The organism is Streptomyces nitrosporeus (assembly GCF_008704555.1).
Taxonomy (GTDB): Bacteria; Actinomycetota; Actinomycetes; order Streptomycetales; family Streptomycetaceae; genus Streptomyces; species Streptomyces nitrosporeus.
The window spans coordinates 2,172,002-2,287,344 of the sequence record NZ_CP023702.1; the positions used below are offsets into that span (position 1 = coordinate 2,172,002).

The 115,343-nt window shown below is 72.6% G+C and carries 92 protein-coding genes and 1 riboswitch (2 of these 93 running past the window's edge); of the genes, 35 read left to right on the plus strand and 57 right to left on the minus strand.

From position 1 onward, the window contains the following. From gatA to CP967_RS09380, 7 genes are all read right to left on the minus strand, one after another. On the minus strand, positions 1-233 hold the start of the coding sequence (gatA, locus tag CP967_RS09350; RefSeq protein ID WP_150487523.1) for an Asp-tRNA(Asn)/Glu-tRNA(Gln) amidotransferase subunit GatA. The gene continues 1,270 nt to the left of window position 1, outside the view; only the first 233 of its 1,503 coding nucleotides appear in the window; its start codon is at positions 231-233; its stop codon lies off the left edge, out of view. Positions 234-238: 5 nt separating this feature from the next. Further along, positions 239-535, minus strand: coding sequence for an Asp-tRNA(Asn)/Glu-tRNA(Gln) amidotransferase subunit GatC (gatC, locus tag CP967_RS09355; protein WP_150487524.1), 297 nt, complete (start codon positions 533-535; stop codon positions 239-241). Positions 536-646: 111 nt separating this feature from the next. Then, the gene (locus tag CP967_RS09360; RefSeq protein ID WP_150487525.1) at positions 647-2,839 is read right to left on the minus strand and encodes a putative bifunctional diguanylate cyclase/phosphodiesterase; all 2,193 of its coding nucleotides are present in this window, start codon (positions 2,837-2,839) and stop codon (positions 647-649) included. Between the two features lie 534 nt (positions 2,840-3,373). Further along, positions 3,374-5,569, minus strand: a complete 2,196-nt coding sequence (gene ligA, locus CP967_RS09365) for an NAD-dependent DNA ligase LigA (RefSeq protein ID WP_150487526.1) — start codon at positions 5,567-5,569, stop codon at positions 3,374-3,376. A gap of 40 nt (positions 5,570-5,609) precedes the next feature. Continuing rightward, the gene (locus CP967_RS09370) at positions 5,610-6,635 is read right to left on the minus strand and encodes a methionine synthase (protein ID WP_150487527.1); all 1,026 of its coding nucleotides are present in this window, start codon (positions 6,633-6,635) and stop codon (positions 5,610-5,612) included. A 119-nt stretch (positions 6,636-6,754) separates the two neighbouring features. Continuing rightward, entirely contained in the window at positions 6,755-7,444 is a 690-nt protein-coding gene (locus CP967_RS09375; RefSeq protein WP_150487528.1) for an SDR family oxidoreductase, read from the minus strand. A gap of 216 nt (positions 7,445-7,660) precedes the next feature. After that, positions 7,661-8,200: an LOG family protein gene (locus CP967_RS09380; protein WP_150487529.1), complete on the minus strand. Its 540-nt coding sequence runs from the start codon at positions 8,198-8,200 to the stop codon at positions 7,661-7,663. 80 nt (positions 8,201-8,280) lie between these two features. Here CP967_RS09380 and CP967_RS09385 point away from each other — a divergent pair, with 80 nt between their 5' ends. Both CP967_RS09385 and CP967_RS09390 read left to right on the plus strand, forming a co-directional pair. Further along, positions 8,281-8,631 (plus strand): DUF427 domain-containing protein, encoded by a 351-nt coding sequence (locus CP967_RS09385; RefSeq protein ID WP_150487530.1) that lies wholly within the window; start codon positions 8,281-8,283, stop codon positions 8,629-8,631. Positions 8,632-8,697: 66 nt separating this feature from the next. Further along, positions 8,698-9,507, plus strand: a complete 810-nt coding sequence (locus CP967_RS09390) for an alpha/beta hydrolase (protein ID WP_150487531.1) — start codon at positions 8,698-8,700, stop codon at positions 9,505-9,507. A 70-nt stretch (positions 9,508-9,577) separates the two neighbouring features. On the opposite strand, the gene mnmA is transcribed toward CP967_RS09390, so the two are convergent. Then, entirely contained in the window at positions 9,578-10,708 is a 1,131-nt protein-coding gene (mnmA, locus tag CP967_RS09395) for a tRNA 2-thiouridine(34) synthase MnmA (protein ID WP_150487532.1), read from the minus strand. A 61-nt stretch (positions 10,709-10,769) separates the two neighbouring features. Between mnmA and CP967_RS09400 the strand changes: the two genes are divergently transcribed. Beyond that, positions 10,770-11,456 carry an N-acetylmuramoyl-L-alanine amidase gene (locus CP967_RS09400; protein ID WP_150487533.1) on the plus strand — a complete coding sequence of 229 codons (687 nt, stop codon included), beginning with the start codon at positions 10,770-10,772 and terminating at the stop codon, positions 11,454-11,456. A 46-nt stretch (positions 11,457-11,502) separates the two neighbouring features. On the opposite strand, the gene CP967_RS09405 is transcribed toward CP967_RS09400, so the two are convergent. Further along, entirely contained in the window at positions 11,503-12,672 is a 1,170-nt protein-coding gene (locus CP967_RS09405; protein WP_150487534.1) for a cysteine desulfurase family protein, read from the minus strand. 97 nt (positions 12,673-12,769) lie between these two features. Beyond that, positions 12,770-14,644 (minus strand): serine/threonine-protein kinase, encoded by a 1,875-nt coding sequence (locus CP967_RS09410; protein WP_150487535.1) that lies wholly within the window; start codon positions 14,642-14,644, stop codon positions 12,770-12,772. Positions 14,645-14,949: 305 nt separating this feature from the next. On the opposite strand from CP967_RS09410, the gene CP967_RS09415 reads away from it, so the two are divergent. Further along, complete coding sequence (locus tag CP967_RS09415; protein ID WP_150487536.1) at positions 14,950-15,552, plus strand: hypothetical protein; 603 nt, start codon at positions 14,950-14,952, stop codon at positions 15,550-15,552. Beyond that, entirely contained in the window at positions 15,549-16,142 is a 594-nt protein-coding gene (locus CP967_RS09420) for a hypothetical protein (protein WP_229888195.1), read from the plus strand. Before CP967_RS09415 ends, CP967_RS09420 begins: the two co-directional genes overlap by 4 nt. A gap of 137 nt (positions 16,143-16,279) precedes the next feature. On the opposite strand, the gene CP967_RS09425 is transcribed toward CP967_RS09420, so the two are convergent. The 10 genes from CP967_RS09425 to CP967_RS09470 form a co-directional block, all read right to left on the minus strand. Further along, complete coding sequence (locus tag CP967_RS09425) at positions 16,280-17,149, minus strand: thioesterase family protein (protein ID WP_150487537.1); 870 nt, start codon at positions 17,147-17,149, stop codon at positions 16,280-16,282. Positions 17,150-17,276: 127 nt separating this feature from the next. Beyond that, positions 17,277-17,948, minus strand: coding sequence for a trimeric intracellular cation channel family protein (locus CP967_RS09430; RefSeq protein WP_150487538.1), 672 nt, complete (start codon positions 17,946-17,948; stop codon positions 17,277-17,279). A gap of 18 nt (positions 17,949-17,966) precedes the next feature. Next, complete coding sequence (locus CP967_RS09435) at positions 17,967-19,271, minus strand: ABC transporter ATP-binding protein (protein WP_150487539.1); 1,305 nt, start codon at positions 19,269-19,271, stop codon at positions 17,967-17,969. Then, on the minus strand, positions 19,268-20,374 hold the full coding sequence (locus tag CP967_RS09440; protein WP_150487540.1) for an ABC transporter ATP-binding protein: 1,107 nt from the start codon (positions 20,372-20,374) through the stop codon (positions 19,268-19,270). The genes CP967_RS09435 and CP967_RS09440 overlap by 4 nt, the downstream gene beginning before the upstream one ends. Continuing rightward, on the minus strand, positions 20,371-21,360 hold the full coding sequence (locus CP967_RS09445; protein WP_167535355.1) for an ABC transporter permease: 990 nt from the start codon (positions 21,358-21,360) through the stop codon (positions 20,371-20,373). The genes CP967_RS09440 and CP967_RS09445 overlap by 4 nt, the downstream gene beginning before the upstream one ends. Before the next feature lie 92 nt (positions 21,361-21,452). Continuing rightward, positions 21,453-23,213 (minus strand): ABC transporter substrate-binding protein, encoded by a 1,761-nt coding sequence (locus tag CP967_RS09450; protein ID WP_150487541.1) that lies wholly within the window; start codon positions 23,211-23,213, stop codon positions 21,453-21,455. Positions 23,214-23,257: 44 nt separating this feature from the next. Then, positions 23,258-24,250 (minus strand): ABC transporter permease, encoded by a 993-nt coding sequence (locus tag CP967_RS09455; RefSeq protein WP_150487542.1) that lies wholly within the window; start codon positions 24,248-24,250, stop codon positions 23,258-23,260. A 369-nt stretch (positions 24,251-24,619) separates the two neighbouring features. Further along, positions 24,620-25,375 (minus strand): enhanced serine sensitivity protein SseB C-terminal domain-containing protein, encoded by a 756-nt coding sequence (locus CP967_RS09460; RefSeq protein ID WP_190174980.1) that lies wholly within the window; start codon positions 25,373-25,375, stop codon positions 24,620-24,622. A 213-nt stretch (positions 25,376-25,588) separates the two neighbouring features. After that, positions 25,589-26,353: an enhanced serine sensitivity protein SseB gene (locus CP967_RS09465; RefSeq protein ID WP_150487544.1), complete on the minus strand. Its 765-nt coding sequence runs from the start codon at positions 26,351-26,353 to the stop codon at positions 25,589-25,591. 261 nt (positions 26,354-26,614) lie between these two features. Next, positions 26,615-27,289 (minus strand): AAA family ATPase, encoded by a 675-nt coding sequence (locus CP967_RS09470; RefSeq protein ID WP_150487545.1) that lies wholly within the window; start codon positions 27,287-27,289, stop codon positions 26,615-26,617. 200 nt (positions 27,290-27,489) lie between these two features. Then, positions 27,490-27,587, plus strand: a riboswitch (glycine riboswitch). Between the two features lie 141 nt (positions 27,588-27,728). Here CP967_RS09470 and gcvT point away from each other — a divergent pair. The 4 genes from gcvT (at position 27,729) to CP967_RS09490 (ending at position 32,306) form a co-directional block, all read left to right on the plus strand. Beyond that, positions 27,729-28,877: a glycine cleavage system aminomethyltransferase GcvT gene (gene gcvT / locus CP967_RS09475; RefSeq protein ID WP_150487546.1), complete on the plus strand. Its 1,149-nt coding sequence runs from the start codon at positions 27,729-27,731 to the stop codon at positions 28,875-28,877. Between the two features lie 154 nt (positions 28,878-29,031). After that, positions 29,032-29,409 (plus strand): glycine cleavage system protein GcvH, encoded by a 378-nt coding sequence (gene gcvH, locus CP967_RS09480; protein WP_150487547.1) that lies wholly within the window; start codon positions 29,032-29,034, stop codon positions 29,407-29,409. Positions 29,410-29,429: 20 nt separating this feature from the next. Then, positions 29,430-30,689 carry a serine hydroxymethyltransferase gene (gene glyA, locus CP967_RS09485; RefSeq protein ID WP_150487548.1) on the plus strand — a complete coding sequence of 420 codons (1,260 nt, stop codon included), beginning with the start codon at positions 29,430-29,432 and terminating at the stop codon, positions 30,687-30,689. 231 nt (positions 30,690-30,920) lie between these two features. Beyond that, positions 30,921-32,306, plus strand: a complete 1,386-nt coding sequence (locus tag CP967_RS09490) for an L-serine ammonia-lyase (RefSeq protein ID WP_150487549.1) — start codon at positions 30,921-30,923, stop codon at positions 32,304-32,306. Positions 32,307-32,690: 384 nt separating this feature from the next. On the opposite strand, the gene CP967_RS09495 is transcribed toward CP967_RS09490, so the two are convergent. From CP967_RS09495 to CP967_RS09515, 5 genes are all read right to left on the minus strand, one after another. Beyond that, a complete protein-coding gene (locus CP967_RS09495) occupies positions 32,691-33,461 on the minus strand; it encodes an SDR family NAD(P)-dependent oxidoreductase (protein WP_150487550.1) in 771 nt (256 codons plus the stop codon). Positions 33,462-33,750: 289 nt separating this feature from the next. Beyond that, positions 33,751-35,097 carry a GH1 family beta-glucosidase gene (locus CP967_RS09500; RefSeq protein WP_150491766.1) on the minus strand — a complete coding sequence of 449 codons (1,347 nt, stop codon included), beginning with the start codon at positions 35,095-35,097 and terminating at the stop codon, positions 33,751-33,753. Between the two features lie 78 nt (positions 35,098-35,175). Continuing rightward, the gene (locus CP967_RS09505) at positions 35,176-36,015 is read right to left on the minus strand and encodes a carbohydrate ABC transporter permease (RefSeq protein WP_150491767.1); all 840 of its coding nucleotides are present in this window, start codon (positions 36,013-36,015) and stop codon (positions 35,176-35,178) included. Positions 36,016-36,040: 25 nt separating this feature from the next. Further along, positions 36,041-37,039, minus strand: a complete 999-nt coding sequence (locus CP967_RS09510; protein WP_150491768.1) for a carbohydrate ABC transporter permease — start codon at positions 37,037-37,039, stop codon at positions 36,041-36,043. Positions 37,040-37,053: 14 nt separating this feature from the next. Beyond that, complete coding sequence (locus CP967_RS09515; protein ID WP_150487551.1) at positions 37,054-38,370, minus strand: ABC transporter substrate-binding protein; 1,317 nt, start codon at positions 38,368-38,370, stop codon at positions 37,054-37,056. A gap of 176 nt (positions 38,371-38,546) precedes the next feature. On the opposite strand from CP967_RS09515, the gene CP967_RS09520 reads away from it, so the two are divergent. Further along, positions 38,547-39,860, plus strand: coding sequence for an ROK family protein (locus CP967_RS09520; protein ID WP_150487552.1), 1,314 nt, complete (start codon positions 38,547-38,549; stop codon positions 39,858-39,860). A 93-nt stretch (positions 39,861-39,953) separates the two neighbouring features. On the opposite strand, the gene CP967_RS09525 is transcribed toward CP967_RS09520, so the two are convergent. The 5 genes from CP967_RS09525 to CP967_RS09545 form a co-directional block, all read right to left on the minus strand. Further along, positions 39,954-40,973: a LacI family DNA-binding transcriptional regulator gene (locus CP967_RS09525; RefSeq protein ID WP_150487553.1), complete on the minus strand. Its 1,020-nt coding sequence runs from the start codon at positions 40,971-40,973 to the stop codon at positions 39,954-39,956. 73 nt (positions 40,974-41,046) lie between these two features. After that, positions 41,047-42,126: a DUF1996 domain-containing protein gene (locus CP967_RS09530; RefSeq protein WP_150487554.1), complete on the minus strand. Its 1,080-nt coding sequence runs from the start codon at positions 42,124-42,126 to the stop codon at positions 41,047-41,049. A 142-nt stretch (positions 42,127-42,268) separates the two neighbouring features. Continuing rightward, positions 42,269-44,443, minus strand: a complete 2,175-nt coding sequence (locus CP967_RS09535) for a discoidin domain-containing protein (protein ID WP_229888193.1) — start codon at positions 44,441-44,443, stop codon at positions 42,269-42,271. A 213-nt stretch (positions 44,444-44,656) separates the two neighbouring features. Then, complete coding sequence (locus CP967_RS09540) at positions 44,657-46,843, minus strand: discoidin domain-containing protein (protein WP_150487555.1); 2,187 nt, start codon at positions 46,841-46,843, stop codon at positions 44,657-44,659. A 198-nt stretch (positions 46,844-47,041) separates the two neighbouring features. After that, complete coding sequence (locus CP967_RS09545; protein ID WP_229888192.1) at positions 47,042-48,205, minus strand: proline-rich domain-containing protein; 1,164 nt, start codon at positions 48,203-48,205, stop codon at positions 47,042-47,044. Positions 48,206-48,418: 213 nt separating this feature from the next. Here CP967_RS09545 and CP967_RS09550 point away from each other — a divergent pair, with 213 nt between their 5' ends. From CP967_RS09550 to CP967_RS09580, 7 genes are all read left to right on the plus strand, one after another. Beyond that, complete coding sequence (locus CP967_RS09550; RefSeq protein WP_229888191.1) at positions 48,419-49,330, plus strand: STM4015 family protein; 912 nt, start codon at positions 48,419-48,421, stop codon at positions 49,328-49,330. A 161-nt stretch (positions 49,331-49,491) separates the two neighbouring features. Beyond that, positions 49,492-50,700: a wHTH domain-containing protein gene (locus CP967_RS09555; RefSeq protein WP_150487557.1), complete on the plus strand. Its 1,209-nt coding sequence runs from the start codon at positions 49,492-49,494 to the stop codon at positions 50,698-50,700. A gap of 209 nt (positions 50,701-50,909) precedes the next feature. Next, positions 50,910-51,854 carry an ABC transporter ATP-binding protein gene (locus CP967_RS09560; protein WP_150487558.1) on the plus strand — a complete coding sequence of 315 codons (945 nt, stop codon included), beginning with the start codon at positions 50,910-50,912 and terminating at the stop codon, positions 51,852-51,854. After that, complete coding sequence (locus CP967_RS09565) at positions 51,851-52,819, plus strand: ABC transporter permease (protein ID WP_150487559.1); 969 nt, start codon at positions 51,851-51,853, stop codon at positions 52,817-52,819. Before CP967_RS09560 ends, CP967_RS09565 begins: the two co-directional genes overlap by 4 nt. Before the next feature lie 45 nt (positions 52,820-52,864). Then, positions 52,865-53,329, plus strand: coding sequence for a GntR family transcriptional regulator (locus tag CP967_RS09570; RefSeq protein ID WP_150487560.1), 465 nt, complete (start codon positions 52,865-52,867; stop codon positions 53,327-53,329). A gap of 487 nt (positions 53,330-53,816) precedes the next feature. Beyond that, positions 53,817-54,761 carry a terpene synthase family protein gene (locus tag CP967_RS09575; protein WP_413096707.1) on the plus strand — a complete coding sequence of 315 codons (945 nt, stop codon included), beginning with the start codon at positions 53,817-53,819 and terminating at the stop codon, positions 54,759-54,761. Between the two features lie 202 nt (positions 54,762-54,963). Beyond that, positions 54,964-57,279 (plus strand): peptidoglycan recognition protein family protein, encoded by a 2,316-nt coding sequence (locus CP967_RS09580; RefSeq protein WP_150487562.1) that lies wholly within the window; start codon positions 54,964-54,966, stop codon positions 57,277-57,279. Positions 57,280-57,325: 46 nt separating this feature from the next. Here the strand turns inward: CP967_RS09580 and CP967_RS09585 are convergent, their stop codons facing one another. From CP967_RS09585 to CP967_RS09605, 5 genes are all read right to left on the minus strand, one after another. Next, a complete protein-coding gene (locus CP967_RS09585; RefSeq protein ID WP_150487563.1) occupies positions 57,326-57,541 on the minus strand; it encodes an EF-hand domain-containing protein in 216 nt (71 codons plus the stop codon). A 480-nt stretch (positions 57,542-58,021) separates the two neighbouring features. After that, positions 58,022-58,537: an ATP-binding protein gene (locus CP967_RS09590; protein WP_150487564.1), complete on the minus strand. Its 516-nt coding sequence runs from the start codon at positions 58,535-58,537 to the stop codon at positions 58,022-58,024. Between the two features lie 270 nt (positions 58,538-58,807). Next, a complete protein-coding gene (locus tag CP967_RS09595) occupies positions 58,808-59,575 on the minus strand; it encodes an enoyl-CoA hydratase/isomerase family protein (protein ID WP_150487565.1) in 768 nt (255 codons plus the stop codon). A gap of 86 nt (positions 59,576-59,661) precedes the next feature. After that, positions 59,662-60,918 carry a L,D-transpeptidase gene (locus CP967_RS09600; RefSeq protein WP_150487566.1) on the minus strand — a complete coding sequence of 419 codons (1,257 nt, stop codon included), beginning with the start codon at positions 60,916-60,918 and terminating at the stop codon, positions 59,662-59,664. Between the two features lie 189 nt (positions 60,919-61,107). Then, positions 61,108-62,328, minus strand: coding sequence for a L,D-transpeptidase (locus CP967_RS09605; RefSeq protein ID WP_150487567.1), 1,221 nt, complete (start codon positions 62,326-62,328; stop codon positions 61,108-61,110). Positions 62,329-62,598: 270 nt separating this feature from the next. On the opposite strand from CP967_RS09605, the gene glgX reads away from it, so the two are divergent. Then, positions 62,599-64,770 carry a glycogen debranching protein GlgX gene (glgX, locus tag CP967_RS09610; protein ID WP_150487568.1) on the plus strand — a complete coding sequence of 724 codons (2,172 nt, stop codon included), beginning with the start codon at positions 62,599-62,601 and terminating at the stop codon, positions 64,768-64,770. Here the strand turns inward: glgX and CP967_RS09615 are convergent. From CP967_RS09615 to CP967_RS09630, 4 genes are all read right to left on the minus strand, one after another. Continuing rightward, positions 64,746-65,411 carry a response regulator gene (locus CP967_RS09615; protein ID WP_150487569.1) on the minus strand — a complete coding sequence of 222 codons (666 nt, stop codon included), beginning with the start codon at positions 65,409-65,411 and terminating at the stop codon, positions 64,746-64,748. The genes glgX and CP967_RS09615 overlap by 25 nt on opposite strands. A 70-nt stretch (positions 65,412-65,481) precedes the next feature. Next, complete coding sequence (locus CP967_RS09620; RefSeq protein ID WP_150487570.1) at positions 65,482-66,741, minus strand: sensor histidine kinase; 1,260 nt, start codon at positions 66,739-66,741, stop codon at positions 65,482-65,484. A gap of 57 nt (positions 66,742-66,798) precedes the next feature. After that, positions 66,799-67,578, minus strand: coding sequence for an ABC transporter permease (locus CP967_RS09625; protein WP_150487571.1), 780 nt, complete (start codon positions 67,576-67,578; stop codon positions 66,799-66,801). Next, positions 67,578-68,489: an ABC transporter ATP-binding protein gene (locus CP967_RS09630; protein WP_150487572.1), complete on the minus strand. Its 912-nt coding sequence runs from the start codon at positions 68,487-68,489 to the stop codon at positions 67,578-67,580. Before CP967_RS09630 ends, CP967_RS09625 begins: the two co-directional genes overlap by 1 nt. A gap of 185 nt (positions 68,490-68,674) precedes the next feature. Here CP967_RS09630 and CP967_RS09635 point away from each other — a divergent pair, with 185 nt between their 5' ends. The 3 genes from CP967_RS09635 (at position 68,675) to CP967_RS09645 (ending at position 75,331) form a co-directional block, all read left to right on the plus strand. Continuing rightward, complete coding sequence (locus tag CP967_RS09635) at positions 68,675-70,564, plus strand: ABC transporter ATP-binding protein (RefSeq protein ID WP_229888190.1); 1,890 nt, start codon at positions 68,675-68,677, stop codon at positions 70,562-70,564. Further along, positions 70,561-72,426 carry an ABC transporter ATP-binding protein gene (locus tag CP967_RS09640; RefSeq protein WP_150487573.1) on the plus strand — a complete coding sequence of 622 codons (1,866 nt, stop codon included), beginning with the start codon at positions 70,561-70,563 and terminating at the stop codon, positions 72,424-72,426. The genes CP967_RS09635 and CP967_RS09640 overlap by 4 nt, the downstream gene beginning before the upstream one ends. A gap of 862 nt (positions 72,427-73,288) precedes the next feature. Further along, positions 73,289-75,331 carry a M4 family metallopeptidase gene (locus CP967_RS09645; RefSeq protein ID WP_150487574.1) on the plus strand — a complete coding sequence of 681 codons (2,043 nt, stop codon included), beginning with the start codon at positions 73,289-73,291 and terminating at the stop codon, positions 75,329-75,331. Between the two features lie 117 nt (positions 75,332-75,448). Here the strand turns inward: CP967_RS09645 and CP967_RS09650 are convergent, their stop codons facing one another. Together CP967_RS09650 and glgP are read right to left on the minus strand one after the other, a co-directional pair. After that, positions 75,449-77,236, minus strand: a complete 1,788-nt coding sequence (locus CP967_RS09650) for an ATP-binding SpoIIE family protein phosphatase (RefSeq protein WP_373300318.1) — start codon at positions 77,234-77,236, stop codon at positions 75,449-75,451. A gap of 298 nt (positions 77,237-77,534) precedes the next feature. Beyond that, positions 77,535-80,201, minus strand: a complete 2,667-nt coding sequence (gene glgP, locus CP967_RS09655) for an alpha-glucan family phosphorylase (protein WP_150487576.1) — start codon at positions 80,199-80,201, stop codon at positions 77,535-77,537. Between the two features lie 711 nt (positions 80,202-80,912). On the opposite strand from glgP, the gene CP967_RS09660 reads away from it, so the two are divergent. From CP967_RS09660 to glgB, 4 genes are all read left to right on the plus strand, one after another. After that, complete coding sequence (locus CP967_RS09660) at positions 80,913-83,006, plus strand: alpha-1,4-glucan--maltose-1-phosphate maltosyltransferase (RefSeq protein ID WP_150487577.1); 2,094 nt, start codon at positions 80,913-80,915, stop codon at positions 83,004-83,006. Next, the gene (gene treS / locus CP967_RS09665; protein ID WP_150487578.1) at positions 83,003-84,730 is read left to right on the plus strand and encodes a maltose alpha-D-glucosyltransferase; all 1,728 of its coding nucleotides are present in this window, start codon (positions 83,003-83,005) and stop codon (positions 84,728-84,730) included. The genes CP967_RS09660 and treS overlap by 4 nt, the downstream gene beginning before the upstream one ends. A 294-nt stretch (positions 84,731-85,024) precedes the next feature. After that, positions 85,025-86,458 carry a maltokinase N-terminal cap-like domain-containing protein gene (locus CP967_RS09670; protein ID WP_150487579.1) on the plus strand — a complete coding sequence of 478 codons (1,434 nt, stop codon included), beginning with the start codon at positions 85,025-85,027 and terminating at the stop codon, positions 86,456-86,458. A 63-nt stretch (positions 86,459-86,521) separates the two neighbouring features. After that, positions 86,522-89,140 carry a 1,4-alpha-glucan branching enzyme gene (gene glgB / locus CP967_RS09675; RefSeq protein WP_150487580.1) on the plus strand — a complete coding sequence of 873 codons (2,619 nt, stop codon included), beginning with the start codon at positions 86,522-86,524 and terminating at the stop codon, positions 89,138-89,140. A 61-nt stretch (positions 89,141-89,201) separates the two neighbouring features. Here the strand turns inward: glgB and CP967_RS09680 are convergent, their stop codons facing one another. The 5 genes from CP967_RS09680 to CP967_RS09700 all read right to left on the minus strand — a co-directional run bounded on the left by CP967_RS09680 (position 89,202) and on the right by CP967_RS09700 (position 93,430). Further along, complete coding sequence (locus tag CP967_RS09680) at positions 89,202-90,260, minus strand: RICIN domain-containing protein (RefSeq protein ID WP_167535356.1); 1,059 nt, start codon at positions 90,258-90,260, stop codon at positions 89,202-89,204. Between the two features lie 330 nt (positions 90,261-90,590). Continuing rightward, positions 90,591-91,052 carry a hypothetical protein gene (locus CP967_RS09685; RefSeq protein ID WP_150487582.1) on the minus strand — a complete coding sequence of 154 codons (462 nt, stop codon included), beginning with the start codon at positions 91,050-91,052 and terminating at the stop codon, positions 90,591-90,593. A gap of 134 nt (positions 91,053-91,186) precedes the next feature. Further along, complete coding sequence (gene trxA / locus CP967_RS09690) at positions 91,187-91,531, minus strand: thioredoxin (protein WP_150487583.1); 345 nt, start codon at positions 91,529-91,531, stop codon at positions 91,187-91,189. A 3-nt stretch (positions 91,532-91,534) separates the two neighbouring features. Further along, positions 91,535-91,939 (minus strand): MerR family transcriptional regulator, encoded by a 405-nt coding sequence (locus tag CP967_RS09695; protein WP_150487584.1) that lies wholly within the window; start codon positions 91,937-91,939, stop codon positions 91,535-91,537. A 126-nt stretch (positions 91,940-92,065) separates the two neighbouring features. Beyond that, a complete protein-coding gene (locus CP967_RS09700) occupies positions 92,066-93,430 on the minus strand; it encodes a cation:dicarboxylate symporter family transporter (RefSeq protein ID WP_150487585.1) in 1,365 nt (454 codons plus the stop codon). A 170-nt stretch (positions 93,431-93,600) separates the two neighbouring features. On the opposite strand from CP967_RS09700, the gene CP967_RS09705 reads away from it, so the two are divergent. From CP967_RS09705 to CP967_RS09715, 3 genes are all read left to right on the plus strand, one after another. Then, entirely contained in the window at positions 93,601-95,274 is a 1,674-nt protein-coding gene (locus CP967_RS09705; protein WP_150487586.1) for a sensor histidine kinase, read from the plus strand. Beyond that, complete coding sequence (locus tag CP967_RS09710) at positions 95,271-95,945, plus strand: response regulator (protein WP_150487587.1); 675 nt, start codon at positions 95,271-95,273, stop codon at positions 95,943-95,945. Before CP967_RS09705 ends, CP967_RS09710 begins: the two co-directional genes overlap by 4 nt. 165 nt (positions 95,946-96,110) lie before the next feature. Continuing rightward, positions 96,111-96,731 (plus strand): helix-turn-helix domain-containing protein, encoded by a 621-nt coding sequence (locus CP967_RS09715; RefSeq protein ID WP_229888220.1) that lies wholly within the window; start codon positions 96,111-96,113, stop codon positions 96,729-96,731. Positions 96,732-96,826: 95 nt separating this feature from the next. Here the strand turns inward: CP967_RS09715 and CP967_RS09720 are convergent, their stop codons facing one another. Continuing rightward, positions 96,827-97,852: an ATP-dependent 6-phosphofructokinase gene (locus CP967_RS09720; protein WP_150487589.1), complete on the minus strand. Its 1,026-nt coding sequence runs from the start codon at positions 97,850-97,852 to the stop codon at positions 96,827-96,829. A gap of 254 nt (positions 97,853-98,106) precedes the next feature. Here CP967_RS09720 and pta point away from each other — a divergent pair, with 254 nt between their 5' ends. From pta to pyk, 3 genes are all read left to right on the plus strand, one after another. After that, the gene (gene pta, locus CP967_RS09725) at positions 98,107-100,188 is read left to right on the plus strand and encodes a phosphate acetyltransferase (RefSeq protein WP_150487590.1); all 2,082 of its coding nucleotides are present in this window, start codon (positions 98,107-98,109) and stop codon (positions 100,186-100,188) included. After that, positions 100,185-101,399, plus strand: coding sequence for an acetate kinase (locus CP967_RS09730; protein WP_150487591.1), 1,215 nt, complete (start codon positions 100,185-100,187; stop codon positions 101,397-101,399). Before pta ends, CP967_RS09730 begins: the two co-directional genes overlap by 4 nt. A 74-nt stretch (positions 101,400-101,473) precedes the next feature. Then, positions 101,474-102,901 carry a pyruvate kinase gene (gene pyk, locus CP967_RS09735; RefSeq protein ID WP_150487592.1) on the plus strand — a complete coding sequence of 476 codons (1,428 nt, stop codon included), beginning with the start codon at positions 101,474-101,476 and terminating at the stop codon, positions 102,899-102,901. Between the two features lie 84 nt (positions 102,902-102,985). Here pyk and CP967_RS09740 read toward each other — a convergent pair whose 3' ends face one another. The 4 genes from CP967_RS09740 to CP967_RS09760 all read right to left on the minus strand — a co-directional run bounded on the left by CP967_RS09740 (position 102,986) and on the right by CP967_RS09760 (position 107,181). Then, positions 102,986-104,278: a hypothetical protein gene (locus tag CP967_RS09740; protein ID WP_150491771.1), complete on the minus strand. Its 1,293-nt coding sequence runs from the start codon at positions 104,276-104,278 to the stop codon at positions 102,986-102,988. Beyond that, entirely contained in the window at positions 104,268-104,864 is a 597-nt protein-coding gene (locus CP967_RS09745) for a DUF6114 domain-containing protein (RefSeq protein WP_150487593.1), read from the minus strand. The genes CP967_RS09740 and CP967_RS09745 overlap by 11 nt, the downstream gene beginning before the upstream one ends. Positions 104,865-104,954: 90 nt before the next feature. Then, positions 104,955-105,605, minus strand: a complete 651-nt coding sequence (locus tag CP967_RS09750) for a DUF6230 family protein (protein WP_167535357.1) — start codon at positions 105,603-105,605, stop codon at positions 104,955-104,957. 601 nt (positions 105,606-106,206) lie between these two features. After that, positions 106,207-107,181, minus strand: coding sequence for a tetratricopeptide repeat protein (locus CP967_RS09760; protein ID WP_190174978.1), 975 nt, complete (start codon positions 107,179-107,181; stop codon positions 106,207-106,209). Between the two features lie 373 nt (positions 107,182-107,554). Between CP967_RS09760 and CP967_RS09765 the strand changes: the two genes are divergently transcribed. After that, a complete protein-coding gene (locus CP967_RS09765) occupies positions 107,555-108,193 on the plus strand; it encodes a TetR/AcrR family transcriptional regulator (protein ID WP_150487595.1) in 639 nt (212 codons plus the stop codon). Positions 108,194-108,212: 19 nt separating this feature from the next. On the opposite strand, the gene icmA is transcribed toward CP967_RS09765, so the two are convergent. The 4 genes from icmA to CP967_RS09785 all read right to left on the minus strand — a co-directional run bounded on the left by icmA (position 108,213) and on the right by CP967_RS09785 (position 112,475). Further along, positions 108,213-109,913, minus strand: a complete 1,701-nt coding sequence (icmA, locus tag CP967_RS09770; protein ID WP_150487596.1) for a coenzyme B12-dependent isobutyryl-CoA mutase large subunit — start codon at positions 109,911-109,913, stop codon at positions 108,213-108,215. Between the two features lie 124 nt (positions 109,914-110,037). Next, a complete protein-coding gene (locus tag CP967_RS09775; RefSeq protein WP_150487597.1) occupies positions 110,038-110,373 on the minus strand; it encodes a DUF3817 domain-containing protein in 336 nt (111 codons plus the stop codon). Positions 110,374-110,468: 95 nt separating this feature from the next. Then, the gene (locus tag CP967_RS09780) at positions 110,469-110,981 is read right to left on the minus strand and encodes a MarR family winged helix-turn-helix transcriptional regulator (protein WP_150487598.1); all 513 of its coding nucleotides are present in this window, start codon (positions 110,979-110,981) and stop codon (positions 110,469-110,471) included. 9 nt (positions 110,982-110,990) lie between these two features. Next, positions 110,991-112,475, minus strand: coding sequence for an MFS transporter (locus CP967_RS09785; protein WP_150487599.1), 1,485 nt, complete (start codon positions 112,473-112,475; stop codon positions 110,991-110,993). 73 nt (positions 112,476-112,548) lie between these two features. Here CP967_RS09785 and CP967_RS09790 point away from each other — a divergent pair, with 73 nt between their 5' ends. Next, positions 112,549-113,535 carry an ArsR/SmtB family transcription factor gene (locus CP967_RS09790; protein WP_150487600.1) on the plus strand — a complete coding sequence of 329 codons (987 nt, stop codon included), beginning with the start codon at positions 112,549-112,551 and terminating at the stop codon, positions 113,533-113,535. A gap of 48 nt (positions 113,536-113,583) precedes the next feature. Here the strand turns inward: CP967_RS09790 and CP967_RS09795 are convergent, their stop codons facing one another. Next, positions 113,584-113,877: an MTH1187 family thiamine-binding protein gene (locus CP967_RS09795; RefSeq protein WP_150487601.1), complete on the minus strand. Its 294-nt coding sequence runs from the start codon at positions 113,875-113,877 to the stop codon at positions 113,584-113,586. Continuing rightward, entirely contained in the window at positions 113,874-114,224 is a 351-nt protein-coding gene (locus CP967_RS09800) for a DUF3817 domain-containing protein (RefSeq protein ID WP_150487602.1), read from the minus strand. Before CP967_RS09800 ends, CP967_RS09795 begins: the two co-directional genes overlap by 4 nt. A 220-nt stretch (positions 114,225-114,444) precedes the next feature. Here CP967_RS09800 and CP967_RS09805 point away from each other — a divergent pair, with 220 nt between their 5' ends. Both CP967_RS09805 and CP967_RS09810 read left to right on the plus strand, forming a co-directional pair. Continuing rightward, entirely contained in the window at positions 114,445-115,077 is a 633-nt protein-coding gene (locus CP967_RS09805; RefSeq protein WP_150491773.1) for an AIM24 family protein, read from the plus strand. After that, positions 115,077-115,343: the 5' portion of an AIM24 family protein gene (locus CP967_RS09810; RefSeq protein ID WP_150487603.1), read on the plus strand. Its footprint extends 384 nt past the window's final position; the window shows 267 of its 651 coding nt (coding positions 1-267); it begins with the start codon at positions 115,077-115,079; the stop codon falls past the right edge of the window. The genes CP967_RS09805 and CP967_RS09810 overlap by 1 nt, the downstream gene beginning before the upstream one ends.

Consider the following 115,343-nt stretch of genomic DNA (forward strand, 5'->3'; position numbering starts at 1 on the left):
ACGCCGGCCAGCGGGCCCAGCTTCTCGCCCGCCTCGCGCTTGGCGTCGACGGCGCGGGCCTGGGCGAGCGCGCCCTCCCGGTCGATGTGCAGGAAGGCGTGGACCTTCTCGTCGACGGCGTCGATCCGGGCCAGGTGCGCCTCGGTCACCTCGACGGCGGTCAGCTCGCCGGAGGCGATCTTCCCGGCGATCTCCGACGCGGTGAGCTTGATGATGGTGCTGGTGTCCGTCATGGGTGTTAGTCCTCCCCCAGGATCTGCGGCACCTTGAAACGCTGCTGCTCCTGGGCCGGGGCGCCGGAGAGCGCCTGCGCGGGTGTGAGCGACGGACGGACCTCGTCCGCCCGCATGACGTTGGTCAGCGGCAGCGGGTGGGAGGTCGGCGGTACGTCTTGGTCGGCGACCTCGGAGACGCGGGCGACCGCGCCGATGATGTCGTCGAGCTGACCGGCGAAGTGCTCGAGCTCTTCGGCCTTCAGCTCCAGACGCGCCAGCCGGGCGAGGTGGGCGACCTCCTCGCGCGTGATGCCAGGCATGCAGCGATCCTCAGGGTTCGGTGTGTGGTTTGGACCCAATCCTATGGGGTCGCCCGTCACCCCTGTGGCCACCGGTCGCACCGGAGGGGTTCCGCCCGCCTTCCGTACTCCTCAGGCGGTCGCGGGACCGGACACCGCCCGGCCGGCCGGCCGCGGCTGCGGCTCCGTCCCGGGCTGCTGCGCCGCCGCCGCCCGCAGCTCGGCCGGGCGCCGCCAGCCGTGCTCGCCGCGCGCCCGCAGCCAGGCGGTCATCTCCTGCGGCGGCATCGCGGCGGCGACCAGCCAGCCCTGCACCGCGTCGCAGCGCAGATCACGCAGCCGCTCCCAGGTCTCGTCGTCCTCCACGCCCTCGGCGACGACCAGCAGGCCGAGGGAGTGGGCCAGGTCGATGGTGCAGCGGACGATCTCGGCGTCCTCGTTGTCGACGGCCAGCCGGGCCACGAACGACCGGTCGATCTTCAGCTCGCTGACGGGCAGCCGGCGCAGGTGCACGAGCGAGGAGTACCCGGTGCCGAAGTCGTCCAGGGACATCCTGACGCCGTGCGCGGTCAGCCCGGCCAGGGTGTCGGCGGCCCGCTGCGGGTCCTCCAGCAGCACGTGCTCGGTGATCTCCAGCTGGAGCGCGCCCGGCGGGACCCCGTGCCGGGCCAGCCGGGCGGCGACGCTGCCCGCGAACCCGGGGGTGTGGACGTCGCGCGGGGAGACGTTGACGGCGACGGGGACGAGCAGCCCCTGGGACCGCCACCGGGCGACCTGGGCCAGCGCGGTCTCCAGGACGTATTCGGTGAGGTGCGGCATCAGGCCGGAGGACTCGGCGATCGCGATGAACTCGTCCGGGGGGACCCGGCCGCGTTCGGGGTGCACCCAGCGGACGAGCGCTTCGAGACCGGCGACCTGCCCGTCGAAGCGGACCTTCGGCTGGTAGTGGAGCTCGACCTCCCCGGCGTCCAGGGCGCGGCGCAGGTCGCCCAGCAGGCCCAGCCGGTCGGGGGTGTTGCTGTCCCGTTTGGACTCGTACACCTCGACGCCGGTGCGGTCGCGCTTGGCCTGGTACATGGCGACGTCGGCACGCCGCAGCAGTCCTTCGGCGTCGAGTGCGTGGTCGGGGTGGACGGCGACCCCGGCGCTGGCCTCCAGCACCAGGGTCAGCCCGTCGAGGCCGAGGGGTGAGGAGAGTTCGGCGACCAGGTGGCGGGCGACGCGCTGGGCGCTGGTGGTGGAGCCGACGGCCGGCAGGAGTACGGCGAACTCGTCACCGCCGAGCCGCGCGGCCTCCGCACCGCGCGGCAGGGCGAGACGGAGCCGTTCGGCTATCTGGAGGAGCAGCCGGTCGCCCGCGAGGTGGCCGAGGGTGTCGTTGACGGCGCGGAAGCGGTCGAGGTCGATCAGGACGAGCGCCGCCCGGGTGCCGGTGTCCTCGGCCTCCTCCAGCGCCGTCCAGGTGCGTTCCAGCAGCCACTGCCGGTTGGGCAGGCCGGTCAGCGGGTCCCGCAGCTGCTCCTCGGCGCGGGCGCGGGCGATCCAGAGGGTGGAGTCCAGGGCTATCAGGGGTACGGCGAAGAGCGGCAGCAGGACGGGCATGGCCCAGGCCACGACACAGATCAGCGGCGCGATCCCGACGAGCGCGACGGCGACGAGGCCCTGGCGCAGTACGGCGGTACGGGCGACGGGCGGCAGCCCGCCGGTCTGGGCGGCGCGGACGTACCAGAGGAGGCCGCGGGTGACGATCAGGTAGGCGCCGGCCGCGAGGAGCACCTCCGGTACGGCTTCGACGCCCCACAGGAGCGGCTGCCAGGGTCTTTCCACGGTGGCGCTCTCGCCGAAGGCTGCGAGGACGAGCGCGGCGGTCCCGATGCCGAGTATGTCGGCCGCTCCGTGCAGCAGCCCCTGCCACCAGCGGTGCCGCCGGGCGGTGCCGACGAGGACCACCACCACGAGGCTGACCAGTCCGGCCGGCACCCAGCCGTACAGCAGCAGCACCGCGAGGGTCAGTGCGGCGCCGGAACCGGTGCCGCCCCACCAGCGGTCCCGCCCGAGGGCGACCAGGTGGCCGACGACGATGCCGGTGAGCAGGGCGAGCGCCCAGCCGGCGGTACCGTCCGGGAAGAGGGCCCGCCCGTCGCGGACCGTGTGGTGGAAGCCGGCCGCGAGCTGCGCCGCGGCGACCGCGACGACGACGGCTCCCACGGCGGTGACCGCCCCGGCCCGCACCGGAAGCATTCTCTTCGCGAGGCCCGCGAGGCCCGCGAGGCCCGCGACGCCCTGCGGCCGTGTCACCGGTGCGGCGCTCTCGGTCGGTTCCATTCCGTCCCTCTCACAGCCGGCGGTGCCGATGTCCCGCGGCGGCCCCGCTCCCATGCCACCGCGGCCCGAATCCCACCACGCGGCCGGGCACGGCAGGTACACGCTCAACACTAGGCCGCCAAAGGCTTCCAGGGGCAGCGCTCCGCAGGTCTTGCCCGAATGCGGACAGGGCGGCCGCCCCTGTGCGGCGGGGGCGGTGCGCGGGGGCGCGGCGGTCACCGGACGGGCGGGCGGGCGGATGCCGTACGGGTGATGCGGCGGGCGTCGGACGTGCGGCGCCCGCCTACCGGTCCTTCCCCGCCCGGCGGCGCCCACGCGCGGCCGGGGTCTCGATCGGGCCTCGATCAGGTGTCGTCGGCCCTCGCCGTACACGGGCGGCCGGGCGCCGGCGGCCAGGCGTCCCCGGTCAGGCGCCGGCAGGCGAGCTCCGGCGGGCGGGCTCCGACAGCCGGACATCGGCAGCCGGGCGCCGACGGGCGGACGCCGGCGGCCAGGCGTCCCCGGTCGGCGCCCCCGGGCGGGCGCGGTCCCGGGTCAGGCCTCCGCGGGCACCGCGGCCTCGCGGGCCGCGTCGGGGCCTCGGGTGAGGAGCACCGCGAAGCCCTCCTCGTCGAGGACCGGCACCTTCAGCTGCACCGCCTTGTCGTGTTTGGAACCGGGGTTCTCGCCGACGACCACGAACGACGTCTTCTTGGAGACGGAGCCGGTGACCTTCGCCCCCTGGCTCTGCAGGGCTTCCTTCGCACCGTCCCGGGTGTGGGTGGTCAGGGTGCCGGTGACGACGACGGTGAGCCCTTCGAGCGGCCGGGGGCCCTCCTCCTCACCGGCCCCCTCGTCCTCCGTGCGGACCCCGGCCTCGCGCCATTTGCGCAGGATCTCGCGGTGCCAGGGTTCGGCGAACCACTGCTTGACCGAGGCGGCGATGATCGGGCCGACGCCGTCGGCGGCGGCCAGTTCCTCCTCGGACGCCTGGTCGATCCGTTCGAAGGACCGGAACTGCCGGGCCAGTTCCGCCGCGGCGACCGGTCCCACATGGCGGATGGAGAGTCCGGTGAGGATGCGGGCGAGCGGGGCCTGTTTGGCGGCCTCGATGCCTTCCAGCATGGCCAGGGCGTTCTTCTTGGGCTCGCCCTGCTGGTTGGCGAAGACGGTCGCGGTCTTCTCCTCGCCGGTCTTCGGGTCGCGCTTGGGCAGCCCGCTGTCCGGGTCCAGGACGTAGGCCCGGATCGGCAGCAGCTGGTCCACCGTCAGGGAGAAGAGGTCCCCCTCGTCCGTCAGGGGCGGCTCGGCGGGTTCCAGCGGCTTGGTGAGGGCGGCGGCGACGACATAGCCGAAGTGGTCGATGTCCAGGCACTTGCGGCCCGCGAGGTAGGCCAGCCGCTCCCGCAACTGGGCGGGGCAGGAGCGGGCGTTGGGGCAGCGGAGGTCGATGTCGCCCTCCTTCATGGGGCGCAGAGCGGTCCCGCACTCGGGGCACTCGGCGGGCATGACGAACTCGTGTTCGCTGCCGTCGCGGAGGTCGACGACCGGGCCGAGGATCTCCGGGATGACGTCCCCGGCCTTGCGGAGCACCACCGTGTCGCCGATGAGGACGCCCTTGGCCTTCACGACGTTCTGGTTGTGGAGGGTGGCGAACTCGACCTCGGAGCCCGCCACCTTGACCGGTTCGACCTGGGCGTAGGGGGTGACCCTGCCGGTGCGTCCGACACCGACGCGGATGTTCACCAGCTTGGTGTTGACCTCCTCGGGGGCGTACTTCCAGGCGATCGCCCAGCGCGGGGCGCGGGAGGTCGCGCCGAGGCGGCCCTGGAGCGGGATCTCGTCGAGTTTGACGACGACTCCGTCGATCTCGTGTTCGACGGAGTGGCGGTTCTCACCGAAGTACCGGATGAACTCGCGTACGCCGTCGAGGGAGTCGACCACCTTGTTGTGCCGGGCGGTGGGCAGGCCCCAGTCGCGCAGCAGGTCGTAGGTCTGGGAGAGGCGGTCGATGTCCAGGCCCCGGCGGGCGCCGATGCCGTGCACCACCATGTGCAGGGGCCGGGTGGCGGTGATCTTCGGGTCCTTCTGGCGCAGCGAGCCGGCCGCCGCGTTGCGCGGGTTGGCGAAGGGTTTGTCACCGGCTTCCACCAGGCGCGCGTTGAGCCCTTCGAACGCCTCCATCGGGAAGTAGACCTCGCCCCGGATCTCGACGAGTTCGGGAAGGTGCTCACCCTGGAGGTGGTGCGGGATCTCGGCGATGGTCCGCACGTTGGGGGTGATGTCCTCGCCGGTGCGGCCGTCGCCGCGGGTCGCCGCGCGGGTCAGCCTGCCGTGCTCGTAGGTGAGGTTGACCGCGAGGCCGTCCACCTTGAGCTCGCACAGGAAGTGGTAGCCGGGGCGGCCGACGTCCTTGGCGACGCGGTCGGCCCAGGCGGCGAGCTCCGCGTCGTCGAAGGCGTTGTCCAGCGACAGCATGCGCTCGTGGTGCTCGACGGAGGTGAACTCCGTGGTGTAGGGCCCGGCGACCTTCTGGGTCGGGGAGTCGGGGGTGCGCAGCTCGGGGTACTCGTCCTCGACGCCCTCCAGTTCCCGCATCAGCCGGTCGAACTCGGCGTCGCTGACGACCGGCTGGTCCTTCACGTAGTAGCGGAAGCGGTGTTCCTCGATCTGTTCGGACAGGAGCGCGTGCCGCTCCCGCGCCTGAGCCGGCGCCTTCGTCAGCTGCTGTGCCTGCTGTTCGCCGGCCATCGTCCGTTACCTCCCGTTGCCCCGTGTACCCGCGGTCCCGTCACTCGGGGTTGTCCGCGAGCGACCTCGCCGCCCGGACGCAGTGGGCGAGCGCGGCGCGCGCGTACGCGGGTGACGCGCCCGCCAGCCCGCAGGCCGGGGTGACCACGACGGACTCGGCGAGAGTCCCCGGATTCAGTCCCAGCCTGCTCCACAACGTCCTGACCCCCATGACGCTACCCCCAGGGTCCGACAATGCGGTCGAGGCCGCGTCGAGGGGGGGCACGACGCCGAGGAAGAGCTGGGTGCCGCCTTCCACGGCCTCCCCGATCGCCTCCTCCTCACGCTCGGTGAGGAGCGAGAAGTCGAAGGAGACGGAACCGGCGCCGGCCCGGCGCAGCAGCGCGAACGGGACCTCGGGAGCGCAGGAGTGGACGGTCGTCGGCCCGCCGTCGTTGACCGCGAGCAGGTCGCGCAGGGCGCCTTCGACGACCTGGCGGTCCACGGCCCGGTAGGTGCGGTAGCCGCTCGCCGACCTGACCCGTCCGCGGAGCACGGCGGTGAGGGAGGGTTCGTCGAGCTGGAGGACGATCCGGGCTCCAGGGACCCTGCGCCGTACGTCGGCGAGGTGCCCGCGGAGTCCTTCGGCGAGCGAGCCGGCGAGGTCGCGGCAGGCTCCGGGGTCGGCGAGCATCGCCTCGCCGCCGCGCAGTTCCAGGGCGGCGGCCAGCGTCCAGGGGCCGACGGCCTGGACCTTGAGCAGCCCTTCGTAGCCCTGGGTGTACTCCTCCAGGGCGTCGAGGTCCTCGCCGAGCCAGGAGCGGGCCCGCCGGGTGTCGCGGCCGGGGCGGTCGCTGATCCGCCAGCCGCTGGGCTCGACGTGCCCGTACATCTCCTGGAGCAGTCCGACGGTCCGGCCGGTCATGTCGGCGCCGGGCCCGCGTGCGGGCAGTTCCGGCAGGTGCGGCATGCCCTGCCCGTCGGCGAAGGACCCGACGACGGTCTTGGCGGCCTCCCGGGCGTCGCCCCCGGGCATGGAGCCGACGCCGGTGGCCGCGTACGTGCTGAACTCGCTCTTCTCGCTCACCCGGGAAAGCGTACGGGCCGCTCGCGGGCGGTCCGTCCTCGGCCGGTCCGTCCTCGGCCGGGCGGAGCCGTCCGGGCGGGACCCGTCCGGGCGGAGCCACCGGGCCCCGTGCCGGGTGCTCAGTGTCCGGGGCGGACCGTCAGGTCGTTGATCTCGGCGTCGCGGGGCAGGTCGAGGGCGAGCAGGATCGTCGTCGCGACCGACTCGGGGTCGATCCAGCGGGCGGGGTCGTACTCCTTGCCCTCCTGCTGGTGGACCTTGGCCTGCATGGGGCTCGCCGTACGTCCCGGGTAGACGGAGGTGACCCGGACCCCGTTGCCGTGTTCCTCGTGGCGCAGCGAGTCGGCGAGCGCCTTGAGGCCGTGCTTGCTCGCGGCGTAGGCGCCCCATTCGGCGTGTGCGTTCAGTCCGGCGCCCGAGTTGACGAAGACGACGTGTCCCCGGCTGACCCGGATCTGCGGCAGCAGCAGCCGGGTCAGTTCGGCGGGGGCGACGAGGTTGGTGTTGAGCTGGGAGTGCCAGGTCTTCGGGGTGAGGTCGCCGATCCGGCCGAGTTCGACGGCACCGGCGATGTGCAGCAGCGAGTCCAGCCGCTCGGGCACGGTCTGCTGCCCGAGGGCCCAGGACAGCCGGTCGGGGTTGGCGAGGTCGCCGACGAGCGTACGGGAGCCGGGGTGGAGCGCGGCCAGCTCCCTGGCGCGGCCGGCGTCGCGGGCCAGCAGGACGAGCTCGTCGCCGCGTTCCAGGAGGCGGCGGGCGACGGCCGCGCCGATGCCGGAGCCGGCCCCGGTGATGAGATGAGTAGCCATGCCCTCATGATCGCATCACCGCAGGTGGGCCCCCGGAGGCGGCGGCCGGGGGCCGCGGACGGCGCGGACCGGCGGGGCGGGGCGGTCTCGCGTGCTCCGGCGGCCCGGAGCGGCCTCGCACAGCCCCGCGGCCCGGAGCGGCCGGAGCCGCCTCGCACGGCCCCGCGGCCCGGCGTGACCCGGGGCGGCGCCCCGCGCCCGGCGGTCCTGTCCGGCTCACCGCAGGCCGGCGGACTCCTCCAGGTAGGCGAGCGCGCCGACGCCGTCCGTGGCGAAGAAGACCAGGTCGGTGAGGGGGATCGGCAGGAAGCCCTCGTCCTCCATGCGCTGGAACTGCTGCCGCAGGCCGTCGTAGAAGCCGTCGGTGTTCAGCAGGACGACGGGCTTGGTGTGCTTGCCGTGCTTCTTCAGCTCCAGGATCTCGGTGGCCTCGTCGAGGGTGCCCGTACCGCCGACCATGATCACGATCGCGTCGGCCTTCTCCAGCAGGAGCGCCTTGCGTTCGGCCAGGTCCCCGGCTATGACCATCTCGTCCGCGTTCGTCCGCGCCTTCGCCGCGAGGAAGTCCACCGACACCCCCACGAGCCGTCCGCCCGCCTCCTGGACCCCGTCGGCGACGACCTTCATCAGCCCGCTCTCGGACCCGCCCCAGACCAGGGTGTGCCCGCCCCGGCCCAGCAGCTCGGCGAACTCGCGGGCGGGGACGGTGTAGCGGTCGTCGAGGTCGGCGGCGGAGAGGAAGACGCAGATGTTCATGGGGACAACGGTACGGGCCGCCGCCGACAGCCCCTCGTGGGGCCGGGAAGAACGCGGCCCGTCCGGCTGCTGAAAGGAGAATGACACCCGTACCGGCACACCGAGGTCACCGCATCACCGTCGAGCCCGGCACCGAGCACGTACGCGTGGTCCACGACGGGCGGGTGGTCGCGGAGAGCCGCCGCCCGCTCGTGCTGCGTGAGACGGGCTGCCCGGTCCGCTACTACCTGCCGCCCGAGGACGTGCGCGCGGATCTGCTGACCCCCTCGCCCACGCGTACGCACTGCCCGTTCAAGGGGGACGCCTCCTACTGGTCGCTGCCGGGCGGCGAGGACGCCGTCTGGGCCTACCGGGAGCCGCGGGAGGAGGTGGCCGCGATCCGCGGCCACCTCTGCTTCTACGGCACCGAGGTGGTCCCGGAACCCGCCTGACTACCCGTCAGAAAGATTCCGGTGCCGCACCGATGACTTCCGGGCGGCCCACCGGTCCACCCCCGCATGGACAAGATTCTCTCCCGTGACGGCACGGTCATCGCCTATCGCCGCCGGGGCGAAGGACCGCCGGTGGTCCTGGTCGGCGGCGCACTCGGCACGTCCGCGGACGACGCGGTGCTGGCCGCCCTGCTGGAGCCGCGCTTCACGGTCGTGACGTACGACCGCCGGGGGCGCGGGGCCAGCGGGGACACCGGGCCGTACGCGGTGTGCCGCGAGACCGAGGACCTGGCGGCCGTGGTGGAGCGGGCGGGCGGTCACGGGGCGCGGGTGTCGGTGTTCGGCATGCTCTCGGGCGGGGCGCTGGTGCTGGAGGCCGCGGCGGCGGGGGTGCCGATGGACCGGCTCGCGGTCTTCGAGCCGCCCTACACCCCCGGTCCGGACGGCCGGCTGTACAAGGCCCGCTGCACCGCGCTGCTGCGCGAACTCCTCGCGGCCGGCGACCGGGCGGGCGCGGTGGCCCTCTACCTGTCCCGGAGCGGTGTCCCGGAGCCGACGGTCGCCCGGATGCGCCGGGCGCCCCTGTGGGCGGGGCTGGAGGCGGTGGCGCACACCCTGGCGTACGACGACGCGCTGCTGGGCGACGGTTCGGTGCCGGTGGAACGCCTGGCCTCGGTCACGGCCCGTGCCCTGGTGGTGACGGGCGGCTTCAGTACCGCGCGGGCCCACCGGACCACGCTGGCCCTGGCCGCGGCCCTCCCCCGCGCCCGGCACCGCACGCTGACCGGGCAGACCAGGGAGCTGGCCCCGCAGGCCATCGCCCCGGTCCTGGCGGACTTCTTCGGCCGGGACGTGTTCGCGCGCCTGGCGTCCTGAACCCGGCGTCCCGGCACGGGGGTGCGCGGCCCTCGGACGGGCCCGCGCACCCCGCCGCGGCCGCCGGACCTCAGCCCGCCGCCGCCCGCTCCCGCCGGGCCGTCGTCGCGATGGTGGCGGAGCCGACGACCCGGGTGCCGTCGTAGAGGACGACGGCCTGGCCGGGGGCGACGCCGCGGACGGGCTCGGTGAAGGCGACGTGCAGGGTGCCGTCCACCAGCTCGGCCGTGACCTCGCTCTCGCCGCCGTGGGCGCGGAGCTGGGCGGTGTAGGTGCCGGGGCCGGTGGGGGCGGTGCCGCACCAGCGGGGCCTGATCGCGGTCAGCGCCGTGACGTCGAGGGCTTCCACCGGGCCGACCGTCACCGTGTTGTTCACCGGGGAGATGTCCAGGACGTAGCGCGGCTTGCCGTCGGGGGCGGGGTGGCCGATGCGCAGCCCCTTGCGCTGGCCGATGGTGAAGCCGAAGGCGCCCTCGTGGGTGCCGATCTTCGCGCCCGCCTCGTCGACGATGTCGCCCTCGGCGGGGCCGCCGAGGCGGTCCGCGAGGAAGCCCTGGGTGTCGCCGTCCGCGATGAAGCAGATGTCGTGGCTGTCGGGCTTCTTGGCGACGGCGAGCCCGCGGCGCTCGGCCTCGGCCCGGATCTCGTCCTTGGTGGTGAGGGTGTCGCCGAGCGGGAACATCGCGTGGGCGAGCTGCTTCTCGTCGAGGACGCCGAGGACGTAGCTCTGGTCCTTGGCCATGTCCGAGGCGCGGTGCAGCTCCCGGCTGCCGTCCCCGGCGAGTCGGACGGTGGCGTAGTGGCCGGTGCAGACGGCGTCGAAGCCGAGCGCGAGGGCCTTGTCGAGCAGCGCGGCGAACTTGATCTTCTCGTTGCAGCGCAGGCAGGGGTTGGGGGTGCGCCCGGCCTCGTACTCCGCGACGAAGTCCTCCACCACGTCCTCGCGGAAGCGTTCCGCCAGGTCCCAGACGTAGAACGGGATGCCGATGACGTCGGCCGCGCGGCGGGCGTCACGGGAGTCCTCGATGGTGCAGCAGCCGCGGGCCCCGGTCCGGAAGGACTGCGGGTTCGCGGAGAGGGCGAGGTGCACACCGGTCACGTCGTGCCCGGCCTCGGCGGCTCGGGCCGCGGCGACGGCGGAGTCGACACCGCCCGACATGGCGGCCAGGACACGGAGGGGGCGCTGGGAGGTCTGAGTCATAGCTCCACCAGGGTACGGGGCCCCGGGAACCGATTGCTCTCCGATATGCGTTGTCGCCGGTATGGGGACCCACAGCAACACCGGGCCGTCGGGGGACGGCTCCTCGCGCGGCGTCAGCAGGCGCGCACTGCTCATCGGCGGAGGTGCCGCCGCCGTGGGCGCCGCCGCGCTGGCCGCGGACGAGATCCGGCGCGTCTGGTGGCGGGTGCCCGGCGTGGAGAAGCCGCGCAAGGAGGGTGAGCTGGATTACGCGGGCGCGACCTGGACCGCGGCCTCCGAGGCGAACTGGCGGCGCGCCGACCGCCCCGACGACTACGGCGTGGACCGGGTGATCGTCCATGTCACCCAGGGCAGCTTCGCGAGCGCGGTCAGGGTCTTCCAGGACCCGGCGCACCGCGCGGCGACGCATTACATCGTGGGCCAGGACGGCCGGGTGGCACAGATGATCCGCGAGCTGGACGTGGCCTACCACGCGGGCAACCGCTCGTTCAACGAACGCAGCGTCGGCATCGAGCACGAGGGGTTCGTGGACCGCCCCCAGGACTTCACCGCGAAGATGTACGCCTCCTCCGCGCGCCTGACGGCCTCCATATGCGCGCGGTACGCGATCCCCGTCGACCGGGAGCACATCATCGGGCACGTGGAGGTGCCGGGCACCGACCACACGGACCCGGGCCCGCACTGGGACTGGGACCGCTACATGAAGCTGGTGCGCGCGGCCTCCACGGCGGCCCCGGAGACCGCCTGAGCGGCCCGCCGGACCCGGGGGCGGCGGCCCCCCGCGCGGCCGGGTCTCAGCTGAGCCCGGCCGCCCTGGCGCGTTCGACGGCCGGGCCGATGGCGCGGGCGACGGCCTGGACGTCCTGCTCCGTGGAGGTGTGCCCGAGGGAGAAGCGCAGGGTCCCGCGGGCCAGGTCGGGGTCGGTGCCGGTGGCCAGCAGCACATGGCTGGGCTGGGCGATGCCCGCCGTGCAGGCGGAGCCGGTGGAGCACTCGATGCCCTGGGCGTCGAGCAGCAGCAGGAGCGAGTCGCCCTCGCAGCCGGGGAAGGTGAAGTGGGCGTTGGCGGGCAGCCGGCCGCCGGGGGCCGGGTCACCGCCGGGCACGGCGTCCGGGACAGCCGCGAGCACGGCGTCGGCCAGCGCGTCCCGGAGCGCGCCGACCTCCCGGGCGAAGTCCGCCCGGCGTGCGGCGGCGAGCCGCCCGGCGACGGCGAAGGAGGCCACGGCGGGCACGTCCAGGGTGCCGGAGCGCACGTGCCGCTCCTGCCCACCGCCGTGGAGGACCGGCACGGGGGTCTGGTCACGGCCGAGCAGCAGCGCGCCGATCCCGGGCGGGCCGCCGATCTTGTGGGCGCTGACCGTCATCGCCGCAAGCCCCGAGTCCGCGAAACCGACCTCCAGCTGGCCGAAGGCCTGCACCGCGTCGGCGTGCATGGGTACGCCGAACTCACGGGCCACTTCCGCCAGTTCGCGTACCGGCATGACGGTGCCGATCTCGTTGTTGGCCCACATCACGGTGATCAGGGCGAGGTCGTCCGGGTCGCGGAGGATCGCCTCGCGCAGCGCGTCGGGGTGGACACGCCCGTAGCGGTCGACGGGGAGGTACTCGACCCTCGCCCCTTCGTGCCCGGCGAGCCAGTCGACCGCGTCGAGCACCGCGTGGTGCTCGACGGGGCTGGCCAGGACCCGGGTGCGCCGGGGGTCGGCGTCGCGCCGGGCCCAGTACAGGCCCTTCACGGCGAGGTTGTCGGCCTCGGTGCCGCCCGAGGTCAGGACCACCTCGCTGGGCCGGGCCCCGAGTGCCTCGGCGAGGGCCTCCCGTGACTCCTCGACGGTACGGCGGGCGCGGCGCCCGGCCGCGTGCAGGGAGGACGCGTTCCCGGTGACGGCGAGTTGCGCGGTCATCGCCGCGATCGCCTCGGGGAGCATCGGCGTGGTCGCGGCGTGGTCGAGGTAAGCCATGGTGAGCACGATTCTACGAGCCCGTGGCGCGGGCCGTGCCCGGTACGCCGGTACCCCTCCCCGGGCCGCACCGGGGAGGGGTGCCGTCAGGTCGCGCTCACAGAGCCGTCCAGCGCTGGGACGCCTTTTCCGCGCAGCGGGTCGTCGTGACGGCCCCGTTCCCGGTGTCGAGGCAGCCGCCGGAGCCGGTGCTCACGAGGGTGCCTCCCGGCCCCGCCCGCCAGCGGCGCAGCTCGGACTGGTTGCAGGAGAGCATCAGGACGGTGCTGTTGAGGATTCCCGCGCTGAGGCACGACCGGCCCGTCTCGTGGACGATCTCGAAGGAGCCGTCGGACAGGTACCGGAAGGTCCAGGCGGTCCCGGCCCCGGTACAGGTACCGGTGCTCAGGTAGTAGCTGGACGGGGCGGAGAGGCACGCGCCGCTCGCGCCGTTCCGGTAGCGGTGGGCCCCGGAGGGCGTGCCGGTGCCGCCGGAATCACCGGAGCCGCCGGAATCGCCGGAATCGCCGGAATCGCCGGACGAGCCGGAGCCTCCCGAGGAGCTGGAGGAGCCGGAGCCGCCGGAGGAGCTGCTGCCGCCGGAGGCACCGGAGCCGCCCGGACCGTCCGGTGAACCGCCTCCGGCACCACCCGCCCCCGCTCCCGTCCCCGTCCCGGAGTCCGCTCCCCCGCCGGCTCCCCCGTCCGCCGCCCTGTCCTCGTCGTCCTTCTCCCGCCCCTGCCTCCCGTCCTCCTCCTCGTCCTTCTTCCTCCCGTCCTCCCGCGCCGGTGACTTCTTCGGGGACGCCCTGTCCGACGGACTCGTGCCGGGGGAGGAGGCCGTGGGCACGGCCGGTGCCGTGGCCGTGACGGAGGGGCCCGCGGCCGCCCGGTCCTCCGGCCCGAAGACGTACGGCAGCAGCTGGACGGCGAGGGTGGCCCCGCCCACGGTCAGGACCACGGGTACGACGGCGAAGAGGATCCGGGTCCGCCGGCGGCGCTCCCGGGGCTTCGGGCGGGCCTTCCCGCCGAGGTCGATCGTCGCCACGGACACCGGCTCCGGCAGTTCGATCTCCTGGACGTCCTCGGCGAACGCGGCCTTGGCGGCGAGGTCCTCCCGGATGGACGGGGGCCACAGGGGTGCCGTGAACGGTCCGTGCTCCGTGGCCAGCCGCACCAGTTCGGCCGCCGTGGGCCGGGCCCCGGCGTCCTTGGCGAGGCAGGCCCTGACGACGTCGGCGAACGCGGGATCCAGCTCCCCGAGGGCCCGCAGGTCGGGTTCCTCGTGCACGATGCGGTACAGCACGGCGGGGCCGGACTCGTCGCCGAAGGGCGGGCTTCCGGTGCCCGCGTACGCGAGGACCGAGCCCAGCGCGAACACATCGGCGGCACCGCTCAGGTCCCGCCGTGTGGTGGCCTGTTCGGGGGCCATGTAGGCGGGTGTGCCGATCACCATGCCGCTGCGGGTCAGCCGGCTCTGCTCGGTGGCGCGGGCCACCCCGAAGTCGATGACGGTGGCGCCCTCGACGGTCAGCATGACGTTGGACGGTTTGAGGTCCCGGTGCACCATGCCGAGCCCGTGCACCGGGACGAGGCCGGCGGCGGCCTCCCGCAGCAGCAGCCACAGGGCGTCGGCCGGCAGCGGACCTCCGTGCAGATCGAGGGCCTTGCCGAGGGTGAGGCCGGGGACGTAGGCGGTCGCCAGCCAGGGGGGCCGTGCGTCACGGTCGCTGGCGAGCAGGGGCGCGGTGGCCTCCGCCGGCAGCTGGGAGAGGTTGTCCAGCTCGTGGCCGAAGCGGCGTACGAAGTCCTGGTCCTCCCCGGCGATCGCGGGCAGCACCTGCTTGACCGCGACGTACCGTCCTTCGTGGACGCCGAGGTAGACGCGCCCCATCCCTCCGGAGCCGAGCCGGCCCGCGAGGGGAATGCCTCCGATCTCCCGTGGATCGTCTCCTTCCAGCGGCTTGGCCCCGCTGCCCGTCAGGTCCGACACGTCCGCACCGTCTCCCCCGTGACACTCCGTCTCCGTACCAGGCGAAGTGTGGTCAGTGGAGCCCGCGAGTGAAAGCGCCTTCCGGAAAGTCACTCCAGAAATTCACCGCGGGCACGCGCCGTGCGGGGGCCCGCCGGGGCGGTGGCCGGCGACTCCCCTGCATGAACGGGGATCAGGGGGTACACGCAGCATGTGTCCCGCACGGCGCACATGCCGGACGGGGCCTGTGGGGACCTCACCGGAGAGGAGTTGACGAACGTGGGACCGCACGACGCACCGACCGCCGAACGAGAGGAACGTCCGTCATGACGACGACCGTGGTGATCATCGTCGCCGTTCTCCTGGTGGCGGCGATCGGATACCTCCTGGTCCGCTCCCGCCGGGGCGCGGGCCATGGCCTGCGGCGCCGCTTCGGGCCCGAGTACGACCGTACGGTCGCCCGGCACGGCGGGGACACGAAAGCCGCCGAACACGAGCTGGCCGAGCGGGTGAGGCTGCACGGCTCACTGCACGAACGCCCGCTGAGCCCTGAGGCACGAGAGGCCTACGCGGGACGCTGGGCCATGGTCCAGGAGACCTTCATCGACTCGCCCGGGGAAGCGGTCGCCGAGGCCGACGCGCTGCTGGCACGGCTGGCCCGTGACCGGGGCTTCCCGGACGGCACCGGCTTCGAGGAGCAGGCGGACGCCCTCTCCGTGCACCATGCCGAGCAGGTCGACGGGTACCGCAAGGTGCACCACGCCCTGGGCGACCGGAGCAGTACGGAGCAGCTGCGCTCCGCGCTGGTCGAGGCGCGGGCGCTGTTCGACGTGCTGCTCGGGGACACGGACCCCGTGCCCGCCCACTCCGGGCACGGGAAGCACAGCAGGACGAACTCCTACGGGACCGACGGAAGGACCACGGCATGACGCGGCATGACGGACACGGCGAAGCTGCCTTCGACAGGACGTTCCAGACCGTCCCGGAGGCCCGGTACGCCACCTCCACCCCCTCCGCCGACGCCTATCCGGCGGGCACCCCCTCCGCCGACGCCTACCAGGCGGGCACTCCCTCGGCCGACGCCTACCGGGCGGGCACCCCCTCCGCCGACGCCTACCGGGCGAGCACTCCCCCGGGGAGCACGCCGGAGCCGCAGGCGCACTCCGTGCCCGCGGAGGCGGAGCACCGGCACGGCCACACCGCTCAGGCGGAGCAGGCACCCGGTCACGCGGAGGGCTCGCACGCCCGCCTGTCGCTGCTGCCGCCCGAGGGACGGGACGCTCTGGCGCTGCGGATGCAGCAGGCCGTCACCGACTTCGTCGAGGATCCGCGCCAGGCGGTCGAGGAGGCCGACAGCGCCTTCGACCGGATCGTGACCGAGCTGACGGAGGCGCTCGACGAGCGCAGGCGCGCGCTGCGTTCGTCCTGGCAGGGCCCGGGGAACGAGGCCCGGACGGAGGAGCTGCGGGTGGCTCTGCAGCACTACCGCGACGCCGGGGAGCAGTTGCTGCGGATCTGAACGGATCCGAGCGGATCCGGACATGACACCGCCCGGCAGGCCGGCATCGGCCCGCCGGGCGGTGTCATGCGTGCGGTGCCGTCCGCGCGGTGTCATGCATGCGGTGCCGTGCGTGCGGTGCCGTGCGTGCGGTGTCCTCAGCCTCGCGGTGCGCGGGCCAGCTGGCGGGACTGGGCGACCAGGCGGCCCGCGCTGTCCCACACGTCCGCGTCCTCCTCCAGGAAGCCGCCCGCGAGGTTGCGGGTGGTGATGGAGACCCGGAGCGGCCCCGCAGCCGGGCGGCAGCGGATGTGGGCGGTGAGCTCGATCGTGGGCGTCCAGCCCTTCAGGCCCAGTTCGAACGAGGTGGGCGGCAGCGCGTCCACCGTCAGCAGCAGGGAGAGCGGGTCGGCGTCCCGGCCGTCGGCGAGGGAGAACCAGCCCCTCATCTCCCCCTTGCCCGACGGGGCGCCGACGGCCCAGCCGACCGTCGCCGGGTCGAGCCTGATGTCGAGCCGCTCGGTGATGGCGGAGCTTCCGGGGATCGGCGCGGTGCCGTCGCTCGTGCCCAGGCACCGCTCCAGAGGCGGGAAGGCGGGCGGCTCGGCGGAGGTGCGGACCTCGTCGCTCAGCTGGTCCAGGTCGCCGTAGGTGGCGAGCACCCGGATCCGCTCGACCTCGGTGCCGTCCTCCGCGTACTGGAAGAGGGACGCCTCACCGGTGGACAGGGTGCGGCCGGTGCGGACGACCTGGGTGCGGATCACCGCGGGGCCGGGCACGGAGGCCGTGAGGTAGTGCGCGGAGACGGAGAAGGGGTCGGCGTGCGGGAGCGCCTCGCCGAGCGCCCGGCCGAGCATCGCCAGCAGATAGCCGCCGTTGACGGCGTGGATGATCGTCCAGCCCGCGGAGAGTTCGGCGTCGAAGACCCCCTCCTCGCGGAGCGTGACGGCCGTGTCGCGGTCGAACTCGCTGTCACCGATGGTCGCCTGCGCGTTCTGCCGCGCCTGAGCTGCTGCTGCCTGTGCCATGGGATGCACCGTACACCGACCCTATTACTGAGCGGTAGCTTTTTGCTGTCGTCCCTATGGCGCGCAGGACGAGCGGCGGCCGCCCGGAGCCCGCGCCGCGCACCGGCCGCGGTCCGCCTCCCGCCGCTCACACGCCCGTGGGAACTTCCTCGCCCCTCGCCGAGCGCCGGTTGTAGGCGCGGGGCGCCCGCCAGTGGTAGCGCATGGCCAGCAGGCGCAGCGTGAACGTGGTGATCACCGCGATGCCGCTGGTGTACGCGTTGAGGGTCTCGAACCTGATGCAGAGGACCACCAGCACCGAGCCCACGATGGCGGGTACGGCGTACAGGTCGCGGTCCCAGCGCAGCAGTGAGGGGACCTCGTTGGCCAGGACGTCGCGGAGCACACCGCCCCCGACGGCGGTGGCCAGCCCCAGCGCGGCGGACGAGGTGAGGCCGAGACCGTAGTCGTAGGCCTTGACCGTGCCGGAGACGCAGAAGAGGCCGAGGCCGGCCGCGTCGAAGACGTTCACGGCGACCTGGATGCGTTCCACGTGCGGGTGCAGGAAGAACACCAGGCCCGCCGCGAGCAGCGGGGTGGTGAAGTAGCCGAGGTCCGTGAAGGCGGCCGGCGGGACGGCGCCGATGATCACATCACGGAAGATCCCCCCGCCCAGCGCCGTCACCTCGGCGAGTACCGCGATGCCGAAGACATCGAAGTTCTTGCGTACGGCGAGCAGCGCGCCCGAGATCGCGAAGACGAAGATCCCGACGATGTCGAGCGCATGCTGGACGGAGGGGGTGAAGAGTTCGGTGAGCACCGGGCAATTGTGCCGGTATCACCCCTTCGGTTTGTCCTCCGCCTCCGCGGCCGCGGCCGCTTCGCCGTCGGCGGCGGCCTTACTCCCGGCGCCGTCCCCGGCACCGCCCGCGTCGCCGTCCGTGACGCCGGCCGGTCCGGTGGCCTCTGCGGCCTCTGCGGACCCGGCGGTCTCGGCGGACTCAGGAGTCCCGGCGGCCGGCGCCTTCGCCGTCTCCACCGGCTTCACCGCCTCCACCGGCTTCACCGTGATGCTGTCCGTCACCAGCGGCGCGTCGCCCGGGGCCTGGTCCTCGCCGTTCTCCGGGTGGTGGCACGCCACCTGGTGCCCGGTCTTCAGCTGGAGCAGCGGGGGTTCGGTCGTCTTGCAGACCTGCGTCGCCTTCCAGCACCGGGTGTGGAAGCGGCAGCCGCTCGGCGGCGAGATCGGCGAGGGCACGTCGCCCTTGAGCAGGATGCGCTCGCTCTTCGCCCCGCGCCGGCGCGGGTCCGGCACGGGCACGGCCGACATGAGCGCCTTGGTGTACGGGTGCATGGGCGCCGTGTACAGCGAGTTGCGGTCCGCCAGCTCGACGATCTTGCCGAGGTACATGACCGCGATCCGGTCCGAGACATGGCGGATGACCGAGAGGTCGTGCGCGATGATCATGTAGGTGAGACCGAGCTCGTCCTGGAGGTCGTCCAGCAGGTTGACCACCTGCGCCTGGATCGACACGTCCAGCGCCGAGACCGGTTCGTCCGCGACGACCAGCTTCGGCTTGAGCGCGAGGGCCCGGGCGATACCGATGCGCTGGCGCTGGCCGCCGGAGAACTCGTGCGGATAGCGGTTGTAGTGCTCGGGGTTGAGGCCGACCAGCTCCAGCAGCCGCTGGACCTCCGCCTTCACACCACCCTCGGGCGTGACCCCCTGGAGTTTGAAGGGGGTCGAGACGATCCCGCCGACCGTGTGGCGCGGGTTCAGCGAGCCGTACGGGTCCTGGAAGATCATCTGGATGTCGCGGCGCATCGGCCGCATCTGCCCCGGGGACAGGTGCGTGATGTCGCGGCCCTGGAACTCGACCTTGCCGCCGGTCGGTTCGAGCAGCCGGGTGACCAGCCGGCCCATGGTCGACTTGCCGCAGCCGGACTCGCCGACGACACCCAGGGTCTCCCCGGGGCGGACGTCGAAGGTCAGCCCGTCGACGGCCTGGACCGCACCGACCTTGCGCTTGAGCACGCCCTTGGTGATCGGGAAGTGCTTGGCCAGGCCGGTGACCTTGAGGAGCGGCTCGTCCCCGGACCCGTCCGGCTGCGCCCCGGCGGCCTTCTTCTTCACATCAGTCACAGCTTCGGCGCAATCTCTTCGGTCCAGATCCGTTCCCGCTGCTCGCGCGACATGTGGCACGCGGAGAAGTGGCCGTCGCTGACGAGCCGCAGTTCCGGACGCTCGGTGCGGGTGATGTTGTCCGCGGGGACGTCGGCGTACGGGCAGCGCGGGTGGAAGGCGCAGCCGGACGGGACGTTGATGAGGCTGGGCGGCGAGCCCTTGACCGGGACGAGGCGCTCGGTCTGCTCCCGGTCGATGCGCGGCATCGAGCCGAGCAGTCCCCAGGTGTAGGGGTGCTGGGGCTCGTAGAAGACCTTCTCGGCGCTGCCGCGTTCGATGCAGCGGCCGGCGTACATCACCAGCAGGCTGTCGGCGATCTCCGCGACGACCCCGAGGTCGTGCGTGATCATGACGACCGCGGAGCCGAACTCCTTCTGGAGGTCGCGGATGAGGTCGAGGATCTGCGCCTGGACGGTGACGTCGAGGGCGGTCGTCGGCTCGTCGGCGATCAGCAGCTTCGGGTTGTTGACCAGCGCCATCGCGATCATGGCGCGCTGGCGCATGCCGCCGGAGAACTGGTGCGGGTAGTCGTCGTAACGGCGGTGCGGCTCGGGAATGCCGACCCGGTCGAGCATCTCGACGGCGCGCTTCTTCGCGGTCTTCCTGTCGACCTTGTGGTGGACCCGGTGGGCTTCCACGATCTGCGCGCCGACGCTGTAGTACGGGTGCAGGGCGGACAGGGGGTCCTGGAAGATCATGGCCATCTTCTGGCCGCGCAGCTGCCGTACGCGCTCGGGGCCGGCTCCGATGAGCTCCTCGCCGTCGAGCCAGATCTCACCGTTGATCCGGGCCCGCTCGGAGGTGTGCAGGCCCATGATGCCCAGCGAGGTCACCGACTTGCCGGAGCCGGACTCGCCGACGATACCGAGGGTCTGGCCGGCCTTCAGGTCGAAGCTGACGCCGTCGACGGACTTGACCAGGCCGTCGTCGGTGTCGAAGTGGACGCTGAGGTCGCGTACGGAGAGGAACTCCTTCGCGTCCCCGGACGCGTCCCGGGGGGCGGGGACCGCGCCCGCGGCGGTGTCCGGCGCCGGGGAGCCGTTCTTGTTCACGTCGCTCATGAGAGCCTCACCCGGGGGTCGATCGCGGCGTACACGAGGTCCACCAGCAAGTTGCAGATGACGATGAAGAAGGCGGCGACCAGGGTCACGCCCATCACCTTGGGCAGGTCGGCCTTGATCACCCCTTCGATGGCCATGGCGCCCATGCCCTGGAAGGAGAAGACCCGCTCGGTGATGACCGCGCCGCCGAGCAGCAGCGCGAAGTCCATGCCGAAGATGGTGACGAGCGGGGTGAGGGCGGCACGCAGGCCGTGCCGGACGACCACCTTGCGTTCCTTGAGGCCCTTGGCGCGGGCCGTCCTGATGTAGTCCTCACCCATCGTCTCCAGCATCCCGGCCCGGGTGAGCCGGGCGTAGAGCGCGGAGTAGAGCAGGGCGAGCGTGCACCAGGGGAGCACCAGGGCCGAGGCCCATTCGGCGGGGTTCTCGGTGAACGGGACGTAGTCACCGTTGCCGAAGACCGCCAGCACGACGAGGCCGGTGAAGAACATCGGGAGCGAGACACCGGCGAGGGAGACGCCCATGGCGAGCCGGTCGAAGACCGATCCGCGCTTGAGGGCGGAGACCACACCGGCGGCGACACCGGACAGGACCCAGAGGACCGCCGCGCCGACGGCCAGCGAGAGGGTGACCGGGATGCGGTCGGTGATCTGCGGCCAGATCTCGCTGTGGGTCTTGAAGGAGTAGCCGAAGCACGGGGCGTTGCAGGTGACGGGTTCGGGGCCGAACTGGTAGTCGGCGCCGACGACGATGCCCTTGATGAAGTCCCAGTACTGGATGTAGAGGGGCTGGTCGAGCCCCAGGTTCTTCTTGACCGCGGCGATGACGTCGGGGTCGGGACTCTTGCCGACGTACTGGGCGGCCATCGAGTCGGTGGTCTGCCCGCCGAGACGGGGGACCAGGAAGAAGATCGCGAACGTGACTGCGCTGACCACCAGCAGCAGCAACACCGCGGCGAATACGCGTCGGATGATGTACGCAGCCACAGCCGTGCGGCGCCGGACGGGCGGACGGGGTACGCCCGCCGGCCCGGCGCCTTCACCTGCCTTTCAGGGGATGCTGTCGTTGAACAGGTGTGTTACTTGGTGGAGGTCATCAGCACGTAGTCGTACATGCCGAGGTACGCGTCCGTGACCGTGACGTTCGCCGCGGAGTCCGGGCGGTAGAGCAGGTTCTTGCGGTAGAAGAGCGGCACGACCGAGGCGTTCTCCATGACCTTCTGGTCGACCTCGCCCCACGTGGCGTTGCGCGCCGCGGTGTCGACGGTGCCGATGCCCTTGACGATCAGCTCGTTGATGCCCTTGTCGTCGAGCTCCATCAGGTTGGTGCCGCCGGAGGGCTTGATGGCCGAGCCGTTCACGATCTGGTCGAGGAAGCCGAAGCCGGTCGGCCAGTCGGCGCCCCACGCCATCATCATCATGCCCGCGTTGTTCTTGTGGACCCAGGCCGGGACACCCGCGAAGTCGGTGAAGTACTTGTCCGCCGGGAACTGCTTGATGTCGGCGGTGATGCCGATGGTCTTCAGGCTGTTCTGCAGCTGGGTGGCCGCGGTGATCTCGTCAGGACGGTCCGAACGGGCCGTCAGCGTGGTCTTGAAGCCGTCCGGGTGACCGCACTTGGTCAGGTGCTCCTTGGCCTTGGCGGCGTCACCCTTGTTGCCCTCGGTCGGGTACAGGTCGAACTTCTTGTACCCGGCGACGCTCGGCGGGATGACGGTGGTGGCCGGGTCGCCCTTGACCGAACCGCCGATGGAGTCGACCATGCTGCGCTTGTCGACGATGTACTGGACGGCCTTGCGGCACTCGGCGTTGTCGAACGGCTTCACGTTGACGTTCAGCGCGAGGTACTGCAGGGCACCGGCGTACGGGTTGTCCGTCTTCGCCTTCTCGTCGGCCTTGGCCAGGACCTTCGGCTGGGTCTTGGCCTGGAGGCCCGTGCCGCCGGCGTCGACGGTGATGACGTCGTCGAGCAGGTGGTCGTCGACCGTGGTGGCGTTGACGTTGAACTTGAGGTCGATCTTGTCCGGGAGCGCCTTGCGGATCGGGTCCGAGGCCGCGTCCCACTCCGGGTTGCGGACCAGGGTCGCGCCCTTGCTCTCGTCGTACGCCTCGAACTTGTACGGGCCCGAGGAGACGATGTTCTGGACGTAGGAGGCGCCCTTGTCGGCCTTCGCCGGGACCGGTGCGGTCTGCGAGAAGGTCGCGAGGTAGTCCATGTCCGCGAACGGCTTGTTGAGGTGGAAGACGATCGTGTGGTCGTCCGGCGTCTCGATGGACTTCAGGCCCTCGGGCGACTTGTCCTTGTAGGGGCCCTTGTACTTGTCGCCGCCCTCGAGGTACGCCTTGAAGTACGTCGGGCCGTTGGACAGGGCCTCCGGCGCGAAGTTGGAGCGCTCGATGGCGTACTTGACGTCCTTCGAGGTGACCTCGGTGCCGTCCTCGAACTTCACGCCCTTGCGGAGCGTGTACGTCCAGGTCTTGGCGTCGGCGCTGCCCTTGCCCAGGTCGGTGGCGAGGTCGGGGACCAGCTCCAGGCTCTCCTTGCCGGCGGCCGGCTTGAAGGTCACCAGGGTGCGGCCGTACAGGCGGGAGAAGTTCTGCACCCAGCCGTAGTAGGTGTTGCCCGGGTCCAGGGAGTCGGGACCGCTGGAGTGCTCCAGGGAGAGCGTCCCGCCCTTCTTGTCCGTCTTGTTGACGATGGTCTTCAGAGCCGCGTCGGCCGCGGCGCCGTTACCGCCGCCCGAGCTGTTCTTGTCCGAGTCGCCGCCGCTGCAGGCGGAGGCGCCGAGCGACACCGCCACGGCCACGGCTATCGCTGCGGCTGTCTTTCTGTTTCGCATGCTGAGGAAAGCCCCCTCGTTCGTCCGGTGCGGCAGGGCCGCGATTACTTGCCACGAGGGTCGAGTGCGTCGCGCAGCCCGTCCCCCAGCAGATTGAAGGCCAGCACGGTGACGAAGATCGCCATGCCGGGGATGACCATGAACATCGGGTCCACCTCGTAGAGGTCGACCGCCTGCGTGAGCATGCCGCCCCACGAGGCCTGCGGCGGCGCGATACCGACACCGAGGAAGGACAGGGACGCCTCGAAGAGGATGTTCGTGGGGATCAGGAGCGTCGCGTAGACCAGGATCGGCGCGATCAGGTTCGGCAGCAGCTCCCGGAAGAGGATGAACGGCCCGCGGGCGCCCAGGGAACGGGCCGCCTCGACGAACTCCCTCTCACGCAGCGACAGGGTCTGCGCGCGGACGATGCGTCCGATGTAGGGCCAGCTGAAGAAGCCGATGACGAAGATGAGGACCGCGATGCGCAGCGTGAGCCCCTCCATCCCGAAGGCCTCGCCCTGGAGGGAGGCGGAGATGGAGATCGCGAAAAGCAGGAGCGGGAAGGCCAGGAAGGTGTCCATCATCCGGCTGATGAAGCTGTCCACCCAGCCGCCGTAGAACCCGGCCACGACACCCATGACCACGCCGATGACGACGGAGAGCAGCGTGGAGCCGACGGCCACGACCAGGGAGACCCAGGAGCCTTCCAGGATGCGGGCGAAGATGTCACGGCCGGTCTGGGGCTCCACGCCGAAGGGGTGGTCCCAGCTGATGCCGCCGAAGTCGCCCTTGGGCGCCAGCATGACGGGGTCGACCAGGTCCTGGTTGAAGGCGTTGGGGTCGAGTCCGAGCAGCGCCTGGATGGGCTTGGAGAGCACCGCCGTGAGGATCAGCAGCACGACCACGACGCCGCCCGCCATCGCGCCCTTGTCCCGCTTGAACCGGGTCCAGGCGATGCGGCCCAGGGAGCGGCCCTCGATCTCCTTGCGCCCGGCGCCCTCCAGCACCGCTTCGGGCCGCGCATCTGCCCCGGTGGTCTCGATAGGTGCCGTCATTGCGCTGGAGACCCCTCTCGGCCGGCGGTTGGCCGGCCCGTGACCGCCGCTGTAGCGGCTCGTACAAACACATGGCACAGGTGGTGGTGCCACGGCGAACGGCCCCTGTTTGAAAGGGGCATGACTCGGGCAGGGACCACCTGCTGGGGGGAGTCTTCAGCGTGGGCGTGACCACCCGCCAGACCTGGCGGGGAATGTTTGCTCAAACGTGATGCTGTCTGCGGCATTCCGTTATCCGGACAACCGGTCTCGCCGAGCGGACGACTCGGCCGCTAGTCCCCGATACCGGACATGCGCCCCAACTCATCGCATGCAAGGAGGGATTGCCCTCCCGCACGCCTGCCGGGGAGGGCTCCGCGTGACGTTTCCTCAGTACGCGCGCGGCACCGGCGGGTAGCCGTAGCCGGGTGCGGAGGCGGGCGGCGGGCCCGCGGGGGCCGCGTGGGCCTCGCGGTCGTAGAAGGGCCGGGCGTTCGCACGCAGCCACATCGCGACCGGGTCGTACTCGTCGGACATGGAGACCGTGGAGACGGGCAGCCCGTCGGGGACGGCGCCCACGGACTGCCGCATCATCGCGCGGGCCGCGTCCACGGACGGGCGGCCCGTGTCGTAGAGGTCGAGGCCGATCGCGAGGTACGGGACGCCGAGCGCGGGCTGCACCCAGGCGCGGCGCAGCGAGCGGATCGCGGGGGTGCGGTGAGCGTTCTGCGACAGCAGGGCGTAGAACTGCGGGATCTCGACGGCCGGTTCGGAGACCCGCAGCGGGCCCGCGGGCATCCGTTCGAGGCCGGTGGCGATCCGGCGCAGGTCCAGCCAGGGGATGCCGACCCCGCCGCCGGGGGCGTGCGGGTTGAGCCAGATGCCCCAGCGGTCCGGGAAGAGCACGCGGGCGATGTCCCGGCCGGTGATCAGCTCGTGCGCCCTGCTCCAGCCGCTGGCCGAGAGTTCCTGGGCGGAGGTCACACAGGGGGCGTAGCCGAGGCCTTCGACCTGCATGTTGCCGTACTGGGCGTCCGGCGAGCCCGCCGTGCCGTGCCAGAGCAGCATCCACACCTGGCCGCCGGCCAAGGCCCGCAGCAGCGCCTCGTACGCGTCGAGCCGCCCGGGGGTCACTTGACGCAGCATGTGCTCGACCTGCCCGGCCGCCGCCGTGCCCGACGCACTCACCCTGGGTCCCGCCCCTCTTCGGTCCGTGTGCCGGGCCGTCCCGCCCGCGTCACGGTGCTGTGGTGTCGCTCCGGGCACACGGGGCGACCTCGTCATCAAACCAGCTTATGCGCCCCCTACGACACCTTCCCGGCGTCACGGCGGCGCGTCCTCGGCGCCGGCGGCGCGTCCTCAGTACTCCTCGCGCCGGTAGAACGGCCGCACCTTCCCCAGCATCCAGTCGCCGACGGGGTCCTGGGCCACGTCGAGCAGCACGAGGTTGACCGGCCAGGGCACCTGGACCCGGCCCAGGGCCCGGCCCAGGGCCTCCATCGGGACGCTCTGGCCCGCGCCGTCCCGGGCGGCGGACTCGACGCCCACGAAGAGGACGGGCTCGCCGCCCTCGATACTGGCCAGGGTCCGGCGGGCGGTGGAGACGACCCCGGTGGCGTGGAACTCGGCGGCCACCACCGAGAGGAAGTCGACGGGGTCCTCCTTCCAGTCCGGTTCGTACAGCCGCACCCGGCCGCCGCCGGCGGGCCCGTCCAGCGCGGTGCGCCCGGTGCGGCAGAGGTCGGCGACGGCGGCCGGCGGCAGCGGGAGGCCGACCGCGCCGCCCGGGTTGACCGCGATGCCGAGCTGCGGGGGCAGGCCCCGGGCGAACTCCCGGGCGGGGGCGACGGCGAAGGGCAGGCCGGGGGCCGTGCAGGCCAGGAACTGGGCCTCGGAGCTGAACACGGGGACGTACGCGGCACCGTCGAGCTCGACCGTCGGCAGGTCCAGGTCGGGGCTGTCGGGTCCGCCGCCGTTCGGCAGGGGGACCCAGACCGGGCTGCGGCCGAGCACCTCGACGAGCCGGCCGCCCGCGTCGGGTACGCCCACCGACGCGGCCAGTACCTCTTCGAGCTCGTTGGCCGGCCAGCCCTGCTGCGGATGCGCCTGCACCGGAATGTCCACGTCTTCCCAGTCCCTCTCTCGCCGAGCCGTGCGGCAGAAACCTTAGACGGAGGGGCGGCGGCGCGCCGCCGCCCCTCCGCCCGGCGGGACCGGTCCGGCGTACCGTCCGGATGCCGGACGGCCGGACGGACACCTTCCGGATGTGCGTCCGCGAAGTACATGTATGAGGAATGGATACGGGGCGCGGGCACACGGCCCCGCCCCGGGGCGTCCCGTCCTGGGGCGTCCCGTCCTGGGGCGTCCCGCCCCCGCCCCCCGCGCCTACCCCCCGGTGAAGGTGATCCGCTCGATCCTCCCCGCCGCCTCGCGGTCGAGCAGCACGGCCGAGGCGCAGCCCGGCAGCAGCAGTCCGCCTTCGGCGTCCCGCAGCAGCCGGCCGACGGCGCGCCGGTGCCGGGCGAAGGCGTATCCGGAGACGCCGCGCCCGCGCTCGCGCTGGCCCTCCCTGGCCACCGCGGGGGTGACGTCGAGCAGCACGAGGTGCAGGGCCCGGCCCCGGCGGACGGCGTCCCGTGCCAGCCAGCGGCGCACCCAGGACTGCGTACCGCAGTCGTGCACCACCACGGAGCCCCCCGAGCGCAGCGACCGCCGCAGCCCGAGGTAGTGCGCCGCCCGCACGAGGGGGCGGTAGAGGGCGTACGGGAGTAAGCGGGGCATCCGGGCCGCCCAGCGGTCCCGGGTGTCCTGGGAGTCGACGGCGCGTCCCTGGACCGCGCGCGTGATCAGGGTCGACTTCCCGCTGCCCGGCAGCCCCGAGACCACCACCACGTCACCGGGCGCGAAGACCAGCTCCGAAGGCCCGGGGCCGCCGCCCCGCAGGTCGCGCACCGCCCGGGCGGGCGCCCCGTCCAGGCTCTCGCGGGCGGGCGCGCCCGGCTGCGCGGGCATCGCGTCGTGTGCGGCCCCTGTGGCCGTCGCGTGTGGCCGCAACGTCATCGCCGTCCCCCTGCATTCGTCACCACACCTGGTCTGCCCAAGAAGTGTAAAGAAAAGGTAATGCGGCCGGGGCGCTCCGGACGGGACGCGGGCCGCACGTGTCGCCCGCCCCGGTCCGTCCGCCGCCCGCCCGGACGGCTCCGGCCCCACTCTCCCCCACGGCGTGCGATGATGACCCCGCCAATTGCATACCGGCCGTTTGAATCCGCGCGGGAGAGTCCCGGTCACCGTGTGCGCCGGGCGCCGAAGGAGCAAGTTCCTCCCTTGAATCTCTCAGGCCCCGTACCGCGTGGATGAGGCAGATCTGAAAAGCGGGCCGCCCTGCGGCTCCACCCAAGGTGCAAGCCGACCCCTTTCAGGGGCTTGCGGCGAACCTCTCAGGTTCCGATGACAGATGGGGAGGGACCGCCCTTTGCCGTCATGCCCTGGAGCCGTACCCATGAGCACCGACCCCCGCCCCGCCGCCCTCCCCGAAGGCGCCGCGCACCAGAGCCCTCTCCACGCGCTGCACCGTTCGCTGGGCGCGACCATGACCGACTTCGCCGGCTGGGACATGCCCCTGCGGTACGCCAGCGAGCGCGACGAGCACAACGCCGTACGCACCCGGGCCGGCCTCTTCGACCTCTCCCACATGGGTGAGATCACCGTCACCGGGCCGCAGGCCGCGGCCTTCCTGAACCACGCGCTGGTGGGCAACATCGCCACGGTCGCCGTCGGCCGGGCCCGCTACACGATGATCGTCGCGGAGGACGGCGGCATCCTGGACGACCTGATCGTCTACCGCCTGGGTGAGACCGAGTACATGGTCGTCGCCAACGCGGGCAACGCCCCGCTGGTCCTGGACACCCTCACCGGGCGCTCGGCCGGCTTCGACGCCGAGGTGCGTGACGACCGGGACGCCTACGCGCTGCTCGCCGTCCAGGGCCCCGCCTCCCCCGCCGTGCTGAAGGCCGTCACCGACGCCGATCTGGACAGCCTGAAGTACTACGCCGGCCTGCCGGGCACGGTCGCGGGGGTCCCCGCGCTCATCGCCCGTACCGGCTACACCGGCGAGGACGGCTTCGAGCTGTTCGTCGCCCCCGCGCACGCCGAGCGGCTGTGGCAGGCCCTCACCGAGGCGGGCGCCCCGCACGGCCTGGTCCCGTGCGGCCTCTCCTGCCGGGACACGCTGCGCCTGGAGGCGGGCATGCCGCTGTACGGCCATGAGCTGACCGCCGCCCTGACCCCGTTCGACGCCGGTCTCGGCCGGGTGGTGAAGTTCGAGAAGGAGGGCGACTTCACCGGCCGCGAGGCGCTGCGCGCGGCTGCCGCGCGTGCCGAGTCGGCCCCGCCCCGCAAGCTGGTCGGCCTGGTCGCCGAGGGCCGCCGGGTGCCGCGGGCCGGTTTCCCGGTCGTGGCCGAGGACGGCCGGGTGATCGGCGAGGTCACCTCGGGCGCCCCCTCCCCCACCCTGGGCAGGCCGATCGCCATGGCGTACGTCGACACCGCCTACGCGGCGCCCGGTACGGCCGGGGTCGCCGTGGACATCCGGGGCACGCACGAGCCCTACGAGGTCGTCGCGCTGCCTTTCTACAAGCGCGAGAAGTAACCGGCGGCGGCACCCCGGGCCGGTCCGCGCCCCGGGCGCGGCAGGCACCGGGCCCCGCCACGGCGGCCCGGACGCCCGGACGTGACGCAGTCCTGTCTCACGCCTCAAGACCACCGTTCACCAGCACTCCCCCGCGTACAGGAGAATTCAGACCATGAGCAACCCCCAGCAGCTGCGGTACAGCAAGGAGCACGAGTGGCTGTCGGCCGCCGAGGACGGCGTGGCCACCGTCGGTATCACCGAGTACGCGGCCAACGCGCTCGGTGACGTCGTCTACGCCCAGCTCCCGGCGGTCGGTGACACGGTGACCGCGGGTGAGACCTGCGGTGAGCTGGAGTCGACCAAGTCGGTCAGCGACCTGTACTCCCCGGTGACCGGCGAGGTGACCGCGGCCAACCAGGACGTCGTGGACGACCCGTCGCTGGTGAACTCCGCCCCCTTCGAGGGCGGCTGGCTGTTCAAGGTGCGCGTCACGGAGGAGCCGGACGACCTGCTCTCCGCCGACGGGTACACCGAGTTCTCCGGCAACTAAAGACCCCAAGGGACCACCTGATGTCGCTTCTCAACTCCTCCCTCCACGAGCTGGACCCGGACGTCGCCGCCGCCGTCGACGCCGAGCTCCACCGCCAGCAGTCCACCCTCGAGATGATCGCGTCGGAGAACTTCGCTCCGGCCGCCGTCATGGAGGCCCAGGGCTCCGTCCTCACCAACAAGTACGCCGAGGGCTACCCGGGCCGCCGCTACTACGGCGGCTGCGAGCACGTCGACGTGGTCGAGCAGATCGCGATCGACCGCATCAAGGCGCTCTTCGGCGCCGAGGCCGCGAACGTCCAGCCGCACTCCGGTGCGCAGGCGAACGCCGCCGCGATGTTCGCGCTGCTGAAGCCGGGCGACACGATCATGGGCCTCAACCTCGCCCACGGCGGTCACCTGACCCACGGCATGAAGATCAACTTCTCCGGCAAGCTGTACAACGTGGTCCCGTACCACGTCGACGACACCGGCGTCGTGGACATGGCCGAGGTCGAGCGCCTGGCCAAGGAGTCGAAGCCGCAGCTGATCGTGGCCGGCTGGTCGGCCTACCCGCGTCAGCTGGACTTCGCCGCCTTCCGCCGTATCGCGGACGAGGTCGGCGCGTACCTGATGGTGGACATGGCGCACTTCGCCGGCCTGGTGGCCGCGGGCCTGCACCCCAACCCGGTGCCGCACGCCCACGTCGTCACCACGACCACGCACAAGACCCTGGGCGGTCCGCGCGGTGGTGTCATCCTGTCGACGCAGGAGCTCGCCAAGAAGATCAACTCCGCGGTCTTCCCCGGTCAGCAGGGCGGCCCGCTGGAGCACGTGATCGCGGCCAAGGCGGTCTCGTTCAAGGTCGCGGCGACCGAGGAGTTCAAGGAGCGCCAGCAGCGCACCCTGGACGGCGCCCGCATCCTCGCCGAGCGCCTGGTGCAGCCGGACGTCACCGAGGCGGGTGTCTCCGTGCTGTCCGGCGGCACGGACGTGCACCTGGTCCTGGTCGACCTGCGCGACTCGGAGCTGGACGGCCAGCAGGCCGAGGACCGGCTCCACGAGATCGGCATCACGGTCAACCGCAACGCCGTCCCGAACGACCCGCGCCCGCCGATGGTCACCTCGGGCCTGCGCATCGGTACGCCGGCGCTGGCCACCCGCGGCTTCGGCGCGGAGGAGTTCACCGAGGTCGCGGAGATCATCGCCGCCGCCCTCAAGCCGTCCTACGACGCCGGGGCCCTGAAGGCCCGGGTGACGGCGCTGGCCGAGAAGTTCCCGCTGTACCCCGGCCTGAAGTAGGCCCCGGCCGGAACCAGGCCCTTCGGCCCGGTTCCGGGCGGTTCGCACGACCGGTGGGGGCACCGCGCACACTGAACAGTGGGCACGGTGCCCCCGCCCCTTGCCCCCGCACGGCCGGCCCGGGAGACCCCCGGCGCGGCCCGCGGCACCACCCCGGCCCGGACACCCCCGGTGCCCGGCCCGCACCACCCGGCGGACAACGGCGTCCACCAACCCTTTAGGAGTCCCCCCGTGGCCATCTCGGTCTTCGACCTCTTCTCGGTCGGCATCGGCCCGTCCAGCTCCCACACCGTCGGCCCGATGCGCGCGGCGCGCATGTTCGCCCGCCGCCTCAAGAACGAGGGCCTGCTGGCCCACACCGCTTCCGTACGCGCGGAGCTGTACGGCTCGCTCGGCGCGACGGGCCACGGCCACGGCACCCCGAAGGCGGTCCTGCTCGGCCTGGAGGGCGCCTCGCCCCGCACGGTCGACGTGGAGGGCGCCGACGCCCGCGTCGAGGCGATCCGGGCCTCGGGGCGCCTCGCCCTGCTCGGCATGCACGAGATCGCCTTCGACGCCGACGAGCAACTGGTCCTGCACCGCCGCACGGCACTCCCGTACCACGCCAACGGCATGACCCTGTGGGCGTACGACCGCGAGGGCGCGCCGCTCCTGGAGAAGACCTACTACTCGGTGGGCGGCGGTTTCGTCGTGGACGAGGACGCGGTCGAGGGCGAGAACCCGATCGTCCCGGACGACACGGTGCTGCGGCACCCCTTCCGCACCGGCGACGAGCTGCTGCGGCGGGCGCGCGAGACGGGCCTGTCGATCTCCTCCCTGATGCTGGAGAACGAGAAGGCCTGGCGGACCGAGGAGGAGATCCGCGCGGGCCTCCTGGAGATCTGGCGCGTCATGCAGGCCTGCGTGGCCCGCGGCATGTCCCGCGAGGGCATCCTGCCGGGCGGCCTCAAGGTCCGCCGCCGCGCCGCGAACTCGGCCCGCCAGCTGCGTGCGGAGGGCGACCCCCAGACCCACGCGATGGAGTGGATCACCCTCTACGCGATGGCCGTCAACGAGGAGAACGCGGCGGGCGGCCGGGTGGTGACCGCGCCGACGAACGGCGCGGCCGGCATCATCCCGGCGGTGCTGCACTACTACATGAACTTCGCGGCGGGCGGCTGCACGGAGGCGGAGAAGGACGACGGCGTCGTCCGCTTCCTGCTGGCCGCCGGTGCCATCGGCATGCTCTTCAAGGAGAACGCCTCCATCTCCGGCGCCGAGGTCGGCTGCCAGGGCGAGGTCGGCTCGGCCTGCTCGATGGCGGCGGGCGCGCTGGCCGAGGTCCTGGGCGGCTCCCCGGAGCAGGTGGAGAACGCCGCCGAGATCGGTATGGAGCACAACCTCGGCCTGACCTGCGACCCGGTGGGGGGCCTGGTCCAGATCCCCTGCATCGAGCGCAACGGCATGGCGGCGGTGAAGGCGGTCACGGCCGCCAGGATGGCGCTGCGGGGCGACGGCAGCCACATGGTCTCCCTCGACAAGGTCATCAAGACCATGAAGGAGACGGGCGCGGACATGTCCGTGAAGTACAAGGAGACGGCCCGGGGCGGGCTCGCGGTGAACATCATCGAGTGCTGAGGTCCGGGTGCCGGGCCCGCCGTGGCGGCACCCGCCCGCAGGCACCCGCCCGCAGGCACCCGCCCGCAGGCTCCCGCCCGCTCGGCCGAGCACACCGGTCACCGCGAACCCGGTCGTGCCGGCCACGAAGGCGCTCGCGCCGCGGACGGCCGGGGCCCGGATCCCCCGCGTCCCGGCGGGGGCGGGGAGCCGCCCCCCGTGTCCGGTCCCCGTCCCCCGTGCCCGGCCCCCGTCCCCGTTTCTCCGCAGGGCGGCTCCTGCGCGTCATGCGCCGTCGTCCCGGCGCCCGTGCGGGGCAGCGCACCAGGGCGGCCCGCGGGTTGCCGCGGCCGGCCGGCCCGCGTCGCGGGGTACCGCGCGGGACGGTGCCCGGCGGGCCGCTCCTCAGATCGCGGTGGCCCCGCCGTCCACCGGAACGGCGGAGCCGGTCACGAAGGAGGCGCGGTCACTGCACAGCCACAGCGCGGCCTCGGCCACCTCGGAGGGCGCCGCCATCCGCTTCTGCACGGTGTCGGCGAGGAACCGCTCCTCCAGTTCCGCGTGCCGGCTCAGCACCCCTTCCATCATCTCGGTGCGGGTGGCCCCCACGATCAGCGCGTTGACCCGGATCCCGGCGGTGCCGTAGTCGGCCGCCGCCGCCCTGGTCAGGCCGAGCACGGCGTGCTTGGCCGCCACGTACGCGGCGCCGGCCCCGGTGGCGCGGGTGGCGGCCACGCTGGCGGTGTTGACGATGGATCCCCCCGATGTGCCGCGCAGCATCACGGCTATCTGGTGGCGCATGCAGTTCCACACGCCCCCCACGTTCACGTCCATGGTCTGCCGGAAGACCTGGTCGTCGATCTCGTGCATCGGGACGCCCGCGGTGGCGTAACCGGCGTTGTTGAGGGCGCAGTCCAGCCCGCCGTACGTCTCGACGGCGGCTTCGACCGCCTCCCGCATCCGGCCGGAGTCCGTCACGTCGCCCTCGACGGCCAGCGCCCGGCCTCCGGAGTCCTCGATCCTGCCCGCCAGCGCGCGCAGCCGCTCGCCGCGGCGCGCGACCAGGACGAGCGCCGCCCCCGCGTCGGCGAAGACATGGGCGGCGGCTTCCCCGATACCGCTCGACGCCCCGGTGATCATGGCCACTCGGCCGGACAGCGCTCTCTGTTCGCTCATGGCTCTTCTCCCGGATTCTCGGAGGGTGTTCAGGTTCGAGAGTGTCGCACCGGCGGCCGGCTCCGGGGCGGGCGCACGGCCGCCCCGGACGGTGCCGTGCCCGTCCCGGCGCACCGGGACGCGCCGGCGGGGCCTTGGGGCTGTCCGGTCCCGGTCGAGCGGGACGGCCGCCGCGTCTTCGGAGCGGCGGTGGCCGCACGGTCCGGGTCCGGCGGCTGACGTCCTCTCACACCGAAGGGCGGTCCCGCCCGCGGATCCGCGGCGGGACCGCCCGGGGCGGCGGCGCCGGTCAGGCGGTGCGGGCCCGGCGGTGGGCGCGGATGATGTCCGCGTACCGGTGTCCGCTCGTCTTCACGGTCCGCTTCTGCGTCGCGTAGTCCACGTGGACGAGGCCGAAGCGCTTGTCGTAGCCGTAGGCCCACTCGAAGTTGTCGAGCAGGGACCAGGCGTAGTACCCGGCGAGGGGGACGCCCTTGCGGACGGCGCGGGCGCAGGCGGCCAGGTGGTCCTCCAGGTAGCGGGTGCGGTCGGGGTCGTGGACCTCGCCGCCGGGGCCCGGGGTGTCCGGGAAGGCCGAGCCGTTCTCCGTGACGTAGAGGTTCTGCACCCCGTATTCCTCGGTGAGGCGCAGCAGGAGGGCCTCCAGGCCCGTGGCGTCGACCTGCCAGTCCATGCCGGTGCGGGGCACGTCGGGCAGGCGTACCTCGCGGGCGTGCGGGACGGGGCCGGCCGGGTCGTCGGCGACGGTGACCGGGAAGTAGTAGTTGAGGCCGTGCCAGTCCAGGGGGGTGGCGATGGTCTCCAGGTCCCCGGGCCGCTCGGGCAGTGCGACGCCGTACAGCTCGCGCATGTCGGCGGGGAAGCCGCGGCCGTACACCGGGTCGAGCCACCAGCGGTTGGTGTGGCCGTCCATGCGGGTGGCGGCGGCGGTGTCCTCGGGGCGGGTGGAGGCGGCCTCGACGGTGGAGTGGTTGGTGACCAGGCCGACCTGGGCGCCGGGGACCGCGGCACGGACGGCCTGCGCGGCCAGGCCGTGGCCGAGCAGCAGGTGGTAGGAGGCGCGCACGGCGGCGGTGAGGTCGCTCAGGCCGGGGGCCATGCGGCCTTCCAGGTGGCCGATCCACCCGGAGCAGAGCGGTTCGTTGAGCGTGGCCCAGCGGGTGACGCGGTCGCCGAGGCGTCCGGCCGCCACGGAGGCGTAGGCGGCGAGGTGTTCGGCGGTGTCGCGGACCGTCCAGCCGCCCCGGTCCTGGAGGGCCTGGGGCAGGTCCCAGTGGTAGAGGGTGATGTTGGGCGTGATGCCCGCGTCGAGGAGGCCGTCCACCAGGCGGTCGTAGAAGTCCAGGCCCGGGGCGTTGACGGGTCCGTCGCCGCCGGGGACGATCCTCGGCCAGGCGAGGGACATGCGGTAGGAGCCGACGCCCAGGCGGGACATGAGCGCGATGTCCTCGGGCCACCGGTGGTAGTGGTCGCAGGCCACGTCGCCGTGATCGCCGTTGTCGGTCTTCCCCGGGGTGTGGGAGAAGGTGTCCCAGATCGACGGCGAGCGGCCGTCCTCGGTGGCGGCTCCCTCGATCTGGTACGCCGCCGTGGCGGTGCCCCAGACGAAGTCGCGGGGGAAGGCGGCGAGGTCCATGGGTTCGGACACTGTTTTCCTCACAGGTCTGTTCAGCGGGCGGGGGCGGGGCGGGCCGGGACGCCCTGGTGCGGCCGGCTACTTGACGGCACCGGCGGTGAGCCCGGTGACGAGATAGCGCTGGAGGAGCAGGAACCCCGCGACGACGGGCACGCTGACCACGAGGGAGGCCGCCATGATCTGGTTCCAGTACACGTCGTTCTGGGTGGAGTAGCCCTGGAGGCCGACGGCCAGGGTGCGGGTGGCGTCGTTGGTCATGACGGAGGCGAACAGGACCTCGCCCCAGGCGGTCATGAAGGCGTAGACGGCGACGGCGACGATGCCGGGGACCGCCGCGGGCACGATGACCCGGAACAGCGCGCCGAGCGGGCCGCAGCCGTCCACCTCGGCCGCCTCGTCCAGGTCCCTGGGCACCGAGTCGAAGTAGCCGATCAGCATCCAGATGGAGAACGGCAGCGAGAAGGTCAGATAGGTCAGGATGAGGCCGCCGCGCGAGCCGAACAGGGCGATCCCGGTGGCGTTGCCGATGTTGACGTAGATGAGGAACAGCGGCAGCAGGAAGAGGATGCCGGGGAACATCTGCGTGGAGAGCACGGTCACCGTGAAGACGCGCTTGCCGCGGAAGCTGTAGCGGCTGACGGCGTAGGCGGCGAACACCGCGATCACCACGGAGCACACCGTGGCGGCCCCGGCGACGATCAGCGAGTTCACGAAGTAGTCGGCGAGCGGGACGGTGTCCCAGATGTCGATGTACGGGCGGATCGTCAGGCCCGACGGGATCCACCGGAACTTCCCCGTCACGTCCTCCAGCGGTTTCAGCGAGCTGGTGACCATGACGAACACGGGGAGGAGCACGAAGACCGTGAGCAGGGCCAGGAAGATCCGCCGGGCCCACAGGAAGGAGGCCGGGGGCGCCATCGGGGAGCGGGCCGGCCGCCGGATGTCAGTGGCCATCGGTGGCCTTCTTTCCTCGGGACGTGAACAGGAGGTAGAGGCCCGTCACCACGAGCAGGAACAGCAGCAGCAGGACCGACATGGCGGAGCCGGTGCCGAAGTTCCAGGTCTGGAAGGAGGACTGGTAGATGTGGATGGAGACCAGGTCCGCGGACGCCGGTGCGGCCTTGCCGAACAGGACGAAGGGGGTGTTGAAGTCGTTGAAGGTCCACAGGAACAGCACGAGGACGAGCACCTGGTTGACGGGGCGCAGCGACGGCAGTGTGATGCGGCGGATCTGCTGCCAGGTGCCGGCGCCGTCCAGCGCGGCCGCCTCGTAGATGTCCCGGGGGATGTTCTGGAGGCCGGCCATCATGATGAGGAAGGCGAATGGCCAGCCCTTCCACACGGACACGACGAGCAGGGTCACGAAGGCGTTGTCGCCCAGCAGCCAGAAGGGCGGGCTGTCTGTGAGGCCCAGCTGGTCGTGGAGGACGTGGTTGATGATCCCGTTGTCCCGCTGGAACATGAACGCCCAGGTGATGACGGCGGCGTACACGGGCAGTGCGTACGGGACGAGGAAGAGGGTGCGCAGGAAGCCCCGGCCCCGGAACGTCTCCTGCATGAAGACGGCGGCGGCGGTGCCGAGCAGCCAGCACAGGCCGACCGACGCCACGGTGAACAGGCAGGTGGTGGCGAAGGACGCCAGCAGGGCTTCGCCGGCCGGCGCGTCGAAGTCGACGGAGACCGCGTAGTTGTCGAGACCGGCCCAGGGTGAGGCGGTCCAGTCGCGGAGGTAGAACTGGGTGAGTTCCCGGAAGCTGACGACGATGCCGATGAGCATCGGCACGAGGTGGACCAGCAGTTCGAGGACGAGGGCGGGGAGCAGGAACAGGTAGGGCAGGCCGATACGGCGCAGCCGCCCGGAACGGCGCCTGCGGGGTGCCGTTCCGGGGAGGTTCCCGCCTGCTGTCCGCTTGCCCGTGCCGGGGTCGGCGGTGATGGTCATGGCGGTGTGGGTGCTCACTTCCGGGGCATCTGCTGCTGGGCCTTGTCGAGCTTCGCCCTGACGGAAGCGGTCGTCACCTCGCGGCCGGCGGCGGCGTCCGCGAAGAGTTCCTTGACCGCGGTGCCGACGAGGGTCTCGAACTGCGACTCCTCGGGGACCTGCGGCAGTGCGGCGGCGCTGGTGGTGAGGGCCTCGCGCAGCGGTGCGAGGGCGAAGGTGCCGAACGCGTCGTCGTCCTGGGCGGCCTTGACGGGCGGGATGGAGCCGTAGGTCCGGTTGAGGAGGACCTGCTCCTCGTCGCTGGTCATGAACTTGACGAACTTCTTGGCGCCGTCGATGTTCTTGCTGTTCCTGAAGACGGCCAGGTTGATGCCGGCGACCATGGAGTTGACGCCGGTGCCCGCGCCCGGTGCGCCGGACAGGACGGGCGCGGGCGCGACGCCCCACTCGTCGTCCTTCATCCCCTGGCTCTTGAAGGTGGCGGCGGCTGTCTGCCACAGCACCATGGCCGTCCTGTCCTTGGCGAAGTCGCTGAGGGACTGGTTCTGCGCGTACTCGGCGTTGCCGGGTGCGACGATCTTGTCCTCGGCCATCAGGTCGACGTACTGCTTGACCGCCGCGACGACGCCGTCGGCGGTGAAGTCGGCCTTGCCGTCGGCGGTGAAGAAGTCCGCGCCGTGCTGCTTGGCGAGCACGAAGACCTGGTGGATGTTGTTGGAGAGGTTGGATCCCTCGGCCCCGAGCGCCCACTTGCCGTCCTTGGACAGCTTCTTCCCGGCCGCGACGAGTTCGTCCCAGGTGGTGGGCGGCTGCTCGATGCCCGCCTCGGCGAACATCTTCTTGTTGTAGTAGAGCGCGTAGGCCATGGAGTACAGCGGGACCGCGGCGGGGTCCTGGCCCTCGGCCCCGGTGGAGCCGAGCGCGGACTCGACGAAGCGGTCCCTGCCGCCGATCGCGTCGAAGTTCTTCTCGTCCCACGGCAGCAGGGCGCCGCCGGCCTGGAGGGAGGCGCTCCAGGTGTTGCCGATGTTCAGGACGTCGGGGCCCTGGCCCGAGGTGGTGGCGGTGAGGATGCGGTTGAGCAGGTCGCCCCAGGGCACCACCTCCAGCTTCACCTTGATGCCGGTCCGCTTCTCGAACTTGTCGAGCTCCGGCTGGAGGACCTTCTTGTCCACCTCCAGGCTGGCGCCCTGGTTCGAGGCCCAGTAGGTGAGCGTCTTCGGCTGCGCGTCGGACCCGCCCGCGCCCGGCGTGCCGCCGCCGCAGGCGGCCGCGCCGAGGACGAGTGACAGGGTGACGGCGCCGACGGCCGCGGCTCTGGTCTTGCGCATGGGTCCGCGAGTCCCTTTCGAAGGAGGCCGGAAGCCGGGGAGGAGGGGGCGGCACCTTCACCCGCCCCTGAATGCCTCGGCTTAATTTAGGGTGTGAGTTAAACGTCGGAAGAAGGTCGCGTCAAGAGGGGCCGCGCCGGTATGTTGCGTGGAGGACCTAAGGAAGAGGGTGTTCGGTGAGGGCGACTGGTGGCCGCACGGTGCGTGACCTGCGGCGGGAGAACCGCACCGCGGTATTGCAACGGTTGTATTTCGACGGCCCCCTGAGCCGCTTCTCGCTCGGGCCGGCCACCGGGCTGAGCTCGGGGTCCGTCAGCAACGTGGTGGCGGACCTGGTCGCCGAGGGCCTGGTGGAGGAGGCGGGCAGCGTGGACTCCGCCGGCGGCCGGCCCCGTACGCTCCTGCGCATCCGCCAGGACAGCGCCTGCATGATCGGTGTCGACGTCGGCGAGACCCGGGTCCGGGTCGAGCTCTTCGACCTCGACCTCACCGAACTCGCCCGGGTGGAGAAGCCGCTCGCCGTCGACGGCCCCCGGAGGGTGGACCGTTACGACGTCGCCGTCGTGGTCGGCCATGTACGCGACGGCATCGAGGAGGTCATCCGGGAGGCGGGCGTGGACCCCGGGCGGCTGCTCGGGGTCGGTGTCGGGGTGCCCGGCATCGTGGCCAGGCCCCCGGAGGGCGGCGCGGTGGTGCACGGGCAGACGATCGGCTGGGACGCCGTGCCCCTGGAGGAGCTGCTGCGCGCGTCCGTGCCGCTGCCGCCCTCGGTGCCGTACTTCATCGACAACGGGGCCAAGACGCTCGGCCAGGCGGAGATGTGGTTCGGCGCCGGGCGCGGGGCGAGCAGTGCCGTCGTGGTGCTCTTCGGCTCCGGGGTCGGCGCGTGCGTCGTCAGCGACGACCTGCGCTCGGGCCGGGCCGTCGAGTGGGGCCATCTGACGGTACGGGTCCGGGGGCGCCGCTGCCGCTGCGGGTCCCAGGGCTGCCTGGAGGCGTACGCGGGAGCGGAGGCGCTCCTGGAGCGCTGGCGCGAGGCGGGCGGCAGCCCCGCGGCCGGCGCGGACGAGGAGACCGCCCTGACCTCGATGCTCGCCGCCGCCTACCCGGCCGGCCCCGGGGCGGAGGCCGACGCGACCGCGCTCGCCGTCCTGGAGGAGACGGCCGAGTACCTGGGGGCCGGGTTCGCCGACCTGATCAACCTCTTCCAGCCCGAGCGGATCCTCGTGGGAGGGTGGGCCGGCCTCCAGCTCGGCAACCGGTTCCTCGACAGCGTCCGGACGTACGCCACTTCCTACGCCCTCTCCTACCCGGCCTCCCACGTGCGCATCGGACTGGGCACACTCGGGCCGGACGCCGTCACGGTCGGCGCGGCGATCCTGCCGCTCGCCGACTTCTTCGCCCACGGGGGCCACCGGGAGCCGGCCGGGGCCGGTGAGGCGGCGGCGCCGGCGTGGAAGGCGTCACTGCGGGAGCGGACGGCCCAGTAGGAGCGTCGTGGTGCCTCTCCCCCTCCGCCCCGCCGCCCGGGGAAGGGGCGGGCGCGGGCCCGGCCCGCTCAGGTCAGGTCAGGTCAGGTCAGGTCAGGCCGACTCGCGCACGACGAGTTCGGGCTCGAAGACCAGATGGGCGGGGCCGTGCGGGGGGCCCTTCAGCTGGTCCGCCAGCAGCTCCCCCATCGCGGCGGCCATCTTCTCGACCGGCTGGCGCACCGTGGTCAGCGAAGGGCGGCAGGCCGTCGCGACGGTGGAGTCGTCGAACCCCACCACGGCCGTGTCCTCGGGGACGCGCCGTCCCCGCTCGCGCAGGATCCGGCAGGCCCCCTGGGCCATCAGGTCGTTGGCCGCGAAGACGCCGTCCACCCCGGGGTGCTCCTCCAGGAGGCGCGTCATCGCCGCGGCACCGCCGTCGTGGGTGAAGTCGCCCTCCGCCACCGGTACGGGGCCCCGCCCGGCGCGGCCGAGGGCGTCGCGGAAGCCGGCGAGTCTGTCGCGGCCGGCGGGGAGGTCCCGCGGCGCGCCGATCACCGCCAGGTGCCGGCATCCCCGGGCCAGCAGGTGCTCGGCGGCCAGCCGTCCGCCCCGGCGGTGGTCCATGTCCACGTAGCTCACCGGCAGCGGCTGCGCCGGGCGGGCGAACAGGACGAGCGGGACCCGGGCGGCGAGGAGCATCCGCGGCAGCGGGTCGTCGGCCTGGACGGAGACGACGAGGGCCCCGTCCGCGCTCCCCCGGCGCAGGTAGTCCACCACCTGCGTCCTGGCCGCGTCCGACTCGGCGAACATCAGCACCGGGTGGATGGCACGCCCGCGCAGGCAGGTCACGGCGCCGCTGACGATCCGGCCGAAGAACGGGTCGGCGAACACCCGGGCGGCGAAGGCGTCCCCCGCGCCGGAGACGAGCAGGGCCACGGTCTCGGCGCGCCGTGTCACCAGGGACCTCGCCGCTCCGTTCGGGGTGTACCCGGTGCTGCGGATGGCCCGGCGGACCAGGTCCTGGATGCCGGGGTCCACGTTGCGGATCCCGTTCACGACGCGCGAGACCGTCGCCCGGGAAACACCCGCTTCCCGGGCGACGTCCTCCAGCGTCGGCCCCCGTCTGTCCATCCCGGCACTGTAACGCGCCGGCCCCCCGCCCCCGGCACGCCGCGGTGCCGGGGGCGGGGGGGCGGAAGCCGGGTCAGGGCAGCCGGTACTCCGCGTTCAGGACCGCCCCGCGTCCGGGGTTGTTCTCGTCGTAGCCGCGCGGGTCGCACTGGAGGCCGCCCACGATGCAGTGGTCGACCATGGCCTTCAGCGTGCGCTCCTCCCACGCGTTGAAGAAGTCGTAGTGGAAGGAGTAGCCGCGGCCGCTGGCCAGGCGGACCCGGCTCATGTCGCCGTTGACCGGGAAGGCCATCTTGAACTCGATCATCGGCAGGGCGACCGGGTGGGAGGCCGGGCACATGTTGTCGTTGGTGCCGGGCTTGACCACCGGGTAGGCCATGTGGCTCTGGTGGCCGGGGGTGTCGAGGTACTTTCCGTCCCAGCAACTGGGGGCCTGGAAACGGATGTTGAGCTGCACGTCGGGCCGGTCCGGGCAGCTCGCCGGGATGTCGGTGTTGAAGAAGCTGTCACCGCATTCCCAGCCCTCGACGAAGCCCTTGTGGGCGCGGAACTCCTGGGCGCTCTGCATCGGGCTGCCGACGACGAACCGCAGCCCCCTGGGGAACGGCCGGACGCTGGTGTAGTCGGTGACCCCGGCCTTGTAGTAGATGACCTGCGGCCCCACCGGGAGGACCTTCTCGTCCCCGTCGTACAGGGACGGCATCCAGTACGCGGACGCGTCGGCCGGTGCCTTGCAGGTGGTGTTCCCGCCGTAGAGGCTCGCCGTCGTGCTGGCGGCGTCCGTCGTGGTGTTGCCCATGAACGTGTGGTCGTGGGACTTCCCGGGCTGCCCCGGGTAGACGATCGGGTCGTCCGGTGCGGTGTGGCTGACGGAGCAGTTGGCCTGGAACTCGTGGAAGTAGCGCGGGGGCGGGGTGGCGGTGGACGGGGTCACACCGGTGACCTGCGGGACCGCGGGGATGTAGCCGTCGCCGTCCGGGTCGTCGCCCGACGCCCGGGTGGACACGGCCGTGCTGTGTCCCGTGTGGCCGGTGGCGGCCGGGCCGGCTCCGCCCGTGTCCGCGGCGGAGGCGAGGGTGCCGAACCCGAGGACACCGGCGACGAGGGCTGTACCGAGGAGGAGTGCGGGGAGTCGTTTCGGACTCGGTCTCATGGGGGCTCCTGCCCGTGGGGTGGTCGCGCGCACGCGGGAGCGCCACGCGCCGTGGAAGGGGAGGGGGTCGTTCCGGTCCGTGCGGTGGTGCGGAGGCGGCGGGGCCCCGGGCCCCGCCGCCCGTTCATGGGGTTCCGCGTCGTCAGCCGTAGACGCCGAACTCGTGGAGGGAGTAGCCCCAGCCGGTGCCCCGGGCCGTCAGCTGGAGGCGGACGTGGCGGGCGGTGGCCGTCACGTCGACGGTGTCGACGTCCCCGTCGCCCGTGGTGGTGGTGTGGACGGTCCGCCAGGTGTTCCCGTCGTCGGACACCCGCACCTCGTAGGACCTGGCGTAGGCGGGGTCCCAGACGAGTTGCAGGGTGCGGATGGACCTGGCCTGGCCGAGGTCCACCTGGATCCACTGGGGGTCGCTCCAGTCGCTGGCCCAGCGGGTGCCGGTGTCGCCGTCGGTGGCGCGGGAGGCGGGGCAGGGGCAGTCGCCGTAGGAGGCCTGGGCGGAGGAGGCGGTGGTGGGCCTGTTCAGGGCGAGGTTCGTGCCGGTGACGGGCGGGGCGACGACCTTGACGGACCGGGTCTCGATACCGGCATTGCCGTGGCCGTCCTCGGCCTGGACGTAGACCTTCCAGACGCCGAGCTTCTCGGGTGCGGTGACGGCGAAGGTGCCGTCGCCGGTGGAGCGCCACCGCGCCTCGACGAGGCGCTTGTCGCCGTTGGCGTAGTTCCCGCTGAGGTAGATCCTGGGCGTGATCCGGTCGCCGTCGGGGTCGCGGATGCCGGCGCGGACGGTGAACTCGCGGCCGGCCGGGGCCGCAGAGGCCGGGGTGACCGTCATGCCGGTGATGACGGGCGGGGTGTTGTCGCCCGCGGTGGAGCCGGAGTACGCCTTCTTGAGCGCGTAGTACGACAGCCGCTTCAGCCCGTCGGGCACCAGGTTGAACCAGATGCCGCCGAAGTCGTGCTCGGTGCCGTAGTGGAAGAAGGTGGCGCCGAGCGCGACGCCCCGGTGGCCGGTGACGCAGTCCCACGCCTTGGTGTAGCCCTCGGCCTTCTGGACGTCGGTCGGCTCGTCGGGGACGCCGTTGGGGTCGTCGGGGACCTCCCACTCACCGGCGGGGCCGCCCTCGGTGATGAGGTAGGGCTTGTCGTAGCCGCCGTCGGTCCAGTCCTGGCGCACGCCGCAGATGTCGCCGTAGGAGTTCATCGAGTACAGGTCGAGGTCGGGGGCGTTGCGCTTGTAGTACGGCCAGGCGCCGGTCCAGGCGTCCGTGGAGGTGACGGGGTGGTCGGGGTCGATGGAGTGGATCTTCTTGGCGACGTCGTTGACGAAGGCCGTGTACGCGTTGCGCTGCGCCTCCAGTTCGGTGCCGCTGTAGCAGTTCTGGAGGCCGAGGACGGACTCGTTGCCGACGTTCCACATGAGCGTGGCCGGGTGGGACCTGTAGGCGTCGGCCCACTTGGCGAACTCGGTGAGCATGGTGCTCTTGTACGCGGTGTCCGTCACGTAGTTCACGCAGCCGCCGGAGCCGGGGCCGCCGCCGGGCTGGAGCCAGAAGCCGTTGACGACTTTCAGCCCCTGGGCGGCCGCGGCGTCGAGGAGCGGCCCGGTGGAGCCGTCGGTGCCCCAGGTGCGGATGGTGTTGGCGCCCATGGATTTCACGTCGGGGAGGTACGTGGGGGCGTCGGCGACGGACGGGCCCCAGGTGAGGCCTTTGACCGTGTACGGCTGGCCGCCGACGGTCAGCTGCCAGTCGCCCTGCGAGCCGGTCACCTCGACCGCGCCGCCCGGCGGAGGGTTGTTCCCGCCGTCGGTGCCGTAGACCTGGAACTCCCACAGGGAGTAGCCGTAACCGCCGGCGCGTGCGAGGCCCTGCATGCGGACGTACCGGCCCGAGCCGGAGACGGCGAGGTCGTCCGTGCCGCCGTCGCCGCCCGTCACGGTCTTCAGGGTCCGCCAGTCGGTGCCGTTGTCGGACGCCTGGATCTCGTAGTCCTTGCCGTAGGCGCTCTCCCAGGTCAGGACGGTGCGGCTCAGGTTCTTGACCGCGCCGAGGTCGACCTGGATCCATTCGGCGTCCTGCCACCGGCTCGCCCACCGGGTACCGGTGAGGTCGCCGTCGACGGCTGCGCCCGCGGTGAACGCCTCGCCCTCCTGGGAGGAGGCGGTGGCCTTCCGGCCCTGGGAGAGGAGCGTCTCCGCGGCCTGTGCCCGCGGGGACAGGCTCAGGGCCAGCGAGGACGCCAGGAGGGCGCCGAGTGCCACGAGGGACGTTCCGTGGCGCCCGCGGGGGCGGGCGGGGGCGGAGGGGGGACTGGTCACATGTGCTCCTGGCTGCTTCGTGGCGCCGGTCGCGCGGGGACCGGGCCCTCTCGGGCCGGCTCGCGTACGGCGTCTTCGGTGGAGGGAGGTGCGCGGCGCCGCCGCGCGGGCCCTTCCGGGCCGGGCCGCGGGGGCACGGGCCGCCCGGCCCGGAAGGCGATCGGGGTCCTCACCGCCGCGCGGCGGCCCGTACGGCGGTGAGGACCGGGCGCCTCAGGGGAAGGAGACGACGGTGGACGGCACGGTCGAGGTGCCGGCGGGGGCGGTGGACGCCCCGGTGTCGTTGATGACGTGGTTGTAGTGGCCCATACCGCCGAGGGACACCACCAGGAGGCTGTGGAACCTCACCCCCGGCTTGACGGGTGCCTTGAAGCCGTGGTCCTGGACGATGGCCGGGTTCACGTTGTAGTTGCAGTAGCTGCCGAGCCCCCACGCCTCGTGGGTGTCCACCGAGTCGTCGACGCGGTAGGCGGCGTACCCCTTCGTCGCGCCGTTCTGGATGGCCGCCTGGTCGGGGGCGTCGTACGCCTTCTCGTTCTGGTAGAAGACCGTGCGGCCGCGCTCGCCGTACCACTCGACGTCGTACTTGTTGAAGTGCTCGACGAACAGGCCGGTGGCGAGCACGTCGTCGCCGTTGACGCGGACCCCGTAGTCGGCGCGGTTGGTCTCCCAGCCCCAGCCCTCGCCGTGGTCGGCGCGCCACACCCAGGTGTGGTCGATGAGGGTGTCGTCGCTGTTCACGACCATGCTGGTGGTGGCCTTGCCCGCGCCGGCGCCGCCGATGCGGATGTACACGTCCTGCACGGTGGTGGGGTTGGCGGCGTGGTCCGCGCCGGCGTCCTGCGGGCCGATCTCCAGCAGTGTCCTGGAGTTGACCGGTCCGGCGTCGATCAGGAATCCGGCGAGCCGGACGCCGTCGACGTCCGCGACCCTCATCGCGGTGACGCCGTTGTCCGGGATGACCGTGGCGAGGCCGAGGCCGAGCACGATGGTGTTCGCGCGGTTCACCTCGATGGTCCGGTCGACGTGGTAGACGCCCGGGGTGAACAGCAGGTTCAGGCCCTGGGCCAGCGCCTGGTTGATGGTGGCGGCGGTGGCGCCGGGCTTGACCACGTAGAACCGGTCGAGCGGGACGGACTCGCCCTGCGGGGTGCCGCCGGCCCAGCTGGTGCCGCGGGCGTTCACGCGCTTGGCGGGCGCGAACACCTTGTAGGTGTCCCCGTCCAGGTAGAGGTAGGGCTTCTCGCGGGAGACGGGGGTGGTGTCGAGCGTGGTGTAGCGGGGCTCGGGGAAGCTGGTGGCCGGTGCGCCCTGGACACCCGAGAAGGTCTGGTTCCAGACGCTGTTGGACCAGCCGCCGATGGAGCTGTCCCGGGTGTACCACTGCTGCTGCGAGTAGTTGCCGACCTGGCCGTCGATCCTGGAGTCGGCGATGTAGCCGCCGCTGGCCCAGCCGTAGCCGTTCGGCGCCAGGTTGAGGCCGCCCTTGACGTGCATGCGGCGGAAGGAGGACGCCTGGGAGACGGCCCACCGGTTGGTGCCGTTGACCGGGTTGACGGTCAGGCCCTCGGCGCCGCGCCAGAAGTTCTGGGTGGCGTTGCCGTTGAACCAGCCCGCGTCGACGGTCACGTCGCCGTTGATGGTGGTGTCGCCGGGGCGCAGCCCGAGACCGGCGATCTGGGTGTAGAAGCCGATCTGGGCGTTGAGGTTGTCGTACGTACCCGGCTTGAACAGGAAGGCATGCCGGCCCGAGCCGAACTGGGCCGACTCCTGCTCCCGGAAGACCCGGTCCAGCTTGCCCTGGATGTCCGGGGTCGAGGGGTCGATGACGTGGACGTTGGGGCCCAGGTCGCCGCCGCCCGGCAGGACCGGTCCGCCGTCGGTGCCGTACACCTGGAACTCCCAGAGGGAGTAGCCGTACCCGGTGGCCCGCGTCACGCCCTGCATCCGCACGTACCTGGCCGTGCCGGAGACCGGGAGGGTCTCGGTCCCGCCCGCGCCGTCCGCGGTCGAGTAGGCCGTCGACCAGTTCACGCCGTCCGTCGACAGCTGGATCCGGTAGGCCTTGGCGTAGGCCGCTTCCCAGCGCAGCACCACCTGGCCGATCCCGACGGGGGCGCCGAGGTCCACCTGGAGCCACTGCGCGTCGGAGGCGGCGCTCGACCAGCGGGTGCCGAGGTCCCCGTCGACCGCGCCGGCCGCCGGGGTCCCGTAGTGCTCCTGGCTGGACGCGGTGACCGGCTTGCCCTGGGACAGGAGCGCGGGAGCGGCCTGCGCCGCGGTGCCCGGGACGACCGCCAGGAGGGAGGCGGCCAGCGCGGTGACGACGGCACCCGTGACGCCTCGGCGCAGGCGTCCGGGGGCGGGTGGCGCGAGAGAGGGCGAATTAGACAGGGGCATGCCAAATAGAGGCACGGAAATCTCCTCGGGGGGAACGGGCACACGGGAGAGCGCTCTCCCGAACCATGCCCGCCCCCTCCGGTGCGGTCAATAACTCTGACACGCCTTTTCTTCCGGCTTGACTTAAGTGGCAGCCTGTCGCGCCCGGACGCGCACCGCCCTCCCGGCACCCGCGGGAGAGCGTGCCGGGCCGGCCGTTCAGGCGCGCAGCCGCACCCCGAAGCGGGTGCGCAGGCGCCTGAGTTCCCACCAGGCCACGGCCGAGACCGAGGCGGGGCCGCAGACGACGGCGGCGATCTGCACGAGGGGCGGGCCCGGCGGCATTCCGGACAGGAGGTTGACGGCGGTCAGCTCCCACACCAGCAGACCGGTCAGCAGCGCGGGGAGCGCGGCGTGCATCTCGGAGGTGCCGAAGACGGTGCGCACGACGCTGACGGAGGCGAATCCGACGAAGAGCACCATCCACAGGGCGGGGACGAACGTCGCGAGGGTGAAGAGCGCGGGCGGGTCCGCGTCCTGGAGCTGCACCCCGATGAACACCGCGCCCATGAAGAGCAGCGGGACAGCCGTGGTCGCGCCGACGAACCACAGCGCCGAGCGCGCGGCGGGGCCGATCCCGGCCCTCATCCGGGGCCGCGCGGCCGGGGACGAGATCCGGAACAGGACCAGGATCACCACAGGGGCGGTGAGGAGCAGCAGCCAGGGTGTGATCGCCAGCCGGATCATGAACTGCTCCTGCAGCTCCTCGACGTCGGCCTCCGTGCCGTAGAGGCAGAGGATCAGCAGGGAGGCGGCCAGCGCGCACCACGCCCTGGCCTTCTGCACCCGTGTCACCTGCGGGTCCTGCACACGGCGGTGGAACGGGGGGAAGCGCCGGTGCGCCATCAGGCGCGCGGAGCGGGCCATCGGATAGCCGATCACGAACATCAGGAAGAACGGCAGGGCGCAGCACACCAGGGCGGCCAGCACGTACCAGTGGGCGCCGAGGCGCTGGAGCAGCGTGGACAGCGGGGGCCAGTCGCCGGCGCGGAACCGCTGCCACACGGAGGGGGGCGGCGGCATATAGGGGCCGTACGGCACGGGGAGCTGCGGGTACGGCACGGGAGAGGGACCGGGGTACGGCTGCGGGCCTCCCTGGTAGGGATTCGGGCCCTGGTACGGGCTGCCGCCCCGGTAGGGGTCGGGTCCCTGGTAGGGGCCGGGTCCTTGGTACGGATTGCCGCCCTGGTAGGGGCCGGGCCCCTGGTAGGGATTGCCGCCCTGGTAGGGGCCGGCTCCGGGCTGCGGCGGTACCGGTGGCACCGTGTGCCCGCCGTCCGGTTGCCGCTGCGGCCCGTACGGATTCTGTCCCCCGAAAGCCACGCCGTTCCTCTCCCGTCCCGCATCACTCGTCCGTTCCGGCCCCGATCATGCCGGATCCGCGGGGCGGGTGGACCGCCCTTCGGGAGGCCCCGCCCGCCTCCCGGTCCCGCTGTCGGACCGTGCTGATAGAACACACGGACGACCGCAGCATGGACCCACAGGAGCGATACCGTGTCATATGTGCACCACGTGCGGGCCTTTCACGGACTGCCCGTGTACACCTTCCCCCCTTGCGCGGACCCCGCGGACCTGCCCGACGCCGGCTCCGTGGCCTGGCGCCTGTCGTGCGGGCAGTACATGAGCGACGACGACGCGACGACGCGCTGGCAGCGGTTCACCGAAACGGTCGAGCTGGAGAAGGTGCGGGCCGTCGTCCTCGGCCACCCCTGGTACGGCTGGGACTGCGGCGGCGGGGACCGTTACCTCATCGACGCGCGTGAGCGGCTCACCGCGCTGGAGGCGGTCTTCCTCGGCGACCTGGAGGACGAGGAGTCGATGATCTCCACCATCGGGCTCCACGACCTCGCCCCTCTGCTGGAGGCGTTCCCCGGGCTCCGGGAGCTGGCGGTACGCGGCGGGGAGGACCTGGACTTCCCGGTGACGGGCCATCAGGAACTGCGGTCCCTGCGGGTCGAGTCCGGCGGGCTGCCTCCCGAGGCCGCCGAGCACATCGCCGCGGCCGAACTGCCCTCGCTGGAGCGGCTGGAGCTCTGGCTCGGAGACGACTGGTACGGCGGCGGCACGACCGTCGAGCAGCTCGCCCCCCTGCTGGCCGGCCAGGGCAAGCCCGCCCTGCGCCATCTGGGGCTGCAGAACAGCCCGGTGCAGGACGAGCTGGCCGCCGCGCTGGCCTCGGCCCCTGTCGTGTCCCAGCTGCGCACGCTGAAGCTGTCGATGGGCGTCCTCTCCGACACGGGTGCCGAGGCGTTGCTGCACGGGCAGCCGCTCACCGGTCTCGACGAACTCGACCTCTCCCACCACTTCCTCAGCCACGCCATGATGCTGCGGCTGTGGAAGGCGCTGGAGCCGGCCGGGGTCCGGGTGGACCTGAGCGGCCGGAGCGAGCCGGACGAGGACGACGACGAGGAGGACGGGGACGGACGCTACATCGCCGTCTCCGAGTGACCGCCCCGCGCCACCCCCGGCCGACCGTCCCCCGCGCCGTCCCCGGCCGGCCGCGCCCCCGCGCCGTCCCCGGCCGACCGCGCCCCGCGCCGTCCCCGGCCGGCCGCCGCCCGCGCCGTCCCGCCCCGGCCCGCACCGACCTCCACCGAAAGGCCACCCCGATGCCCCTGGCCCCCGCCCCCGAACACTTCGCGCCCGGGCCCCACGACCCGGACGACCTGCGCCTCGCCAGCAGGAACCTGAACGGCCACTACCCCTGGCTGGATCCTGCCGTGCCGGTGCCCTACGGCCATCTGCTGGCGGCCTCCGCGGAACTGGGCCGGAGCCCCGAAACCGTCGCGGCGCGGCTGACGGACCTCGGGTACGAGAACGTACAGCGGTGCGAGGGCCCGCTGCCGGCAGCGGTCTCCCCCGAGGACGCCGCACTGCTGAAGACGGTGACCTCGTACAGCTCCACCTGGCTGGACGTGACGGAACCGGTGTCGCTGCGGCAGACGGTCGCGTCGGCCGTACGCGAGAACCGCGGCCCCGCCGAGATCGCCCGCCGGCTGACCGCCCTGGGCTACCGCTACCGGCCGGACCACCCGCCGCTGCCCGAAACGCCCGGCCCCAGGGACGTCCTGCTCATCCGCACGGGCACGAGGGGGGACGGCGAGTGGCTGGAACAGGGCGACACGGCGCACCCGGCCCACGTCCTGAGCACGGCGGCCGAGCTGAGGTGCAGCCCGTACACCGCGGCCCGGCGCCTGCTCGCGCTCGGCATCCGGCTGCCGTACGTACCGGATCCCTCGGACGACCTCCTCCTCGGGCACACCGTGGACGCCCACGACGGGCACCACCCCTCCCGCACGGCCTCCGCCCCCGGGCACGTCCTCGCCGTCGCGCGGGAGACGGGACGCCGCCCCGGGGAGATCGCGGCCCGGCTCCGGGAGCTCGGCTGTGCCGCACCGGAGGCGGAACTCCCGGACGCCCCCGGGCCGGAGGACTTCGTCCTGCTCAGCCGGAACCTCGACGGCCACGCGCCCTGGCTGCCGGTGAACACCGTCGTCGGCCTGCGGCTGGAGCACGTGCTGCGCGCCTCCCTCGCGACGGGGCTGAGTCCGGCGGAGACCGTCGCCCGGCTGGCCGGTTTCGGCCACTGGCTGCACGAGTCGGCGCGCCTGCCCGGGAAAGCCGACGAGCGGGATGTCGCCCTGCTCGCCACCACCGACCGCTCCTACAAGGACGAGTTCCTGCCCGAACACGTGCTGCGCAGCGCGGGGCTGACGGGGCGGAGCCCGGCTGAGGTCGCCGAGCGCCTGAGGGCCCTCGGGCACCGGGTGTCCGACGCGGTGGAGTACCCGCGGGAGAAGGCGGTGCTGCGCGGCTGACCCCGGGCCCGCGCACCCCGCCCCGCACGGTGCCGCCGCCCCTCCCGGCATCCTCGCCCCTCCCTCTCCCCGCCCGTCCGTCCTCTCCTCCGGCCCCGGAGCACCGCGTGTGCGCCGGGGCCGGCCCGTTCCCGGAGGCACCGGTTTGACACGCACTCCCCTCCTAACCATGATTCCATTAATTGACTAATGGAATCGAGGGAGAGCGCGTGGCTGAGACGAACACGCCGGCCGCCTCCGGGGCCGCCTGGGCCCTGGAGGCACGCGGCCTGGGCAAGCGGTACCGCCGGGGCTGGGCACTGCGGGACTGCTCCTTCCGGCTGCCGGCCGGCAGGATCTGCGGCCTGGTCGGGCCGAACGGCGCCGGGAAGAGCACCCTGCTGGGCATGGCCACCCGCCAGGTCGTCCCGACGGAGGGCGAACTGCGGGCGTTCGGGGTCCCGGTGAGCGACCCGGCGACGATGCCGAGATACGCCTTCCTCGCGCAGGACAAGCCCCTGTTCAAGCGGTTCACCGTCGCCGAGTCCCTGCGGATGGGCGCCGAGCTCAACCCGGGCTGGGACATGGCCGCGGCGGAGCGGATCGTCTGCGCGGGCGGCATACCGATGGAGGCCAGGACCGGCACGCTCTCCGGCGGGCAGCGGACCCGGGTCGCCTTCGCGCTCGCCTTCGGCAAGCGGCCGGACCTGCTGCTGCTGGACGAGCCGATGTCCGATCTGGACCCGCTGGCCCGGGACGAGATGAGCACCCTGCTGATGGCGGAGGCCGTGGAGCGCGGCACGACCGTGGTGATGTCCTCGCACATGCTCACCGAACTGGAGGACATGTGCGACTACCTGCTGGTCCTCTCCCAGGGCCGGGTCCGGATGGCCGGGGACGCGGACGCGCTGGTCCCCGCCCACCGGATGGTGACCGGGGTCGCCGAGAACGGCGCGCTGCCGGCCGCCCTCCTCGGCCACACGGTCGTCGAGAGCCGGATCCAGGGGCGGCAGTTCCAGGCGATGGTGCGGACCGACGGCCCGCTCGGCGGCGGCTGGCAGGTGTCCGAGCCCAGCCTGGAGGAAGTGCTGCTCGCCCATCTCCGCTCGCCGGACGTACCCGCGCTGTACACACCCGGCGCCCGCACCGAGGCCGAGGGGGCCACGACCGTATGAGCACCACCCTGACCGGGACGCCCGCCGGACGTACCGCCCCCCGGAGGGCGGTACGCGGACTGACCTGGCTGATATGGCGCCAGCACCGGGCCACCTGGCTGTGCCTGCTGGGTGTCACGGTGGCCGTTCCGCTCTGGATCGGCTACCAGCGCGGGCAGTTGGTCGAGGTGCTCGACGCGGCCGGCTGGCCCGAGCGGCCGGCACCGACGCCGGTCACCGGCGACCAGTACGACCTCCTCATGATGCTGCTCGGCGCGCTGCCCGTCGTACTGGCGGTGTTCCTCGGTGCCCCGCTGATCGCCGCCGACAGCGAGCAGGGCACCGCCAGGCTCGTCAGCACCCAGTCCGTGTCCCGCCGGCGCTGGCTGGCCGCCAAACTGGGCTGGTGCCTCACCGCCACCCTGGTCGTCTGCGCGGTGATCTCCGCGGTCCACACCTGGTGGTGGGAGCCCTACCGTTCGGTGCTCTCGTACACCTGGCTGGAGGGTTCGGTGTTCGACAACACCGGCCCGGTGCTTCCCGCGCTCGCGCTCTTCCTGACCGCGGCCGGTGTGACCATCGGGGTGCTCGTGCGCCGGGTCCTGCCCTCGATGCTGGTCACGTTCCTCTTCGCGGTGGCGGTGGAGACCGCCTGGGGCATGGTCAGGACGCATCTGGCGCCGTCCCGCACCTTCGTCTATCCGCTGGAGGGCGAACTGCCCGCCCGTCTCTCCGAGTCGTACGAACTGGACCGCTGGGTGGCGAACGCCGACGGGCAGCTGTTCGGCTGGGGCTCCTGTGCCGAGTACACGGAGAAGGCGCAGGCCGCGTGCATCGCGGACAAGGGCATCGTCGACAACGTCGTCGAGTACCTCGGTTACGACCAGATGGCGGCCATGCAGTGGACCGGTGCCGCCGTCCTGCTGGCGGGAACCGCGCTGCTCACGGCGTTCGTCGTGTGGCAGGCGCCGCGGCGTGCGCTCTGACCGGCCGCCCCGCCTCGTAAAATACCGTCAACCGAGCGGAAGGTGATGCAGGTGGTCGTGTTCCGCATCGACCGGCGCAGCGGGGTGGCGACCTACCTCCAGATCGTCCGGCAGGTCGAACAGGCCCTGCGGATGGGCGCCCTGGTGGAAGGTGACCGGCTGCCCACGGCCGCCCAGGTCGCCGCCGCCACCAAGGTCAACCCCAACACGACGCTCAAGGCCTACCGCGAGCTGGAGCGCGCGGGGCTGGCCGAGGTGCGTCAAGGGGCGGGGACGTTCATCACCCGGTCCCTGGCGGAGCCGGGTTCGGACCCCGAGTGGCCGTTGCGCTCCTCACTGAACGAATGGCTGCACCAGGCGCGGGCCGAGGGTCTCGGCGCCGCGGAGGTACGGGAGCTGTTCCGCGCCTCCTTCGAGACCGTGTTCACCACCGGAACCGGAACCGGAACCGAAACCGCGGCCTCGCCCGGGGCCGGGACCGCGGCCGGGACCGCGGCCGGAACCGGCTGACCGGGGCGCGCGCGCCGGCGGACCGGAGCGCACCGTCGCCATGACCGCCGGCCGGCCCGGGGCGCTGCCCCGAGGCCGGCCGGTCCACCTACGACACGCGCCACAACACACTCATGGATGAGCAGTTTTTCGCAGCGATCACTCGTTTTCGGTCACGTATGGCTTCCATCAACTCCCCACAAGGGGTTGACTGCCCGTGACGCGAGGTGACGTGACCGAGGCCGTACGGCCGGCCGGCCTGTTCGGACACGTCCGCCCCGAGAGGAGAAAGGGGGCGCCGTGGGCCATCTCACCTCGTACGGTGACCCTTTGGCCTCTGCCACCGCGTCCCCCGTGGGGGGCCCGGCGGCGGGCGGGGTCCGGCGCGTCGTGCCGGCCGGCACCCCGGCCGGCCTTCACCGTATCGACTCGACGAGGGGCACCAATGAGCCACATTGCCTTACCGGCGTTTCACATGCCGTTCCGTAGTGCCGGGTGCAACCCGGGTATGGAAGCGACCAAGTCGGCGGCCTGGCGGTGGGCGGAGGAGAACGGCCTCTCCCTCTCCCCCGCGGCGCGGAAGAAGATGCTCCGGACCCGGCCCGAACTCTGGATCTCACTCATTTTCCCCGGCGCTTCCCAGCAGCACCTCGACCTCTTCTGCCAATGGCTGTTCTGGGCGTTCCTGGTGGACGACGAATTCGACGACGGGCCCGCGGGCCGCGACCCCCGGGTGTGCGGGAGGGCGATCGCCCGGCTGGTGGACGTCCTGGACGGCGCCGGGCCCCAGGTCCCCATGGAGCACGCGCTCGTGGAGTTGCGGGAGCGCACCTGTCCGGGCCGGTCCCCCGACTGGGTCCGGCAGTTCCGCCGCGACACCGTCGCCTGGCTCTGGACGTACTACGCGGAGACCGTGGAGCGCGCCGCGGGAAAGGTCCCCAGCCGGGCCGAGTTCACGCTGCACCGCCGGGACTCCGTCGCGATGCAGCCCTTCCTGGACCTGCACGAGATCACCGCCGGGATCGACCTCCCGGAGTACGCCCGCAGCCTGCCCGCGTACATCGCGCTGCGCACCGCGGTGACGGACCACTCCGGCCTGTGCAACGACATCTGCTCGTTCGAGAAGGAGGCCCTCCTCGGGTACGAGCACAACGCGGTCCGGCTCATCCAGCGGGACCGCGGCTCCACCCTCCAGGAGGCGGTGGACGAGGCCGGGGTGCAGCTCGCGCGGATCGCCGAGCGGGTCCGGCGGGCCGAGGGGGAGCTGATCGGGGAGATCGCGGCCGCGGGCATCGAGGGCCCGGTACGGGAGGCCCTGGAGCGCTGCGTACGTGATTACCGGGGCCTGGTGCGCGGCGACTTCGACTACCACGCGCGCGCGGAACGCTATACCCGTCCCGACCTGACGGAGCCGGAGGGGCGGGAGACGCTCTCCCGCCACTTCGCCGCCTGACACGCGAACGGCGCCCCGCGCCGTTCCCGGGGCCCGGGGATCGTGACGGATCCCCGGGCCCCGCGGATCGTGACCAGGTTGGTTCCCTAAGGTGGGGACATCATCGGCGGAATCCGCGACCATCGTGTGAAGAAACGGTCGCGGAGCCGGCCGTGACATCTGTTGAACCACCGCTGCGGCGGTCGTCATCCTCGGGGATCACGTGCGAGTGAAGCGAAGAATATGGGCCACGGCCGCCGTTGCCACGACGGCCGTGGCGGGCGTCCTGGTGTTCGAGGGGGTGACCGGCACCTCCGGTATGCCGGAGGACGCGCGTGCCGCGTCCGTCCCGGCCGACGTGGACGTGCACGCCTCGGCGCTGAAGGTGTCCGGTGACGGGACGTCCGCCTCCCTGGCGCAGCGGGACAGCAAGCCGTTCAGCATGCTGGGCGTCACCTGGACCGATCCCTCGGCCCGGGTGACGGGCACCGTCGAGGCCCGTACGCGGTCCTCCGCGACGGGCGACTGGACGGCCTGGCTGCCCCTGGACACCGAGATCGACGGCCGTACGGAAGCCGGGCAGTCCGGGGTCCGCGGCAGCACCGAGCCCCGCTGGGTCGGCCCGTCCGACGGTGTGGAGGTCCGGGTGTCCACGGCGGACGGCACCTCGGCCGGGCTTCCGGAGGGACTGCGGCTGGACACCGTGGACCCCGGCCGCACCACGGGCACCGCGCCCGAACCCGCCGCCTACGCCGTCGATGCCGCCGACGCCACCGACGAGCCGTCCCAGGAGCCGCCCGTCCCGCCGGCCGACGGCTCCGGCACGGAGCCCTCCGCCGAACCGGAGGACACCCCCACCGGCCCGGCGGGCGAACAGCCCTCCCCCACGGTGACGTCGGACCCGCCGCCCCCGTCCGCGGAGCCGAGCGCGGAGCCCACCACGGCGTCCCCCTCGGCCTCGGCGTCCACCGGGGCCCCGTCCACCGCACCGAGCGCGACGGTGTCCCCCGCGCCGCCGTCGACGATGCCCCAGCCGCCGATCGTCTCCCGGGCCGGCTGGAACGCCGACGAGTCCCTCAACGACGAGTCCCCGGACTACATGGCCAAGGTCAAGGCCGTCTTCGTCCACCACACCGCGCAGACCAACTCCTACTCCTGCGCGGACTCCCCGGCGATCGTGCGGGGCCTGCACGCCTTCCACGTGAAGTCCAACGGGTGGAAGGACCTCGGCTACAACTTCCTGGTCGACAAGTGCGGCACCGTCTTCGAGGGCCGCAAGGGCGGCGTGGACCGCGCGGTCCAGGGCGCGCACACCTACGGCTTCAACCGTGAGACCACGGGCATCGCCGTCATCGGCATGTACACGGACACCTCGGCGGCGAGCCCCGCGACGGCCGCGGTCGCCCGGGTCGCCGCGTGGAAGCTGGGCCAGTACGGCGGCAACCCGGCGGGCACCACCACCCTGGTCGCGGGGGCCGCCGGGACGAACTACTCCGGCAAGAAGTTCACCGCCGGCACGGCCTACACCTTCCAGCAGATCTCCGGGCACCGCGACGGCTTCAACACCCAGTGCCCCGGGGGCAAGCTCTACGCCCAGCTCCCGGTGATCCGCGGATACGCGGCCGGTCCCGTGGCGGGGCTCAAGGTCACGTCGGTGTCGGGAGCCGCCCTGTCGGGCTCGGCGTACTACACCAAGGCCGGCATCACCGTCGGCTGGTCCGCCTCCACGCCGTCCGCCTTCGTCAAGTCCTACGACCTGCTGGTCGACGGGAAGTCCGTCGCCACCGTCAAGGGCACCGTCGCCTCCGCCAAGGCCACGCTCGCCGCGGGCAGCCACAAGGTCCAGGTGCGCGCCACCCATCTGTCGGGCAGGACCTCGGTGTCGGCGGCGGCCACCGTCGTCGCCGACCGCACCGCGCCGGTCTTCTCCACCAAGCCCTACCTCGCCCTGCGCACCGGCACGGTGAACACGAAGGCCGTCCCGCTCACCCTGAAGTGGAAGGCCGCCGACGCGGTGCTCCTCAAGGACGTGCGGCTGACCGCCCCGGTGGCGAAGACGTACGGGCCCACCGTCACCAGCGCCTCGCACACGGCCAGGCCCGGTACGGCCACGGCCTGGAAGATGACGGCCTACGACCGCGCGGGCAACGCCGGATCCGCCTCGGTCACGGGGACGCCGGTCATCCTCCAGGAGTCCGCGGCGAAGAGGAGCGGGACCTGGACGACGAGGACCTCCTCCAGCTACCTCGGCGGCAAGTCGTATTCGAGCGCGACCAAGAAGGCGTCCCTGACCTGGACGTTCACCGGCCGCTCGGCCTCCTGGGTGGTGTCCCGGGCCGCGTCCTCGGGCCAGGCGTACGTCTACGTCGACGGTGTGAAGGCGGCCACGGTGGACCTGAAGTCCTCCAAGACCGCCTACCGGCAGGCGGTCTGGACGAAGACCTGGGCGAGCTCAGCCAAGCACACGGTCAAGATCGTGGTGGTCGGCACGAAGGGACGGCCGACCCTCACGACCGACGGCCTGGTCTACCTCAAGTAGCCGGGCCGCTCGCGGTGCCGGCCCGGGATCACCGGGCCGGCGCCGGTCAGGCCTTGTTCTGCGAGGCCCAGAACTCGTCGAAGGTGAGCTCGCCGTCGCCGTTGCCGTCGTGCGCGTTGATGACCGCCTGGGCCACGGTCTCCGTGACGTAGGGATCGCCGAGCTGCGCCATCGCGCTCTTGTACTCGGCCGCCGTTATCCGGCCGTCGCCGTTCTGGTCGAAGCGCTCGAAAGCCTTGCGTGCCGACTCGATGTCCGCCACTGTTCCACCCCTCTGTCCAGCGTGTTCCGCTGGTTCGGCTTGTTGACGGAGGTCAGGTTAACCGGCGGCGGCTCCGCCGGATCCAGCGGGCGAGCCACCGGGCGCGCAGGGTGACAGCACGGAAAAGATCACCGATGAATCAACCGGACAAGCTCATACCTATGCAGGCAATTCCAGGCCAGTGACCCATCACACCTGCATTTCACAAGCCCGTTGCACCTTATTTGACCAAACCGCCCGTTATGCCGTTTTGGAACCGCCGTCGGGTATCTGCCATAGTCGGTGACACGACCTCCTCCGACCCGAGCCAGGTCCCATGAGCGGCCGTGGACACACCCCCCATTCCACGGCCCCCCGCAGAAGCCCCCGCAAGCCGCACCCCGGCAGACCGGGGGCTTCTGGTTTCCCGGGCGGGGCGCCACGGCCCCGCGCGGGCATGCGGAGCGCCCGCGCGGTCGGGCGGGAGGGGGGTGGGGCCGCTCAGCGGTCCAGGATGCGCATCTCGAACCAGGTCGTCTTGCCGCGGGGTAAGAGATCGACGCCCCACCGGTCGGAGAGCTTGTCCACCAGGAAGAGCCCGCGCCCGCTGACGTCCATGGCCCTCACGGGCATCAGGCACGGCAGCCCGCGCGAGGGGTCGCGCACCTCGATCCGGATCCAGCCCCGGCGCCGCAGCATCCGCAGCCCGAAGACCCGTGCCCCGGTGTGCCGCACCGCGTTGCCGACGAGCTCGGAGACCAGCAGCTCGCCGTACTCGACGGTCTGCGGCGGGAGGTTCCACTGGCGCAGCATCACGCAGGTGGTGATCCGCCGCGCGGTGGCCGCGGACTCCGGCCGCGAGGGCAGCCGCACCTCGCCCTCCGTCGGATTCCCGAACAACTCCAGCGCCTTGAACGCCAGTTCGTCTTCCGCGGCTGTCATCCAGCGTGCCGCCGCCGCACTGCTGCGCGGTCGCGGCTGCTCCACACCCTCCAGGCCCGCCATGCCCACCATCATGGCCGCAGCGAACGCGCTCCGTGGCCGTTCCCGGGGAATCCCCCGTCCGGGACGGAGAGTCCCGCGCAAGGTTCCTGACATATGCCAGGGGCAGAGAGGACGCCCGGAAACCGGTCTCGACCTGCGGTGATACGAGCCGGCCGGAGCACCCTGGGGGCGGCGTGCGCACGGGACCCCGAGACTGCCCCGAGGTCCCGTCAATCCGCCCGCAGGGATGAACGCACGTCCCTGTGTACCCCACGTGCCCGCGGCAGGTCCGCCGCGGGGCCGTCAGAGGAAGGTGGCCTTGCCCGGCCCCTCCTCCACGAAGCTGCGCATCCCCCGCTCGCGGTCCTCGGTCGCGAACAGCCCGGCGAACCAGGTCCGTTCGATGGTGAGCCCGGTGTCGATGTCCGTCTCCAGCCCGGCGTCCACGGCCTCCTTGGCGGCCCGCAGGGCCAGCGCGGGCCCCTTGGCGAGCCGGGAGGCCCAGGCGAGTGCCTGCCCGTAGACCTCGGCGGCGGGCACCACCCGGTCGACCAGGCCGATCGCCAGCGCCTCCTCGGCCTTCACCTGACGGCCCGTGAAGATCAGGTCCTTGGCCTTGGCCGGGCCGACGAGCCGGGCCAGGCGCTGGGTGCCGCCGGCCCCGGGGATCAGGCCCAGCAGGATCTCCGGCTGCCCCAGCTTCGCGTTGTCGGCGGCGATCCTGAAGTCGGCGCAGAGGGCGAGTTCGCAGCCGCCGCCGAGCGCGTACCCGGTGACGGCGGCCACCACGGGCTTGGGGATGCGGGCCACGGCGGTGAAGGCGTCCTGAAGGTCCTTGGACCGCCCGACCATGGCCGCGTGGTCCATCACCTGCATCTCCTTGATGTCCGCGCCCGCCGCGAACACCTTCTCGCCGCCGTAGAGGATCACGGCCCGCACGTCGTCGCGCCGGGACGCCTCGGCGGCGAGTTCGCGCAGCCGGTCCTGGACGCCGGTGTCGAGGGCGTTCATCGGCGGGCGGTCCAGCCGGATCGTGCCGACGTGGTCACGTACTTCGAGGGTTACGGTCATGGAGGCAGGTTAACCGCCGCTAACGCGGCGGGGCCCGGTGCCGTCGGTCACAGCACCGGGCCCCGCCGTCCCCGGGAGGGGCGTGATCAGGCGGTCCACTCCGACCAGTCCATGTTCCAGCCGTTGAGGCCGTTCTCCGGCTGGATCACCTTGTCCTCGGAGTTCTTGACCACCACGACGTCGCCGATCAGCGAGTTGTCGAAGAACCAGGCGGCGGGGGTCGTCTTGTCCCAGGCTCCGCGCACGTCCCGCAGACCGACACAGCCGTGGCTGGTGTTGGTCGAGCCGAAGATGCCGGAGGCGCCCCAGTAGTTGCCGTGGATGAAGGTGCCCGAGGTGGACAGGCGCATCGCGTGCGGCACGTCCTTGATGTCGTACTCGCCGCCGAAGCCGACGGTGTCACCGTTCATCCGGGTCACCTTGAGCTTCTCGCTGATGACCATCTGCCCGTTGTACGTGGTCGTGGACGGTGCGCCCGCCGAGATCGGGATGTCCTTGATCTGCTCGCCGTCCCGGACCACCGTCATCCGGTGCGAGCGCGCGTCGACGGTGGAGACCTGGCTGCGGCCGATGGTGAACTTCACCGTCTTGGCCTGCTTGCCGTAGACGCCCGGCCGTCCCTCCACCCCGTCCAGGTCCAGGCGCAGGGTCACCTTCGTGCCCGCGGCCCAGTACTTCTCGGGGCGGAAGTCGAGGCGGTCGTTGCCGAACCAGTGGGGCTCGATCTCCACGGCCGGCTCGGCCGTCACCCGGATCGCCTTCTCCACGGCCTCCGGGTCGGTGATGCCCCGGGTGAAGTTGATCGACACCGGCATGCCGACGCCGACCGTGGAACCGTCCTCGGGGGTGTAGTGCCCGATGAAGGTGTTCTGCGGGACCAGCGTCGTGAAGGTGGTGTCCTTCGCCGACTGGCGGCCCTCGGCGTCCTTCGCGACCGCGTGCACCGTGTACCTGGTCGCGGCGGCCAGGTGCCGGTCGGGCACCCAGCTCAGCCCGTCCGCGGCGATCTTGCCCTCGACCTCGTTGCCCTTGGGGTCGGCGACCTCGACGGTGCTCAGCTTGCCCTGGGCGGCGGTGACCTTCAGGGCCCCGCTGGTCGCCACGTCGTCGGCGCCGTCCTTCGGCGCGATGGTCACCACCGCCTGCGAGGCGGCGGTGTCGGCGCCCCCGCCACCGGTCCCCTTGCCGTCCTCGCCCTTGTCCGCGGCCGCGCCGCTCCCCCCGCACGCCGTCACCAGCAGGAGCAGCGCGCCGAGTACCAGCGCCATGAGGCCCTGGGCCCCGCGCCCCCTCCGCCCCTTGTCCGCCCCGGCCGATGCCCCCGATATCGGCAGCCCGTTCACTGTGGTCGTCTCCCCTCGCACGGCCTGGCCCCGCCATGGCCCGCACCCCCGCGCGCTGCACATGCACGCTCGCGAAAAGACAATCACACCGGACGCCGGGTCGCCCTCCCCGGGAGTGTCACCGTTGTGTCCCAACCCGTCCCGGCCGGGCCCCGGGCGGTCCCGGGGCCCGCGCAGGTCAGCGACCGGTCAGCGCAGTGCCGAACCCTCCTTCCACCGCGCCCACCCGAGGTTCCAGCCGCCGAGCCCGTTGTCCGGCGCGACCGTGGTGTCCGTGGAGTTGACGATCTCCACCACGTCGCCGACGAGGGTCCGCTCGAAGAACCATCCGGCGGGGGTCCTGGAATTCCCGCCCTTCTCGTCGCGCAGCCCGATGCAGCCGTGGCTGGTGTTCCGGGCGCCGAAGACCGCGGACGGCTCCCAGTAGTTGCCGTGCAGGAAGGTGCCCGACTTGGTCAGCCTGATGGCGTGCGGGACGTCCTTGATGTCGTACTCGCCGCCGAAGCCGACGGTGTCACCGTTCATCCGGGTCACCTCGTGCATCTCGGAGACCACCATCTTGCCGTTGTACGTGGTGGTCCTCTCGGCGCCCGCGGTGACGGGCACCGTGCCGAGGACCCGGCCGTCGCGCCGGACCTCCATGGTGTGGGCCCGGACGTCCACCACGGAGACCTGCTCCCTGCCGACGGTGAACACCACCTTCTTCCGCTGGCTGCCGAACACCCCGGGCGCGCCCTCCACGTCGCGCAGCCCGATGTCGACGGTGACCTCGGTGCCCGGCCTCCAGTACCGGGCGGGCCGGAAGTCCAGCCGGGAGGCCCCGAACCAGTGGCCGGCCACCTCGACCTCGGGTTCCGCGGTGATCCGGATCGCCTTCTCCACCGCGGCGCGGTTCTCCACCGGCCGGCTGAAGTCGAAGGAGACGATCATCCCGGTGCCGACCGTCGACCGGTTCTCCGGCTTGAAGTACCCGATGAACCGGTCCTCGGGGACCGCGGTCCTGAACGTGGTGCTGCGGGCCGACCGTTCGCCGTCGCCGTCGACCGCGACGGCCTCGACGCGGTACTTCCCGGCGAGCGCGAGCCGGTGCACCCCTCCGTGGGGTCTCCACGACCTGCCGTCGTCCGCGATCCGGCCCTCCACCTCCCGCTGCTCCGCGTCCTCGATCCGTGTCACCCTGACCCGTTCCAGCCGCCCGTCGGGGACGCTCACCTCGACACGGCTGTCCGCGTCCACGTTCTCGGCACCGTCCCTGGGTACGACGCGGATGGTGTCCGCGGGGCCCCGGTCGTCCCCGAAGAGCGTCGCCGCCTCGGTGCAGCCCGCCAGCAGGGCCAGCACGGTGAACAGTCCTGCCCATGTCAGCACGGAGGCCGAACCCGTCCGTGCTCTCTTCGCTTCGTGGTTCACGCCCCGCCCAACGACGGTCACGCCCGGGGGAAACGTGAGCGCGGGCCGCGCCGTGGGCAGAACAGGGGGGAGGACACCACCGGGAAGGGCCGTGGCGCGGGCGCCGCGCGCCCTTCCCGCGGGTGGCGCGCCCGACGAGTCGCAGGAGGCCGAGACGTGTCGAGCACAGCCGGGCGGGAGGAACCGCCGCGCACGGCGGGCAGGGCGGCGGCGCGCGGAACGGCACCGCGGCCGGAGCCGGACCGGCCACCCGTATGGCCGGGTGCCCCGATGCCGCTGGGGGCCCGCTACCGTACGGGCCCGGACGGCGGGGCGGGGACGAACTTCGCCCTGTGGGCGGCCGGCGCCGAGTCCGTCGTGCTCTGCCTCTTCGACGCCGGGGGCCGGGAGACCCGGCTCCCGCTGACCGAGCTGACCCATGAGATCTGGCACGGCTTCGTCCCCGGGGTGCGCCCCGGGCAGCGCTACGGCTACCGGGTGCACGGCCGCTGGGACCCCTGGACCGGTGCCCGCTGGAACGCGGCGAAGCTCCTCCTCGACCCGTACGCCCGTGCCGTGGACGGCGACTTCACGCTGCCGCCCGAGGTGTACGGCCACGTACGGGACTGGCCGGACCAGCACGTCGCCGACACCGTCCGCGACGACCGCGACTCCGCGCCGTACGTCCCGAAGGGGGTCGTCGTCCATGACGACGACGACTGGGCGGACGACCGCAGGCCCAAGACGCCCTGGGCGGACACGGTCATCTACGAGCTGCACGTACGCGGTTTCACCAGGCTCCACCCGGACATCCCGCCCCGGCTGCGCGGCACCTACGCCGGGCTCGCCCACCCCGCCGCCCTCGGCCATCTGCGGCGGCTCGGGGTGACGGCCGTCGAACTGCTCCCGGTGCACCAGTTCGCGCACGAGGACCACCTGCTGCGGCGGGGCCTGCGCAACTACTGGGGCTACAACTCCATCGGCTACTTCGCCCCGCACGCCGCCTACGCCGCGAGCGGCACGGCCGGCGGGCAGGTCGGCGAGTTCAAGCAGATGGTGCGCGCGCTGCACGGGGCGGGGATCGAGGTGATCCTCGACGTGGTCTACAACCACACGGCGGAGGCGGGCGAGCTCGGGCCGACGCTGTCCCTGCGCGGCGTCGACAACCGCGGCTACTACCGCCTGGCGCCGGACGCCCGCCGATACGCGGACTACACCGGCTGCGGCAACACCCTGCACGTGGTGCGGCCGCAGGTGCTGCGGCTGATCACGGACTCGCTGCGCTACTGGGTCACCGAGATGGGCGTCGACGGCTTCCGCTTCGACCTGGCGGCGGCGCTGGCCCGCTCGATGCACGACGTCGACATGCTCTCCCCGTTCCTCGCGGTGATCGCCCAGGACCCGGTGCTGCGCCGGGTCAAGCTGATCGCCGAGCCCTGGGACGTCGGCGACGGCGGCTACCAGGTGGGGGCCTTCCCCCCGCTGTGGGCCGAGTGGAACGACCGCTACCGGGACGCGGTGCGCGACTTCTGGCGGGGCGCGCTGCCCGACGTACGCGATCTCGGCTACCGGCTCACCGGGTCGAGCGACCTCTACGCCTGGGGCGGGCGGCGGCCCTACGCCTCCGTCAACTTCGTGACCGCGCACGACGGTTTCACCCTGCGCGACCTGGTCAGTTACGGCCACAAGCACAACGAGGCCAACGGTGAGGACAACCGCGACGGTACGGAGGACAACCGCTCCTGGAACTGCGGGGCGGAGGGCGAGAGCGACGACCCGGACGTCGGCGCGCTGCGCCTGCGGCAGCTGCGCAACCTCCTCACCACGCTCCTGCTGTCGACCGGTGTGCCGATGCTGGTGGCGGGCGACGAGATGGGGCGGACCCAGGGCGGCAACAACAACGCCTACTGCCAGGACAACGAGACCGGCTGGCTGGACTGGTCCCTGCTGGAGCAGCCCCGGTGGCGCCGGCTGACGGAGCTGACCTCACGGCTGCTGGCCCTGCGCCACGCCCACCCGGTGCTGCGCCGCCGGGCGTTCTTCGCGGGGACGCCGCAGGCCCCGGACGGGCTGCGGGACCTGGCCTGGTTCACCGCGCGGGGCACGGAGATGACCGAGGCCGACTGGTACGCCCCGGCGGCCACCCTGGCGCTGTACCTCTCCGGGCGCGACATCCCCGGCCGGGACGCCACCGGCGGGCAGGTCACCGACGACAGCTTCCTGGCGGTCCTGCACGCCGGGCACGAGCCGTGCGACGTCCGGCTGCCGGGGGCGCCGTGGGCGGCGGCCTACGAACTGGTGCTGGACACCGCGTCGGAGGAGCAGGCCGAGGCTCCGGGGACGGTGCACCGGGCGGAGTCGGTGCTGAGGGTGCCGGGGCGCACGGTGCTGCTGCTGCGGGTGCGGGAGCCGTCGCCGCCGGGGTCCGGCGGACGGGATCAGCCCAGGATGCCGCGTTCGTAGCCGACGGCGACGGCCGCGGCCCGGTCCTTGGCGCCCAGTTTGGCGAAGACATGGGTGAGGTGGGTCTTCACCGTCGCCTCACTGATGAACAGTACGGCGGCGATCTCGCGGTTGGAGGTGCCCCGGGCGACGAGGGCGAGCACCTCGCGCTCGCGTGCGGACAGCGCCTCGCCCGCCGGCCCGGCCGGGGTCCGCACCCGGGTCACCAGCCGTGAGGCGACGGCCGGGGAGAGCACGGTGCGGCCCTCGGCCGCGGCGCGTACCGCGGTGAACAGCTCGTCGCGGGGCGCGTCCTTGAGGAGGTAGCCGGTGGCGCCCGCCTCGATCGCGGGGAGCGTGTCGGAGTCGGTGTCGTACGTGGTCAGGACGAGCACCCGGGACCGGGCTCCCCGGCGGGTGAGTTCGGCGATGGCCGCCACTCCCCCGCCGCCGGGCATCCGCAGGTCCATCAGGACGACGTCGGGGTCCAGTTCCAGGACGAGTCCGACGGCGGCGACCCCGTCGGCGGCCTCGCCGAGCACCCGGAAACCGGGCGCGGAGGTGAACATCCCGCGCAGACCGTCCCGGACGACGGGGTGGTCGTCGACGAGGACGAGGGTGATGGGGCGGGCGGGACCTGGGGTGGGGGCGGCATCGGTCATGTCGCAGCCACCGTACTGCCCGCCGGACGCACCGGGCCAGGGGGAGCCGCCGCTGTCCCGCGCCGGCCCGTCAGGCCGGCCGGACCAGGGGGACCCTCGCCGACACCGCGGTGCCCAGGCCCGGTTCGGACTCCACGGTGACCGTGCCCGCGATCCGTTCGGCCCGCGCCCGCATCCCGCCGAGCCCGAAGCCTCCGGCGCCGCTGTACGGCGGAAGGGCGGCGGGGTCGAAGCCGCGGCCGTCGTCCCGGACGTCCAGGGTGATCTCGTCGCCCATGTAGGAGAGGGTGACCCCGGCACGGGTGGCCCCGGCGTGGCGGGCCGCGTTGGCCAGGGACTCCTCGGCGATGCGCAGGAGGGTGGCGCCCACCTCGTCGTGCAGCGGCTCGGCCGTGCCGGTGACGGTGAAGTCCGCGCGTACACCGTGCCGTTCGGCCCAGCCGGTGACCGTCTTCTCCAGCGCCCCCGGCAGGTCGTCCTCCTCCAGGGCCGCGGGGACCAGGTTGTGCACGGAGCGCCGGGCCTCGCCGAGGCTGTGCCGGGCGAGTGCGGCGGCGCTGTCGAGGTGGCGGCGGGCCAGGGCGGGGTCGCCGCCGCCGGTGGAGGCGGCCGCCTGGAGCTGGGCGATGATCCCGGCCAGTCCCTGGGCGAGCGTGTCGTGGATCTCGGCGGCCAGCCTGCGCCGTTCGTCGGCGACCCCGGCCTCGCGGGCCTGGAGGAGGAGCTGGGCGTGCAGGGCGGCGTTCTCGGCGAGGGCCTGTTCCAGCCGGGTGTTGGCGCGTTCCAGTTCGCCGATGGTCTCGGTCTGGCGCCTGGTCTTCTCGGCCTCGCGGTCGCCCAGGTTGCCGAAGAGGAGGGCGAGCGAGGCGTGCAGGACGAAGAGGGCCCCGAAGGCCCCCCAGTTGGTGAGCGAGGCGGGCGGCATGCCGCTGCCGGACTGGGCGCCGGCCATGGTGACGGCGGTGCAGAGCAGTCCGGCGCGGGCGAACCGTTTCGGCAGCAGGCTGCCGACGTCGAAGTAGCCGATGATGGCGTAGATGGAGAAGAACGGGTTGCTCCAGCACAGCGCGAAGGCGGCCACCGTCCGCAGCACGTAGTAGACCGTCGCGGCGGGGGCGTGCGGCCCGGTCCCCGGCCTGGTCCGGTCCCACCAGAGCTGGAGGGCCGAGGCCGCGACGACCAGGCCGCCGGCGGCGCGCACCTCGCCGGCCGTCATGCCGATCAGCCGGGACGACAGGGCGGCCATCAGGACGGCGATGGCCAGGAGGGTCCAGGGGCCGTACCGGTAGAACTGCTCCCAGCGCTGCTCGACCGTCGTCCCGCCGCTCATGGCGCCCTCCCCCTCGGTTCCGTACCGGCCCAGTCTCCCCCCGTCGGCGGCGCCCGGTCACTCCCAGCGGAAGAGCCGGGCCGACAGGGCTCCGAGCACGGCGGTCCACACCGCCATGACGGCGAGGTGCGTCCAGCCGGGCCAGCTTCCGGAAGCGGCCTGGTCGAGTGCCTGGGACGCGGCCCCGAAGGGGGTGAACTCGACGACGGTGCGCAGCAGTCCGGGCATGACCTGAACGGGCACCCAGACCCCGGCGGTGAACATCATCAGCAGGTACGCGACCGAGCCGACGGCCGTCGCGGCCTTCGTCGTCGGGGCCAGGGCGCAGACGGCGGCGCCGAGCGCGAGGACGCAGGCGACGGCGAGGAGGAGCGACAGGGCGTATCCGGGGAGCTGCTCCGGCAGGCGGACGCCGAAGCCCGCCCGTCCGACGGCCATGACGAGGACGGCGGAGCCCAGCGCGGCGGCCCCGTGCAGGGTGATCTGGGCGAGGAGGAGGGCGGAGGGCCGGACGGGGGTGGCCGACATACGGCGCAGGATGCCGCGTTCGCGGTAGCCGGTGAGGACGGGCGGCATGGCCTGGAGGCCGGCCATGATCATGGCGAGCAGGACGGCCACGGGGACGTAGATGTCGACGACCCTGCGTCCGCCGAGGCCGTCGTCGGCCTCCCGGAAGGACGGGACCAGGCCGAGGATCGTCAGGAGGACGGCCGGGAAGACCAGGATCCAGAAGAGGCTGCCGGGTTCGCGCAGGAAGAGGCGGGTCTCGGTCGTGAGGACGGCGCCGAGCGGGCGGGGCGCCGGGGCGGCCGGAGCCGCGGTCGTGGTCGTGGGCATCAGGCGTCCTGCTCCGTGAGGTCGAGGAAGGCGTCGTCGAGGCTGGTGTCCAGCACCCGCAGCCGGCTGGCGGTGATGCCGAGGCCGGCCAGCAGCGAGATGACCGCGTCGGCGGTCTCGTCGGTGCCGTGGACGGTGATCCGGCCGTCGCGTCCGTCGGTGGAGACGGACACCGCGCCGGGCAGCCGGCCGAGGGCGCGGGGGTCGGGGAGCGGCTTCGAGGGGGTGAAGGAGACGACGGTGGAGCCGGCGGAACGGCCGGCGATCCCGGCCGGGGTGTCGAGGGCGATGAGCCGGCCCTTGTCGATGACGGCGATCCGGTCGCAGAGGTACTGGGCCTCCTCCATGAAGTGGGTGACCAGGACGACGGTCACCCCGCTGTCCCGCACCTCCTCGATGAGCCGCCAGGTGTCGCGGCGGGCGCGGGGGTCGAGTCCGGTGGTCAGTTCGTCCAGGACGACCACCCGGGGGTTGCCGACGAGGGCGAGCGCGATGAACAGCCGCTGCTTCTGGCCGCCGGACAGCTTGGCGAAACGCTGCCCGAGGTGGTCCTCCAGCCCGAGGCGTCCGGCGAGCACCCGCCAGTCGGCGGGGTGCGGGTAGAAGGCGCTGTAGAGCTCCAGGGCCTCGCGGACGGTCAGTTTGGGCTGGAGCCCGCTCTCCTGGAGCTGGGTGCCGAGCAGCCGGGTGACCTCGTGCCGGTCGGCGACCGGGTCGAGTCCGGCGACCCGTACGGTGCCGGCGTCGGGGACGCGCAGGCCCTCGACGCATTCGACGGTGGTGGTCTTGCCGGCCCCGTTGGGTCCGAGGATCCCGAAGATCTCCCCCTCCTCGACGGTGAAGCCCACCCCGTCGACGGCAAGGCGCCCGCGGTAGGCCTTGCGGATCCCGTTCACTTCGATGATTGGCATACCCGCAAGGGTTCCGCCGGACGGCCGCGGGCGGCATCCGCCGACCCGCTCGAAGCCGCATCATCCGATCGGCTGATGGGCGCCGTCGAACAGCTGACCCGGCGGTGCCCCGGCCGGTGCTGCGCCGGTGGCCGTCCGGAAAACCACGTGAGGGATGTCAGTGGTGAACCATAGGCTCGGTCCTGATGCCCGAAAAACTTGCAGAGCCCACGGAACGGTCCGCCGTGCGCTCCCTTCTGCGTCTGTGGCCCTATGTCCGGCCGGTGCGCGCACGGTGGTTCTGCGCCGCCCTCGTCGCGGTGCTCGCCTCCTGTCTCGGCCTGGTGATCCCGCTGGTCCTGAAGTGGATGGTGGACGGGCCCGTCGCGGACCGGGACCCGGGCGGGGTGTGGCTGGGCGCGCTGTACCTGCTGCTGCTGGGCATCGTCGAAGCGGCGCTCTTCGGGCTCCGGAGGTGGCTGGTGGCGCGCCCGCTGGCCGGGGTCGAGGCAGCGATGCGCGCGGACCTCTACCGCCATCTCCAGCGCCTCCCGGTGGCGTTCCACGACCGCTGGCCGTCCGGGCAGCTGCTCTCACGCGGGACGACGGACCTGATGCTGCTGCGGATGTTCCTGGCGTTCCCGCTGACCTTCCTGCTGGTCAACGCCACGACGATCCTGGTCGGTTTCGTCATCCTGTTCGCCCAGGAGTGGTCGCTGGGGCTGGTACTGCTGGTGCCCGCGGTGCCGTTGATGGTGCTGTGCTCCGTCTTCGAGTCGAAGTACTCGCTGGTGGCGCGGAAGGCGCAGGACCAGGTCGGTGACCTGACGACGGTCGTCGAGGAGAGCGTGCTGGGCATCCGCGTCGTCAAGGGGTTCGGCCGGCACCGCAGCCAGGCGCGGGCCTTCCGGGCGCTGACGGGACGGCTGCGGGGGACGGAGCTGGCCAAGGCCCGGCTGCTGGCCGGGATCTGGGCGCTGATCACCTCCATCCCCGAACTGGCCATCGGTGCCGCGCTGGTGCTGGGCACCGTCCAGGTGGCGGACGGCGACCTGTCGGCGGGGACGCTGGTGGCGTTCCTGTCGACGGCGCTGGCGCTGCGCTGGCCGGTGGAGTCGATCGGCTTCCTGCTGGCGATGAGCCAGGAGTCGGCGACGGCCGCCGACCGCTACTTCGAGGTCATGGACGTCGCCGAGGAGCACGCGGAACCCTCGGAGCACCCGGGGCCCCCGGAGCCTGCGGAGCGCCCGGGGCCCGCGGGTGGCGCAAAGGCCCCCCGGCCCGGCGGCGGGCGGGAGGAGGGACTGGTCTTCGAGGGGGTCGAGTTCCGCTACCCGGACGCCGCCCCCGGCTCCGCACCCGTCCTGTCCCGGATCGATCTGCGCGTCCGCCCCGGCGAGACGATGGCCCTGGTGGGCGCGACCGGTTCCGGCAAGACGACGCTGACCGCGCTGGTGCCCCGGCTGCACGAGGTCACCGGGGGCCGCATCCTGCTGGACGGTGAGGACATCGCGTCCATGGACCGGGCCAGGCTGCGCGAGCTGGTGTCGGTGGCGTTCGAGGAGCCGACGCTCTTCTCGGCGACCGTCGGCGAGAACGTGCTGATGGGCGCGGAGGGCGCGAGCGAGCAGGAGCTGCGCCGGGCGCTGTCCGTCGCCCAGGCGGACTTCGTGGACGCGCTGCCGGACGGGACCGGCACCCAGGTCGGCGAGCAGGGCCTGAGCCTGTCGGGCGGCCAGCGGCAGCGGCTCGCCCTGGCGCGTGCCGTCGTGGGCGGGCCCCGTTTCCTGGTACTCGACGATCCGCTCTCCGCGCTGGACGTGCACACGGAGGCGCTGGTGGAGGCGGCGCTGCGGCGGGTGCTGGAGGACACCACGGCCCTGGTCGTCGCCCACCGGCCGTCGACGGTGATGCTGGCCGACCGGGTGGCCCTGCTGTCCGGGGGCCGGATCGCCGCGGTCGGCACCCATCAGGAACTGCTGCGCACCCGCCCCGAGTACGCCTGGCTGATGTCGGGCGCGCGGAGCGCCCCCGCAGGTGCCGCCGCCCCGGCGGGCACCGGTACCCCCACTGCCGAGGAGGGCAGCACCCGATGACCACCACCGCGGACGGCCCCGCCCTGGCCGACGAGGACCTGCCCGGCGACGCGTCACCGCCGCCGGGCACCACGGACCCCTTCGACCAGGACGATCTCCCCACCCCGCCCGGAGCGACCTGGTCGCTGCTGCTCTCGCTGCTCGGCCCGCTGCGCGCCCGGGTGGTGGTGGCATCCCTGGTGCTGCTGCTCCAGCAGGCCGCCGTGCAGGCGGGGCCGCTGCTGGTGGCGTACGCCATCGACAGCGGTGTGCCCGCGTTCCGGGACCGCGACTACGGCCCGCTGGTCGCGGTGGGCGTGGGGTACGCGGTGTGCGCGGCCGGGGCGGGCCTGTTCCAGTACGTCTTCATCCGGGCGGCGGCCCGGATCAACCAGGACGTGCTGCTCGATCTGCGCGGCCGGATCTTCCGCCACGCCCAGGCGCTCAGCGTGGACTTCCACGAGCGGTACACCTCCGGCCGGCTGATCTCCCGTTCCACCACCGACGTGGAGTCCCTGCGCGAGCTGCTGAGCGAGGGTCTTCAGGAACTCATCGGCGTGGTCCTGTCGTTCGTGACGATCTCGCTGATGCTGCTCTGGCTGGACCTGGGCATCGGTTCGATCGCGGTGGCCTCGTTCGTCCCCCTGTACCTCCTGGTGCGCGCCTACCGGCGCCGGGCGGCGAAGGCCTACTCCGCGCGTTCCACGGCCGTCGCCTCCCTGATCGTGAAGTTCGCCGAGACGATGAACGGGATCCGCCCGGTCCAGGCCTTCCGCCGCGAGCGGGCCAACGACGCGGCCTTCGCGGTCCTCAACCACCAGCACGAGCGGCGCAACGGCGACGCCCTCCTGGAGATGGCCCGGTACGTCGTCGGGTCGCGGCTCGTCGCCAACACGGCGGTGGCCGCGATGGTGCTGTGGGGGGCGTACCGCGTGGCGTCCGGCACGCTGGAACTCGGGGTGCTCGCGGCGGCGGTGCTCTATCTGCGGCGGCTGTACGACCCGATCGACCGGCTCGCGATGTTCCTCAACTCCTACCAGTCGGCCGCGGCCTCGCTGGAGAAGATCGCGGGGCTGCTGGCACAGGTCCCGTCGGTCCCGGAACCGGCCGCCCCGAAGGAGCTGCCCGCCCGGGCCGGCGAACTGCCCGGCCGCGAGGTCACGTTCGACCAGGTGCGCTTCGCGTACCGTACGGGCGGCGAGGTCCTGCCGCGCTTCGGCCTGACGCTGCCGGCCGGGCAGACCGTCGCCGTGGTCGGCTCGACCGGTGCGGGCAAGTCGACGCTGGCCAAGCTGCTGGCCCGCTTCTACGACCCGACCGAGGGCAGGGTCCTGCTGGACGGCACGGACCTGCGCGACCTGCCGGTGGCGGAGCTGCGGCGGGGGGTGGTGATGGTGACCCAGGAGGCGTTCCTGTTCTCCGGCACGGTGGCCGAGAACATCGCGATCGGCCGCCCGGACGCGACGCCGGAGGAGATCGAACGCGCGGCGAAGGCGATCGGCGCGCACGACTTCATCGCGGGCCTGCCCGACGGCTACGACACCGACGTCCGCAAACGCGGCGGCCGGATCTCCGCGGGCCAGCGCCAGCTGGTCGCCTTCGCCCGGGCGCTGCTCGCGGACCCGGCGGTCCTCATCCTGGACGAGGCCACCAGTTCCCTCGACATCCCCGGTGAGCGGGCGGTGCAGCAGGCCATGGACACGGTCCTGCGCGGCCGCACGGCCGTCGTCATCGCCCACCGCCTGTCCACGGTCGAGATCGCCGACCGGGTCCTGGTGATGGAGCACGGCCGCATCGTGGAGGACGGCACCCCGGCCGAACTCATCGCGGGCACGGGGCGCTTCGCGGGGCTGCACCAGGCGTGGCGGGAGAGTCTGGCCTGAGGCGGCGGGTGCCGCCGGCTCCCCGGCGGCGCCCCTGCTAGGGCGTGTTTCGAAAGTAGCGCCGTCCGCCCGGAGGGCGGGCCCGGCGGCGTCTGGTGCGTGCGATCGCAAGGCGGAGGGTCACCTCGATACTGGTTGTATCGGGGTGATCCCGACAACGCGGCGAGCGTGCGTGCCAGACGCCGCCGGGAAGGCGGGGCTTTCGAAAGACGCCCGAGGGGCGGCCCGGCCGCGTACGCCGGTGCGGGCACGGACGGCGCCGGGCCCCCGGACCGGGCAGGGCCGGGCGCCGTCCGCCGGGGGCGGGCGGGTCCGTCCGCCGCGCGTCCTGGTGGCACAGGGGGCCGCCTCGGCCGTGAGGGCTCCCGGGGCGGCTCCCACCGGGACGCGGCCGAAGGCCGTCCGGCTCTCGGGGAGGCGCCCGCGGTCCACGGGCCGCCCGTGTGCCCGCCGGAACGCACCGGCCGGCACACAGGCACAACGGGTACGCACGGGGCACCCCTGCCCCAGCAGGCCCTCATATGGATCCGGCCACTCGCGCCCCCCGTCTCAGCCCGTGGTCGCCGACCGGTCCCCCACGCGCGGCCCGGAAGCGCCCGTTACTGAGGGAAACCCTTCTCTGCCCTGCAGCGTAAGGCTCCTGGCGCCCCTGACGGCCCGGCCGCCCCCTCGGCGTGACATCGCGCGAAACGTTCGCTTAACGAACACCACACATCCGGCAACGAACGAGTTCCAGCCAATTCATTGACGCGCCCCTGACATGTGCACGGTCCAGCTGACACTCTTCCTGCGTTCCACGCTTCGCCTGCTCTGCCGGCCGGCCCACCCGTCGGCCCCACCCCCCTTGCAGAAGGAGTACCGCGTGAGATCCACGCCCAGCCGCCGCGCCACCGCGACCGGCGCACTGATAGCCGCAGCAGCCCTCCTCGCCGTCGGAGTGCAGACCGGCGGCGCGACCGCCGCGCCCGCGGGCTCCGCCGCCCCCGCGGCGGCGGCGAAGGGTGCCGACCCCGGTGCGCTGCCCGCCCAGCTCTCCCCCGCCCAGCGGGCCGAACTGATCCGTGAGGCGAACGCCACCAAGGCGGCCACCGCCGAGGAACTCGGCCTCGGTGCCACCGAGAAGCTGGTCGTCCGGGACGTGGTCCAGGACGTCGACGGCACCACCCACACCCGCTACGAGCGCACCCTGGGCGGGCTGCCCGTCCTCGGCGGCGACCTGGTCGTCTCCGAGACGAAGGCCGGGGCCACCGAGAGCGTCGCCAAGGCGTCCCGGGCGACCGGCGCGCAGCTGAAGGCGGTCGGCACGGCGGCGGACGTCGCCCCGGCCGCGGCCGAGAAGCAGGCGCTGACCGCGGCGAAGGCGGAGGGCTCCCGGAGCGCCGAGGCGAGCAAGGCCCCGCGCAAGGTGGTCTGGGCGGCCGAGGGCACCCCGAGGCTGGCGTACGAGACCGTCGTCGGCGGCCTCCAGCACGACGGCACCCCCAACGAGCTGCACGTGATCACGGACGCCACGTCCGGCGAGAAGCTCTACGAGTGGCAGGCCATCGAGAACGGCACCGGCAACACCCAGTACAGCGGCCAGGTCACGCTCGGCACGTCCGGTTCCTCGGGTTCGTACAACCTGACCGACTCGGCGCGCGGCAACCACAAGACGTACAACCTGAACCGGGGTACGTCGGGCACCGGGACGCTGTTCTCCGGGGCCGACGACATCTGGGGCAACGGCAGCGCAACGAACACCGAGACGGCCGCCGCCGACGCGCACTACGGTGCCGCGGAGACCTGGGACTTCTACAAGAACGTGATGGGCCGGTCCGGTATCCGCGGTGACGGCGTCGGCGCGTACTCCCGCGTCCACTACGGCAACAACTACGTCAACGCGTTCTGGTCCGACAGCTGCTTCTGCATGACCTACGGCGACGGCAGCGGCAACGCGGCGCCGCTGACCTCCCTGGACGTGGCGGCCCACGAGATGACGCACGGCGTCACCTCCAACACCGCCAACCTCAACTACAGCGGCGAGTCGGGCGGCCTCAACGAGGCGACCTCGGACATCTTCGCGGCGGGCGTGGAGTTCTACTCCGACACCGCCGAGGACCCGGGCGACTACCTGGTCGGCGAGAAGATCGACATCAACGGCGACGGCACCCCGCTGCGTTACATGGACGAGCCGAGCAAGGACGGCGCGTCCAAGGACTACTGGTACTCGGGTATCGGCTCGGTCGACGTCCACTACTCCTCGGGCCCGGCGAACCACTTCTTCTACCTGCTCTCCGAGGGCAGCGGCGCCAAGACGGTCAACGGGGTGTCCTACAACTCCCCGACCTCCGACGGCCTCCCGGTGACGGGCATCGGCCGCGACAAGGCGCTGCAGATCTGGTACAAGGCGCTCACCACGAAGTTCACCTCCACCACGAACTACGCGGCGGCCCGCACCGGGACCCTCGCCGTGGCCGGTGAGCTGTACGGCACCACGAGCGCCGAGTACACCGCGGTCGCCAACGCCTGGGCCGGCATCAACGTGGGCACCCGCCCCGGCGGCACCGACCCCGACCCGGGCGGCACGGTCTTCCAGAACACCACGGTGAAGGCGCTCCCGGACCGCGCCACCACCAACATCCCGGTCACCGTCACCGGCGTCACCGGCAACGCGCCCAGCGACCTGTCGGTCGCGGTGAACATCACCCACACCTACCGCGGCGACCTGGTCCTGGACCTCGTCGCCCCGGACGGCACGGCCTACCGGCTGAAGAACTCCTCGTCGAGCGACTCGGCGGACAACGTGGTGGCGACCTACACGGTCAACGCCTCGTCCGAGACCGCCAACGGCACCTGGAACCTGAGGATCCAGGACGCCTACGCGGGCGACACCGGCACCTTCAACAGCGTCAAGCTGACCTTCTGAGCGAACGGCCGGACGCCCGCGAGGCGTACGGACGCGCAGAAGGGACGGCGGGACCGTGAACGACGGGCGGCCCGGGGAGCGATCCTCCCCGGGCCGCCCTCACCCGCGCCGGGAACCTCAGACCGGGATGATCTGCTCCGCCCAGACGACCTTGCCTTCCACCGTGCGGCACGAACCCCACCTGTGGCAGAGGAGGTTGATGAGCTGGAGCCCGCGCCCGCCCTCGTCGCTGACGTCCGCGTGCTGGATCTGCGGCAGGTCGGGCCCGGTGTCCGACACCTCCACCCGGAGCCGTTCGTCACGCAGCAGCCGGACCTGGCCCGGGCCGCCGCCGTACCTCAGGGCGTTGCCGACGAGTTCGCTGACGACCAGTTCGGTGACGTCGGCGAGGTCGGCGAGGTCCCAGCGGGCGAGCTGTTCGGTGATCAGCCTGCGGGCGGTGGAGGCGGGATTGCCCTCCGTCGGCAGGTCCCACACCCGCAGCCCCACCCCGTCCGGCAGCGGAGAACTCTCGGCGACCAGCAGCACCGCCTCGTCGAACCGGGCGTCCCCCTTGCGCAGGGCCCCCAGCAGCGCCCCGTCGTCGATCTGCCCGGGGGGCATCGCGGCCACCGCCGCGCGCAGGCGTGCCAGCTGGGTGTCGATGTCGTCGGTGCGGGTCTTGACCAGGCCGTCGGTGTAGAGCATCAGCCGCCCGCCCTCGGGCACGCACAGCCGCAGCGGGTCGTACGGGATGACTCCGGCACCCAGCGGCGCGCCGACCGGCACGTCCAGGAAGCGCGGGGTCCCGTCGCGCTCCACCAGCAGCGGCGGCGGGTGGCCGGCGCTGGCGATGGTGTAGCTGTGGTCGGCCGGGTCGTAGACCGCGCACAGGCAGGTGGCGACCTGGTCGTCCTCCAGGTCCCGGGTGGCGAGGTCGAGCCGGGCCAGCACCCGGTCGGGCGCGATGTCCAGGGTCATCAGCGTGCGGGCGACGGCGCGGAGGCGGCCCATGGTCGCGGCGGCGGGCAGCCCGTGCCCGGTGACGTCGCCGACGACCAGCGCGGTACGCCCGCTGGGCAGTTCCACCACGTCGTACCAGTCGCCTCCGACACCGTGGGCGTCGACGGCGGGGGTGTAGTGCGAGTGGACGCGCAGACCGGGGGTGCGCGGGGTGACGCGGGGGAGCAGGCTGCGCTGGAGCGAGACGACGTGCTCGCGTTCCCGCCCGTAGAGGCGGGCGTTGTCCATGAAGACGGCGGCCATGGAGGCGAGCTGTCCCGCCAGTTCGACATCGGCCCGGTTGAACGGCGGGCTGTTCCCGGCGCGTACGAAGTCGGCGGAGCCCAGCAGGACACCGCGGGCGATCAGCGGGACGGCCATGTAGCTGTGCACGCCCTGCCGGCGCATCGCCAGGGCGGCGCTCTCGGTCGGGGCGACCCGCCCGTAGTCCTCGTCGGTCATCCGGCTGACCAGCACCGGGCGGCCGTTGCGCAGGCAGTGCAGGGTCAGCAGGGTCTCCCGGCGGCGGTGGTCGACGACCTTGCCGAGGGGTGCGGGTTCCAGGCCGGCCAGGGAGTCGAGGGCCTTGACGGCGATCGCCCGGGTGACGGGGACGGCCGCGCCGGTGACCCGTTCGCCCTCCTCGCCGTGCAGCACGGACTCCAGCAGGTCGACGGCGGCGCCGTCCGCCAGCCTGGGGACGCTGAACTCGGCCAGCTCCCGCGCCGTGCGTTCCAGGTCGAGGGTGGTGCCGATCCGGGTGCTCGCCGCGTGCAGCCAGCGCAGCCGGGCGGCGGTGGTGAAGCGGTCGGCCCGCAGCACCGACGAGGCCTCCGGATGACGGATGTGCAACTGGCGGGAGGCACCCCGTTGCGCGGCCAGCCGACGGGTCAGGCGTCTCGCTCGGCTTCCGCCGCCGTTCACCGTGCCGACCTCCACTCGCGCCCGCAGGACGCCTCGCTGTCACCTCGGTGGCGCCTGGCCACACCGGTACCAGCTGCCATGTTAGCCAGGTCACGGAGAAATCACTCCCGTCGTTCACCGGGCGATCCCGTGCCCCGGGGGGCGGGGCGCGCACGGCGGGCGCGGCCGGCGGCGGTGACCCCGCGTCAGGAGGCGCCGCGCGACCGGCCGCCCGGCGAGGTGTCCGGCGGGGTGTCCGGCGGGGCCGGTCCCGCTGTGCCGCCGGGCTCCGCCGGACTCCCCGTGCTCCTTTGGGTGCTCAGCGCAGGAGCACGCCCGTCCCGTCGCCCGCGGCGGCTTCGCCCGGCACCGCCACCAGGCCGAGTTCCGCCCCGGAGGCGAGCAGCGGGTGCGCGGGCAGGACGCGCACGGTGTAGCCGTACGGGCCCGTGCGGTCCAGGGCGATCGGGCCCTCGTACAGTCGGCGGTCCTCCAGGTCGTGGCCGCCGGCCGGTTTCAGCGGGAAGGTCTGGGCCTCGGCGATCGTGTCGCTGGAGTCGACCCGTCCGGCGACCACCTGGACCTCCACGTCGTCCGGGTCGAGGCCCCCCAGGGCGATCCGGACCCGGACCGTCAGGGCGGAGCCCAGTTCGGCGGCCCCGGTGGCCTCGGTGCCAGCGGACGCCTCCACATGGTCCACGGCCACCGCCGGCCAGGCGGCGCGGACCTTCGCCTTCCAGTCGGCGAGTTCCCGCGACGCCTTCGGGGTGAGTGCCCGCCGGGCCAGCGCCGCGGGCGCGTACAGCCGCTCCACGTACTCGCGCACCATACGGCCGGCGAGGACCTTGGGGCCGAGGGTGGCCATGGTGCGGCGGACCATCTCGATCCAGCGTTCGGGCAGGCCATCGGCGTCGCGGTCGTAGAAGCGGGGGGCGACGCGGTCCTCGATCAGGGCGTAGAGGGCGTTCGCCTCCAGTTCGTCGCGCCGCTCCTCGTCGGTCGCCGGGCCGTCGGCGGTGGGGATCGCCCAGCCGAAGTCGGGCTCGTACCACTCGTCCCACCAGCCGTCCCGCACGGAGAGGTTGAGGCAGCCGTTGAGCGCGGCCTTCATCCCGCTGGTGCCGCATGCCTCCAGGGGGCGCAGCGGGTTGTTGAGCCAGACGTCGCAGCCGGGGTAGAGCTTCTGCGCCATGCCCATGCCGTAGTCGGGCAGGAAGACGATGCGGTGGCGGACCCGCGGGTCGTCGGCGAACCGGACCAGCTCCTGGACCAGGCGTTTCCCGCCGTCGTCGGCGGGGTGGGCCTTTCCGGCGACGACGATCTGGATCGGGTGCGTGGGGTGCAGCAGCAGTGCGCGCAGCCGCTCCCGGTCGTGCAGCATCAGCGTCAGCCGTTTGTACGACGGCACCCGGCGGGCGAATCCGATGGTGAGCACGTCCGGGTCGAGTACGCCGTCGATCCAGCCCAGTTCGGCGGTGCCGGCGCCGCGCCGCCGCCAGGAGGCGTAGAGCCGCTTGCGGACCTCGGTCACCAGTTGTCCGCGCAGGTCGCGCCGCAGGTCCCAGATATCCCGGTCCGGTACGGCGGCGACGGCGTCCCAGCGCCGTGGGGCCGCGGTGGGGCCGGTGCCGTCGGTCCCGGCTCCGGCGAGGGCGCTCTCGGCGCGTTCGGTGCCGAACTTCCGGGCGGCGAGCCGGATCACCTCGGGGGCGACCCAGGTCGCCGCGTGCACCCCGTTGGTGACGGAGGTGATCGGGACCTCGGCGGGGTCGAAGCCCGGCCACAGCCCGGAGAACATCTCCCGGCTGACGGCACCGTGCAGGGTGGACACCCCGTTGGCGCGCTGGGCGAGCCTGAGGCCCATCACGGCCATGTTGAAGAGGCCGGGTTCGCCGCCGGGGTACGTCTCCGTGCCGAGCCGCAGGATCTGCTCGACGTCGACGCCGGGCAGTTCTCCGTCGTCGCCGAAGTGGCGGGCGACGAGCCGGCTGTCGAAACGGTCCATCCCGGCGGGCACCGGGGTGTGGGTGGTGAAGACGGCCCCGGCCCGCACGGTCTCCAGCGCGGCGTCGAAACCGAGCTCGGTACCGGCGAGTTCACGGATGCGTTCGAGGCCGAGGAATCCGGCGTGGCCCTCGTTGGTGTGGAAGACCTCGGGGCCGGGGTGCCCGGTGAGCCGGCAGTAGGTCCGCACGGCGCGGACCCCGCCGATGCCCAGGAGCATCTCCTGGAGCAGCCGGTGATCGCTGCCGCCGCCGTAGAGGCGGTCGGTGACCTCGCGTTCGCCCGGGGCGTTCTCCTCGACGCCGGAGTCGAGGAGCAGCAGCGGGACGCGGCCGACCTGGGCCTGCCACACCGCGGCGTGCAGCGAGCGCCCGCCGGGCAGGGCCAGCACCACCCGGGCGGGGGTGCCGTCGTTCTCGCGCAGAAGGGTGAGCGGCAGCTCGTCGGGGTCCAGGACGGGGTAGTGCTCCTGCTGCCAGCCGTCGCGGGACAGGCTCTGGCGGAAGTAGCCGTGCCGGTAGAGCAGGCCGACGCCGATGAGCGGTACGCCCAGGTCGCTGGCGGCCTTGAGGTGGTCCCCGGCCAGGATGCCGAGTCCGCCGGAGTACTGCGGGAGTGCCGCGGTGACCCCGAATTCCGGGGAGAAGTAGGCGATGGCCGCCGGGAGTTCGGCTCCCTGGGCGAGCCGTTCCTGATACCACCTGGGGCCTTCGAGGTACGCCCGCAGGTCCTCGGACACCTCGGTGAGCCGGCGCAGGAAGTCCTGGTCGGCGGCGAGTTCGGCCAGGCGCGCGGCGGACACGGCGCCGAGCAGGCGCACGGGATCGGCGTCCGCGGGGCGCCAGCCCTCCGGGTCGGCCGACCGGAAGAGCTGCTGGGTCTCGGTGTGCCAGGACCAGCGCAGGTTGCGGGCGAGGTCGCTGAGCGGTTGCAGGGGGTCGGGGAGGACGGGGCGCACGGTGAACCGACGAATGGCCTTCACGCCTCCCACCTTTACAGGGGACCTGCGGATCCGAGGGGACGCACGGCGGTGTACGCCCCGACCGTCACCCTCGGCGGTGAGATGAGCGGCCGTACGCGGCCCCGGCGCGCGGCCGGCCTCACGCACCCGGTCCGTCGCATGCGCCCCGCCGGTCGTATCCGACCGCTCCGTCACCCATGCCTCGCCGGTCATATCCGCCCCCTCGGTCACACCCGCACCGTCCGGCGCGGGTGTCCCGCTGTCCCCGGAGGCCGCTCACACCAGATGCGTACACATCCGGCACAGGCGATATGGCTGATTTCTTCCCCTCTCCCGGCCTTGTGATGCTTCGCACCACAAGGAAGGCTGCGTGGTGCGCCCGAACGACGGCCCCGGGCGGACGGCGCTGTTTCCGGGACACGCCATGGGCCCGCTCCGGGTGCACCCGGAGTTAACACACCGCCGGGTTGGCCGTCCGGAAGCGGCGGGAAGGCTTCCCCGGTATCGGTCCGGCACGCCCCAGGTGCCCGGTCCCGGGCACGGATCCCCCTCGCACCTGCCATTCGAGTGCCATTCGAGTGAACGCGGACAGGAGCGGCGATGCACACGACCCGTCAGCACCCTTCTGAACAGCTACAAAGGACGCACCCCCACCATCGCGGCGCGCGCGGTCAGCCGGTCGCGCCCACCACGCGCCCCGTGCATGCCCCGCCCCAGCCCCCAGGTGATTCCATGATCGGTCGCATTCCCGTCCTGGACGTCCGTCCGCTCGTCGACTGCGGAAGACGGCCGGCCAAAGCCGTCGAAGGTGAGACCTTCCAGGTCAGCGCCACCGTCTTCCGTGAGGGCCATGACGCGGTGGCCGCGAATGCGGTGCTGTGCGATCCGGCGGGCCGGCCCGGCCCCTGGACGCCGATGCGCGAGCTGGCCCCGGGCACGGACCGCTGGGGCGCCGAGGTGACCCCGGACGCCGAGGGGCACTGGACGTTCTTCGTCGAGGCGTGGAGCGATCCGGTCGCCACCTGGCGCGCGCACGCGCTGATCAAGGTCCCGGCGGGCATCGACACGGACCTGGTCCTCGCCGAAGGGGCCGCGCTCTACGAGCGGGCGGCCTCGGGTGTGCCGAAGCGGGACGGCCGGGAGGCGGTCCTCGCCGCTCTCGACGCGCTGCGCGACACCTCACGTCCCGCCGCCGCCCGGCTCGCGGGCGCGCTCACCGCCGAGGCCGCCGAGGCGCTCGGCCGCCACCCCCTGCGCGAACTGGTCACCGCCTCCCGCCCGCAGCCCCTGCTGGTGGAGCGCAGGCGTGCGCTGTACGGCTCCTGGTACGAGCTGTTCCCCCGCTCGGAGGGCGCGCGGTGGGAGGAGCCCCCCGCCCCGGCGAAGCCGGCCCGCAGGCCCCGGGCCGCCGGGGCCGCGCCCGCCGCCACGGCGGAGGAACGTACCGCCACCCGGGCCGGCCTGCCCGCGCCGGCCCCCCGGCTGGTCAGCGGAACCTTCCGTACGGCGGCGGAACGGCTGCCGGCCGTGGCGGCGATGGGCTTCGACGTCGTCTATCTGCCGCCGGTCCACCCCATCGGCACCACCCACCGCAAGGGCCCCAACAACAGCCTGACCCCGGGCGCCGACGACCCGGGGGTGCCCTGGGCGATCGGTTCGGCCGAGGGCGGGCACGACGCGGTCCACCCGGACCTGGGCACGATCGAGGACTTCGACCACTTCGTGGCGACGGCCCGTACGCTGCGGATGGAGATCGCGCTGGACTTCGCCCTCCAGTGCTCCCCGGACCACCCCTGGGTGAAGGAGCACCCGGAGTGGTTCCACCACCGGCCCGACGGTTCCATCGCCTACGCCGAGAACCCGCCGAAGAAGTACCAGGACATCTATCCGGTCGCGTTCGACGCGGACATGCCGGGCATCGTCCGGGAGACGGTCCGCATCCTGCGGTTCTGGATGGACCACGGTGTACGGATCTTCCGGGTCGACAACCCGCACACCAAGCCGGTGGTCTTCTGGGAGGAGGTCATCGCCGACATCAACGGGACGGATCCGGACGTCGTCTTCCTGGCGGAGGCGTTCACCCGTCCGGCCATGATGCGGACACTGGCCCAGGTCGGCTTCCAGCAGTCGTACACGTACTTCACCTGGCGTAACACGAAACAGGAGCTCACCGACTACGTCACCGAGCTCGCGGGCGAAACGGCCTCGTACATGCGGCCCAACTTCTTCGTGAACACGCCCGACATCCTTCCCGGCCACCTCCAGGACGGAGGCCGCCCGGCCTTCGAGGCGAGGGCGGTGCTGGCCGCCACCCTCTCCCCCTCCTGGGGTGTGTACGCGGGCTTCGAACTGTGCGAGAACACCCCGGTGCATCCCGGGAGCGAGGAGTACCTGGACTCGGAGAAGTACCAGCTCAGGCCCAGGGACTGGGAGTCGGCGGAACGTGAGGGCCGCTCGCTGGCACCCCTGATCACCACCCTCAACCGCATCCGGCGCCGGCATCCGGCGCTCCAGCAACTGCGCGACGTCCATTTCCACGCGGTCGACAACGAGGCGCTGATCGTCTACAGCAAGCGCTCCGGTACGGACGTCGTCCTGGTGGTCGTCAACCTCTCCCCTCACCACACCCAGGAGGCCACGGTCTCGTTGGACATGCCGCGTCTCGGCCTCGACCGGCACGAGCGCGTGCCGGTGCGCGACGAGCTCACCGGCGCCACCTATCACTGGGGCAGGACCTTCTATGTGCGCCTGGAACCGGGCGTCACGCCCGCGCACATCGCGGTTCTGCGACCGTCCCCGCCGACCGGAGGGTCACCCACACCATGATCGTCAATGAGCCCGTCCACGACCTGTTCGAGGACACCCCCGCCAAGGACCGCGATCCCGACTGGTTCAAGCGCGCCGTCTTCTACGAGGTACTCGTCCGCTCCTTCCAGGACTCCAACGGCGACGGCGTCGGCGACCTCAAAGGCCTCACCGCCAAGCTGGACTACCTGCAATGGCTGGGCGTCGACTGCCTCTGGCTGCCGCCGTTCTTCAAGTCGCCTCTGCGCGACGGCGGTTACGACGTCTCGGACTACACCGCCGTGCTGCCGGAGTTCGGCGACCTCGCCGACTTCGTCGAGTTCGTGGACGCCGCGCACCAGCGCGGCATGCGCGTGATCATCGACTTCGTCATGAACCACACGAGCGACCAGCACGACTGGTTCCAGCAGTCCCGGTCCGACCCCGACGGGCCGTACGGCGACTACTACGTCTGGGCCGACGACGACAAGCAGTTCCCCGACGCCCGGATCATCTTCGTCGACACGGAGACGTCCAACTGGACCTTCGACCCGGTGCGCAAGCAGTACTACTGGCACCGCTTCTTCTCCCACCAGCCGGACCTCAACTACGAGAACCCGGCCGTGCAGGAGGAGATCATCTCCGCGCTCCGCTTCTGGCTGGACCTCGGTATCGACGGCTTCCGGGTGGACGCCGTGCCGTACCTCTACCAGCGCGAGGGCACCAACTGCGAGAACCTCCCCGAGACCCACGGCTTCCTCAAGCGGGTCCGCAAGGAGATCGACGCCAACTACCCCGACACGGTGCTGCTGGCGGAGGCCAACCAGTGGCCCGAGGACGTCGTCGACTACTTCGGCGACTACACCGCCGGCGGCGACGAGTGCCACATGGCGTTCCACTTCCCGGTGATGCCGCGGATCTTCATGGCCGTGCGCCGGGAGAGCCGCTACCCGGTCTCGGAGATCCTGGCGAAGACCCCCGAGATCCCGTCCGGCTGCCAGTGGGGCATCTTCCTCCGCAACCACGACGAGCTGACGCTCGAAATGGTCACGGACGAGGAACGCGACTACATGTACGCGGAGTACGCCAAGGATCCGCGGATGCGGGCCAACATCGGCATCCGCCGCCGGCTCGCGCCCCTCCTGGACAACGACCGCAACCAGATCGAGCTGTTCACGGCCCTGCTGCTGTCGCTGCCCGGCTCCCCGATCCTCTACTACGGGGACGAGATCGGGATGGGTGACAACATCTGGCTGGGCGACCGCGACGCGGTGCGCACCCCGATGCAGTGGACGCCGGACCGCAACGCCGGTTTCTCCTCCAGCGATCCGGGGCGGCTCTACCTCCCCACGATCATGGATCCGGTCTACGGCTACCAGGTCACCAACGTCGAGGCGTCGATGGCCTCGCCGTCCTCGCTGCTGCACTGGACGCGGCGGATGATCGAGATCCGCAAGCAGAACCCGGCCTTCGGCCTCGGCTCGTACAGCGAACTGGCGTCGTCGAACCCGGCGGTGCTCGCGTTCACCCGTGAGTACAAGGACGACCTGGTCATGTGCGTCCACAACTTCTCGCGGTTCGCCCAGCCGACGGAGCTGGACCTGCGGGCGTTCGACGGGTGCCATCCGGTGGAGCTGGTCGGCGGGGTGCGCTTCCCGGCCGTGGGCCAGTGGCCCTATCTGCTGACACTGGCGGGCCACGGTTTCTACTGGTTCCGGATGCGCAGGACCCCGTCGGCGGGCCTGCCCCCGGCTCCGGCGAGCTGACGCCGCCGCACCGCGGCGGCCCCCCGTCCGCGGGGCGGCCACCACCGCCCCGCACCGGGCACCCGCCCGTACCGGGGCTCCCCCGGACCCGCGGCGCCCGGCCGTCGGGCCCCGCACGACGCACGTCGCGCGGGGTCCCCGGCCCGTACGGAGACCCGAGGACGGTCACGGCACCGTCGTCACTCCGTACGGACCTTTCCTCACCCGACACGTCCCGCACAGCCGGACAGCCATTGCCGCAATCCGGGACACTCTTCGCATCCTGTGGTGTGCCCGGGGAAAGGACGCGATGCCATGTCGGAGGCTGCATCCACTCGAGTCGCCCTGGCGAAGAGCACGACGAAACGCACGGCCGGGAGACGGGTCCCGCCGGACACGGCGGACCTGCTGGCGTCGCTCGCCCCGCTGCTCCACGAATGGCTGCCCAGGCAGCGGTGGTTCGCGGGCAAGGGGCAGGCGGTCACCGGCTTCTCGCTCGTCGCGGCGACCGAGATACTGCCACTGGACGCGAGCGCGGCGGGCCCCGGTCTGCTGCACCTGCTCGTCCGGGTCCGCCACCCGGACCTCCCCGACCGGTCGCAGGGCGACTGCTACCAGCTCCTGCTCGGCGTGCGCCGCACCCTGCCCCCGCGGCTGGCCGGGGCGCTCATCGGCCGGGTGGCCGAAGGCCCGCTGGCCGGCCGCATCCTCTACGAGGGACTGCACGACCCACGGGTCGCCGCCCTGCTGCTGGAACGATTCCGTACGCCGGGATCGCTCGGTCCGCTGCGCTTCGAACGGGCGGCGCCGATCGAACCCGGCCTGGTCCCGCGCGTCCTGGACACGGAGCAGTCCAACTCCTCCCTGGTCTACGGCGACACCTACATCCTGAAGATCTTCCGCCGGGTCTTCCCCGGCACCAACCCCGATCTGGAACTGCCGCTGGCGCTCGGCCGGGCGGGCTGCGGGCGGGTGCCGGCCCCGGTCGCCTGGTTCGAGGCCGCCGGGCCGGAGCCGCTGACCCTCGGTGTGCTCCAGCCGTTCCTGCACGGCGCAGAGGACGGCTGGCAGCTGGCGCTGGCCGCGCTGCGCGCCGGGCGTGACTTCGTCCCGGAGGCGCGCGCCCTGGGACGGGCCACGGCGGAGGTGCACACGGCGCTCGCCACGGCGCTCCCTACCCCGGCGCTGCCCCCGTCGCAGACCCGGCAGCTGGTGGACCAGATGACCGAGCGGCTGGAGGCGGCCGCCCGGGCGGTCCCCGCCCTCGTCCCCTACGTACCGGGGCTGCGCACCGCCTTCGACGCGGTGGCCGCGCTGGGCCACCGGGGCGGCGGCGGCTGGGCGGCCCAGCGGGTCCACGGTGACCTGCACCTCGGCCAGACCCTGCGCGGCGAGGACGGTTTCTGGTCGCTGATCGACTTCGAGGGCGAGCCGGCCAAGCCGCTGCCCGAGCGCCGCAGCCCGCAGCCGCCGGTGCGAGACGTGGCGGGGATGCTCCGGTCCTTCGACTACGCGGCGCGCTCGCACCGGCCGTGGAATCCCGGGTGGGCGGCCCACTGCCGTGCCGCCTACTGCGAGGGCTACGCGGCGGCGTCCGGCACCGATCCGCGCGGCGAACCGGAGCTGCTGCGCGCCCATGAGACCGACAAGGCGGTGTACGAGGTGCTGTACGAGGCCCGGCACCGTCCCGACTGGCTGCCCGTGCCGATGGCGGCGATCGAGCGCCTGGCCGCCGCCACGGCCCCCTGACCCCGTTCCCCGTGCCCTCCCCTGCCCCCTGTCTCCCCTTCTCCCTCCTAGGAGGCCGTCCCTGTGACCGCCCGTAAACCGTCGTCCCGCACATCGCCCGAGCCCGCCCCCGAGCCCGTCGAGGCCGCTCCCGCGGCGACCGCGGCGACCGCCGCCGAACCCGCCTCCGCGCCACCGGCCGTCGCGGAGGCGGCCTCCACCCCGCAGGTCGCCGCCAAGCGCCCCCGGGCGAAGCGGCCGGCGGCCACCGGCGCCACGGCCGCGACCGGCACGGCGTCCGCCGCACCCGGCACCGCCAAGCGCGCGCGTACGGCCAGGAAGCCGGCCGCCACGGCCCCTCCCGCCCCCGCCGCTGTCACCACCCCCGCCCCGCCCGCCGCCGAGACGCCGGCCGAAGCACCGGCAGGGGCGTCGGCCGAGGCGCCGGCCGGGGCCCGCGCGGGGTCCGGTACCGGTGCCACCGCCCCGCCCCGCCCCCGGCGCGGCGGCGGCAGCAAGGAGATGCTGCCGGCCATGCCCCTGGACGGCGCGGACCGCGGCCGGCTGCTCGCCGGTGAGCACCACGACCCGCACGGCGTCCTCGGTGCCCACGCGACGCAGGGCGGTGTGCTCGTCAGGGTGCTGCGCCCGTTCGCGCGTGCCGTGACGGTGCTGGTGGACCCGGACGTGCGGGCGCCGCTGCAGAGCGACGGCGACGGCTTCTTCTCGGGGGTCCTGCCGCTGCCCGCGGTGCCCGGGGCGTACCGGCTGGCGGTCGCCTACGACGACGGCGAGACCGAGGGCGACGACCCGTACCGCTTCCTGCCCGCGCTCGGTGAACTCGATCTGCACCTGATCGGCGAGGGCCGCCACGAGGAACTGTGGAAGGCGCTCGGGGCGCAGCCGATGACGCACCAGGGCGTCGCGGGCACCCGCTTCACCGTCTGGGCGCCGGACGCGCGCGGGGTGCGGGTCATGGGCGACTTCAACCACTGGGACGGCACCGCCTTCCCGATGCGCTCACTGGGGTCCACCGGTGTGTGGGAACTGTTCGTCCCGGGGGTCGGCGAGGGCGCCGTCTACAAGTACGACATCGCCCGCCCCGACGGTTCGCACACCCAGCGGGCCGACCCGATGGCACGCCGGGCGGAGGTGCCGCCCGCGACGGCGTCCGTGGTGACCGCGTCGCACCACGAGTGGCAGGACGCCGACTGGATGGCGCACCGGGGCGACCGCCCGGTCCACGCGTCCCCGTTCTCCGTCTACGAGGTCCACCTGCCCTCCTGGCGCCCCGGCCTGACGTACCGCCAGCTCGCTTCCCAGCTTCCGGCGTACGTCCGTGAACTCGGCTTCACGCACGTGGAGCTGATGCCGGTGTCGGAGCATCCCTTCGGCGGGTCCTGGGGTTACCAGGTCACCGGTTTCTACGCCCCGACGTCCCGGCTGGGGACCCCGGACGACTTCCGTTTCCTGGTGGACGCCCTGCACGCGGCGGGCATCGGTGTCCTGATGGACTGGGTCCCGGCCCATTTCCCGCGCGACGACTGGGCGCTGGCGGAGTTCGACGGGCGTCCGCTGTACGAGCACCCCGACCCGAGGCGGGCGGCGCACCCCGACTGGGGGACGCTGGAGTTCGACTACGGCCGCAAGGAGGTCCGCAACTTCCTGGTGGCCAACGCCACGTACTGGTGCGAGGAGTTCCACATCGACGGCCTGCGGGTCGACGCGGTGGCCTCGATGCTCTACCTCGACTACTCGCGTGAGGACGGCCAGTGGTCGCCGAACGAGTTCGGCGGCCGGGAGAACCTGGACGCGGTGGCCTTCCTCCAGGAGATGAACGCCACGGTCTACCGCCGCAACCCCGGTGTCGTCACGATCGCCGAGGAGTCCACCGCCTGGGACGGCGTCACCCGCGCCACCGACCAGGGCGGGCTCGGCTTCGGCCTGAAGTGGAACATGGGCTGGATGCACGACTCGCTGGTCTACATGTCCAAGGAGCCGGTGCACCGCAAGTACCACCACAACGAGATGACCTTCTCGATGGTGTACGCGTACAGCGAGAACTACGTCCTGCCCATCTCGCACGACGAGGTGGTCCACGGCAAGCGGGCCCTGGTCAGCAAGATGCCCGGCGACTGGTGGCAGCGCCGCGCCGACCACCGCGCCTACCTGGGCTTCATGTGGGCCCACCCGGGCAAGCAACTCCTGTTCATGGGGCAGGAGTTCGCCCAGGGAGCGGAATGGTCGGAGGGCCACGGCCCGGACTGGTGGCTGCTGGACGAGACGTACGAGGCGTCCGGTGACCACCGTGGCGTACGCAATCTGGTGACCGACCTCAACGGGGTCTACCACGCGCTCCCCGCCCTCTGGCAGCGGGACACCGATCCGGGGGGCTTCTCCTGGATCGACGGGGGCGCGGCGGAGGACAACGTGCTCTCCTTCGTCCGCTACGACGCGGACGGCTCCCCGCTGATCGCGCTCTCGCACTTCTCCCCCGTGGTCCGCCAGGACTACCGCATCGGCGTCCCGGACGGCCCGCAGGCGTGGGTGGAGGTCATCAACACGGACGCGGCCCGTTACGGCGGTGGTGACGTGCGCAACGAGGGGCCGCTGAAGCCGGAGGCGGTCCCGGCCCACGGCAGGGACACCAGCATCACGCTGACGCTCCCGCCGCTGGCGACGGTGTGGCTGCGGCCCGCCTGACGGGCGCCCGGTCCGCGTACGGGGGCCCGCACCACGAGCGCGTGGTGCGGGCCCCGGTGGATCAGCCGCCGCAGGTGGTGAACTCGGTCGCGGTCTTCGCCAGGTAGACGCCGGCGTGGCCCTGGTCGTCACTGGTCAGCGGGACGGTGACGGTGTCCTGCGCCTTCCAGGGGTAGCCGTTCGCGTCGAAGGTCCACTGCCCGGTCACCTTCGTCGCCAGTTCCGACAGCGCCACCCAGCCGTAGTGCCCCGACGGCACGGTGATCTCCAGGCTGTTGCCGAGTTCCTCGCCGAGGCTGTAGGTGACCTTGCCCTCGGTGGTGAGGGCGACACTCGTCTGGACGGGGCTCGGGTCGCCCACGGTGAGGGACGAGGAGAAGGAGACGCTGATCTCGCTCGACCAGCCGTGCGTGGTGGTCAGCGAGAACGTCCACGGCACCGGCGCGCCCGTGCCGTTGTACCAGACGGGGGAGACGCACTCGGTGGGCAGCGGCTCGGCCGGGGCCTGGGAGCCCTTCGTCCACGAACAGGTCGCCGCGTCCTTCTGGCAGCGCTTCGACGCGTACTCCACGGCGGCCCGGAAGGCGTCCCCGGTGGCCGAGGAGGAGATGACCCACTGCTGCGCCTTGCTGCCGTTGCAGCCGTAGGTCTGGGTCCAGGCGTCGTCGTACTGGGCGTTCAGGAAGATGTCGACGCACTTGTTGTCACCGGCGTTGCGGATCATGAACGTGTCGGTGGCACCGCTGACGGGCTGGAAGTACCAGCGCTGGGCGGCGGCTCCGGAGCATGCCTGCTGTCTGAGCGGCAGGCCCGCCGCCACGCACTTGCCGGTGTGGGCGTTGGAGAGGGTGAACGATCCGTCCGCCTGCTTGTCGGCGTTCCACTGCTGGTGGTAGCCGGGCGCGGAGTTGGTGACGACGAAGACGCCGTTCCCGGTGTTGCCGTTCTGGACGTCCAGGTTCCGGCCGTTGCCGGCCGAGGTGAACGTCAGACCGGCGAGTCCCGCCTGCCCGGCGGCCTTCGCCGTACCCGTCTGCGCGGTGAGGCCGAGGACGACGGCCAGTGCGGCCACGAGGACGGTGAACGCTCTGGGCAGGACGCCGCTGGTACACGCTTTCATTGCCGAATCCCCCTGCACGATCGATGGGCGGCCGGTGCGATGGCACCCGCCACGCCAGTGCCGTGGGCCCTCCGGCACGGGGCACCCCGGCGACAATGGCCGACACCGGGGGTGCCCCGGCCGGGACGGCACCGGCCCGCCCTCGGGTGCGGGGGAGCTCTGCCCAGGGCCTTTCCGCCGGATCGCGTCCGGGGCGGGGGCACACGGGCATCGCATGCCCCCCGGGAGACCGATGGTTTCGGTCACCGGCCCGGTGCGGCCGGACCCGGTGCGGCCGGACCCGCTGCGTGGGCAGGCCCCGCCCCGCCCGTCCTGTCCGTGCCCGTCGCCCTACTTCAGCTTGTAGGAACAGGGCCCGGACGATCCGGGCTTCTTCTCGACCACGGTCTCACCGCCCACGGTGATGGTGCACCCCGCCATGACGTAGGTGCCGTCGGACGCCTTCATGCTGCCCGGCGTGACCAGGACCAGGCGCCCGACCTCGGCCTCGGCGCCGCGCGGGGCGATGGCGGCCGTCTTCTTCCACGGCAGGGTCACCTTCTCGAAACCGGAGTCTTCGAGGGTGTACATGACGGTGCTCGCACCCGTGCCGGTGACCTCGATCGTCACCTCGCGCGCAACACCCCCGTCCGCACCGCCGCCGGACTTCTCCGGCTCCTTCGCCTCCCCGGCCGCCCCGGTGGCCGGGGCCTTCCCCCCGGCTGCGCCGGCGGGCTCCTCCTCGCCGCCACCGCAGCCGGTCAGCAGAGCGGCCGCCAGCACGAAGGCCGAGGCGGTGAGTGTCTTGCGCATGGCTCCCCCATGATCGGTGTCCCCCCGGCGCGCCCCGGGTCCGCGAAGAGCCTAGCCAGCGGCACCGACAGCGGTGCCGGAGGGCCGGTCCCGGGTCCGGACGGCCGGCGTCCGGACCCCCGCCGCCCCGGGGCTCAGACCGCCGTCCCCAGCACCTCCTCCAGCTCCTGGAGCAGCCGGCGCTTCGGGCGGGCGCCCACCATCGACCGCACCGGTTCGCCGTCCTGGAACACCAGCAGGGTGGGCGTCGACAGGACGGCGTAGCGGGCGGCGACGGCGGGGCTGTGGTCCACGTCGACCTGGACCACCTTGAGCCGGCCGGCCTCCTCCCGGGCCATCGCGCCGAGCACCGGGGCCAGTTGGCGGCAGGGGCCGCACCAGTCGGCGGTGAACTCGACGAGGACGGGCAGCCCGGGGGCCAGTACCTCCGCGTCGAATGTGGTGTCGGTGACCTCGGTGACGCCTTCGGCGTGGATCATCTCTCATCCTCCCAGTCCGCAACGTGGTTCGGGGCCGCCCGGCAGTCCGGCCGAGGCCTCCAGTTCGGCGCGGGCCAGCTGTGCGCCCACCTCCGTACGCACCGACCGGAGCTGTTCGACGAGGGCGTCCAGTTCGCGCAGCTTGCGGCGGTAGACGGCGAGTGAGGCCGGGCAGGAGTCGCCCGCCGGATGGCCCGCGCGCAGGCAGTCCACGAAGGGCCGGGTCTCCTCCAGGCCGAAGCCGAAGTCCTGAAGGGTCCGGATCTGCCGGATCAGCCGCAGATCGCTCTCGTCGTAGGTGCGGTAGCCGTTCTCCGCGCGGCGTGCGGGCAGCAGGCCCCGCGACTCGTAGTACCGCAGCGTCCGTGTGGTCGTCCCGGCGCGTTCGGCCAGTTCCCCGATTCGCATACCGCGACCGTAATCCTTGACGCCGGCGTCAAGGCAAGGGTTTCGCGGGTGCCGGGCCGGGAGGGCGCGGACGCGGGAACGGGCCGGTACGGGGATCCCGTACCGGCCCGTGCGGGCGGGCTGCCGTCAGACCTTGGCCAGGGACGCCTTCTCGTCCTCGTCGCCGCGCGGCCCGGGGACGTACGGCTCGGTGTGGCCGTCGTCCGTCATCGTCTTCTCGTCGAAGGGGATCGCGCCCGAGAGGACCTGGTCGGCCCTGGCGCGGTCGATCTCCTTGGTCCAGGTGCCGACCAGCACCGTGGCCACCGCGTTGCCGGCGAAGTTGGTCAGCGCGCGGGCCTCGCTCATGAAGCGGTCGATGCCGACGATCAGGCCGACGCCGTCGACGAGTTCGGGGCGGTGCGACTGGAGGCCGCCCGCGAGGGTGGCGAGACCGGCGCCGGTGACGCCCGCGGCCCCCTTGGAGGCGATGACCATGAAGACCAGCAGCGAGATCTGCTCGCCGACGGAGAGCGGGGCGCCGGTCGCGTTGGCGATGAAGATCGAGGCCATCGTGAGGTAGATCGCGGTGCCGTCGAGGTTGAAGGAGTAGCCGGTCGGCACGGTGATGCCGACGACGGGCTTGCTGACGCCCATGTGCTCCATCTTCGCGATGAGCCGGGGCAGTGCCGACTCGGAGGAGGAGGTGGACAGGATCAGCAGGAACTCGCGGCCCAGGTACTTCAGCAGGGAGAAGATGTTGAGCCCGGCGACCAGGCGCAGGATCGCGCCCAGGACCAGGAACACGAAGAGCGCGCAGGTGACGTAGAAGCCGATCATGATGATCGCGAGGGACTTCAGCGCGTCCACGCCGGTCTCACCGACCACGGCCGCCATCGCGCCGAAGGCGCCGACCGGGGCCGCCCACATGATCATGGCGAGGATGCGGAAGACCAGGCGCTGGATGTGGCCGATACCGCGCAGCACGGGTTCGCCGGCCGAGCCAAGGACCTGGAGCGCGAAGCCCGCGAGCAGGGCGATCAGGAGCGTCTGGAGCACCTCGCCCTCGGTGAAGGCGGAGACCATCGTGGTGGGGATGATGCCGAGCAGGAAGTCCACGGTGGACTCGCTGGCGCCGGATGCCTGCTTCTCGCCCGCCGCGCGGGCCGCCTCGGTGAGGTGGAGGCTGGAGCCGGGCTCCAGCAGGTTGCCGACGACCAGGCCGATGGCCAGGGCCACCGTCGACATCACGAGGAAGTAGCCGAGGGCGAGCCCGCCGACTGCGCCGACCTTTGCGGCCTTGCGGACGGAACCGACGCCGAGCACGATCGTGCAGAAGATGATCGGCGAGATCATCATCTTGATGAGGTTGACGAAGCCGGTGCCGATGGGCTTGAGCTCCACGGCGAAGTCGGGCACCACCAGGCCCACGGTGACGCCCAGCACCACGGCGGCGATCACCGCCAGGTAGAGATAGTGCGTACGGTCCCGGCGTGCGGTCTGCGCTGCCACGCGGCCCTCCTCGGCTTTCTGCGGGTCGGTCCCCCGTCCCTGGGGGCCCCGGCGACTATCCACCTCCGGTGTGACCGCCGTCACCGTTGTGTTCATATCGTTCACAGATGCTTTTCGGCCATCTGGAACCGCCCTTGGGGCCGGGGTCGCCCGAAAGGCAGACTGGGGCCATGCGTGTCCCCCGTACCCTGCCCCGCAGCCTGGCGGGCCAGCTCTTCGTGATGCAGGCCCTGCTGGTGGCCGCGGTCGTGACGGGCTGCGCCTTCTTCGCCTATGTCTCGGGCCGGGGGCAGGCGGAGGAGACCGCGGAGCGGCAGGTGCGGTCCGCCGCCCTGGCGGTGGCCGAATCGCCGTCGGTCCGCGAGGCGATCCGCACCGACGACCCGTCCGCGGTCCTCCAGCCCTACGCGGAGCGGGTGCGGGCCGGGACCGGGATCGCCTTCATCACGATCATGGACCCGGAGGGGGTCCGCTGGACCCATCCGAACCCGGACGAGATCGGCCGGGTCTTCATCGGCCACACCGACCGGGCCCTGCTCGGCGAGACCTTCGAGGAGACGTACACCGGCACGCTCGGGCCCTCGATACGGGTGGTCACCCCGGTCCTCGACGAGGGGCGGGTGACCGGGCTGGTCAGCGCGGGGATCACGGTGGACCGGGTCTCCACCCAGGTGCGGGAGCAGCTGGGCGCCCTGGGCCTGGCCGCGGGCGGGGCGCTGGCGCTGGGCGCGCTGGGGACGTACGTGGTCAACGCGCGGCTGCGGCGGCACACCCACGGGATGAACGCCCGGGAGCTGAGCCGGATGCACGACTACCACGAGGCGGCCCTGCACGCGGTGCGCGAGGGGTTGCTGATGCTCGACGGGCGGCGCAGGATCGCGCTCGTCAACGACGCGGGGAGGGAACTGCTGGGGCTGGGGCCCGGTGCGGTGGGGCGTCCGGTGGACGAGCTGGCCCTGCCGCCCGCGCTGACCGGGGCTCTGCTGGCGTCCGGGCCGCGGGTCGACGAGGTCCATCTGACGGCGGACCGGGTGATCGTGGTGAACACCAGCCCGGTGGTCGGCGGGGAGCGGCGGGGCACGGTGGTGACCCTCCGGGACCACACGGAGCTCCAGGCGCTGTCGGGCGAGCTGGATTCGGAGCGGGGTTTCTCGCAGGCACTGCGCTCGCAGGCGCACGAGGCGGCGAACCGGCTGCACACGGTGGTCTCGCTGATCGAGCTGGGCCGGGCCGAGGAGGCGGTGGGGTTCGCGACGGCGGAGCTGGAGCTGGCCCAGGTGCTGACCGACCGGGTCGTCGGCGCGGTCGGCGAGCCGGTGCTGGCGGCGCTGCTGCTCGGCAAGGCGGCCCAGGCGAACGAGCGCGGGGTGGAGCTGGTGCTGACCGGGGACAGCCTGATCGACGACGGGGCGCTGCCGCCTTCCCTGGCGCCGCGGGACCTGGTGACGATCCTGGGGAACCTGATCGACAACGCGGTGGACGCCGCTTCCGAGTCGGCGGCCGGCGGGGCCGCCGGCGGCGTGCCTGCCGCCCGGTCCCCGGTGCCGGCCCGTGCCGTGGTCACGGTGACGGCGCGTACGGACGGCGGACGGCTGCTGCTGCGGGTGGCGGACACCGGGGCGGGCATCGCCCCGGACGAGGCGGACGAGGTGTTCCGGCGCGGCTGGACGACGCGCGGGTCGGGCCGCGGGCTGGGGCTGGCACTCGTCCGGCAGGCGGCGCACCGCAACGGGGGGACGGTGACGCTGGACCGGGCCGCGGAGGGCGGTGCGCGGTTCACGGTGCGGCTGCCGCTGGCGGGCGCCGCAGCGGAGCCGCGCGGGACGAGCGGGGTGGCGCCGTGATCCGGGTGCTGGTGGTGGAGGACGACCCGGTGGCCGCCGCCGCCCACGAGCTGTACGTGGGCCGGGTGGAGGGTTTCGAGGTGGCGGCCGTGGCGCACTCCCGGGCCGCCGCGGTGCGGGTGCTGGACCGTACGCCGGTGGATCTGCTGCTGCTAGACCTGTACCTGCCCGACGGGCACGGTCTGCGGCTGCTGCGCTCGCTGCGGGCGGCCGGGCACGGCGCCGACGTGATCGCGGTGACCTCGGCACGTGATCTCACGGTGGTGCGGGAGGGGGTGTCGCTGGGGGTCGTGCAGTACGTGCTGAAGCCGTTCACGTATCCGACGCTGCGGGACCGGCTGGTGCGGTACGCGGAGTTCCGGGCGGCGGCCGGGGAGGCGAGCGGCCAGGCGGAGGTGGACCGGGCGCTGGGCGTGCTGCGGGTCCCGGAGCCGGCCGCGCTGCCCAAGGGGCTGAGCGGTCCGACGCTGGAGGCGGTGACGGGCGTGCTGCGAGAGGCCCCGGGCGGGGTGACGGCGGCCTCGGCCGGTGAGGAGCTGGGGATGTCCCGGATCACCGCGCGCCGTTATCTGGAGTACCTGGTGACCGTGGGCCGGGCGGTGCGCCGCCCCAGTTACGGCCAGGTCGGGCGCCCCGAGCTGACCTACCGGTGGGTGGCCGAAAATCGTTGATGGGCGTCGCCGGTCGACGGCCCGCGCTCTCGGAGGATCGCACGAAGGGTGAATGGGTTCGCACAGCCTGTAGCCAGGGCGTTCTCCGGCTTCTACGGTGGGGCCGTGCCTCACACTCCGCCCTTCAACGCCCCCGCCGCACGCCGTCTGCGTGAGGCGCTGGGAATGGCTCCCGGACATGTTGCCTACGGGCTCAACGCCCAGTACGGGCTCCCCGTACCCGCCGAGACGGTGCTGGCCTGGGAGCGTGGTGCCGCCCAGCCCGACGAGCGCGAGCTGAAGGCGCTCGCCGGTGTGCTGTGGTGCGGCCCGGAGGAACTCCTGGCCGCCGCCGGCACCCTGCGCGAGCACCGGCTGGCCCGGGACATGAGCGTGGACGACCTGGCGCGGGCGGTGGGGATGTCGGCCGGCGCGTATCTGCGGATCGAGGAGTCGGGCCGCTGGAAGGGCAACGAGCGGCAGGCGCTGGCGCTCTGCGAGGCGCTGGAGATGTCGGCGGCGCAGTTCCTCACGGCGACGGGCCGCAACGAGGAGCTGGCGGACCTGCTGGGCCGGGCGGTGACCACACGCTGGCAGGCGTACGTCAAACCGGTGGCCAGGATCGTGCCGTTGGACCGGGTGCTGGTGGAGAACGTGCTGGCGCAGCTGCACAGCGACTACCAGGCGCTGATGGTGTCCACGCTGAGCTGGAGCAGCACGGGCCAGGAGGGCGCGGCGGCGGGCGGGACGGGACGGGACTTCCTGGACCGGGTGGTCGAGCGGTTCTGGCACACCGCGGGGATCTGAGCGGCCCGCCCCGGCCGCCCCCGGACCACACGGCCGGGGGCGGGAACGGGAGCGGGACGGCGGCCCCGGGGCCGGGCCCGGGACCGCCCCGGCCGTCAGAAGACCGACTCGGCCTCGTGCATCCGCTCGACCGGCACCGTCTTCAGCTGCGTCACCGCGTCCGCGAGCGGGGCCATGACGATGTCGGTGCCGCGCAGGGCCGTCATCTTCCCGAAGTCGCCGCGGTGCACGGCCTCCACCGCGTGCCAGCCGAAGCGGGTGGCGAGCACCCGGTCGTAGGCGGTGGGGGTGCCGCCGCGCTGGACGTGGCCGAGGATGACCGGCCGGGCCTCCTTGCCGAGCCGCATCTCCAGTTCGGCGGCGAGCCGGTTGCCGATGCCCTGGAACCGCTCGTGGCCGTACTGGTCGATCGCGCCCTTGGCGTACGGCATGGAGCCCTCGGCCGGGTGCGCGCCCTCGGCGACGCAGACCACCGCGAACTTCTTGCCCCGCGCGAAGCGCTCCTCGACCATCTTGACCAGGTCGTCGACCTGGAAGGGCCGCTCCGGCAGGCAGATGCCGTGCGCGCCGCCGGCCATGCCGGACTCCAGCGCGATCCAGCCCGCGTGACGGCCCATGACCTCGACGACCATGACCCTCTGGTGCGACTCCGCGGTCGTCTTGAGACGGTCTATGGCGTCGGTCGCCACCCCCACCGCGGTGTCGAACCCGAAGGTCCGGTCGGTGGAGGAGATGTCGTTGTCGATCGTCTTCGGGACGCCGACGACGGGCATCCCGGCGTCCGCCAGCATCCGGGCCGCGGTCAGCGTGCCCTCGCCGCCGATCGGGATGAGGGCGTCGATGCCGTAACGCTGGGAGAGTTCCGCGCAGTTCTCCGCGGCCTCACGGAGCCGGGCGCGCTCCAGCCGGGCGGAGCCGAGGATGGTGCCCCCGCGTGCCAGGATGCCGCTGACCGCGTTGAGGTCGAGCGGACGGAAATGACCGTCCAGCAGTCCCTTGAAACCGTCCTCGAACCCGATGACCTCGTCGCCGTGCCCCACCACGGCTCTGTGTACGACCGACCGGATCACGGCGTTCAGGCCGGGGCAGTCCCCGCCTGCGGTGAGAATCCCGATACGCATCGTGCTGTGTCTCCTGCTCGCTAGTGCCGTGCCTCAAGGCTCTCCCGTGTCCCCTGAACGGAACACGTGGACACCCGACCGTGAGCCGCGACGATTGTCCCACGCCCCGTCCGGCCCCGGACGCTGCCGCCGGGCCGGTCCGGCTCCGGGCGGCGGGCGGGACCGCCTCCCCGGGCGGCGCTCCGGCCCGGCTGGGTATCGTCGCAGGGGCAACGGCCTCGTCGGCCGAGGACCCAGCAGGACGGAGCGCCCGCGTGACGCGCAGCGTGTATGTGACGGGGATCGACCGGGGGGACGGCCGCCAGGTCGTCGATCTGGGCGTCATGGAACTCCTGACGCGGCAGGTCGACCGGGTGGGCGTCTTCCGGCCCCTGGTCCATGACGGACCCGATCGTTTGTTCGAACTTCTGCGCGCCCGCTACCGGCTCTCCCAGGACCCGGAGACGGTGTACGGCCTGGACTATCCCGAGGCCTCGGCGGTCCAGGCGGAAGCGGGCACGGACGAGCTGGTCTCCCGGCTCGTCGACCGCTTCCACCGGGCGGCCCGCGACTTCGAGGTGATGCTGGTCCTCGGCACCGACTTCGCGGCCACCCAGCTCCCCGACGAGCTGGCCCTCAACGCCCGGCTCGCCAACGAGTTCGGCGCCTCGGTGATCACCGTCGTCGGCGGCCAGGGCCAGGACGCCGCGTCCGTGCGGTCGGAGGCGGTCAACGCCTATCGCGCGTACGCCTCGCTGGGCTGCGACGTCCTGGCGGTGATCGTGAACCGGGTGGCCTCCGGGCTCCGGGCCGAGATCGCCGAGCGGCTGGCGGGCCGGCTGCCGGTGCCCTGCTCGGTGCTGCCGGACGAACCCGCGCTGTCCGCGCCCACCGTCTCCCAGATCACCGCCGCCCTGGACGCCACGGTGCTGCTGGGCGACGACTCGGGGCTGGCCCGGGACGCGCTGGACTTCGTCTTCGGCGGGGCGACCCTGCCGAACGTCCTGAAGGCCCTGACGCCGGGCTGCATGGTCGTCACCCCCGGGGACCGCGCGGACCTGGTCGTCGGGGCGCTCGCCGCGCACAGCGCGGGCACCCCGCCGATCGCGGGCGTCCTGCTGACCCTGGACGAGCGCCCGGGCGAGGAGGTGCTCCGCCTCGCCGGGCGCCTCGCCCCGGGCACCCCGGTCGTCGCCGTGCCGGGCGGCTCCTTCCCCACCGCGGGGGAGCTCTTCGCCCTCGAAGGGAAGCTGAACGCCGCGACGCCCCGCAAGGCGGAGACCGCGCTGGGCCTGTTCGAACGCCATGTGGACACCTCCGCGCTGCTGGAGCGGATCTCGGTGGCCCGCAGCGGCCGGGTCACCCCGATGATGTTCGAGCACGACCTGCTGGAGCAGGCCCGCGCGCAGCGGCGCCGGGTCGTCCTGCCCGAGGGCACCGAGGAACGCGTGCTGCGCGCCGCCGACGTGCTGGTGCGCCGCGACGTGTGCGACCTGACCCTCCTCGGCGACGCGGACGCCATCCGCAAGAAGGCCGCCGACCTGGGCATCGACCTGGCGGCCACCCAGCTGATCGACCCGCAGACCTCACAGCTGCGCCAGGGCTTCGCCGAGCGGTACGCCGCACTGCGCGCGCACCGCGGGGTGACGGTGGAGCTGGCCTACGACGTGGTCTCGGACGTGAACTACTTCGGCACGCTGATGGTCCAGGAGGGGCTGGCCGACGGCATGGTCTCCGGTTCGGTGCACTCCACGGCGGCGACGATCCGGCCCGCCTTCGAGATCATCAAGACCAGGCCGGACGCCGCGATCGTCTCGTCGGTGTTCTTCATGTGCCTGGCCGACAAGGTGCTGGTCTACGGCGACTGCGCGGTCAACCCGGACCCGGACGCGGGGCAGCTCGCGGACATCGCGGTGCAGTCCGCGGTCACCGCCGCGCGCTTCGGCGTGGAGCCGAGGATCGCGATGCTGTCGTACTCGACGGGCACCTCGGGCAGCGGGGCGGACGTCGACAAGGTGCGCGAGGCCACGGAGCGGGTACGCGCGTCGCGGCCGGACCTGCTGATCGAGGGCCCGATCCAGTACGACGCGGCGGTCGAGCCGACCGTCGCGGCGACGAAGCTGCCGGCGTCCCAGGTGGCGGGCCGGGCGACCGTCCTGGTCTTCCCCGACCTCAACACCGGGAACAACACCTACAAGGCCGTGCAGCGTTCGGCGGGGGCCGTCGCGGTCGGCCCGGTCCTGCAGGGGCTGCGCAAGCCGGTCAACGACCTGTCGCGGGGCGCGCTGGTGCAGGACATCGTCAACACCGTGGCCATCACGGCGATCCAGGCGCAGACGGCGGAGGAGAGCGCATGACCACCAGCGGCGGCACGGCGAGCCGGGTGCTCGTCCTCAACTCGGGGTCCTCCTCGGTGAAGTACCAGCTCCTGGACATGGACGGGGACGTCCGCCTGGCGACCGGGCTGGTGGAGCGGATCGGCGAGTCGTCCTCGCGGCTGGCGCACACCCCGCGGGGCGGCCCGGCCCGGGAGCGTACCGGGCGGATCGCCGATCACGACCAGGCGCTGAAGGCGGCGGCCGGCGAACTGGCGGCCGACGGGCTGGGACTGGACTCCCCCGAGCTGGTGGCGATCGGGCACCGGGTGGTGCACGGCGGGCTGCGGTTCACCGAGCCGACCGTGATCACCGGCGAGGTGCTGGAGGAGATCGAGCGGCTGGTGCCGGTGGCCCCGCTGCACAACCCGGCCAACATCACCGGTATCCGCACGGCCCGGAGCCTGCGCCCCGACCTGCCGCAGGTCGCGGTCTTCGACACGGCGTTCCACACGACGATGCCGGAGTACGCGGCGCGGTACGCGATCGACGTGGAGACGGCGGACGCCCACCGCATCCGCCGGTACGGCTTCCACGGCACCTCGCACGCCTATGTCGCGCGGCGGACGGCCGGGCTGCTGGGCAGGGCGCCGGAAGAGGTGAACACGATCGTGCTGCACCTGGGCAACGGCGCCTCGGCGTCCGCGGTGGCCGGCGGGCGGTGCGTGGACACCTCCATGGGACTGACCCCCTTGGAGGGGCTGGTGATGGGTACCCGCTCGGGTGACATCGACCCGGCCGTCACCTTCCATCTGGGGCGGGTGGCGGGCATGTCGGTGGACGAGGTCGACGTGCTGCTGAACAAGAAGAGCGGCCTGGTCGGGCTGTGCGGTGACAACGACATGCGGGAGATCCGCCGCCGGGTGGACGAGGGCGACGAGCGCGCCGCGCTGGCGTTCGACATCTACATCCACCGGCTGAAGAAGTACATCGGCGCCTATTCGGCGGTGCTCGGCCGGGTGGACGCGCTGGTGTTCACGGCGGGGGTGGGCGAGAACTCCGCTCCGGTACGCGAGGCTGCCCTCGCGGGGCTGGAGGGGTTCGGCCTGGCGGTGGACCCGGAACGCAACGCCGTGCGGTCCGGTGAGCCGCGGCTGATCTCCCCCGACGGCGCACGGGTCGCGGTGGCCGTGGTGCCGACGGACGAAGAGCTGGAGATCGCGCGTCAGACCTTCGCACTGGCCCACAACTGAGCGGGCCCCCGCCCCTTTGTACCTTCCACCAGACGGAATATTCCGCAGCGAAACAAACCGATAGGATCCGCCTCATGCGCCGTTCCAAAATCGTCTGCACCCTCGGTCCCGCCGTCGACTCCCACGAGCAGCTCGTCGCTCTGATCGAGGCCGGCATGAGCGTGGCCCGTTTCAATTTCAGTCACGGATCCCACGAGGAGCACCAAGGCCGTTACGACCGGGTCCGCAAGGCGGCCGCCGAGACCGGCCGCGCGGTCGGCGTCCTCGCCGACCTCCAGGGACCGAAGATCCGCCTGGGCAAGTTCGCCGAGGGCCCCGTCGAGCTGGTCCGCGGGGACGAGTTCGTCATCACCACCGAGGACGTCCCGGGTGACAAGTCGATCTGCGGGACGACCTACAAGGGCCTGCCCGGTGACGTCGCCAAGGGCGACCCGATCCTGATCAACGACGGCAACGTCGAGCTCAAGGTCGTCTCCGTCGACGGCCCGCGGGTCACGGCCATCGTCATCGAGGGCGGTGTGGTCTCCGACCACAAGGGCATCAACCTGCCCGGCGCGGCGGTCAACGTCCCCGCCCTGTCCGAGAAGGACGTCGAGGACCTGCGGTTCGCCCTGCGGATGGGCTGCGACATGGTCGCCCTGTCCTTCGTCCGGGACGCCGAGGACGTCAAGGACGTGCACAAGGTGATGGACGAGGAGGGCCGCCGGGTCCCCGTCATCGCCAAGGTCGAGAAGCCGCAGGCCGTGGAGCACATGGAGGGCGTCGTCGCCGCCTTCGACGGTGTGATGGTCGCCCGTGGCGACCTGGCGGTGGAGTACCCGCTGGAGCGGGTGCCGATGGTGCAGAAGCGCCTCGTCGAGCTGTGCCGCCGCAACGCCAAGCCGGTGATCGTGGCGACCCAGATGATGGAGTCGATGATCACCAACTCGCGGCCGACCCGCGCCGAGGCGTCCGACGTCGCCAACGCGATCCTGGACGGCGCGGACGCGGTCATGCTGTCCGCCGAGTCGTCGGTCGGCGCGTACCCGGTCGAGACGGTGAAGACGATGGCGAAGATCGTCACCGCCGCCGAGGAGGAGCTGCTGTCCAAGGGCCTGCAGCCGCTGGTCCCGGGCAAAAAGCCCCGTACGCAGGGCGGTTCGGTGGCCCGCGCGGCGGCCGAGATCGCGGACTTCCTGGACGGCAAGGCCCTGGTCGCCTTCACCAAGTCCGGTGACACGGCCCGGCGACTGTCCCGCTACCGCGCGGCCCAGCCGATCCTCGCCTTCACCACCGAGGAGTCCACCCGCAACCAGCTGGCGCTCAGCTGGGGCGTGGAGTCCTACGTCGTCCCGCACGTGGACAACACGGACGCGATGGTCGACCTGGTGGACGCGGAGCTGCTGAAGCTGAACCGCTACAGCGACGGCGACACGATGGTCATCACGGCCGGTTCGCCCCCCGGCGTCCCCGGCACCACCAACATGGTCCGGGTGCACCACCTGGGCGGCGAGCACGCCTGACACGTCCGCCCGCGGCGCACGAAGGGCGCCCCCCGCACCGGTGCGGGGGGCGCCCTTCGTGCCGTCGGCGGTGCGGGGGCGGTGTCAGTCCGCGGTGCCGCCGTCGAAGTAGTTCCGCAGGCCGGGAACGGTGAGCGTGCCGCCGAACTGGCCGGCCTGGGTCACCTTGACCTTGGTGAAGAACGCGAACGGTACGTTCAGCGGCGGCGGGGTCTCGGGGCTGAAGGTGATCGGGATCAGCCCGAAGAGGTTGCCCTTCAGCTCCTCCGTGTACATCGTCACCTCGCCGTCGCGGATGGTCGACGTGGAGCCGCTGCGCGCCCTGACGTGGCCGGTGGTGCCGGCCGGACCCTTCGTCAGCTGGTGGAGGTCCTTGATGTCGATGGAGCTCGCGGTGAACTTCAGCGCCTTCTTGACGGTGCCGCTGCCGGTGCGCACCTCGACGATGCCCTTGTAGTCCAGGCCGTTGAGCGTGAGCAGCGAGGACTCCAGGATCCACGGGTCGTCCGGGAGCAGCGGGACGCCCTGCTCCAGCTCGGCCGCGGCGAGCGCCTCGGGGTCCGGGACCGGGCACGGGAAGCGCTCCTTGGCGCCCTCCGGGATGTCCTCGTCCTTGACCGGGCCGAGGCCCTTGACGTCCTCGTCGAGCTCCTCGACGTCCCGGCCCGCCTTGTCCGCGGCCTCGCGGATGGCGTCGGCGGTCCCGTCGGCCGCCGTGTCCTTGTCCGCCGTTCCCTTGTCCGCCGTGTCCTTGTCCGCCGTGTCCCGCGGTCCGGCGGTGGCGGACTTCTCGGGCTCGGGCGTCCCGGTGGTGGCGCTCGGGGACGGGCTCGCCGTCTCCTTGCCGGGGATGCCGAAGAAGTCCCTGAGCGCGTCACCCACGCCCAGGGGGTCGAGGGGGTCGAGGGGGTCGACCGACTCGGTGGGCGACGGTGTCGCGGCGGGCCCGGCGGCCTCGGCCTTCCGCTCCTCGGCCTGCGTCCCGTCGGAGGCGCTCGGGCTCGCGGACGGCCCGGGGGGCGTGACCGCGCCCGGCTCCGGGGCGGTGTCCCCGCCCCGGCCCGTTCCGTCGGTGGCGGTGGCGTCCGGAGTGGGTTCCGCCTCCGGCTCCTGGGACTCGGCCGGCTCGTCGGAGCGTGTCACGCAGGGCCCCGGGGCGAAGGGGATCTCCGGGTTGTCGTCGGCCATGGCGAACTTCGGGGTCAGCCCCATGCCGACGAACACCGCCGTGGGCATCGCCGCGAGGGCGAAAGCCTTCTTGCCCGCGGGCAGGTGGAGCTTCGTCAGCAGCGACTTCCTGGGTGCCGCGTGCCGGGGCCCGCTCTTCGTCCGGGAGTCTTCCCCGGCCGCGTCCGGCTGTGTCTCGTCACTCCGCACGGTGCGCCTCGCCATCGGCCCGGTCCTGCTTGCCGAGGCCGGTCTGCTGCCGCGGGAGGGCCACCGCCGCCGTCGGGCCGTCGTGAGGCGTGTCCCGCACGTCCAGGGGCGCGCCCGCCGTCACGGGCACCTGGCCCTCGGCGTCTTCCCCTGCGTCGGGTATCCCGGGGGCCCAGGAGACCGAGAGTGCGCCGCCGATCAGGGCGAGGAGGAAACCCATCACGAATCCGCCGATGTTGGCGACGGGGATGGAGATCAGCGCGAGCAGGATCGCGGCGACGCCGGCGAACACCCGGACGATGCTGTGGAACCACATCGTCAGGCCCAGGGTGACCAGCAGGACGCCGATGATCAGCGAACCCGCGCCGGCCGTCGTGGACATCGCCAGCGTGATGTTGCCGAGGTGCAGGTTGGCGTACGGGAAGTAGGCGATGGGAAGGCCACCCGCCATGGTGAACAGACCCGCCCAGAACGGCCGGTCTCCCCGCCAGGTGCGGAATCCTCGCCGGATGGCGGTGAGGTAGTGCTCGTTCGGCCCGGTGGACTCGGGGCTCGCGGAAATCGGCCCTGTGGACTCGGGGCTCATGGAAAACAGCTCCCTGGAACCGGTACTGCTGTGAGAGGAGGGGAGGGCGGCCGGAACCCACCGGGTGGGCCCCGGCCGCCCGGGCAGTGCTTAGTAGCACTCCTGGTCGGATTCCCTGGAGAGCCGCAGCTTCAGGCCGCTGAGGTTGAAGGTGCCGGCCGTGGTGGCCCACGCCTTCTGCCGGACCTTCTTCAGCACGGCCTTCTCCGCACGCTGCGAGAAGCCGTTGGGGTTGGCCTGGGTGTTCGGCTGGATGCCGGGCTTTCCGTCGGACTTCGGCAGGGACCCCGCGGCCACGCCGATGTCGATGTTCCTGAACTTGGCGTCGGCGTCGAGCTCCGACACATCGAGGTAGAGGCTCTTGGCGAAGACACGGTCGTGGCCCTTGCCGCCCGCCTCCAGCCTCAGGGTCACGTTGCCGATGCCGAAGGGGACCTTCGGCGTGACGACCGACTGGCACATATCGGTGATGTAGGCCTTGCTGAAGCCCGACACCGCCACCGGCTCGTTCAGGGGCTTGCCGTCAAGCGTCTTGCCCGAGGCCACGTTGCCGTACTGGACGAAGTCCCAGCCCTCGAGCTCGGCGGCCGCGACTTTGAACTCCTGCCCCGACACGGCGAACGACGCGGCGAGCGCGCCCTGCGCCAGGCCGACACCCACCGCGGCGGTCGCGGCGACGCTCGGCACCATGACCAGAGCGAAACGCTTCCATCTCGTCCCACCGCGAACTTGGGAACTCATTCTTTTTTCCTCCTTCTCGGACGTACATCTCCGGTACGGGCGTGTGCCCGTCCTGGGATGGGAGAAGTGCTACGTCCTCGGGAAGGAGAGCGCCCGGACCGGAGGCGCGTACCGCTTCCGAGTCACCGGCGATCACCCCCGAGCGACAACCACTGGCCGCGCGTCTGCGCGGCCGGCCGGACAGGCCCAGCCGAGGGGCAGGGAACCCCCCTGTCCGCGGCCGGCGCCACTGCCGCCGGCCACCCGGTGGGGACCCAACAAACCCGTCGGCGCCGACTGGTGGCCGGGACGGCGGGTGTTGGACCGAGCCCGGCCGATCGTGGTGCATTCACGGCCGGGGCACAAGGGGTGTCGTTACTCACTGGTAACGGCCCGACGGCAGGGGCTCCACAGCGGGATACCGCACGGCCACACAGGGTGCCACCAAAGGGACACCCGAAAAGGGTGATTGCCGCCCTTAAAGGGACAGATCACAGGGGGTGATTTACTGCGAGTAACACCAGGGATCTTTGTCAAGATTTGGTAAAGCGCGGAGGACTCTTGTCGTTCACCCGCGAAAACGGCCGCGGTGCCCGAGGGGCACTGCGGCCGTTTTGTCACATCAGAACAAGACCCGGGCCAGAGCCGTCCGCGCGGCGATCACCCGCGGGTCGTCGGGACCGACCACCTCGAAGAGCTCCAGCAGGCGCACCCGTACGAGGTCCCGGTCCTCGCCGAAGGTGCGGCGGACCGTCTCGACGAGGCGGCCGAAGGCGTCCTCGACATGACCGCCGACCAGGTCCAGGTCGGCGGCGGCCATCTGCGCCGCCGGGTCGGCCGGCTTCTCCGCGGCCAGGGTGCGCGTCTGCTGCGGGTCGAGGTCCGCGACCCTGCCGAGGAGCTGGGCCTGGGCGAGGCCCAGCTTGGCCTCGGTGTTGGCCGGGTCGTCGGCCAGCACGTTCCTGTACGCCTGGACGGCGCCGCCGAAGTCACCGGCGTCCAGCGCCTGTACGGCCGATTCCAGCAGTGCGTCGTAAGGACCGGCGGGGACCTCGGCCGGGGCGGCGCCGGAGTCGCCGGCGGCGTCCGGGTCGACCGCGATCCCGGTGAGTCCGAAGCGCTCCTCGGCGACCTGGACCAGCTGGTCCAGTGTCTGGCGGATCTGGCTCTCCGGGGCGGCGCCCTGGAAGAGCGGGAGGGCCTGCCCCGCGACGACGGCGAAGACCGCGGGGATGCCCTGGATCCCGAACTGCTGCATCAGCATCTGGTTGGCGTCGACGTCGACCTTGGCCAGCACGAAGCGGCCGTTGTACTCGACGGCGAGGCGCTCCAGGAGCGGGCCGAGCTGCTTGCAGGGCTCGCACCACTCGGCCCAGAAGTCGATGACGACCGGGACTTCGGTGGAACGCTGGAGGACGTCGCTCTCGAAGCCCGCCTCATCGACGTCGATCACCAGGGCGGACGGGGAGACCGCGCCGCCGCCACCCGTGCGGGCGGACTCGGCGCGTGCCTGCTCGGCCTTCGCCTTGGCCTCTCCGGCCGCCTTCACAGCGGCGAGGTCGACGACGCCGCTCATGGACATGTTCCTAGGCTGCATGCGTACATCCTCCCCCCTGGAACCCCTGTGACGAAAAGCGCTGTACGGACCGGCCCGGTCCACTGCCGCACCGGCGTGCGCGACGGGTGGACGGACACGGCTCCGCGGCCCTGGGGCCTCGTTGCTGCACCGGGTCCCCACCCGGCGCCGTGGCTGTCGATCGGTCGTGGCGTCCGGCCCGCGGCCGTGCCGCGGTCTTAACGCTACGACCCGTAGCGTAACTTCCCCCACCCCCTCGGGGGCAAGACCGCCCGGTGATCTGTCTCACCCCTCGGGCGGGTCTCCCGGGAGGGTCCGGAGCGCGCCCGCCGGTGATCTGTCTCACGGCCTCCGGGGCCGGTCAGCGGTACTTACCGGCCGGTATGGTCGCCGCATGCCGAGCCGCCCTCTCACCGAACCCCCCCGGCCGGGACGCCCGCGCAGCGCCGCGGCCGACGCCGCGATCCTGGAGGCGACCCGCGCCTCGCTGGTCGACCTCGGCTGGTCGAAGCTGACGATGGGTGAGGTGGCGAGCCGGGCGGGCGTGGCCAAGACCACCCTCTACCGGCGCTGGGCCGGCAAGAACGAACTGGTGGTGGACGCGGTCGCGGTCCTCTTCGACGAGCTGGAACTGCCCGACCTCGGGAGCCTGGCGGCCGATGTGCAGGCCGTGGTCCTCCAGTTCGCGGCGCTGCTGGAGCGCCCGGAGACGAAGACGGCCCTGATGGCGGTGGTCGCCGAGTCGACGCGTGACACGGCCCTGCGGGACCGGATACGGAACTCGATCGTGGCCCGGCAGAAGCGTCTGGTGCTCCAGGGGCGCGAGCGCGCCCAGCGGCGCGGCGAGCTGCCCGTCGAACCGGACACCGCGACGGCGGGCCGGACCGCCGACCTGATCTTCGACGTGATCGCCGGCGCGGTGGTGCACCGGGCGCTGGTGAGCGCCGAGCCCGTCGATGCCGACTGGGCCCGGCGTTTCACCCTGCTGCTGCTGACGGGGCTGAGGTCCGCCGCCTCCCACGGCGGCGGGTGACACCGGCCCCGAGGGGGCGTCAGAAGCCCGGCGGCTCCGTGTAGACGCCCCACTCCTCGCGCAGCGCCCCGCAGATCTCGCCCAGGGTGGCCTCGGCGCGTACGGCGTCGAGCATCGGGGCGATCATGTTGGAGCCGTCGCGGGCGGCGGCCAGCATCGCGTCCAGCGCGCCGCGGACCGCCGTGTCGTCACGGCGCTCCTTGCGGGCGGCGAGCTCGCGCACCTGCTCGCGCTCGACCTCGTGGCTGACGCGGAGGATCTCCAGGTCCCCGGTCACCGAGCCGTGGTGGGCGTTGACGCCGACCACGCGCTTCTCGCCCTTCTCCAGGGCCCGCTGGTAGCGGAAGGCGGATTCGGCGATCTCCCCGGTGAACCAGCCGTCCTCGATACCGCGCAGGATGCCCGAGGTGATGGGCCCGACGGGGTGCCTGCCGTCCGGGTGGGCCCGGGTGCCGCGCTCCTTGATCTGCTCGAAGATCTTCTCGGCCTCGGCCTCGATGCGGTCGGTGAGCTGCTCGACGTACCAGGAACCGCCCAGCGGGTCGGCGACGTTGGCGACGCCGGTCTCCTCCATGAGGACCTGCTGGGTGCGCAGGGCGATCTCCGCCGCCTGCTCCGAGGGCAGGGCGAGCGTCTCGTCCAGGGCGTTGGTGTGCAGCGAGTTGGTGCCGCCGAGCACGGCGGAGAGGGCCTCGACCGCGGTGCGTACGACGTTGTTGTACGGCTGCTGGGCGGTGAGCGAGACGCCGGCGGTCTGGGTGTGGAAGCGCAGCCACTGCGCCTTGTCGGTCTTCGCGCCGTACGTCTCCTTCATCCAGCGGGCCCAGATCCGGCGGGCGGCGCGGAACTTGGCGATCTCCTCGAAGAAGTCGAGGTGCGCGTCGAAGAAGAAGGAGAGCCCGGGGGCGAAGGTGTCGACGTCCAGGCCCCGGGAGAGGCCCAGTTCCACGTAGCCGAAGCCGTCGGCCAGCGTGTAGGCGAGCTCCTGCGCGGCCGTGGCCCCGGCCTCGCGGATGTGGTAGCCGGAGACGGAGAGCGGTTTGTACGCCGGGATGTCGCGGGCGCAGTGCTCCATGAGGTCGCCGATCAGGCGCAGATGGGGCTCGGGCTGGAAGAGCCACTCCTTCTGCGCGATGTACTCCTTGAAGATGTCGGTCTGGAGCGTGCCGTTGAGCACCCCCGGGTCGACCCCCTGGCGCTCGGCGGCGACCAGGTACATGCAGAAGACCGGGACGGCGGGCCCGCTGATCGTCATCGAGGTGGTGACGTCGCCGAGCGGGATGCCCCCGAAGAGGACCTCCATGTCGGCGGCGGAGTCGATGGCGACGCCGCAGTGGCCGACCTCGCCCAGCGAGCGGGGGTCGTCGGAGTCGCGGCCCATCAGGGTCGGCATGTCGAAGGCGACGCTGAGCCCCCCGCCGCCCGCCGCGAGGATCATCTTGTAGCGCTCGTTGGTCTGCTCGGCGTTGCCGAAACCGGCGAACTGGCGGATGGTCCAGGTGCGGCCCCGGTAGCCGGTCGGGTACAGCCCCCGGGTGAAGGGGTACTCGCCGGGCCAGCCGATCCGCTCGAAGCCCTCGTAGGTGTCACCGGGGCGCGGCCCGTACACCGGCTCGACCGGGTCTCCGGAGAGCGTGCTGAAGTCCGCGTCACGCTTGCGGGCCTTGTCGTAACGGGCCTGCCAGCGGCGGCGGCCCTCCTCGATAGCGTCAGCGTCCATGGGACAAATTTACTAGGACGTCCTACTAAATGTCGATGGCAAACCGCCCAGCGCTTTCGCGGGGGCGGCCCGGACGCGCCCCCGCGCCGGACCGGGTCCCGGTCCGGCGCGGGGGCGAAGAGGGTCAGGCCTTCACGGGCTGCCGGGCCGCGCCGCCCTCGACCAGCGGCTCGACCTCGCGGACGACCTTGCGCTCGACGAAGAACGCGGCCGTCGGGATGGTGCCGGAGACCAGCACCCAGAGCAGCTTGCCCACCGGCCACTTCGCCTTGGAACCGAGGTCGAAGGCGAAGACCAGGTAGATGATGTAGAGCACACCGTGGACCTGGGAGACCACCAGGGTCGCGCCCTCGCCGGTGTCGAATCCGTACTTGAAGACCATGCAGACGCAGAGGATCAACAACATGACGGCGGTGACGTAGGCCATCACCCGATAGCGGGTCAGCACGCTGCGTTTCATGGCATCGAGCGTAACCGGGCGCCCGGGGCGATCTTGCGGCGGCCCGCCCCTGCCGGCGCGGGCCCCGGACCCGTCACCGCGCGCCGCCCGCCCCGTCACCCCTCGTCGTCGAAGTCCTGGGCGGCCACCCGGAGCGGGCGCAGCATCGCGAAGATCTCGTCGCACTCCTCGGCGTCGTAGACCCCGAGGCCGAAGTCCATCGCCATCAGGTCCCGGGTGGCCGCCTCGACGACCTCGCGGCCCCTGTCGGTGATGGAGGCGAGGGTGCCGCGGCCGTCGTTGGGGTTGGGCCGCTTGGCGACCAGCCCGGAGCGCATCAGCCGGTCGACCGTGTTGGTGACGGAGGTGGGATGCACCATCAGCCGCTCGCCGATCTTGGACATCGGCAGCTCGCCGGCCTGGGAGAAGGTCAGCAGGACCAGCGCCTCGTACCGGGCGAAGGTCAGCCCGTACGGCTTGACCACCGCGTCGACCTCGGCGAGCAGGATCTGCTGCGCACGCATGATCGAGGTGATCGCGCCCATGGAGGGCACCGGCCCCCAGCGGCGCCGCCAGAGTTCCTCGGCGCGGGCGATGGGGTCGAAGGGGAGGCTGAGCGGCTTCGGCACGGCACGACCTTACCCACTGGTCATATGGCGTTCCGTACCGTCTCGCCCTTCGGTACCGGACCTTTGTTCCCCGGGTCGCGTCCGCACGGCGCGGACCTCCCGGACGACCAGCAGCGTGCAGAGGGTGCCGGCCGCCCCCGAGGCGGTGACGACCTGGTGGACCGGGAAGAACTCCGCGGCCAGTCCGGCGAGGGCCATGCCCAGGCCCTGGACCGTCATCAGCCCGGCGGTGAGCAGCGTCATCGCCCGCCCCCTCAGCGCCTCGGGCACCGCGTCCAGGAACCACTGGTCGAGCCCGATGACGTACGCCGCGCCCGCCCCGGCCAGGGCCAGGGCGGCGAGGGCGAGCACCATGCCGGGGCGGGAGGCGTACAGCGTGAGGGGGAGCAGCCCGAGGGCGGCCACGGGCAGCACGATCCGGGAGCGGGTACGGGGGGTGAGGGCGGACCCCGCCCAGAGTTCCGCCCCGATGTGGCCGACGGCCATCGCGCACATCAGCAGTCCCAGGGCCGCGGGTCCCGCGCCGATGGCGTCGGCGTAGGGCGCGGCCAGGGCCTCCGGGGCGACGACGAAGAAGGCGGGCACCCAGAAGAGCAGCAGCAGGGCCCGGATGCGGCGGTCGGCGAGGACGGTCCGGGCGCCGGCGAGGGAGTCCCTCAGCAGCGTCCCGCCGCCCTCCCCGGCCGCGGCCGACCTGGCCGGCCGGGCGGCGGTGCCGAGGCGGAGCAGCAGGGCCGAGCAGCAGAAGGTGCCGGCGGTGACCGTGATCGCGCCGCGCGGCGACAGCGCGGTCAGCAGGATCCCGCCGGCGCCGAACCCGGCGAGCAGGGCGGACTGGGAGACGATCCGCAGCAGCGAGCGGCCCAGGACGTAGAGGTCGCCCTCGCCGAGGATGTCGGTGAGGGCGGCGGTGCGCGTCCCGGTGAACACGGGCGCGACCGCCGCCACGGCGCACCGCAGCGCGAGAAGCGCTCCGACGGGGGTGCCGGGCAGCACCATGAGGGCGACGCAGCAGGCGCAGACCAGGTCGCAGACGACGAGGACGCGGCGGGCGGGGTAGCGGTCGGCGACCCCGGCGAAGAGGGTGCCGCCGACGACGTAGGGGAGGAAGCCCAGGGCGAAGGTGAGGGCGGAGAGCAGGGGTGAGCCGGTGAGGTCGTAGACCAGGACGGTGAGGGCGAGTTCGCTGACGGTGACGCCGAGCAGCGAGAGCAGGTGCGCCGCGAACACCGCCCGGAACTCCCGCACCCGGAACACCGCCCGGTAGCCGCCGCCAGCCCCGTCGCCGGGGCCCCGCTCCCGGCTCGGACCGTGCGGGTCGCGGGGCTCCGGGACGTGCGCCGGAGGGACCGTGGCGGGGGCGGGAGGGGCCGTGGCGGAGACCGGAGGAGCCGTGGCGGAGACCGGAGGAGCCGTGGCGGAGGCCGGAGAGGCCGTCACGGGGGCGGGAGGGACGCGGGGTGTACCCGTCTGCGTACGGTCGTCTTTCGGCATGGCCGCAGCGTGGCCGAAGGGCCCGCCTCCTCCGTAGACTTTCGGCCGACACCGAATCTTCTCGGAGCCCTCCGTGCCCTTCCACCTGCATTTCGGCGAGAGCGACCTGCTCCGCTGCCGCTTCGCGCTCTCCCCTCTCTGGGAGACGCAGGAAGCCGTACGCACCCTCGCCCGGCCCGGGCGGCACGGGTACCACCTGCCGTGGCTGCGCCGCGTCGGGGAGGCCGCCGCCGGGCTGGACCTGACGCCGCTGTGGCGGCTGATGCCCGAGGGCGGGCACAATCCCGACTTCCTCTGTCCGCCGCCGATCGGCCCGCTGGCCACCTTCGGGGAGGAGATCGCCGCCGTCCGCGCGGTCGATCCGGCGGTGGCCCGGCAGGACATGGCCCTGGCCCTCGCCGACATGCCCGGCGGCCTCGGCTCGCCCGCCGGGCGGCGGATGCTGGACGACCCGGCACGGACGGTCCAGGAGCTGGCGGATCTGCTGGAACAGGCCTGGCGGCTGATGGTCGAACCGCACTGGCCGCGGCTGCGCGCCCTGCTGGAGGCCGATATCGCCTACCACTCGCGGCGTCTGGCCGAGGCCGGTTTCGAGCGGCTGCTGGGTGAGCTGAGTCCGCAGCTGCGCTGGACCGGTTCGACGCTCACCGTCACCGGCACGCGCGGGAACCACACCCGGGTGCTCGGCGGGGAGGGGCTGATCCTGATGCCCAGCGTCTTCGTCTGGCCGGATGTCGTCGGAGGGTACGAGCCGCCCTGGCTGCCCGCGGTGATCTACCCGGCCCGCGGTATCGGCGGGCTCTGGGCAAAGGCCGCGGACCGCACCCCCGACGCGCTGGCCCGGCTGCTCGGGCGGGGCCGCGCCGACGTGCTGTGCGCGCTCGGCGAACCGGCCGGGACGACGGCGCTGGCGCACCGGCTCTCGCTCGCGCCCTCCTCCGTGTCGGAGCACCTGTCGGTGCTGCGCGCCGCGGGCCTGCTCACCTCGCGCCGGTACGGCCACCAGGTGCTGTACGAGCGCACCCCGCTGGGCATCGCGCTGACGGCAGGGGCCCCGTGAACGGGCCGCGTACGCACGCGGGTCCACGGGGCCCCGGATCCGGAGCGGTCACCGCGCCAGGTGGCGCTCCACCGTCTCGACCTTGGCGGTCAGTCCGTCGGTGACCCCCGGCCGGATGTCCGCCTTGAGGACGAGGGAGACCCGGCCGGCCCGGGCCTCGACGGCGGCGACGGCCTGTTTGACCACCGCCATCACCTCGTCCCACTCACCTTCGAGCGAGGTGAACATCGCGTCCGTGCGGTTGGGCAGCCCCGACGCGCGGACCACGCGGACCGCGTCGGCCACGTACTCCCCGACGTCCTCGCCGACGCCGAGCGGGCTGACGGAGAAGGCGACGATCACGCGTTCACCGTGCCCTCGGCGCGGGCGCGGGCGGCGATGACGCCGTCGGCCTCGTACTTCTTCAGCAGCTTCTCGCCGTAGAGGCCGCCGAAGGGCACGACGGCGAGCAGGAAGAACAGGGCGACGCGCTTGAGCGGCCACTTGGCCTTGACCCACACGTCGATCAGGAAGATCACGTAGATCGTGAAGAGGAGGCCGTGCAGCGCGCCGAGGGGCGGCATCAGGAAGTCGATGTCGGAGACCCGCATGAGCAGCGAGCCGAAGATGAGCAGCGCCGGGAAGGACAGCGCCTCGGGAAGCGAGATGAGGCGCAGCCGGTGCAGGGCGGAAGCGGTCTTGATGTCCACGAGGGCACCTTCGGTGGGAGGGGCGTAACGGCTTGTGAACGCAGGCACAAGCATGCCCATTGTGGCATCGGCGCACGGCACCGACGGCCGGGGGGCCCGCTTCCGCCCCGGCCGGACGTATCCGTGCATTTCAGGGCCGCGCCCGCGCCGTTCCCGGGCACGGCGCGGCCCTCGGACCCTGTCCGGCGGACGGGCCTGCGGCTACCGTCGGAGTGTGGCGATGTTCCGGCTCCAGGGGAGCAAGACGCTCGCCGTCGATCTGACGGGCGACGCGGTGAAGGCGAAGAACGGCTCGATGGTCGCGTACGACGGCCGGATGGCCTTCAAGAAGATGACCGGCGGCGGTGAGGGCCTGCGGGGCATGGTGACCCGCAGACTGACGGGTGAGCAGATGACGGTGATGGAGGTGCGCGGGGAGGGCACCTGCTATTTCGCGGACCGGGCGAGCGAGATCAGCCTCGTCACCCTGCACGGCGACAAGCTGTACGTCGAGGCGAGCAACCTGCTCGCGGCGGACGCCGGGCTGCGTACCGGGACGACGTTCACCGGCATGCGCGGACAGGCGAGCGGCAACGGCCTGTTCACCACCACCGTCGAGGGCACCGGCCGGGCCGCGATCATGTCGGACGGCACGGCCGTGGTGCTGCGGGTCACCCCGCAGTACCCGCTCCAGGTGGACCCGGGCGCCTACATCGCCCATCAGGGCAGTCTCCAGCAGCACTTCCAGTCCGGGGTCAACTTCCGTACGTTCATCGGCGAGGGGTCGGGCGAGGCCTTCCAGATCCGCTTCGAGGGCGACGGCCTGGTCTACGTCCAGCCCAGCGAGCGGAACACCCTCGGGGGTGACGTCTGATGCCGTTCCGCGAGATCAACTCGAAGATGGTCGAGGCCACGGTGGCCCCCGGCCAGAGGATGTTCAGCCGGCGGGGCGCCATGCTGGCGTACCGCGGCGAGGTGTCCTTCACCCCGAGCATCCAGGGCGGCCAGGGCGGTCCGGCCGCGATGATCGGCCGGCGGGTGGCGGGTGAGGCGGCCCCGCTGATGACGGTCGAGGGCAGCGGCACGGTGATGTTCGGCCACGGCGGCCACCACATCCAGGTGATCGGCCTGTCCGGCGAC

What these genes read in the sequence shown, in the direction of transcription:
- CP967_RS09460 (WP_190174980.1), bottom strand. Translation starts at nt 25,375, where the DNA reads ATGCTGCGTCAAGTGACCCCCGGGCGGCTCGACGCGTACGAGGCGCTG.
- CP967_RS09660 (WP_150487577.1), top strand. Translation starts at nt 80,913, where the DNA reads ATGATCGGTCGCATTCCCGTCCTGGACGTCCGTCCGCTCGTCGACTGC.
- CP967_RS09565 (WP_150487559.1), top strand. Translation starts at nt 51,851, where the DNA reads ATGAGCACCACCCTGACCGGGACGCCCGCCGGACGTACCGCCCCCCGG.
- CP967_RS09525 (WP_150487553.1), bottom strand. Translation starts at nt 40,973, where the DNA reads ATGGACAGACGGGGGCCGACGCTGGAGGACGTCGCCCGGGAAGCGGGT.
- CP967_RS09440 (WP_150487540.1), bottom strand. Translation starts at nt 20,374, where the DNA reads ATGAGCGACGTGAACAAGAACGGCTCCCCGGCGCCGGACACCGCCGCG.
- CP967_RS09680 (WP_167535356.1), bottom strand. Translation starts at nt 90,260, where the DNA reads ATGAAAGCGTGTACCAGCGGCGTCCTGCCCAGAGCGTTCACCGTCCTC.
- trxA (WP_150487583.1), bottom strand. Translation starts at nt 91,531, where the DNA reads ATGATCCACGCCGAAGGCGTCACCGAGGTCACCGACACCACATTCGAC.
- CP967_RS09630 (WP_150487572.1), bottom strand. Translation starts at nt 68,489, where the DNA reads ATGCCAATCATCGAAGTGAACGGGATCCGCAAGGCCTACCGCGGGCGC.
- CP967_RS09615 (WP_150487569.1), bottom strand. Translation starts at nt 65,411, where the DNA reads ATGACCGATGCCGCCCCCACCCCAGGTCCCGCCCGCCCCATCACCCTC.
- CP967_RS09455 (WP_150487542.1), bottom strand. Translation starts at nt 24,250, where the DNA reads ATGACGGCACCTATCGAGACCACCGGGGCAGATGCGCGGCCCGAAGCG.
- CP967_RS09765 (WP_150487595.1), top strand. Translation starts at nt 107,555, where the DNA reads ATGCCGAGCCGCCCTCTCACCGAACCCCCCCGGCCGGGACGCCCGCGC.
- CP967_RS09745 (WP_150487593.1), bottom strand. Translation starts at nt 104,864, where the DNA reads ATGAGCCCCGAGTCCACAGGGCCGATTTCCGCGAGCCCCGAGTCCACC.
- CP967_RS09450 (WP_150487541.1), bottom strand. Translation starts at nt 23,213, where the DNA reads ATGCGAAACAGAAAGACAGCCGCAGCGATAGCCGTGGCCGTGGCGGTG.
- CP967_RS09575 (WP_413096707.1), top strand. Translation starts at nt 53,817, where the DNA reads ATGGAAGCGACCAAGTCGGCGGCCTGGCGGTGGGCGGAGGAGAACGGC.
- glgX (WP_150487568.1), top strand. Translation starts at nt 62,599, where the DNA reads ATGCCGCTGGGGGCCCGCTACCGTACGGGCCCGGACGGCGGGGCGGGG.
- CP967_RS09470 (WP_150487545.1), bottom strand. Translation starts at nt 27,289, where the DNA reads ATGACGTTGCGGCCACACGCGACGGCCACAGGGGCCGCACACGACGCG.
- gcvT (WP_150487546.1), top strand. Translation starts at nt 27,729, where the DNA reads ATGAGCACCGACCCCCGCCCCGCCGCCCTCCCCGAAGGCGCCGCGCAC.
- CP967_RS09625 (WP_150487571.1), bottom strand. Translation starts at nt 67,578, where the DNA reads ATGCCCACGACCACGACCGCGGCTCCGGCCGCCCCGGCGCCCCGCCCG.
- CP967_RS09720 (WP_150487589.1), bottom strand. Translation starts at nt 97,852, where the DNA reads ATGCGTATCGGGATTCTCACCGCAGGCGGGGACTGCCCCGGCCTGAAC.
- CP967_RS09775 (WP_150487597.1), bottom strand. Translation starts at nt 110,373, where the DNA reads ATGAAACGCAGCGTGCTGACCCGCTATCGGGTGATGGCCTACGTCACC.
- CP967_RS09500 (WP_150491766.1), bottom strand. Translation starts at nt 35,097, where the DNA reads ATGGACCTCGCCGCCTTCCCCCGCGACTTCGTCTGGGGCACCGCCACG.
- CP967_RS09405 (WP_150487534.1), bottom strand. Translation starts at nt 12,672, where the DNA reads ATGGCTTACCTCGACCACGCCGCGACCACGCCGATGCTCCCCGAGGCG.
- CP967_RS09515 (WP_150487551.1), bottom strand. Translation starts at nt 38,370, where the DNA reads ATGCGCAAGACCAGAGCCGCGGCCGTCGGCGCCGTCACCCTGTCACTC.
- CP967_RS09420 (WP_229888195.1), top strand. Translation starts at nt 15,549, where the DNA reads ATGACGCGGCATGACGGACACGGCGAAGCTGCCTTCGACAGGACGTTC.
- pyk (WP_150487592.1), top strand. Translation starts at nt 101,474, where the DNA reads ATGCGCCGTTCCAAAATCGTCTGCACCCTCGGTCCCGCCGTCGACTCC.
- CP967_RS09635 (WP_229888190.1), top strand. Translation starts at nt 68,675, where the DNA reads ATGCCCGAAAAACTTGCAGAGCCCACGGAACGGTCCGCCGTGCGCTCC.
- CP967_RS09425 (WP_150487537.1), bottom strand. Translation starts at nt 17,149, where the DNA reads ATGGCACAGGCAGCAGCAGCTCAGGCGCGGCAGAACGCGCAGGCGACC.
- CP967_RS09805 (WP_150491773.1), top strand. Translation starts at nt 114,445, where the DNA reads ATGTTCCGGCTCCAGGGGAGCAAGACGCTCGCCGTCGATCTGACGGGC.
- gatC (WP_150487524.1), bottom strand. Translation starts at nt 535, where the DNA reads ATGCCTGGCATCACGCGCGAGGAGGTCGCCCACCTCGCCCGGCTGGCG.
- CP967_RS09400 (WP_150487533.1), top strand. Translation starts at nt 10,770, where the DNA reads ATGGGGACCCACAGCAACACCGGGCCGTCGGGGGACGGCTCCTCGCGC.
- CP967_RS09380 (WP_150487529.1), bottom strand. Translation starts at nt 8,200, where the DNA reads ATGAACATCTGCGTCTTCCTCTCCGCCGCCGACCTCGACGACCGCTAC.
- CP967_RS09540 (WP_150487555.1), bottom strand. Translation starts at nt 46,843, where the DNA reads ATGCCCCTGTCTAATTCGCCCTCTCTCGCGCCACCCGCCCCCGGACGC.
- CP967_RS09760 (WP_190174978.1), bottom strand. Translation starts at nt 107,181, where the DNA reads ATGCAGCCTAGGAACATGTCCATGAGCGGCGTCGTCGACCTCGCCGCT.
- CP967_RS09670 (WP_150487579.1), top strand. Translation starts at nt 85,025, where the DNA reads ATGTCGGAGGCTGCATCCACTCGAGTCGCCCTGGCGAAGAGCACGACG.
- CP967_RS09785 (WP_150487599.1), bottom strand. Translation starts at nt 112,475, where the DNA reads ATGCCGAAAGACGACCGTACGCAGACGGGTACACCCCGCGTCCCTCCC.
- ligA (WP_150487526.1), bottom strand. Translation starts at nt 5,569, where the DNA reads ATGGCCGGCGAACAGCAGGCACAGCAGCTGACGAAGGCGCCGGCTCAG.
- CP967_RS09495 (WP_150487550.1), bottom strand. Translation starts at nt 33,461, where the DNA reads ATGAGCGAACAGAGAGCGCTGTCCGGCCGAGTGGCCATGATCACCGGG.
- CP967_RS09685 (WP_150487582.1), bottom strand. Translation starts at nt 91,052, where the DNA reads ATGCGCAAGACACTCACCGCCTCGGCCTTCGTGCTGGCGGCCGCTCTG.
- CP967_RS09620 (WP_150487570.1), bottom strand. Translation starts at nt 66,741, where the DNA reads ATGAGCGGCGGGACGACGGTCGAGCAGCGCTGGGAGCAGTTCTACCGG.
- icmA (WP_150487596.1), bottom strand. Translation starts at nt 109,913, where the DNA reads ATGGACGCTGACGCTATCGAGGAGGGCCGCCGCCGCTGGCAGGCCCGT.
- CP967_RS09695 (WP_150487584.1), bottom strand. Translation starts at nt 91,939, where the DNA reads ATGCGAATCGGGGAACTGGCCGAACGCGCCGGGACGACCACACGGACG.
- CP967_RS09730 (WP_150487591.1), top strand. Translation starts at nt 100,185, where the DNA reads ATGACCACCAGCGGCGGCACGGCGAGCCGGGTGCTCGTCCTCAACTCG.
- CP967_RS09595 (WP_150487565.1), bottom strand. Translation starts at nt 59,575, where the DNA reads ATGACCGTAACCCTCGAAGTACGTGACCACGTCGGCACGATCCGGCTG.
- CP967_RS09590 (WP_150487564.1), bottom strand. Translation starts at nt 58,537, where the DNA reads ATGATGGTGGGCATGGCGGGCCTGGAGGGTGTGGAGCAGCCGCGACCG.
- CP967_RS09705 (WP_150487586.1), top strand. Translation starts at nt 93,601, where the DNA reads ATGCGTGTCCCCCGTACCCTGCCCCGCAGCCTGGCGGGCCAGCTCTTC.
- CP967_RS09570 (WP_150487560.1), top strand. Translation starts at nt 52,865, where the DNA reads ATGCAGGTGGTCGTGTTCCGCATCGACCGGCGCAGCGGGGTGGCGACC.
- CP967_RS09750 (WP_167535357.1), bottom strand. Translation starts at nt 105,605, where the DNA reads ATGAGTTCCCAAGTTCGCGGTGGGACGAGATGGAAGCGTTTCGCTCTG.
- CP967_RS09360 (WP_150487525.1), bottom strand. Translation starts at nt 2,839, where the DNA reads ATGGAACCGACCGAGAGCGCCGCACCGGTGACACGGCCGCAGGGCGTC.
- CP967_RS09375 (WP_150487528.1), bottom strand. Translation starts at nt 7,444, where the DNA reads ATGGCTACTCATCTCATCACCGGGGCCGGCTCCGGCATCGGCGCGGCC.
- treS (WP_150487578.1), top strand. Translation starts at nt 83,003, where the DNA reads ATGATCGTCAATGAGCCCGTCCACGACCTGTTCGAGGACACCCCCGCC.
- CP967_RS09415 (WP_150487536.1), top strand. Translation starts at nt 14,950, where the DNA reads ATGACGACGACCGTGGTGATCATCGTCGCCGTTCTCCTGGTGGCGGCG.
- CP967_RS09530 (WP_150487554.1), bottom strand. Translation starts at nt 42,126, where the DNA reads ATGAGACCGAGTCCGAAACGACTCCCCGCACTCCTCCTCGGTACAGCC.
- CP967_RS09510 (WP_150491768.1), bottom strand. Translation starts at nt 37,039, where the DNA reads ATGACCATCACCGCCGACCCCGGCACGGGCAAGCGGACAGCAGGCGGG.
- CP967_RS09640 (WP_150487573.1), top strand. Translation starts at nt 70,561, where the DNA reads ATGACCACCACCGCGGACGGCCCCGCCCTGGCCGACGAGGACCTGCCC.
- glyA (WP_150487548.1), top strand. Translation starts at nt 29,430, where the DNA reads ATGTCGCTTCTCAACTCCTCCCTCCACGAGCTGGACCCGGACGTCGCC.
- CP967_RS09385 (WP_150487530.1), top strand. Translation starts at nt 8,281, where the DNA reads ATGACACCCGTACCGGCACACCGAGGTCACCGCATCACCGTCGAGCCC.
- mnmA (WP_150487532.1), bottom strand. Translation starts at nt 10,708, where the DNA reads ATGACTCAGACCTCCCAGCGCCCCCTCCGTGTCCTGGCCGCCATGTCG.
- gcvH (WP_150487547.1), top strand. Translation starts at nt 29,032, where the DNA reads ATGAGCAACCCCCAGCAGCTGCGGTACAGCAAGGAGCACGAGTGGCTG.
- CP967_RS09390 (WP_150487531.1), top strand. Translation starts at nt 8,698, where the DNA reads ATGGACAAGATTCTCTCCCGTGACGGCACGGTCATCGCCTATCGCCGC.
- CP967_RS09715 (WP_229888220.1), top strand. Translation starts at nt 96,111, where the DNA reads ATGGCTCCCGGACATGTTGCCTACGGGCTCAACGCCCAGTACGGGCTC.
- CP967_RS09505 (WP_150491767.1), bottom strand. Translation starts at nt 36,015, where the DNA reads ATGGCGCCCCCGGCCTCCTTCCTGTGGGCCCGGCGGATCTTCCTGGCC.
- CP967_RS09555 (WP_150487557.1), top strand. Translation starts at nt 49,492, where the DNA reads ATGCCCCTGGCCCCCGCCCCCGAACACTTCGCGCCCGGGCCCCACGAC.